This is a genomic window from Proteus sp. G2673 (assembly GCF_009915125.1).
Classification (GTDB): Bacteria; Pseudomonadota; Gammaproteobacteria; order Enterobacterales; family Enterobacteriaceae; genus Proteus; species Proteus penneri.
The window spans coordinates 57,672-173,014 of the sequence record NZ_JAABLT010000020.1; the positions used below are offsets into that span (position 1 = coordinate 57,672).

The 115,343-nt window shown below is 38.3% G+C and carries 98 protein-coding genes, 9 tRNA genes, 2 pseudogenes and 1 riboswitch (1 of these 110 only partly in view); of the genes and pseudogenes, 65 read left to right on the forward strand and 44 right to left on the reverse strand.

Going from position 1 to position 115,343, the window contains the following annotated elements; genetic code table 11:
• The 5 genes from lnt to miaB all read right to left on the reverse strand — a co-directional run.
• Positions 1-1,500, reverse strand: partial view of an apolipoprotein N-acyltransferase gene (lnt, locus tag GWI59_RS10320; RefSeq protein ID WP_161724600.1) — the 5' portion only. The gene continues 27 nt to the left of window position 1, outside the view; the window shows 1,500 of its 1,527 coding nt (coding positions 1-1,500); it begins with the start codon at positions 1,498-1,500; its stop codon lies off the left edge, out of view.
• 7 nt (positions 1,501-1,507) lie between these two features.
• A complete protein-coding gene (corC, locus tag GWI59_RS10325) occupies positions 1,508-2,389 on the reverse strand; it encodes a CNNM family magnesium/cobalt transport protein CorC (protein ID WP_006537715.1) in 882 nt (293 codons plus the stop codon).
• Positions 2,390-2,460: 71 nt separating this feature from the next.
• Positions 2,461-2,928 carry an rRNA maturation RNase YbeY gene (ybeY, locus tag GWI59_RS10330; RefSeq protein ID WP_006537714.1) on the reverse strand — a complete coding sequence of 156 codons (468 nt, stop codon included), beginning with the start codon at positions 2,926-2,928 and terminating at the stop codon, positions 2,461-2,463.
• Positions 2,921-3,982 carry a PhoH family protein gene (locus GWI59_RS10335; RefSeq protein WP_072062938.1) on the reverse strand — a complete coding sequence of 354 codons (1,062 nt, stop codon included), beginning with the start codon at positions 3,980-3,982 and terminating at the stop codon, positions 2,921-2,923. Before GWI59_RS10335 ends, ybeY begins: the two co-directional genes overlap by 8 nt.
• A 28-nt stretch (positions 3,983-4,010) precedes the next feature.
• Positions 4,011-5,441 carry a tRNA (N6-isopentenyl adenosine(37)-C2)-methylthiotransferase MiaB gene (gene miaB / locus GWI59_RS10340; RefSeq protein WP_006537711.1) on the reverse strand — a complete coding sequence of 477 codons (1,431 nt, stop codon included), beginning with the start codon at positions 5,439-5,441 and terminating at the stop codon, positions 4,011-4,013.
• Positions 5,442-5,646: 205 nt separating this feature from the next.
• On the opposite strand from miaB, the gene ubiF reads away from it, so the two are divergent.
• Positions 5,647-6,834 carry a 3-demethoxyubiquinol 3-hydroxylase gene (gene ubiF / locus GWI59_RS10345; RefSeq protein ID WP_082147313.1) on the forward strand — a complete coding sequence of 396 codons (1,188 nt, stop codon included), beginning with the start codon at positions 5,647-5,649 and terminating at the stop codon, positions 6,832-6,834.
• 54 nt (positions 6,835-6,888) lie between these two features.
• Here the strand turns inward: ubiF and fghA are convergent, their stop codons facing one another.
• From fghA to nagB, 13 genes are all read right to left on the reverse strand, one after another.
• Positions 6,889-7,719, reverse strand: coding sequence for an S-formylglutathione hydrolase (fghA, locus tag GWI59_RS10350; RefSeq protein ID WP_109847451.1), 831 nt, complete (start codon positions 7,717-7,719; stop codon positions 6,889-6,891).
• A gap of 53 nt (positions 7,720-7,772) precedes the next feature.
• Positions 7,773-8,885 carry an S-(hydroxymethyl)glutathione dehydrogenase/class III alcohol dehydrogenase gene (locus GWI59_RS10355; RefSeq protein WP_072062936.1) on the reverse strand — a complete coding sequence of 371 codons (1,113 nt, stop codon included), beginning with the start codon at positions 8,883-8,885 and terminating at the stop codon, positions 7,773-7,775.
• Positions 8,886-8,903: 18 nt separating this feature from the next.
• Entirely contained in the window at positions 8,904-9,179 is a 276-nt protein-coding gene (locus tag GWI59_RS10360) for a metal/formaldehyde-sensitive transcriptional repressor (protein WP_006537705.1), read from the reverse strand.
• Between the two features lie 262 nt (positions 9,180-9,441).
• Positions 9,442-9,526 (reverse strand) — tRNA-Leu (locus tag GWI59_RS10365).
• Between the two features lie 50 nt (positions 9,527-9,576).
• Positions 9,577-9,651: transfer RNA gene (locus tag GWI59_RS10370), tRNA-Gln, on the reverse strand.
• Between the two features lie 5 nt (positions 9,652-9,656).
• A tRNA-Met gene (locus GWI59_RS10375) sits at positions 9,657-9,733 on the reverse strand.
• A 21-nt stretch (positions 9,734-9,754) separates the two neighbouring features.
• Positions 9,755-9,829, reverse strand: a tRNA-Gln gene (locus GWI59_RS10380).
• A 41-nt stretch (positions 9,830-9,870) separates the two neighbouring features.
• Positions 9,871-9,945, reverse strand: a tRNA-Gln gene (locus GWI59_RS10385).
• Between the two features lie 27 nt (positions 9,946-9,972).
• Positions 9,973-10,057: transfer RNA gene (locus GWI59_RS10390), tRNA-Leu, on the reverse strand.
• 7 nt (positions 10,058-10,064) lie between these two features.
• A tRNA-Met gene (locus tag GWI59_RS10395) sits at positions 10,065-10,141 on the reverse strand.
• Positions 10,142-10,551: 410 nt separating this feature from the next.
• Entirely contained in the window at positions 10,552-11,784 is a 1,233-nt protein-coding gene (gene nagC, locus GWI59_RS10400; protein WP_082147312.1) for a DNA-binding transcriptional regulator NagC, read from the reverse strand.
• A 9-nt stretch (positions 11,785-11,793) separates the two neighbouring features.
• Positions 11,794-12,957 carry an N-acetylglucosamine-6-phosphate deacetylase gene (gene nagA / locus GWI59_RS10405; RefSeq protein ID WP_006537702.1) on the reverse strand — a complete coding sequence of 388 codons (1,164 nt, stop codon included), beginning with the start codon at positions 12,955-12,957 and terminating at the stop codon, positions 11,794-11,796.
• Between the two features lie 125 nt (positions 12,958-13,082).
• Complete coding sequence (nagB, locus tag GWI59_RS10410) at positions 13,083-13,889, reverse strand: glucosamine-6-phosphate deaminase (protein ID WP_069370072.1); 807 nt, start codon at positions 13,887-13,889, stop codon at positions 13,083-13,085.
• 478 nt (positions 13,890-14,367) lie between these two features.
• Between nagB and nagE the strand changes: the two genes are divergently transcribed.
• From nagE to GWI59_RS10430, 4 genes are all read left to right on the forward strand, one after another.
• On the forward strand, positions 14,368-16,410 hold the full coding sequence (nagE, locus tag GWI59_RS10415) for an N-acetylglucosamine-specific PTS transporter subunit IIBC (protein ID WP_109847452.1): 2,043 nt from the start codon (positions 14,368-14,370) through the stop codon (positions 16,408-16,410).
• Between the two features lie 197 nt (positions 16,411-16,607).
• Positions 16,608-18,275, forward strand: a complete 1,668-nt coding sequence (gene glnS, locus GWI59_RS10420) for a glutamine--tRNA ligase (RefSeq protein WP_072062933.1) — start codon at positions 16,608-16,610, stop codon at positions 18,273-18,275.
• 647 nt (positions 18,276-18,922) lie between these two features.
• Positions 18,923-20,317 carry a chitoporin ChiP gene (gene chiP / locus GWI59_RS10425; RefSeq protein ID WP_109400672.1) on the forward strand — a complete coding sequence of 465 codons (1,395 nt, stop codon included), beginning with the start codon at positions 18,923-18,925 and terminating at the stop codon, positions 20,315-20,317.
• 473 nt (positions 20,318-20,790) lie between these two features.
• Complete coding sequence (locus GWI59_RS10430; protein ID WP_161671361.1) at positions 20,791-21,630, forward strand: DUF817 domain-containing protein; 840 nt, start codon at positions 20,791-20,793, stop codon at positions 21,628-21,630.
• A 79-nt stretch (positions 21,631-21,709) separates the two neighbouring features.
• On the opposite strand, the gene fur is transcribed toward GWI59_RS10430, so the two are convergent.
• From fur to ybfF, 4 genes are all read right to left on the reverse strand, one after another.
• Entirely contained in the window at positions 21,710-22,156 is a 447-nt protein-coding gene (gene fur / locus GWI59_RS10435; RefSeq protein ID WP_006537692.1) for a ferric iron uptake transcriptional regulator, read from the reverse strand.
• Positions 22,157-22,345: 189 nt separating this feature from the next.
• On the reverse strand, positions 22,346-22,873 hold the full coding sequence (gene fldA, locus GWI59_RS10440) for a flavodoxin FldA (RefSeq protein ID WP_004244384.1): 528 nt from the start codon (positions 22,871-22,873) through the stop codon (positions 22,346-22,348).
• A 273-nt stretch (positions 22,874-23,146) separates the two neighbouring features.
• Positions 23,147-23,455 carry a LexA regulated protein gene (gene ybfE / locus GWI59_RS10445; RefSeq protein ID WP_036912278.1) on the reverse strand — a complete coding sequence of 103 codons (309 nt, stop codon included), beginning with the start codon at positions 23,453-23,455 and terminating at the stop codon, positions 23,147-23,149.
• A gap of 211 nt (positions 23,456-23,666) precedes the next feature.
• The gene (ybfF, locus tag GWI59_RS10450; protein ID WP_109400673.1) at positions 23,667-24,455 is read right to left on the reverse strand and encodes an esterase; all 789 of its coding nucleotides are present in this window, start codon (positions 24,453-24,455) and stop codon (positions 23,667-23,669) included.
• Between the two features lie 455 nt (positions 24,456-24,910).
• On the opposite strand from ybfF, the gene seqA reads away from it, so the two are divergent.
• The 5 genes from seqA to GWI59_RS10475 all read left to right on the forward strand — a co-directional run bounded on the left by seqA (position 24,911) and on the right by GWI59_RS10475 (position 29,520).
• Positions 24,911-25,462, forward strand: coding sequence for a replication initiation negative regulator SeqA (gene seqA, locus GWI59_RS10455; protein WP_109400674.1), 552 nt, complete (start codon positions 24,911-24,913; stop codon positions 25,460-25,462).
• Positions 25,463-25,536: 74 nt separating this feature from the next.
• Positions 25,537-27,177 (forward strand): phosphoglucomutase (alpha-D-glucose-1,6-bisphosphate-dependent), encoded by a 1,641-nt coding sequence (gene pgm, locus GWI59_RS10460; protein ID WP_115065173.1) that lies wholly within the window; start codon positions 25,537-25,539, stop codon positions 27,175-27,177.
• Between the two features lie 145 nt (positions 27,178-27,322).
• Positions 27,323-27,805 carry a DUF1456 family protein gene (locus GWI59_RS10465; RefSeq protein ID WP_109847456.1) on the forward strand — a complete coding sequence of 161 codons (483 nt, stop codon included), beginning with the start codon at positions 27,323-27,325 and terminating at the stop codon, positions 27,803-27,805.
• Positions 27,806-28,348: 543 nt separating this feature from the next.
• The gene (locus GWI59_RS10470) at positions 28,349-28,555 is read left to right on the forward strand and encodes a YbfA family protein (protein ID WP_006537681.1); all 207 of its coding nucleotides are present in this window, start codon (positions 28,349-28,351) and stop codon (positions 28,553-28,555) included.
• Positions 28,556-28,776: 221 nt separating this feature from the next.
• Entirely contained in the window at positions 28,777-29,520 is a 744-nt protein-coding gene (locus GWI59_RS10475) for a type 2 GTP cyclohydrolase I (protein ID WP_072062926.1), read from the forward strand.
• Positions 29,521-29,589: 69 nt separating this feature from the next.
• Here GWI59_RS10475 and GWI59_RS10480 read toward each other — a convergent pair whose 3' ends face one another.
• From GWI59_RS10480 to GWI59_RS10505, 6 genes are all read right to left on the reverse strand, one after another.
• On the reverse strand, positions 29,590-31,662 hold the full coding sequence (locus tag GWI59_RS10480; RefSeq protein ID WP_161724603.1) for an SWIM zinc finger family protein: 2,073 nt from the start codon (positions 31,660-31,662) through the stop codon (positions 29,590-29,592).
• Positions 31,659-32,813 carry a VWA domain-containing protein gene (locus GWI59_RS10485; RefSeq protein WP_115065174.1) on the reverse strand — a complete coding sequence of 385 codons (1,155 nt, stop codon included), beginning with the start codon at positions 32,811-32,813 and terminating at the stop codon, positions 31,659-31,661. The genes GWI59_RS10480 and GWI59_RS10485 overlap by 4 nt, the downstream gene beginning before the upstream one ends.
• Positions 32,800-35,382 (reverse strand): DUF5682 family protein, encoded by a 2,583-nt coding sequence (locus GWI59_RS10490; protein WP_161724712.1) that lies wholly within the window; start codon positions 35,380-35,382, stop codon positions 32,800-32,802. The genes GWI59_RS10485 and GWI59_RS10490 overlap by 14 nt, the downstream gene beginning before the upstream one ends.
• 98 nt (positions 35,383-35,480) lie before the next feature.
• The gene (locus GWI59_RS10495; RefSeq protein ID WP_006537674.1) at positions 35,481-36,590 is read right to left on the reverse strand and encodes an ATP-binding protein; all 1,110 of its coding nucleotides are present in this window, start codon (positions 36,588-36,590) and stop codon (positions 35,481-35,483) included.
• A 25-nt stretch (positions 36,591-36,615) separates the two neighbouring features.
• Positions 36,616-40,344 carry a DUF4132 domain-containing protein gene (locus GWI59_RS10500; RefSeq protein ID WP_161724605.1) on the reverse strand — a complete coding sequence of 1,243 codons (3,729 nt, stop codon included), beginning with the start codon at positions 40,342-40,344 and terminating at the stop codon, positions 36,616-36,618.
• Positions 40,345-40,720: 376 nt separating this feature from the next.
• The gene (locus tag GWI59_RS10505; RefSeq protein ID WP_161724608.1) at positions 40,721-41,851 is read right to left on the reverse strand and encodes a multidrug effflux MFS transporter; all 1,131 of its coding nucleotides are present in this window, start codon (positions 41,849-41,851) and stop codon (positions 40,721-40,723) included.
• Positions 41,852-41,952: 101 nt separating this feature from the next.
• Between GWI59_RS10505 and GWI59_RS10510 the strand changes: the two genes are divergently transcribed.
• The gene (locus tag GWI59_RS10510) at positions 41,953-42,714 is read left to right on the forward strand and encodes an AraC family transcriptional regulator (protein WP_006537667.1); all 762 of its coding nucleotides are present in this window, start codon (positions 41,953-41,955) and stop codon (positions 42,712-42,714) included.
• Between the two features lie 78 nt (positions 42,715-42,792).
• On the opposite strand, the gene GWI59_RS10515 is transcribed toward GWI59_RS10510, so the two are convergent.
• A complete protein-coding gene (locus tag GWI59_RS10515; protein WP_072062920.1) occupies positions 42,793-44,076 on the reverse strand; it encodes a citrate synthase in 1,284 nt (427 codons plus the stop codon).
• A gap of 623 nt (positions 44,077-44,699) precedes the next feature.
• Here GWI59_RS10515 and sdhC point away from each other — a divergent pair.
• The 12 genes from sdhC to ybgE all read left to right on the forward strand — a co-directional run bounded on the left by sdhC (position 44,700) and on the right by ybgE (position 59,035).
• Entirely contained in the window at positions 44,700-45,080 is a 381-nt protein-coding gene (sdhC, locus tag GWI59_RS10520) for a succinate dehydrogenase cytochrome b556 subunit (RefSeq protein ID WP_129586864.1), read from the forward strand.
• On the forward strand, positions 45,074-45,418 hold the full coding sequence (gene sdhD, locus GWI59_RS10525) for a succinate dehydrogenase membrane anchor subunit (protein WP_006537664.1): 345 nt from the start codon (positions 45,074-45,076) through the stop codon (positions 45,416-45,418). The genes sdhC and sdhD overlap by 7 nt, the downstream gene beginning before the upstream one ends.
• Positions 45,418-47,184, forward strand: a complete 1,767-nt coding sequence (gene sdhA, locus GWI59_RS10530; RefSeq protein ID WP_006537663.1) for a succinate dehydrogenase flavoprotein subunit — start codon at positions 45,418-45,420, stop codon at positions 47,182-47,184. The genes sdhD and sdhA overlap by 1 nt, the downstream gene beginning before the upstream one ends.
• 36 nt (positions 47,185-47,220) lie before the next feature.
• Positions 47,221-47,937 (forward strand): succinate dehydrogenase iron-sulfur subunit, encoded by a 717-nt coding sequence (locus GWI59_RS10535; RefSeq protein WP_006537662.1) that lies wholly within the window; start codon positions 47,221-47,223, stop codon positions 47,935-47,937.
• A gap of 243 nt (positions 47,938-48,180) precedes the next feature.
• On the forward strand, positions 48,181-50,985 hold the full coding sequence (gene sucA / locus GWI59_RS10540) for a 2-oxoglutarate dehydrogenase E1 component (protein WP_072062918.1): 2,805 nt from the start codon (positions 48,181-48,183) through the stop codon (positions 50,983-50,985).
• 13 nt (positions 50,986-50,998) lie between these two features.
• The gene (odhB, locus tag GWI59_RS10545) at positions 50,999-52,204 is read left to right on the forward strand and encodes a 2-oxoglutarate dehydrogenase complex dihydrolipoyllysine-residue succinyltransferase (protein WP_072062917.1); all 1,206 of its coding nucleotides are present in this window, start codon (positions 50,999-51,001) and stop codon (positions 52,202-52,204) included.
• Between the two features lie 161 nt (positions 52,205-52,365).
• The gene (gene sucC, locus GWI59_RS10550; RefSeq protein ID WP_006537658.1) at positions 52,366-53,532 is read left to right on the forward strand and encodes an ADP-forming succinate--CoA ligase subunit beta; all 1,167 of its coding nucleotides are present in this window, start codon (positions 52,366-52,368) and stop codon (positions 53,530-53,532) included.
• Positions 53,532-54,401: a succinate--CoA ligase subunit alpha gene (sucD, locus tag GWI59_RS10555; RefSeq protein ID WP_006537657.1), complete on the forward strand. Its 870-nt coding sequence runs from the start codon at positions 53,532-53,534 to the stop codon at positions 54,399-54,401. Before sucC ends, sucD begins: the two co-directional genes overlap by 1 nt.
• 1,486 nt (positions 54,402-55,887) lie before the next feature.
• Positions 55,888-57,453 (forward strand): cytochrome ubiquinol oxidase subunit I, encoded by a 1,566-nt coding sequence (gene cydA / locus GWI59_RS10560; protein WP_006537655.1) that lies wholly within the window; start codon positions 55,888-55,890, stop codon positions 57,451-57,453.
• Between the two features lie 14 nt (positions 57,454-57,467).
• Complete coding sequence (cydB, locus tag GWI59_RS10565; protein ID WP_006537654.1) at positions 57,468-58,625, forward strand: cytochrome d ubiquinol oxidase subunit II; 1,158 nt, start codon at positions 57,468-57,470, stop codon at positions 58,623-58,625.
• A 12-nt stretch (positions 58,626-58,637) separates the two neighbouring features.
• Positions 58,638-58,751: a cytochrome bd-I oxidase subunit CydX gene (gene cydX, locus GWI59_RS10570; protein ID WP_072062915.1), complete on the forward strand. Its 114-nt coding sequence runs from the start codon at positions 58,638-58,640 to the stop codon at positions 58,749-58,751.
• Positions 58,751-59,035, forward strand: coding sequence for a cyd operon protein YbgE (gene ybgE, locus GWI59_RS10575; protein WP_069370100.1), 285 nt, complete (start codon positions 58,751-58,753; stop codon positions 59,033-59,035). The genes cydX and ybgE overlap by 1 nt, the downstream gene beginning before the upstream one ends.
• Before the next feature lie 91 nt (positions 59,036-59,126).
• Here the strand turns inward: ybgE and GWI59_RS10580 are convergent, their stop codons facing one another.
• Positions 59,127-60,014, reverse strand: coding sequence for a LysR family transcriptional regulator (locus GWI59_RS10580; protein WP_109847465.1), 888 nt, complete (start codon positions 60,012-60,014; stop codon positions 59,127-59,129).
• A gap of 89 nt (positions 60,015-60,103) precedes the next feature.
• Between GWI59_RS10580 and GWI59_RS10585 the strand changes: the two genes are divergently transcribed.
• The 11 genes from GWI59_RS10585 (at position 60,104) to GWI59_RS10635 (ending at position 67,898) form a co-directional block, all read left to right on the forward strand.
• On the forward strand, positions 60,104-61,474 hold the full coding sequence (locus GWI59_RS10585) for an MFS transporter (protein WP_161671365.1): 1,371 nt from the start codon (positions 60,104-60,106) through the stop codon (positions 61,472-61,474).
• Positions 61,464-61,871, forward strand: coding sequence for a DUF4440 domain-containing protein (locus GWI59_RS10590; protein ID WP_109847467.1), 408 nt, complete (start codon positions 61,464-61,466; stop codon positions 61,869-61,871). The genes GWI59_RS10585 and GWI59_RS10590 overlap by 11 nt, the downstream gene beginning before the upstream one ends.
• 309 nt (positions 61,872-62,180) lie before the next feature.
• Entirely contained in the window at positions 62,181-62,576 is a 396-nt protein-coding gene (gene ybgC, locus GWI59_RS10595; protein ID WP_006537646.1) for a tol-pal system-associated acyl-CoA thioesterase, read from the forward strand.
• Positions 62,576-63,262 (forward strand): Tol-Pal system protein TolQ, encoded by a 687-nt coding sequence (gene tolQ / locus GWI59_RS10600; RefSeq protein WP_036912094.1) that lies wholly within the window; start codon positions 62,576-62,578, stop codon positions 63,260-63,262. The genes ybgC and tolQ overlap by 1 nt, the downstream gene beginning before the upstream one ends.
• A gap of 22 nt (positions 63,263-63,284) precedes the next feature.
• Complete coding sequence (gene tolR / locus GWI59_RS10605; RefSeq protein ID WP_023581195.1) at positions 63,285-63,710, forward strand: colicin uptake protein TolR; 426 nt, start codon at positions 63,285-63,287, stop codon at positions 63,708-63,710.
• 28 nt (positions 63,711-63,738) lie between these two features.
• Positions 63,739-64,806, forward strand: coding sequence for a cell envelope integrity protein TolA (gene tolA, locus GWI59_RS10610; RefSeq protein ID WP_115065178.1), 1,068 nt, complete (start codon positions 63,739-63,741; stop codon positions 64,804-64,806).
• A 142-nt stretch (positions 64,807-64,948) separates the two neighbouring features.
• Positions 64,949-66,244, forward strand: coding sequence for a Tol-Pal system beta propeller repeat protein TolB (gene tolB / locus GWI59_RS10615; protein ID WP_023581196.1), 1,296 nt, complete (start codon positions 64,949-64,951; stop codon positions 66,242-66,244).
• A 45-nt stretch (positions 66,245-66,289) separates the two neighbouring features.
• A complete protein-coding gene (pal, locus tag GWI59_RS10620; RefSeq protein WP_036912100.1) occupies positions 66,290-66,784 on the forward strand; it encodes a peptidoglycan-associated lipoprotein Pal in 495 nt (164 codons plus the stop codon).
• Between the two features lie 9 nt (positions 66,785-66,793).
• Complete coding sequence (ybgF, locus tag GWI59_RS10625; RefSeq protein WP_072062909.1) at positions 66,794-67,561, forward strand: tol-pal system protein YbgF; 768 nt, start codon at positions 66,794-66,796, stop codon at positions 67,559-67,561.
• Between the two features lie 154 nt (positions 67,562-67,715).
• Positions 67,716-67,791 (forward strand) — tRNA-Lys (locus GWI59_RS10630).
• 31 nt (positions 67,792-67,822) lie between these two features.
• Positions 67,823-67,898, forward strand: a tRNA-Lys gene (locus GWI59_RS10635).
• A 161-nt stretch (positions 67,899-68,059) separates the two neighbouring features.
• On the opposite strand, the gene GWI59_RS10640 is transcribed toward GWI59_RS10635, so the two are convergent.
• The gene (locus GWI59_RS10640; RefSeq protein WP_161671366.1) at positions 68,060-68,944 is read right to left on the reverse strand and encodes an aminoglycoside 6-adenylyltransferase; all 885 of its coding nucleotides are present in this window, start codon (positions 68,942-68,944) and stop codon (positions 68,060-68,062) included.
• 252 nt (positions 68,945-69,196) lie between these two features.
• On the opposite strand from GWI59_RS10640, the gene pnuC reads away from it, so the two are divergent.
• Positions 69,197-69,925: a nicotinamide riboside transporter PnuC gene (gene pnuC / locus GWI59_RS10645; protein WP_082147311.1), complete on the forward strand. Its 729-nt coding sequence runs from the start codon at positions 69,197-69,199 to the stop codon at positions 69,923-69,925.
• Positions 69,926-70,172: 247 nt separating this feature from the next.
• Positions 70,173-71,231 (forward strand): 3-deoxy-7-phosphoheptulonate synthase AroG, encoded by a 1,059-nt coding sequence (gene aroG / locus GWI59_RS10650; RefSeq protein ID WP_161724610.1) that lies wholly within the window; start codon positions 70,173-70,175, stop codon positions 71,229-71,231.
• A 72-nt stretch (positions 71,232-71,303) separates the two neighbouring features.
• On the opposite strand, the gene gpmA is transcribed toward aroG, so the two are convergent.
• Both gpmA and modF read right to left on the reverse strand, forming a co-directional pair.
• Complete coding sequence (gene gpmA / locus GWI59_RS10655; protein WP_072062906.1) at positions 71,304-72,056, reverse strand: 2,3-diphosphoglycerate-dependent phosphoglycerate mutase; 753 nt, start codon at positions 72,054-72,056, stop codon at positions 71,304-71,306.
• Positions 72,057-72,445: 389 nt separating this feature from the next.
• Positions 72,446-73,912: a molybdate ABC transporter ATP-binding protein ModF gene (gene modF, locus GWI59_RS10660; protein WP_161671367.1), complete on the reverse strand. Its 1,467-nt coding sequence runs from the start codon at positions 73,910-73,912 to the stop codon at positions 72,446-72,448.
• 192 nt (positions 73,913-74,104) lie between these two features.
• Between modF and GWI59_RS10665 the strand changes: the two genes are divergently transcribed.
• The 10 genes and pseudogenes from GWI59_RS10665 to GWI59_RS17715 all read left to right on the forward strand — a co-directional run.
• Positions 74,105-75,649 carry a ShlB/FhaC/HecB family hemolysin secretion/activation protein gene (locus GWI59_RS10665; RefSeq protein ID WP_161724613.1) on the forward strand — a complete coding sequence of 515 codons (1,545 nt, stop codon included), beginning with the start codon at positions 74,105-74,107 and terminating at the stop codon, positions 75,647-75,649.
• A gap of 15 nt (positions 75,650-75,664) precedes the next feature.
• Complete coding sequence (locus GWI59_RS10670; RefSeq protein ID WP_161724616.1) at positions 75,665-81,031, forward strand: DUF637 domain-containing protein; 5,367 nt, start codon at positions 75,665-75,667, stop codon at positions 81,029-81,031.
• 3 nt (positions 81,032-81,034) lie between these two features.
• On the forward strand, positions 81,035-81,541 hold the full coding sequence (locus GWI59_RS10675; RefSeq protein WP_109847471.1) for a contact-dependent growth inhibition system immunity protein: 507 nt from the start codon (positions 81,035-81,037) through the stop codon (positions 81,539-81,541).
• 69 nt (positions 81,542-81,610) lie between these two features.
• A complete protein-coding gene (locus GWI59_RS10680; protein ID WP_161669920.1) occupies positions 81,611-82,138 on the forward strand; it encodes an SMI1/KNR4 family protein in 528 nt (175 codons plus the stop codon).
• 196 nt (positions 82,139-82,334) lie between these two features.
• Entirely contained in the window at positions 82,335-82,607 is a 273-nt protein-coding gene (locus GWI59_RS10685; protein ID WP_322975547.1) for a hypothetical protein, read from the forward strand.
• Positions 82,608-82,648: 41 nt separating this feature from the next.
• Positions 82,649-83,112 (forward strand): annotated as a pseudogene (locus tag GWI59_RS17710) (contact-dependent growth inhibition system immunity protein).
• Positions 83,113-83,290: 178 nt separating this feature from the next.
• Positions 83,291-83,461: a hypothetical protein gene (locus tag GWI59_RS10700; protein WP_157955970.1), complete on the forward strand. Its 171-nt coding sequence runs from the start codon at positions 83,291-83,293 to the stop codon at positions 83,459-83,461.
• A 184-nt stretch (positions 83,462-83,645) separates the two neighbouring features.
• Positions 83,646-85,139 (forward strand): DUF637 domain-containing protein, encoded by a 1,494-nt coding sequence (locus GWI59_RS10705; protein WP_237612106.1) that lies wholly within the window; start codon positions 83,646-83,648, stop codon positions 85,137-85,139.
• On the forward strand, positions 85,136-85,450 hold the full coding sequence (locus GWI59_RS10710; RefSeq protein ID WP_237612107.1) for a hypothetical protein: 315 nt from the start codon (positions 85,136-85,138) through the stop codon (positions 85,448-85,450). The genes GWI59_RS10705 and GWI59_RS10710 overlap by 4 nt, the downstream gene beginning before the upstream one ends.
• A 39-nt stretch (positions 85,451-85,489) precedes the next feature.
• Positions 85,490-85,588 (forward strand): annotated as a pseudogene (locus tag GWI59_RS17715) (contact-dependent growth inhibition system immunity protein); the annotation flags it as partial.
• 153 nt (positions 85,589-85,741) lie between these two features.
• On the opposite strand, the gene modE reads toward GWI59_RS17715, so the two are convergent.
• Positions 85,742-86,533, reverse strand: coding sequence for a molybdenum-dependent transcriptional regulator (modE, locus tag GWI59_RS10715; protein WP_161724619.1), 792 nt, complete (start codon positions 86,531-86,533; stop codon positions 85,742-85,744).
• A gap of 158 nt (positions 86,534-86,691) precedes the next feature.
• Between modE and GWI59_RS10720 the strand changes: the two genes are divergently transcribed.
• The 4 genes from GWI59_RS10720 (at position 86,692) to modC (ending at position 89,734) form a co-directional block, all read left to right on the forward strand.
• Complete coding sequence (locus GWI59_RS10720; RefSeq protein WP_071788544.1) at positions 86,692-86,835, forward strand: AcrZ family multidrug efflux pump-associated protein; 144 nt, start codon at positions 86,692-86,694, stop codon at positions 86,833-86,835.
• A gap of 360 nt (positions 86,836-87,195) precedes the next feature.
• The gene (gene modA / locus GWI59_RS10725; protein ID WP_072062901.1) at positions 87,196-87,966 is read left to right on the forward strand and encodes a molybdate ABC transporter substrate-binding protein; all 771 of its coding nucleotides are present in this window, start codon (positions 87,196-87,198) and stop codon (positions 87,964-87,966) included.
• Between the two features lie 17 nt (positions 87,967-87,983).
• Positions 87,984-88,676, forward strand: a complete 693-nt coding sequence (modB, locus tag GWI59_RS10730) for a molybdate ABC transporter permease subunit (protein ID WP_006537607.1) — start codon at positions 87,984-87,986, stop codon at positions 88,674-88,676.
• The gene (gene modC, locus GWI59_RS10735) at positions 88,670-89,734 is read left to right on the forward strand and encodes a molybdenum ABC transporter ATP-binding protein ModC (protein ID WP_006537606.1); all 1,065 of its coding nucleotides are present in this window, start codon (positions 88,670-88,672) and stop codon (positions 89,732-89,734) included. Before modB ends, modC begins: the two co-directional genes overlap by 7 nt.
• Before the next feature lie 77 nt (positions 89,735-89,811).
• Here modC and GWI59_RS10740 read toward each other — a convergent pair whose 3' ends face one another.
• A complete protein-coding gene (locus GWI59_RS10740) occupies positions 89,812-90,633 on the reverse strand; it encodes a pyridoxal phosphatase (protein WP_006537605.1) in 822 nt (273 codons plus the stop codon).
• Between the two features lie 149 nt (positions 90,634-90,782).
• On the opposite strand from GWI59_RS10740, the gene pgl reads away from it, so the two are divergent.
• Positions 90,783-91,772 (forward strand): 6-phosphogluconolactonase, encoded by a 990-nt coding sequence (pgl, locus tag GWI59_RS10745; protein WP_006537604.1) that lies wholly within the window; start codon positions 90,783-90,785, stop codon positions 91,770-91,772.
• 74 nt (positions 91,773-91,846) lie between these two features.
• On the opposite strand, the gene bioA is transcribed toward pgl, so the two are convergent.
• Complete coding sequence (gene bioA / locus GWI59_RS10750; protein ID WP_161724622.1) at positions 91,847-93,121, reverse strand: adenosylmethionine--8-amino-7-oxononanoate transaminase; 1,275 nt, start codon at positions 93,119-93,121, stop codon at positions 91,847-91,849.
• Positions 93,122-93,224: 103 nt separating this feature from the next.
• On the opposite strand from bioA, the gene bioB reads away from it, so the two are divergent.
• The 6 genes from bioB (at position 93,225) to GWI59_RS10780 (ending at position 100,458) form a co-directional block, all read left to right on the forward strand.
• The gene (bioB, locus tag GWI59_RS10755) at positions 93,225-94,262 is read left to right on the forward strand and encodes a biotin synthase BioB (protein WP_072062897.1); all 1,038 of its coding nucleotides are present in this window, start codon (positions 93,225-93,227) and stop codon (positions 94,260-94,262) included.
• Entirely contained in the window at positions 94,262-95,425 is a 1,164-nt protein-coding gene (gene bioF / locus GWI59_RS10760) for an 8-amino-7-oxononanoate synthase (protein WP_006537599.1), read from the forward strand. The genes bioB and bioF overlap by 1 nt, the downstream gene beginning before the upstream one ends.
• Positions 95,400-96,164 carry a malonyl-ACP O-methyltransferase BioC gene (bioC, locus tag GWI59_RS10765; protein ID WP_006537598.1) on the forward strand — a complete coding sequence of 255 codons (765 nt, stop codon included), beginning with the start codon at positions 95,400-95,402 and terminating at the stop codon, positions 96,162-96,164. The genes bioF and bioC overlap by 26 nt, the downstream gene beginning before the upstream one ends.
• A complete protein-coding gene (gene bioD / locus GWI59_RS10770; RefSeq protein WP_006537597.1) occupies positions 96,157-96,840 on the forward strand; it encodes a dethiobiotin synthase in 684 nt (227 codons plus the stop codon). Before bioC ends, bioD begins: the two co-directional genes overlap by 8 nt.
• A 470-nt stretch (positions 96,841-97,310) precedes the next feature.
• Positions 97,311-99,320 carry an excinuclease ABC subunit UvrB gene (gene uvrB, locus GWI59_RS10775; RefSeq protein WP_109847482.1) on the forward strand — a complete coding sequence of 670 codons (2,010 nt, stop codon included), beginning with the start codon at positions 97,311-97,313 and terminating at the stop codon, positions 99,318-99,320.
• Between the two features lie 187 nt (positions 99,321-99,507).
• Positions 99,508-100,458 carry a DUF1266 domain-containing protein gene (locus GWI59_RS10780; RefSeq protein ID WP_072062892.1) on the forward strand — a complete coding sequence of 317 codons (951 nt, stop codon included), beginning with the start codon at positions 99,508-99,510 and terminating at the stop codon, positions 100,456-100,458.
• 104 nt (positions 100,459-100,562) lie between these two features.
• On the opposite strand, the gene yvcK is transcribed toward GWI59_RS10780, so the two are convergent.
• A complete protein-coding gene (gene yvcK / locus GWI59_RS10785) occupies positions 100,563-101,501 on the reverse strand; it encodes a uridine diphosphate-N-acetylglucosamine-binding protein YvcK (protein ID WP_072062891.1) in 939 nt (312 codons plus the stop codon).
• A 279-nt stretch (positions 101,502-101,780) separates the two neighbouring features.
• A riboswitch (molybdenum cofactor riboswitch) is annotated at positions 101,781-101,923 on the forward strand.
• On the opposite strand from yvcK, the gene moaA reads away from it, so the two are divergent.
• From moaA to GWI59_RS10810, 5 genes are all read left to right on the forward strand, one after another.
• Positions 101,913-102,893, forward strand: a complete 981-nt coding sequence (gene moaA, locus GWI59_RS10790; protein WP_072062890.1) for a GTP 3',8-cyclase MoaA — start codon at positions 101,913-101,915, stop codon at positions 102,891-102,893. It overlaps the preceding riboswitch by 11 nt.
• 39 nt (positions 102,894-102,932) lie before the next feature.
• Positions 102,933-103,412: a cyclic pyranopterin monophosphate synthase MoaC gene (gene moaC / locus GWI59_RS10795; RefSeq protein ID WP_072062889.1), complete on the forward strand. Its 480-nt coding sequence runs from the start codon at positions 102,933-102,935 to the stop codon at positions 103,410-103,412.
• Positions 103,409-103,654 (forward strand): molybdopterin synthase sulfur carrier subunit, encoded by a 246-nt coding sequence (gene moaD, locus GWI59_RS10800; RefSeq protein ID WP_109400705.1) that lies wholly within the window; start codon positions 103,409-103,411, stop codon positions 103,652-103,654. The genes moaC and moaD overlap by 4 nt, the downstream gene beginning before the upstream one ends.
• A gap of 1 nt (position 103,655) precedes the next feature.
• A complete protein-coding gene (gene moaE / locus GWI59_RS10805) occupies positions 103,656-104,117 on the forward strand; it encodes a molybdopterin synthase catalytic subunit MoaE (RefSeq protein ID WP_006537587.1) in 462 nt (153 codons plus the stop codon).
• 194 nt (positions 104,118-104,311) lie between these two features.
• Positions 104,312-105,022 (forward strand): Bax inhibitor-1/YccA family protein, encoded by a 711-nt coding sequence (locus tag GWI59_RS10810; protein ID WP_006537586.1) that lies wholly within the window; start codon positions 104,312-104,314, stop codon positions 105,020-105,022.
• Between the two features lie 112 nt (positions 105,023-105,134).
• On the opposite strand, the gene GWI59_RS10815 is transcribed toward GWI59_RS10810, so the two are convergent.
• The 5 genes from GWI59_RS10815 to cecR are packed head-to-tail and all read right to left on the reverse strand — an operon-like array spanning position 105,135 to position 110,880.
• A complete protein-coding gene (locus GWI59_RS10815; RefSeq protein ID WP_072062886.1) occupies positions 105,135-106,244 on the reverse strand; it encodes an ABC transporter permease in 1,110 nt (369 codons plus the stop codon).
• Between the two features lie 12 nt (positions 106,245-106,256).
• Complete coding sequence (locus tag GWI59_RS10820) at positions 106,257-107,408, reverse strand: ABC transporter permease (protein ID WP_072062885.1); 1,152 nt, start codon at positions 107,406-107,408, stop codon at positions 106,257-106,259.
• Positions 107,401-109,170, reverse strand: a complete 1,770-nt coding sequence (locus GWI59_RS10825; RefSeq protein ID WP_115065184.1) for an ATP-binding cassette domain-containing protein — start codon at positions 109,168-109,170, stop codon at positions 107,401-107,403. The genes GWI59_RS10820 and GWI59_RS10825 overlap by 8 nt, the downstream gene beginning before the upstream one ends.
• A gap of 13 nt (positions 109,171-109,183) precedes the next feature.
• A complete protein-coding gene (gene hlyD, locus GWI59_RS10830; RefSeq protein ID WP_109400707.1) occupies positions 109,184-110,170 on the reverse strand; it encodes a secretion protein HlyD in 987 nt (328 codons plus the stop codon).
• Positions 110,171-110,181: 11 nt separating this feature from the next.
• Entirely contained in the window at positions 110,182-110,880 is a 699-nt protein-coding gene (gene cecR, locus GWI59_RS10835) for a transcriptional regulator CecR (RefSeq protein WP_006537579.1), read from the reverse strand.
• Positions 110,881-111,251: 371 nt separating this feature from the next.
• Here cecR and rhlE point away from each other — a divergent pair, with 371 nt between their 5' ends.
• The 3 genes from rhlE to GWI59_RS10850 all read left to right on the forward strand — a co-directional run bounded on the left by rhlE (position 111,252) and on the right by GWI59_RS10850 (position 114,071).
• Entirely contained in the window at positions 111,252-112,679 is a 1,428-nt protein-coding gene (gene rhlE / locus GWI59_RS10840) for an ATP-dependent RNA helicase RhlE (RefSeq protein ID WP_115065185.1), read from the forward strand.
• Positions 112,680-112,688: 9 nt separating this feature from the next.
• A complete protein-coding gene (gene dusC, locus GWI59_RS10845; protein ID WP_109847486.1) occupies positions 112,689-113,621 on the forward strand; it encodes a tRNA dihydrouridine(16) synthase DusC in 933 nt (310 codons plus the stop codon).
• 201 nt (positions 113,622-113,822) lie between these two features.
• Positions 113,823-114,071, forward strand: coding sequence for a GlsB/YeaQ/YmgE family stress response membrane protein (locus tag GWI59_RS10850; RefSeq protein ID WP_072062879.1), 249 nt, complete (start codon positions 113,823-113,825; stop codon positions 114,069-114,071).
• Between the two features lie 75 nt (positions 114,072-114,146).
• On the opposite strand, the gene sseA is transcribed toward GWI59_RS10850, so the two are convergent.
• Both sseA and GWI59_RS10860 read right to left on the reverse strand, forming a co-directional pair.
• Complete coding sequence (gene sseA / locus GWI59_RS10855) at positions 114,147-114,989, reverse strand: 3-mercaptopyruvate sulfurtransferase (RefSeq protein WP_006537573.1); 843 nt, start codon at positions 114,987-114,989, stop codon at positions 114,147-114,149.
• Between the two features lie 13 nt (positions 114,990-115,002).
• Complete coding sequence (locus tag GWI59_RS10860; RefSeq protein ID WP_036912140.1) at positions 115,003-115,188, reverse strand: hypothetical protein; 186 nt, start codon at positions 115,186-115,188, stop codon at positions 115,003-115,005.
• Positions 115,189-115,343: the final 155 nt, after the last annotated feature.

Below are 115,343 nucleotides of genomic sequence, written 5' to 3' on the forward strand. Positions count from 1 at the left end.
GATAATAAAAAATAATCCAACCAGTATCCACAATGGTGTATTCCCCCATTTATAATAAGGGGTTAACCCCGTTGTTGGTGTGATTTTTTCCGCTAAAGCACCTTCTTCAAACTGAGGAAGTTGAGAAATTACCTCACCGTTGGCTGCAATAAAGGCTGTAATACCGTTATTTGTCGAACGTAATAATGGTCTTCCTAACTCAAGAGAGCGCATTCTCGCCATTTGGAAATGCTGCCAAGGGCCGATTGAATTACCAAACCACGCATCATTAGAAATCGTTAATAAGAACCGTGTATCGGGTTTAAAATTAGCACGGACTTGTTCACCTAAAATAATTTCGTAGCAAATAGCTGCGGTAATTTTGGCATCATTGACAGTCAGTTGAGGCTGTACATATTCGCCTTGGCTTAATGATGACATCGGTAAATTAAAGAAAGGTGCCAGTGGGCGTAATAGTGATTCTAATGGCACATATTCGCCGAAAGGAACAAGATGATGTTTGTTATAGCGATCAGTGGCTGGGTATTGATAAGCATAGTGTTCACCTAATGTGATGACACTATTATAGAAACGATAACCTTCTAATGTCGGTCGAGCATCAATAATTCCCGTCATTAAATGAGTATCTTGCTCTCTTAATTGTTTATCTAATTCTGCTAAAAAGCTTTGTTGTTGAATTTCAACGTCAGGGATCGCCGATTCAGGCCAAATAATAAGATTGGCATTACCAATAAAAGGGCGACTTAAGGTGAGATAGGTTTTTAATGTACTCTCTAATGTACCCGGTTCCCATTTTAATGATTGTGCAATATTACCTTGGATTAATGCAATTTCTTGCGTTTCATCCGGCAAAGGTTGATACCACTGATAGGATTTAAAGCTGATAGGTAATATTAATAAAAGTAGTGCAACCACGAGGCTGTAAATTGATTTACGATAGATTGTAAATGCAATTAATCCACTAATAACGGTTAAGAGCAACGTTATCATAGTGACACCAAAAATAGGTGCAATGCCTTTTAAAGGGCCATCAATTTGGCTATAACCAAACTGTAACCACGGAAAGCCTGATAATACCCAACCCCTTAAAAATTCAGTGATTTGCCATAGTGCGGGTGCAGCAAAAACAAATCGGCATAGAGTCGGATTTGGGAAAAACTTATTTAATAAGCCGGCAAAAAGTAGGGGATAAAGTGATAAATAAAGTGCTAATAAAATCACTAAAAAGATATTTATCGCAAATGGCATACCGCCAAAATCAGCAATGCTGACATAAACCCAATTTACACCCGCGCCAAATAATCCAAAGCCCCAAGCAAAGCCAAGAAATGCACCTTGTCGGGTTGTACGTTGCGAGATTATCAGTAATAGGCCCAGCAGTGAAATTAAAGCAGCAGGCCAAAAGTCAAAAGGCGAAAACGCGAAAGTGCCGATAGCACCGAAAAAAAACGCCAGAAGGGCGCGAACCCACTGGCGGTTTAAGAAAGAGGTCTTATTCATTGAGATCCTATACATCATTACCTAGTTCAGGAATGGGCGCATCATCTGGAATATGCACATACACCTGAATGATCTTACGGCTATCTGCCATAACAACTTTAAATTGGTAATTATCAATGGTAATAGTTTCACCACGAGCAGGAAGGTGACCAAAGGCTTGCATAACTAAACCGCCAATTGTATCAACTTCTTCATCGCTGAAATGTGTACCGAACGCTTCATTGAAATCTTCTATCTGGGTTAAAGCTCGAACTGAGTAAGCGTGGCGACTCAGTGGACGAATATCAATATCATCCTCATCGTCATACTCATCTTCAATTTCGCCTACGATAAGTTCTAGAATATCTTCAATTGTGACAAGTCCTGATACACCTCCGAATTCATCAATCACAATTGCCATATGATAGCGTTGTGAGCGGAATTCTTTTAATAGGCGATCGACCCGTTTACTTTCAGGTACAACAACCGCTGAACGTAAGACTTTATCCATGCTAAATGGCTCTGCGTCTGTACGCATAAATGGCAGTAAATCTTTTGCCATCAATAAGCCTTCAATATGATCTTTGTCTTCGCTGATAACTGGGAAGCGGGAATGTGCTGAATCAATAATTACATCTAAACATTCATCAAGAGTTTGATTACGTTTTAGTGTAACGATTTGGGAGCGTGGGATCATAATATCCCGAACACGCTGTTCAGCAATATCCATTACCCCTTCAAGCATGTCGCGGGTATCAGGATCAATTAATTCTTTCTGTTCAGAATCGCGGATAAGCTCCATCAGATCATCACGGTTTTTAGGTTCACCGTGGAACCACTGATTAAGCAGTGTGAGAAACCCTTTCTTAGGACCAGGGTTATCGTTACTCGAAGATTGGTCGTCGCTCATGGCGTTTTAACTATTTTTCCTCATTGAATGGTTAATTAGATATAGTATTTATCATAAAAATAAGAGAACTGTTACTCTTTTTCAATTAAATAGGGATCTGCATAACCTAAATTTTGTAAGATTTCCGTCTCTAAACCTTCCATTTCTTCGGCTTCATCATCTTCAATATGATCATAACCTAAAAGATGCAGACATCCATGAATAACCATGTGTGCCCAATGCTCTTCAACAGTCTTACTCTGTTCAGTCGCTTCTTTTTCTACCACTTGACGGCAAATAATCAAATCCCCCAAGAGAGGCAATTCAACTTCAGGTGGGGCCTCAAAGGGAAAAGAAAGCACATTAGTCGGTTTGTCTTTTCCACGATACGTGAGATTTAGTTCGTGACTTTCTGCTTCATCAACAATACGAATAGTCACTTCACTTACAGGCTGAAATTGCGGTAATACCGCTTCTAACCATGTCATAAATTGGGCTTCAGTAGGAAGCCCTTGTGTATTTTCACTTGCTACTTGTAAATCAAGGATAACTTCACTCATGATTTTCTCTCTGAAGCTTCTCTTTTTCTGCTTTGATAGCTTGGCGACGTTTTTGGTCTTCAGTTTCCCAAGTTTCATAAGCGATAACAATTTTGGCAACCACAGGGTGGCGAACAACGTCTTCACTGTGGAAAAAGTTAAAACTTAAGTCGTTCACATCGGATAAAACTTCGATAGCATGACGTAAGCCTGATTTATTGCCTCTTGGCAGGTCAATCTGAGTAATATCCCCAGTGACAACGGCTTTAGAGTTAAAACCAATACGCGTTAAGAACATTTTCATTTGTTCAATGGTGGTGTTTTGGCTTTCATCAAGAATAATAAAGGCATCATTGAGTGTACGCCCACGCATATAAGCGAGTGGAGCGACTTCAATAACATTACGCTCTATTAGTTTCTCAACTTTTTCAAAACCCAACATCTCAAATAACGCATCATAAAGCGGTCGTAAATAAGGATCGACTTTTTGACTAAGGTCGCCAGGTAAAAAACCCAGTTTCTCACCAGCTTCAACCGCAGGGCGCGTTAACAAAATACGACGCACTTCTTGACGTTCAAGGGCATCAACAGCGGCAGCAACAGCCAGATATGTTTTCCCTGTACCAGCAGGCCCAATGCCAAATGTAATATCATGGGTTTGAATATTGGCAATATATTGTGCCTGATTTGGTGTACGAGGTTTTATTACACCTCGTTTAGTCCGAATATTGGTTGATTTTCCAAATTCAGGAACATGCTCATCACTTTGCTCAAGCACACGGCTTTCTTTGATAGCAAGATGAATTTGTTCAGGGTCGATATCGGGGATCACGCCTTTAATTGGCGAGGTTTCCACATACAGGCGACGTAAAATTCCTGCTGCTGCATTGACACATAATGATTTACCCGTGAGTTTAAAACGGTTATCACGATGATTAATCTCGATACCTAAACGGCGCTCAAGTTGCTTAATATTATCGTCAAATGGGCCACATAGGCTCATTAAACGGGCATTGTCAGCTGGCTCTAAGAAAATTTCTTGGGTCGCTACTTGTGCATGTGCTATTACTGTCACTGATTATCCTTTTGTTAAATCTGATTAATTAAGGTTGGTAAACACCTACCCCTAATTCATCTTCTTTACGAGTACGTGCAATGACGGATTCTGGTGATTCATGGATCCGTAAATCCATTTGATCTTCCGTTCTAACCACTTTACCACGTAGGGAGTTGGCATAAACGTCTACAATCTCAACATCAACGAACTTACCAATCATATCCGGTGTACCTTCAAAGTTAACCACTCGGTTATTTTCAGTACGACCAGAAAGCTCCATCACATTTTTACGTGAAGGGCCTTCAACAAGAATACGTTGCACACTGTTTAGCATAGCTCGGCTAAAGTTCATGGCTTGTTGATTGATACGTTGTTGTAGCAGATATAAACGTTGTTTCTTTTCATCTTCGCTAACGTCATCAGGTAAGTCAGCGGCTGGAGTACCAGGACGTGCTGAATAGATGAAACTAAAGCTCATATCGAAATTAACATCCGCAATTAATTGCATCGTTTTTTCAAAGTCGTCTTGAGTTTCACCCGGGAATCCGATGATAAAGTCTGAACTGATCAGAATATCAGGACGCGCTTTACGTAATTTGCGAATGATGCTCTTGTATTCAAGTGCAGTATGGTTACGCTTCATTAATGTTAGAATGCGGTCAGAACCACTTTGCACAGGTAAGTGTAAATAGCTGACTAATTCTGGTGTATCTTCATAAACCGCAACGATATCGTCAGTAAATTCGATAGGGTGGCTGGTAGTAAAGCGAATGCGGTCAATACCGTCAATTGCTGCCACTAAACGAATTAATTCAGCAAAACTACAAATTTGACCATCAAAAGTCGCGCCACGATAGGCGTTAACGTTTTGACCTAACAAGTTTACTTCGCGTACACCTTGGGCAGCTAATTGAGCAATTTCAAATAGGACATCATCGCAAGGACGGCTAACTTCTTCACCACGAGTGTAAGGAACTACGCAGAAAGAGCAGTATTTGTTACAGCCTTCCATGATGGAAACGAAGGCAGAAGGGCCTTCAGCACGCGGTTCTGGTAAACGGTCAAATTTTTCGATTTCAGGGAAGCTGATATCGACAACTGGGCTTTTAGTCCCTTTAACCTGATTAATCATTTCAGGTAAACGGTGTAAAGTTTGTGGCCCGAAGATAATATCGACACACTGCGCACGTTGACGGATGTATTCGCCTTCTTGAGAGGCAACACAACCACCGACGCCAATGATAATATCAGGTTTATTATCTTTGAAATATTTCCAACGTCCTAACTGATGAAAGACTTTTTCTTGTGCTTTCTCACGGATAGAACAGGTATTTAGCAGTAGAATGTCCGCATCTTCGGCGACATCGGTTAACTGATAACCGTGGGTGCTTTCGAGTAGGTCTGCCATTTTGGATGAATCGTACTCATTCATCTGACAGCCCCAAGTTTTAATGTACAGTTTTTTTATCGTCGACATTGTGTAAATCCGGTATTTTCAGTGAGACAATAGCTAATCATTGGAAAACGTTGCGTGTAATAAGCCAATAAGGTGGTTATTGTAGTCATTTGTGTGGTCAGTGACTAGAGCAAGTCGGCGCTAATTATCTATGGCGTTTAGTTTAATAGAAATAAACTGAAACAGCGCTTACCTATTATTTAAAGTAATGAGTTATGGCATAACAATGATGAGTAATGTAAAAAACGATTTTGATGCAATCATCGCGGGTGGCGGTATGATTGGCGCAGCTGTTGCAATTGGGCTGGCGCAAGAAGGATTGTGTGTTGCAATGATTGAACGACAGTCTCCAGCACCTTTTGATGCGTCATCTCATCCTGATATCCGTATTTCTGCGATTAGTTGCGCGTCCGTTAGTCTATTAAAACAATTAGGTGCATGGCAACATGTTTTGGCTATGCGTTCTGCGCCTTATCTTACCTTAGAAACATGGGAAGAAGAAAATGCTCATGTTGTTTTTGATGCAAAAAGCTTAGGGTTGCCTGAATTAGGCTATATGGTTGAAAACCGTATTTTGCAATTAGCCCTTTGGCAAGAAGCTGAACGTTATAGCAATATCACTTTATTATGCCCAAACAGTCTAAGTAAAATGGTCTATTTAGATGATAAATGGAAAGTAACACTTTCTGATGGCAGTGAAGTGACCACAAATTTAGTGGTAGGTGCAGATGGTGCGAATTCTCAAGTGCGCCAATTTGCGGGTATTGGTAGCAATGGTTGGCAATATCGTCAATCTTGTATGCTGATCACTGTGAAAACAGAGTTACCTCCTGAAAAGGGAACATGGCAACGTTTTTACCCCTCAGGGCCTCGCGCTTATTTACCGCTTTTTGATAATTGGGCCTGTTTGGTTTGGTATGATTCGCCTGACAGAATTAGAAAACTGCAAAATATGTCGATGACGCAGTTAGAAAAAGAAATTCAACATGCTTTTCCTGATCGATTAGGTAAAGTGACACCTATTGCAGCTGGTTCATTCCCATTAACGCGTCAACATGCAAGCCGTTACGTTGATAAAGGGATTATTTTGTTGGGCGATGCGGCTCATACTATCAATCCTTTAGCGGGGCAGGGTGTCAATTTAGGTTACCGTGATGTGGATTGTTTCTTAGACTTAGTGGCTGATGCCAAAAAACATTTTGAACCTTGGGATTCAATGGCGTTATTGAAGAAATATCAGCGTCGTCGTATGCCTGACAATTTAGTCATGCAAGCGGGAATGGATGTTTTTTATCACGCTTTTAGTCACCAATTACCGGGGTTAAAAGTCGTTAGAAATATCGGCCTTTTAGCTGCGCAACATGCTGGTAAGGCTAAAGAAGCGGCGCTACGTTATGCATTAGGTATTAAGTAATTAGAAATGCGATGATCGGAGTTGGATATCAGCAATAAGATCATCGCATTGTTGTTACGCTTTTAAATGTTTGGCATGAAAAGCAATATGCTCACCAATAAAACTCGCCACAAAATAGTAACTGTGATCGTACCCTTGATGTAAATTCAATTGATAAGTGAACTGTTTTTCATTACAGGCTTTAGCAAATAGCTCGGGTTTTAATTGTTCCTGATAGAAGGGATCATCAAGACCGACATCAACACGCATAGGTAACACACTTTCTGCTTGGTTAATCAATGCCACTGCATCATATTGTTGCCACTGCGTCATATCATCGCCTAAATAAGCGCTAAACGCTTTTTTACCCCAAGGAACAACTGACGGTGCCACGATCGGAGAAAACGCTGACACACTGCAGTAGCGTGCTGAATTTCGCAGTGCAATTGTTAAGGCACCATGTCCTCCCATTGAATGCCCACTAATGGCACGTTGATGAGTCACAGGAAAATGCGTTTCTATCAGTGTAGGAAGTTCATCAACAATATAGTCATACATCTTGTAATGCTCATTCCAAGGCGATTGGGTGGCATTAAGATAAAAACTTGCGCCTTGCCCTAAATCATAAGCACTATCATCAGCGACATTTTCACCGCGAGGACTGGTATCGGGTATAACTAAAATAATGTCATGTTGCGCTGCAAATTGTTGAGCACCAGCTTTAGTAATAAAATTTTGCTCGTTGCAGGTTAAGCCTGATAACCAATATAAAACAGGGTATTTTTGCTCTTCTTCCATAGGAGGAAGGTAGATAGCAAATTTCATCTCACAATTTAACGTCGTTGATGTATGTTGATAGACTTCTTGCCAACCACCAAAACAGGCATGACGTTCAATCCTTTCCATTTTGACTCCTTTAAAAGCAAAGACAAACCTATGAAACATAAGTTTGATGATGGTTAATCGAAATGAATAACGGTTCGGATTGATTTACCTTCGTGCATTAAATCAAAAGCTTCATTAATTTTTTCTAACGGGAGTTTATGAGTTACAAAAGGCTTAAGTTCGATATTGCCTTTCATTGCATCCTCAACCATTGCGGGTAATTGACTACGGCCTTTAACACCACCAAAAGCTGTACCTTTCCACGAACGACCCGTCACTAATTGGAATGGACGAGTTGAGATCTCTTGTCCTGCACCTGCGACACCAATAATAATGGATTGACCCCAGCCGCGATGTGCACTTTCTAATGCTGCTCTCATGACATTAACATTACCAATACATTCAAAAGTATGGTCAACACCCCACTGTGTCATTTCGACAAGAACTTGCTGGATAGGTTTATCGTAATCATTAGGATTTAGGCAATCTGTTGCACCAAATTGGCGAGCCAATGCAAATTTTTCAGGATTTGTATCAATAGCAAAAATACGACTTGCTTTGGCTTGTCTTGCGCCTTGAAGAACGGCAAGACCAATGCCACCTAAACCAAACACAGCAACAGAGTCACCTTCTTGCACTTTTGCAGTATTGTGAACCGCGCCAATACCTGTTGTTACACCACAACCTAATAAGCAAACTTCTTCGTGATTAGCTTCTGGATTGATTTTTGCCAGAGAAACTTCAGCCACCACAGTGTATTCGCTAAAAGTAGAGCATCCCATGTAGTGATAAATAGGCTGTCCATTATAGGAAAAGCGTGTTGTCCCATCGGGCATTAAGCCTTTACCTTGCGTTGCTCTGACGGCAACACATAAGTTTGTTTTGCCTGATTTACAAAATAGACATTCGCCACATTCAGCTGTGTACAGAGGAATAACGTGATCACCTGGTTTAACACTCGTGACACCTTCACCAACCTCTACAACCACGCCGGCACCCTCATGGCCAAGAATAGCAGGGAATACACCTTCAGGATCATCACCCGACAGCGTAAATGCATCGGTATGGCAAACACCTGTGTGACTAATTTTAATGAGCACTTCACCGGCTTTTGGTGGCATCACATCAACTTCAACAATTTTTAAAGGTTCTCCGGGGCCAAATGCGACTGCTGCACGAGATTTCATAGTGTATCCTTTTTGTTATTAACGCAGGTAAGTGCGGATTAATGAAATGGCATCATCAACGGAATTTTTTTGATCTTCAGGAGAAGCGACGGCATCCATAAGACCTTCTCGTAAATGACTTTCGAGTACACCTGCCATCAGGCCATTAATAGCACCTCGAATGGCGGCAATTTGTTGTAATACCTGACTGCATTCGTTTTCATTTTCAAGTGCAGTTTCTAATGCAAGAAGTTGCCCTTTAATTTTTCTTACGCGAGTTAACGCGGCTTTTTTTTCTGCTGGTGAGTGTGGCATACATAATCCTTAAATATACTATGGGGGAGTATAGTATGTTGGGTGAGATATGTACAGAAAGAGCAATAAAGTGTGGAGTGATGAGAAAAAATAAAAATGATGATGTGGAGTTTGTTGTACTTTGAGAGTAGAGGAATAAGAAAAAAAGAGGGAGAAATGATGTTTAGAGAACAGATAGGAAAAAATTAAGCGATAAAAACAAAAAAGACCCGCTATTACGAGTCTTATTTGTTGATTTCGTGATAAACACGTTAGTAATCAATGGTGCGGGAGGCGAGACTTGAACTCGCACACCTTGCGGCGCCAGAACCTAAATCTGGTGCGTCTACCAATTTCGCCACTCCCGCAACAACTTGGAGAAAAAAAGACTCGCTCTGCGAGTCTCTCTTTCAAAATATGGCTGGGATACCAGGATTCGAACCTGGGAATGCCAGGATCAAAACCTGGTGCCTTACCGCTTGGCGATATCCCAAAAAATGGTGGCTATGACGGGATTCGAACCTGTGACCCCAACATTATGAGTGTTGTGCTCTAACCAGCTGAGCTACATAGCCAGATTGAATCTAACGGAAAGATGGCTGGGGTACCAGGATTCGAACCTGGGAATGCCAGGATCAAAACCTGGTGCCTTACCGCTTGGCGATACCCCATCCGCTAATTCAATTGTCAACACGCTAATTTATCAGAAATATGGCTGGGATACCAGGATTCGAACCTGGGAATGCCAGGATCAAAACCTGGTGCCTTACCGCTTGGCGATATCCCAACTGATAAATTCTTGACGAGGTTAAAATGGTGCGGGAGGCGAGACTTGAACTCGCACACCTTGCGGCGCCAGAACCTAAATCTGGTGCGTCTACCAATTTCGCCACTCCCGCAAAAAGATGGTGGCTATGACGGGATTCGAACCTGTGACCCCAACATTATGAGTGTTGTGCTCTAACCAGCTGAGCTACATAGCCATCTTTTTTTGCATAACCTTCGTCGGCGTTGCGGGGCGCATTATGCGTATTACAGACAAATCCGTCAACTGCTTTTTGCATTAATTTTCGAGAAACGTGTCCGTTTGCTCGATGGTTAATCATTTTGTCGAAAAAAGATCCAAAAAACAACCTTGTTGATGAAAAATATCTCAAAGTATAAGGTGCAATAGTGTGTGAATAAAAAGAAAAAACAAAGCAGTAAGAGAAATGATATTAAACTAAAGAGGAAAAAGATGAAGAACAATGGGCATAAAAAAAGAAATGTGACGAGAAACTCACGTAACATTTCTTTTTCTTTGAATATTACTGATTGAATTTTATGCTTATTTCACAATGAAGATCAGAAAAGTATAAATTCAACTCAAAAAGCATAATTTATCGACAATAAACTACTTTTCTAATAACTGTTGAAGTAATTCTCCGTTAAGCATTGCGCGTTTAGCCAAGGCAAAAGCCCCTATGGCAGAACGATGATCAAGCTCAGATATAACAATAGGAAGATCTTCTCTGAATTCTTTTAATACTTGCGTATTAATACAACTTTGAATTGAGGGAAGTAAAACTTCAGCCGCTTCAGTTAATTCACCTGCCAAAACTACTTTTTGTGGGTTAAACAGGTTAATAGCGATCGCAATAGCTTTACCTAAATGTAAACCCACTTGTTTGATGGTTTCGACTGCTAGAGGGTCATTTTTAATAGCCGCTCGACAAATGTCTTGGATTTGGCACTGTGTTAGCGATAAATACTGGCTTGGATACCCTTGCTCTAACTGATAGCGCACTTTTGCTTCGATAGCAGTATTGGACGCTATCGTTTCTAAACAACCAAAATTACCACAATGGCAACGTTCACCTAGAGGATCGATTTGAATATGACCAATCTCCCCTAAGTTACCACGCTGATTGAGTAGAATTTTATTATTAATAATAACACCAGCACCTGCACCACGATGGATCCGGACTAATAACGAGTCTTCACAATCTCGTGTCGCACCAAAATAATTCTCGGCTAGTGCAAGGCTTCGAATATCATGTCCAGCATAACAAGGCAAATTAAAGTGTTTCTCTAAGCTATTGACTAGAGCCCAATTATCTACTTTCATATGAGGCATATAACGAACAATGCCTTTATTTGGATCAACAAGGCCGGGTAAGATCACGGAAATTGAAATAAGCTCACGAATGCGGCGTTGGTTTTGCTTAATAAAATCATCAATTGCATTGATGAGCAGGGCTTCAACTTCATTTTGAGTACTCTGCTCTAAAGGATAGTGCTGCTCAATGATGACTTTACCGCTTAGATCATAAAGAGCGACGGTGGCATCATTACGACCCAATCGTACACTGACTGTATTAAAATTACGGTGTTCAACAATGATGGAAATCGCACGGCGTCCACCTGTTGATGCTTGTTGGTCAACTTCTTTAATCAGCCCGCGTTCAAGCAACTGACGAGTAATTTTAGTCACACTGGCCGGTGCTAGTTGGCTTTGTTCGGCTATTTGGATACGGGAAATCGGCCCGTGTTGATCAATCAGTCGATACACAATCGCACTGTTAAGTTGTTTAACAAGATCGATATTGCCAATTTGCGTTTCAGTGTTGTTATGACTCATCAGCATATACATCCATTAGTTATCAGTTATTTCAATACCATTGACAAATGTTGTGCAAAGGTTGAAGTCCTTGTCAAAAGAAGCGAGATTAGCAATTTTTCCTGCTTCAATTGTCCCGAGTTCTTTTTCTATCCCAATCGCACGAGCAGGATAAAGTGTAGCCATCCGCAAGGTTTCATCTAATGGAATACCTACATGGATCACGCTATTTTTAATCGCACCAATCATGGTCAGTGATGATCCACTTAATGTGCCATCTGCATCGACACAAAGACCATTACGATAATATATGGTTTTACCGGCAAAATCGAAGCTATCCATCTCATTTTTATTAGGATCAAGCCCCGCTGGCGCAGTTGCGTCTGTGACTAAAAGTAATTTTTCACCCTTTAAACGCTTACTGTTACGAATATTTGCCCATGAAACATGTAAACCATCGGCGATGATACCAGCATAAACCTCTGGTGTATCATAAATGGCGCCTACAAGCCCCGGGCCTCTGCCTGTAATATAAGGCATAGCATTGTAAAGGTGAGTCGATAATGAGATACCATTACGGAATCCTTTACGTGCTTCTTCATAAGTTGAATTGGAATGCCCCGCAGAAACAATGATACCTGCTTTGATTAATTGACGAACATACTTTTCATCAACCATTTCTGGCGCAAGGGTGATTTTTGCGATGACATCAGCATTATCGCACAAATAGTTAATCATCTGAGCACTTGGTTGACGAATGTATTGTGGATTATGCGTCCCTTTTTTAATCACATTGATATAAGGACCTTCTAAATGTAATCCCAATACTTTATTTTCATGTTTCTTCATATAAGCACGAGTTGCTTCGATGCCTATTTTCATCAATTCATCAGAACAGGTAATTAGCGTTGGCAAATAGCTAGTGCAACCTAAACGTTCATTCGCCTTTTGCATAATTTCTAATGTTTCAACAGTGACATTTTCTGGTGTGTCATTAAATTGTACACCACCACAACCATTAACCTGTAAATCAATAAAGCCGGGAGAGACAATTGCACCTTTCATATCACGAACAGTGATATCTTTTGGCAGCTGATCCTGTGGGCAAACCTGCTCAATACGGGAGCCGTTAATAATAATGGCGTGGTTTTCTAAACGGTCGTAACCTGTATAAATAACAGCATTTGTTAAGGCAAACATACCTTTGTCTCCTGATAAGGGAAGTCAATCTAAAAAAGCCGATATCAGCCAGCAAATTCTGGCTGATAAGTAAGAGAGCTTAGCCTTTTCCGCTACTTAATCAGTAGGTACTTATTTTACTAAACTTAGTCTTGGTATTTCTGACACTCTTGCGCTTCAATCTGTTGGAAATAACGCAATGTTTTTACTCGTAATTCCATTGTTGCAGGATCATCACACACTAAAATAGCTTTAGGGTGAAGTTGAACACAAGAAATCGTCCATAAATGGTTAACAGCGCCTTCCGTTGCTGCATGTACTGCTTGCGCTTTATTAAAACCTGTCGCCAAAATCATTAGTTCTTCAGCATCTAATAATGTGCCTACACCAACAGTCAGTGCATATTTAGGAACATGATTAACATTATTGTCGAAGAAACGTGAATTTGCTAAGCGTGTATCTTCAGTTAGCGTTTTCATACGAGTGCGTGAAGAGAGTGATGACGCAGGTTCATTAAATGCAATGTGACCGTCGTTACCTACACCGCCCATAAATAAATTGATTTTGCCATAAGACTTAATTTTAGCCTCATAACGCTCGCATTCTGCTTGTGGATCTTCTGCATTGCCGTTTAATAAATTGATATTTTCATCTTTAATATCAATATGATTAAAGAAGTTTTCATACATAAAAGTACGATAACTTTGTGAATGATCTGATGGAATACCAACATATTCATCCATATTGAACGTCACAACGTGTTGGAAGCTAACTTTTCCTGCACGATGTAATTCAATTAACTCTTTATATGTCGCCAATGGCGTGCCACCAGTCGGTAAACCAAGTACGAAAGGGTGTTCTGCCGTTGGATTAAATGCGTTGATTTTCTCAACGATATAATTTGCAGACCACTTACCAACTTGCTTTGCCGTGGATAGGGGGATTAACCTCATAGTAACCTCATAGAAAAAAGACAAATCTGATAACTCAGTAACGTGTTATTTATCGTGTGATTATCAGTGGCTCATCTATACTCGTCATCCTTCACGTTGCAGGGGTGTTGGCTACGCTCAGCTACCTGAATCACATACATGAGTATACTCATCGGGATATCTTTGCTTGCCGCCTACCTGCAACTCGAATGATTTAGAGTGTATAACACGAATTTCTTTTCATTTTTAGCTGATGATCGAAATGTCCCGCCAAAAGATATTTTTAATCATAAAATAAGCTTTCTGACTTAGCCAGCATTTCAGCTAAAAATTATACGGTATTGGTGACTTCAATCACAAATTATGACTAATTAATTTGCGATACAAAATAATTTTTTTAGACTAAAAATGGAATTAAATAATTAGCTCATCAATTTTATTATAAAATATGAATGAGTATGAATAAGATCCCGCATAGGGGCTATCCAAGGGGGAGTTTGTGAATATTTTAAGTTATCTGCAGAAGATAGGGCGGGCGCTGATGGTGCCTGTTGCTACATTACCTGCAGCAGCAATTCTGATGGGGATTGGCTACTGGATTGATCCAGTAGGCTGGGGTAGCGATAACGCGCTTGCTGCCTTACTTATCAAATCTGGTGCTGCTATCATCGACAATATGTCAGTTTTGTTTGCCATTGGTGTTGCTTATGGTATGTCGAAAGACAAAGACGGCGCTGCCGCTTTAACAGGATTTGTTGGGTTCTTAGTTGTGACAACACTCTGCTCTCCAGCCGCGGTGTCAATGATCAAAGGCCTACCTTTAGAAGAGGTTCCCGTTGCTTTTGGTAAAATAAATAACCAGTTTGTTGGGATCTTGGTTGGTGTACTTTCTGCCGAGCTTTATAACCGCTTTAGTAGCGTTGAACTGCCTCGCGCACTGTCGTTCTTTAGTGGTCGCCGTTTAGTTCCTATCCTAACCTCATTTTTAATGATCATCGTCGCTTTTATTCTGATGTATATCTGGCCTGTGATTTATGGTGGATTAGTCAGCTTCGGTGAAAGTATTAAAGATATGGGGGCATTGGGTGCGGGTATCTATGCATTCTTTAACCGTTTATTAATTCCAGTTGGCTTACACCATGCGTTGAACTCTGTATTCTGGTTTGATGTCGCTGGTATTAACGATATTCCTAATTTTCTAGCAGGTCAGCAAGCTATTGATTCTGGCTTAGCAACTGTGGGGGTAACAGGTCGTTATCAAGCAGGTTTCTTCCCAGTAATGATGTTTGGCTTACCGGGTGCAGCACTAGCGATTTATCACTGTGCACGTAAAGAGAACAAAGCAAAAGTTGCAGGTATCATGCTTGCTGGTGCATTTGCTGCTTTCTTCACCGGTATTACTGAACCGCTTGAATTCTCCTTTATGTTCGTGGCACCAGTGCTTTATGTTATTCACGCATTCTTAATGGCGATTTCTGTTTATATCGCGGCAAGCATGGAGTGGATTTCAGGATTCGGCTTTAGTGCAGGTTTAGTGGATATGTTCTTATCTTCACGCAACCCACTAGCTGTTCATTGGTACATGCTGATTGTTCAAGGTATTGTTTTCTTCTTTATTTATTACGGTATTTTCCGTTTCACTATTACTAAATTCAACCTGAAAACGCCGGGTCGTGAAGATGAAGTGATTGGTGATGAAACAGCGGATGGTTATGATGAAGATATCAAAACAGCGCCAGCAAATAGTAAAGAAGGTATCCAGCAAGAAGCGCGTCAATATATCGCGGCTATCGGTGGTTCTGATAATTTAACCGGTATTGATGCTTGTATTACCCGTTTACGCTTAAATGTAAAAGATGCCACAGTTGTTAATGATGCCTATGCAAAACGTTTAGGTGCATCAGGTGTTATTCGTTTAAACAAACAAAGTGTTCAAGTGATTGTGGGTACGCGTGCTGAATTAGTCGCTAACGCGATGCGTGATGTATTAACACAAGGCCCAGTTGCCGCTTATGAAGCGCCTGCTACCTCGACAGTATCTACGGAAAAAACAGCTGTAAAACAAGCCAACACAAATTCAAAAGTATTACTTGAAATGATTGCGCCTTTTGATGGTGAAATCGTGGCATTGAAAGATGTGCCTGATGAAGCGTTCTCTAGTGGTATTGTTGGTGATGGTGTAGCAATTAAACCAACTTCTAATATCGTAATGGCGCCTGCGCCAGGTACTGTTGTTAAGATTTTTGATACAAACCACGCATTTTGTATTGAGACTGACAATGGGGTTGAAATCATCGTGCATATGGGAATTGATACTGTTGCGTTAGGTGGCAAAGGCTTCAAGCGTTTAGTTGAAGAAGGTGCAGAGGTTAAAGTTGGTCAACCTATCTTAGAATTAGATCTTGAATATCTGAATGCTAATGCTAAATCGATGATAAGCCCTGTGATTGTTAGCAATATCGATGATTTTGATAAAATTGCTGAACAAGTTACAGGTGAAGTGGTTGGAAATAAAACCGTTATCTACAAAGTATTAAAATAAATTCTATACAGATATTTAATCCTCTATAAAGAGATGGTTAAATAAGACGATAAAACGGGGAGTCTTTCGAACTTCCCGTTTTTTTATCTCTATTTTGATAAATATCTCAGGGGTGTATTTAGCTAAGGTATTTATGAAACCTGCTTATTGGATTATAGTGGGTTAATTATGCGTTTTGCTTTGAGGAAAAAATGACCATGAATGAGGCAGATGCCCGCCCAACGAACTTTATTCGTCAAATTATTGACGAAGATCTGGCTACTGGGAAACATGATAGCGTTCATACGCGTTTCCCACCTGAACCTAATGGCTATCTTCATATCGGCCATGCGAAATCAATTTGCCTGAATTTTGGTATTGCTAAAGATTATCAGGGAAAATGTAATCTACGTTTTGATGATACCAATCCAGTAAAAGAAGATATTGAGTATATCAACTCAATTCAAAAAGATGTTCAGTGGTTAGGTTTCCAATGGGAAGGTAGCATTCATTACTCCTCAGATTATTTTGATCAGCTTTATCAATATGCGATTGAGTTGATTAATAAAGGCTTAGCTTATGTCGATGAGTTGAGCGCTGAAGAAATTCGTGAATACCGCGGTACATTAAAAGAGCCTGGTAAAAACAGCCCTTATCGCTCACGTAGCGTAGAAGAGAACTTAGCACTATTTGAAAAAATGCGTGCTGGTGGCTTTGAAGAAGGTAAAGCGTGTTTACGTGCGAAAATTGATATGGCATCACCGTTTATTGTTATGCGTGATCCGGTGCTTTATCGTATTAAATTTGCTGAACACCACCAAACTGGAAATAAATGGTGCATTTATCCAATGTATGATTTTACCCACTGTATTTCTGATGCACTGGAAAATATCACACATTCTTTATGTACTTTAGAATTCCAAGATAACCGTCGTTTATATGATTGGGTGCTGGATAATATCACTATCCCTTGTCATCCTCGTCAATATGAATTCTCACGTCTTAACCTTGAATACACAGTGATGTCAAAACGTAAGCTGAATCAGCTTGTGACAGAAAACATTGTGAATGGTTGGGATGACCCTCGTATGCCAACGATCTCAGGCTTACGTCGTCGTGGTTATACAGCAGAATCTATTCGTGAGTTCTGCCAACGTATTGGTGTGACGAAACAAGAAAACAATGTTGAAATGGCTGCATTAGAATCTTGTATTCGTGATGATTTAAACGAAAATGCACCACGTGCAATGGCGGTTATCGATCCGGTTCGTTTAGTGATTGAAAATATGCCAGAAGGCGAAGAGATTTTAACTGCGCCGAATCATCCAAATAAGCCGGAAATGGGGACGCGTGAAGTGCCATTTAGCCGTGAAATTTATATTGATCGCGCAGACTTCAAAGAAGAAGCAAACCGTCAATATAAACGTCTGGTGCTAGGTAAAGAAGTACGTTTACGTAATGCTTATGTTATTAAAGCTGAGCGTGTTGAAAAAGACGAGCAAGGTGAAATCACAACCATTTACTGTACTTATGATGCTGAGACTTTAAATAAAGATCCTGCTGATGGACGTAAAGTAAAAGGCGTTATTCACTGGGTGAGCATTCCACACGCTATTCCTGCTGAAATCCGTCTTTATGACCGTCTATTTAGTGTGCCAAATCCAGCGGCAGAAGATGATTTCTTATCAACAATTAACCCTGAATCTTTAGTTATTCGTGAAGGTTTTGTTGAACGTAGCTTAAAAGATGCAGCTATCGAAAAAGCGTATCAATTTGAGCGTGAAGGCTACTTCTGTGTTGATAAGCTTTCAACGGCGGATAAACTTGTGTTTAACCGTACCGTGGGCTTACGCGACACTTGGGCGAAGATTTCTCAACAAGGTTAATTTAAACCTTATTTTGAGTTGTATTAAGTATCGTTAGTACCAAAATTAATAGGATGCTCGGTAATTAAGTTATCGAGCATTTTTTCATCTGTTTTCTTTTTAAGATTGTACGATTTTTCATCTGTTTATGTTTAATATTTATTCTTCTGGGATCAATTAATCTCAATTTTTTCATTTCAAACGATAACTTTTTATTTGTTTCATTTGAAATAATTAACTTGTTATCACTTTATTCTTCCGTTTTTTCATACCATTTCATTAAATAAGACTGTAGTAAGAAAAGTGTGATTGAATGCACATATTTTACATCGTTAAAAAAGCTTATTTATAAGCACTACTTATTATTCCTTTTAATAAAAACGAAATCTAATATCGTTTAAAGATTGGTGTAAAAATTAAATAAAATCAATTTGTTATATTTATTTTTAATGAGGGGTTATAAAAGCAAGAAAATGAAACGATCATTTAGTTATGTGCCCTTGGTCATATTTTGATAAAAATTCTCTTTTTTTGGTTGATAATTCGCGTCGCGAAAAATATGCTGTTTCTAACCTAATTTAGGTTTTTTCCCCACTTGGGGTTTTATATTTGGAAATAGGCATTGTGCTTATTTCTTTTTTAGTCAAAGTCAAAGAGGAAACAATGCTATGGTTATGCAACATGCTAAACCAGGCAGGGTGGCACTTGTCGTTATGGGCGCATTGCTTGTAACTGCACTACCTGCAAAAATGTCTCATGCTGAAGGATTTATTGATGACTCAACCCTAACAGGCGGCCTTTTTTATTGGCAACGTGACCGTGATAGAAAAGAGTTAACACCAAATAGTCCTGATTACGGCAAATACAAAGCTAACCTACACCATTCTACTTTCAACGCTAATCTAGACTTCTCATCAGGTTACCTTGGTGATTTTATTGGTATTGATTTAGCTGCCTTTGGTGCGGCTGAATTGAATAATAGTGGCCCCGCAGCACCTAACGAAATCGGTTTTAGTGACGCAAAAAGTCGCTGGGATGAAAAATGGACTGGCGATCGCAGTGGCTTAAGCGTTTATAAAGCAGCTGCAAAATTCAAATTAGGCAATTTCTGGGCTCAAGGGGGATATATTCAACCTAAAGGTCAAACGTTATTGCGTCCACATTGGAGCTTCTTACCGGGAACTTACCGCGGTGCTGAAGCGGGTGCTGTTTTCGACTTCGATAAAAGCGGTGAATTATCTTTCTCCTATATGTGGACAGATGAATATAAAGCACCATGGTATCGGAATATGTATAACTTCCGTAAAGCTGATCTAGAAACCAATATCAGCTATCTTCACTCTTTTGGCGCCAAATATGATTTTAAAAACAGCCTAGTGTTAGAAGCTGCATTTGGTCAGGCCGATGGTTATATCGATCAGTATTTTGGTAAAGTTTCTTATGATTTCCCAATTGCTGATAATGCATTAAGAACATCTTACCAATTCTACGGTGCTAAAGATAAAGTGACCGGTGGTGGTGTTAATGACGTTTATGATGGGCTGGCATGGTTACAAGCACTGACTTTTGGTTATACCTACAATGTATTTGACTTCAAAGTAGAAGGAACATGGGTTAAAGCCGAAGGTAATCAAGGTTATTTCTTACAACGTATGACGCCGGGTTGGGCGACATCAAATGGTCGTCTTGATATTTGGTGGGATGGTCGTTCTGACTTTAACGCCAATGGTGAAAAAGCACTTTATGCGGGTGTAATGTACGATCTGAAAAATTGGGATCTATCTGGCTGGGCGGTAGGCACTTCTTATGTTTATGCATGGGATGCTAAGCCAAGTGGTAAAGCCATTTATGATCAAGGTCAGCGCATCAGAGAAAGTGCATGGAATGCGGATATTATGTATACGGTTCAAGAAGGTCGCGCTAAAGGGACACTCTTTAAGCTTCATTATACCCGTTATGATAACCATTCCGATATCCCAAGTTATGAAGGTGGTTTTGGTAATATCTTCCAAGATGAAAAAGACGTTAAGTTTAACGTAATTATGCCATTTACTATTTTCTAATATCAGAGTGAGGATAAAGTGCATTAATTGCACTTTATCCTGAATAAAATAAAAAGTTAAATACGATTACGATGAGTAAAAATAAGTAATAGAAAGAGTAGGGATAAATTAAAAAGAATAAATATTATTCTCAAAAATTAGCCTCGTTAATAAAGTGAAGTTGTCAGCAGTAGTAAGAAGTAAAGTCGTCATGTCATGCCGTCTGAGATAAATGTGAGTGGGTTATGTTTATCTCTTGTGCTTCAGTTATTTCGCAAAATTTGCGTAAGGTATTTACCCTAATAGGCAGTCAGAGTGGGTATCGTAGTGGGGGGTAAATACCTTTATTTTTAAATCCTTTCTTTTTCTTCGTTCTTTTCATCCTTGTACGTTTTTTCATTCTATGGCAAATTTCTTCTCATTCATTTTATCTCTCCTTAATTTATTATTTTGCATTGAATGCTATTTAATAATGCACGTTTTCAGGAAGAAGCATGTTAAAGCGATTGGATGATTTTTTATTAGAACCACCATTGAAGCCCTTTAGAGGTATAAAACGATTTATTGTTGAATTTCTTTTTTTTGGTGTGAAAGAAGCGCGTTCTTGTTTATTTGCGGGGTTTTTCTTTTTTATTTTATTTGCAACACCAAGTAAAGGAATATTAGGAATACCTCGTTATGACGTTTTACTTATTCTCGCTATTGCTTTCCAATTATGGATGGTATGGGGAAAACTTGAAACATGGGATGAATTAAAAGCGATCTGTTTTTTCCACATTGTTGGTTTTGTGATGGAATTATTTAAAACATCAGCGGCAATTGGATCGTGGAAATACCCTGATTTTGCTTACACTAAATTATGGGAAGTCCCTTTGTTTACAGGATTTATGTACTCCGCAGTAGGAAGTTATTTAATTCAAGCATGGCGTTTTTTAAAAGTACGAATTGAACATTATCCACCTTATTGGATGGCAACTTTGGTTGCGCTCGCTATCTATATTAATTTCTTTTCTCATCACTTTATCGGCGATTATCGCTGGTATTTAACTGCCTTTATTTTAGGTCTTTATGCTCGTAGTGTGGTTTACTTTACGCCTTATGATACAGAGCGAAAAATGCCACTATTATTGGCTTTTGTTTTAATAGGTTTCTTTATTTGGCTTGCTGAGAATTTCGGTACATTTTTGGGTGTATGGCAATATCCTAATCAAATGGGTGCTTGGTCTGCAGTACATGCAGGAAAATGGGGCTCTTGGTCATTGTTAGTCATTGTTACATTTACTATCGTGGTTCATTTAAAGCATATTAAACACAGCATCAGTGTAGCTAAGTAGAGTTATCCTCGGATTTTAGGCAATAAAAAAGGAACTGTTGGCAGTTCCTTTTTTTTACTGAGAGATTATCCAGAATGAATTATTTCTCATCATGTGCGTGGCTATCTTCTTTACAATTACCTTCAGCGCAGTGGCCATATAGATAAAGGCTATGATTGGAAAGTTTGATACCATGACGTTCAGCGATGTTTCTTTGGCGCACTTCAATCGCATCATCTGTAAACTCGATAACTTTACCACAATCAAGACAAATTAAATGATCGTGATGGTGTTGTTGAGTTAATTCAAATACTGATTTACCACCTTCAAAATTATGACGGGTAACAATACCAGCATCGTCAAATTGGTTTAAGACGCGATACACGGTTGCCAGACCAATCTCTTCACCGATATCGATGAGTTTTTTATAGAGATCTTCAGCACTGACATGATGGCACTCAGGATCCTGGAGCACTTCCAAGATCTTTAAGCGAGGAAGTGTAACTTTTAACCCAGCATTTTTTAACGCTTTATTATTGTCGGTCATGCGGATTTAATCCTGTTGCTAATGGTGAATTTAATTTTTGTGCTCACAAATAGGTTTTATTCATTAATACTCGGGTGAATAAATAACCTTATTGATTATAGGCATGATATTTAAAAATAAACACCCCACCTATCACACTATCTTAGCACACCATTGAATAATTATCATTCTCAATATTGAGAATTTATTTTATCCCAGAATTTCGTCTAAGCTCATTTCTTCTTTGATTTGAGCAACCCAAGCGTCAACACGCTCTTCGGTTAATTCTGGTTGACGATCTTCATCAATTGCAAGACCGATAAAATGATTATCATCAGCAAGTCCTTTAGAGGCTTCGAAATGATAGCCTTCAGTTGGCCAATGTCCGACGATAACTGCGCCACGAGGCTCAATAATATCGCGAATGGTACCCATTGCATCACAGAAATATTCTGCGTAGTCCTCTTGGTCACCACAACCAAATAGTGCAACAAGCTTACCATTAAAATCAATATCTTCTAGTGTTGGGAAAAAATCATCCCAATCACATTGTGCTTCACCATAATACCAAGTAGGAATACCTAGTAACAGAATATCGAACGCTTCGATGTCTTCTTGACTAGATTTTGCAATATCATGAACTTCGGCATTATCAGCGCCCAGTCTTTCTTGAAGCATTTTGGCAATATTTTCTGTGTTGCCAGTATCACTGCCGAAGAATATTCCTATGATTGCCATAAAGTGAGATAACCTCTTTTATTCTAAATTCGTTATATTTCAAATTGTAGCGTTATTGACTACGTCTATTCTCACAAGTTACATACTTTTTGTATGTTCCTAGTGACTCATTCACTTGTCACCTAGCTACACTTTAAAATATTTAGAGTATATTTGTCTGTGTTTGAACAATTACTAGTGAAAGATAAGCATTGTGTTTTCATAATAGAAAACTAAAAATGTATTTTGACGAAAATAGCAGGCTAATTCTGTCGAATTTGTGTGGTTTATCTGCTAGCTATTTTTGTTTTGATGCATTTTTAAGGCGTGATTTTGCGCCAATTGCTCTAGTAATATTTCTTCAATAAGTTCACTACGACTGACGTTTCTTTCTGTCGCTAACTCATTGAGAGCATTCACAGCATCTTCATTTAATTTTAACTCAACTCGACGTAACCCATTGACTCTATCACGTCTTAATTGATTGCGTTTATTAATTCTAAGCTGTTCATCCCGAGAAAGCGGGTTTGTTTTAGGTCGCCCAGGTCTGCGTTCATCTGCGAACAAATCCAGAGTAGTGCGATCAGTTTGTTCTTTTGCCATAAATTTTGCTGTGAAAGGGCGTATACCAATGACTAAATTGCGAAACGCCCAATAATACCCCACATAGTGATGTCTCGCCACTGCTTCCTGAATTTAACCTATTGTGATTTGGTCTTTTTATCAACAGACACTATTTTTAAGCACAATAATTATACACTCTATGACATTCTCATTTTTCAGTGGCGTTATTTTAAGCTATAACGTTTATTAATTAAGCTTTTTCTAAAAAACGACGAATGGCCTTAATAACGGTATCGGGTTTTTCTGAATGCACCCAATGCCCTGTGTTTGCGACAACAAAGGCGGTTGCGAGAGGAAATTGGCGAGCTATATTTTCACGATACTCATCTAAAATATAAGGTGATAAACCGCCACGAATAAATAATACAGGATGATGCCAAGCAGGCACCTCTTGCCAGCCAATAATGTCTGAATAAGCATTTTTTATTGCAGGTAAATTAAATAGCCACTGACCATTTTTGAATGATTTGAGTAAAAACTGGATCACACCTTCCTCTTCAATAAAAGGGCGCATGATTTCCATAGCATCTTGACGACGTGTGACTTGAGCTTCTGTTACGGCTTCAAGCGCAGCAAAAATTTTGTCATGACGGCGAACGTTGTAAGCAACAGGAGACATATCAATCACAACAATATTTGCGATACGTTCGGGGGCTAATGCTGTCATCGCCATCGCAATTTTGCCTCCCATTGAGTGCCCAATAATAATGGCTTTTGGGATAGCTAAATTATCAAGCAATGCAAGTACATCTTGCGCCATATCTTGATAATTCATACTTTCGCTATGAGGAGAGTGTCCATGGTTACGCACATCAATTTGTATCACGGTATTATCTTGACGAAGTGCGCGACTTAAAACGCCTAAATTATTGAGGTCACCAAAGAGGCCGTGGATCAAGACGATAGGTAAATTAGATGCAGGCGCAGGTGTAGTTTCAGGTTGGTGTAATTGATAATTTAATAATGTATTGAGTTTCATATTAATGACCAAAATGATTGCGATTTTTTCTATGATGACATGCACAAGATGCTAAGCCAACTTATCGCAATAATATAAAAGAGTAATGAAGCTCAGAAATAATTAATAAGGTAAATTTATAAAAATCCATAAAATAATATTTTATAGATATATGCTCTAAAGTTATTTAAGAAATTGAAATGTTAACATTGCTAAAAAATAAATAGTCAGGATTTTATATTATTTGGTGGTCGGTGGTGTGATATGTTTGAATTTAAAACTGATTTTGTGTGAATAAGTTCAAAGAATAGAAGATGATACCAAGATAAACAATAGGATAAATACCGAGCTTAGCCTTTCAAACGGTAGGATCTTGAATAGATCTTCTTTAAGTTATTGAAATTTTACCTATTTTGTTTTTAAAGATTATATCTTATAATCCTAATTACTTTTTTTGAAAACAGTACTGGGTAGCAATGAAAAAGATAGAAATTGATGACGAACTTTACCGCTATATTGCTAGCGAAACTAGGCATATCGGTGAAAGCGCTTCAGATATTTTAAGGCGTCTACTGAAGCTCGATGCCAAACAGCCCGTACAACCAGTCGTCGTCACTGAGTCAGTACAAGCACCTGTTATGAAACAGGAAGCTGAACCTAAATCGATTACACCAGCAAAAAATCCGGTTCGTGAAATGCGAGAACTGTTGTTATCTGACAGCTATGCAGAAAAAACAAAATCAGTTGATCGTTTTTTACAGATCCTTTCTACGTTATATAGCCTAGATAGTGCTACTTTTACTCAATCTGCTGAAACAGTACATGGACGAACACGCATCTATTTTGCTGGTGATGAACAAACATTACTCGATAGTGGGCGTCATACAAAACCGCGCCATATTTCAGGTACGCCGTTTTGGGTTATTACTAACTCGAACACAGAGCGTAAAAGAACAATGGTACAAAGCATCATGCAGGATATGCAATTTCCTGCAAATGAGATTGATAAGGTGTGTGGAACTATCTAACCACTATTGTTAATTGATGCATTGCAAAGGCTTTTGTTTAAAGCGTGATTGTGATGTCTAATAGGAGAAGGTTCGTGGCAATTCATCCAAGAGCAGGGCAGCATACTCGTCAAAGTGATCTGATTAATGTGGCGCAATTAACGTCTCAATACTATTCACTTAAACCTCAAGTTAGCAATAATGCTCATCGTGTGAAATTTGGTACATCTGGTCATCGTGGAAGTGCAAATCGCCATAGCTTCAATGAAGCCCATATTTTGGCAATTGCACAAGCTATTGCTGAAGTACGTGCAAAAAATGGAGTAACAGGGCCATGTTACGTGGGTAAAGATACTCATGGACTGTCAGAGCCTGCGTTTATTTCTGTTTTAGAAGTACTCGCTGCCAATAAAGTGAAAGTGGTTATTCAAGAAAATAATGGCTATACACCCACACCGGCAGTTTCTTTTTCTATTTTGACTTACAACGATGCACATCAAGATATTGCTGATGGCATTGTTATCACGCCATCACATAACCCACCTGAAGATGGCGGTATTAAATATAACCCATCAAATGGTGGGCCTGCTGATACTGACTTAACTTCGGTTATTGAAAAACGTGCTAATGAACTGCTTGAAAATAATTTAGCAGGGATCAAGCGTCTTTCGTATGATGAAGCATTGGCGAGTGGTTATATTGAAGCTCAAGACTTAATTATGCCTTATGTCAAAGCGTTAGGTGACGTTGTTGATATGGAAGCCATTAAGAAAGCCGGCTTAAAATTAGGTGTTGATCCATTAGGTGGTTCCGGTATTGAGTATTGGAAACGCATTGGTGAATATTATGGTCTTGATCTTGAATTGGTTAACGATCAAGTCGATCAGACATTCCGTTTTATGACGCTCGATCATGATGGCGTTATTCGTATGGATTGTTCATCACCATGGGCAATGGAAGGTTTATTACAATTGCGTGATAAATTTGACTTAGCCTTTGCTAACGATCCAGATTACGATCGTCATGGTATTGTGACGCCATCTGGTTTAATGAATCCTAACCACTATTTAGCGGCTGCGGTTAACTATCTTTTCCGTCATCGTCCACAATGGGCTAAAGATGTAAAAGTGGGTAAAACACTGGTTTCAAGTGCAATGATTGACCGTGTTGTGGCAGATTTAGGTCGTGAGCTAGTTGAAGTGCCTGTTGGTTTTAAATGGTTTGTTCAAGGCTTATTTAGTGGTGAGTTTGGCTTTGGTGGTGAAGAGAGTGCTGGTGCATCTTTCTTACGCTTTAATGGTAAACCATGGTCAACTGATAAAGACGGTATTATTTTATGCCTGCTGGCTGCCGAAATGAAAGCAGTAACAGGTAAAGATCCGCAAGAACATTACAATGAATTAGCACAACGTTTTGGTTCACCAAGCTATAACCGTATTCAAGCATCAGCAACCCATGAACAAAAAGCACTGTTGTCACGTTTATCCCCTGAAATGGTGACTGCTAGCACATTAGCTGGCGACCCAATTACAGCTCGTTTAACACATGCTTCAGGTAATGGCGCGTCAATTGGTGGCTTAAAAGTGATGACCGATTACGGTTGGTTTGCGGCTCGTCCTTCTGGTACTGAAGAAGCCTATAAGATTTACTGTGAAAGCTTCCGTGGCCCCGAGCACCGTGAATTAATTGAAAAAGAAGCCATTGAAATAGTAAATAATGTTTTTGCTAACAAATAAATTAGTGCAATAAACGAGTTATATAGAATACACTCTACCTAAAAGTAGAGTGTATTTTTTAATTATTGAATATTTTTAGATCACAGCATTGATATCCATCATTGAGGTTGATTTAGAATTAAAAATAGAGTGGATAATCAATATAATGCAAAATAATTTTGTTTTACGCAGTGTACGTTACATGCTGGATCTAAGTGATGCACATGTTGTAGAAATCATGAAACTAGCCGATTACACCGTCACAAAAGAGTTAGTCAATAGTTGGCTGAAAAAAGACGATGAACCTGAATTTGTCGAGTGTGACGATAATGCGATGGGACATTTTTTAAATGGCCTAATTTTTTATCGTCGTGGAAAAGATGAAAACTTCCCTGCACCTGAAGTTGAAAAGCGTATCACAAATAATATTATCCTAAAAAAACTGCGTGTCGCTTTTGAATTAAAAGATGTGGATATTCTGAAGATTTATGAGCTTGCAGACTTCCGTGTTTCTAAGCCAGAACTTAGCGCGATATTTCGTAAACCAGGACATAAAAACTACCGTAATTGCGGTGATCAGCTGGTAAGGTATTTTCTGAAAGGCTTAACCGAAACTCTACGTGGCAAAGGTAAAACGGTTAAGAAATAAAGCAAAATATTTTAATCAAAATTACCTCCCTCTTTAAATAGAGGGATTTTTTTAATAAAACGCTCCGTAGCACAAGAATTCATATTTAATCTTAAACGCTATGTGTGTACATTTTATAATGATAAATTAGAGCAAAAGTGCTTATTGCTATTAATAAAAATCCTAATTTATTTAAAGAGTTAGCTAGTATATAATATCTTTAACCTTTCCTTTTTCTGCTAAATTTGTCTTGTTTCGCAGTAAACTTGTATTTTTTAATATTCCATATCTCCTCCCATTTCCTCGCTGATTTAAAATTTTACCTTTTCGGTAACGTATGACTAGTGTTACTTATCACGCTTTAAGATAAGTAAAAATATCGTTATTCAATTGTTAATAAAATTTATTAAATATTTCTTTTTTGTTTCCATTCTGAAATTTAATTACATATCAAGCAAAATAAAGGTGATTTTTCGCACGAATTAAGTGGTCTGATCAGTAGTAAAATTTCATCAAATGAGGTAAAATTTCACCATCAAATCAATCTCTATACAGGAGGGCACTATGCCAGCTTATAACGAATATACAAAAAAACATGTTTTAGCCCGTCGTTCTGGTGCTGTTGCGCTAGGTGTTGTGGCATTTCCTGTTATGATTTTTCATCCTAAACGTGCACAATTTTATAGCTATATACATCGTGTATGGTCTAAAACAAGTGATAAACCCGTTTGGTTGGCAAAATCAGAAATGGCGCTAAACAGCCACAAATAACAGAATATAAAAATAACGCCTGCAAATGTGGGCGTTATTTTCATCCCGCTTTAAGTACTTTCCAGTGTGACCTTCTTGTTTTTCCTTATCTTCAAATAATCTTTAATTTTTACGTTACAATAAGCAGTAATAAGTCATTTAAACGAAGGCTATTAACCTAATGCTATTTATCTTATTGTTATATAAATAATGGCATTCGTGATAACAGGGAAATAAATAAAATGAAGAATACTGATCTGGAATTGGTGATTAATGAAAAGTTAAGCATTGAGAACTTTCAAGATTATGCACCTAATGGACTTCAAGTTGAAGGACGTCCTCATATTCAAAAAATAGTAACGGGTGTAACGGCAAGCCAAGCATTACTTGATGAGGCTGTGCGATTAAACGCTGATGCCATTTTAGTACACCATGGTTACTTTTGGAAAAACGAACCTGTTGTTATTCGTTCAATGAAGCGTAATCGCTTAAAGACATTACTTTGCAATGACATTAATCTTTTTGGTTATCACTTGCCGTTAGATGCGCACCCAATCTTAGGGAACAATGCTCAATTAGCGTTAAAAATGGGCGTTAAAGTTGAAGGTGAAATATTACCGTTAGTGCCTAAAGGCGTGTTTGATTTACCTTTAACACCGCTTGAATTAAAAGCACGTTTAGAAAAAGCGTTACAACGCAATGTATTGCATTGTGGTGATAATGCACCTGACGCTATTCGCAGTATTGCGTGGTGTACGGGGGGCGGACAAGGCTTTATTCAAGATGCCGCAGAGCAAGGTGTGGATGCCTTTGTAACAGGTGAAGTTTCAGAACAGACTATTCATATTGCAAGAGAAATGGGCGTTCATTTCTTTGCCGCTGGGCACCATGCGACAGAGCGTTATGGTATTAAAGCATTAGGTGAATGGCTTGCTCAAACACATCACTTCGACGTGACATTTGTTGATATTGATAATCCAGCATAAACCCATTTATTCTTATCTTAAAAGCTATCTCCCAAATTAAAGAGAGATAGCTTTTTTCGCTAATATCAATTACTCGTTAAGTTGAATAGGTAACGGGATCTGCAATTGTTGCAGATTATCGCATAGCCAAATTAACTGTAATAACGCCCGTGAGTCACGGGAAGTTAATGCCAAATAATAAGCTAATTGATCAGCTATTAATGTCATCCCTAAATCGTCTGCGGTGTGTTTACTTATTTCTAATTGCTCTTTTTGCATTTCTGAGAGTAATTCCCGTCCGGTACATGCTTGGGCTTCTAATACAGACAAAATAGGGCGACAGAACTTTTGTGCTAAGGTCGGTTCACTGTGATGCATTGCTGTTTGTTGCTTACGTTTAGCCATATATTCTTGAATACGGCTAATAAAGCCTGATTGTTTTTTCTTACGTGGAAATTGGTCAAAATCGAGATAAAACAGTTCAATGCCTTTTTCTGTTTTGATCCAAATAGTCGTTGGTAACAAGTCTATATTGAGATCACGCCGAACGGGTTGCACCGTGATGGCGACAATTTCTAACTCTTTTTTGGTAAGAAAGCGCAACTCTTCTAGATTATTTTGCGTTGTTCCTTCCCAATAGAGGCGCAAGAATGCTGAATTTTTATGATTATCTGATACTTCCCAAATGACGCATTGCTCAACCTCATACCAAATTAAAGGTTTATAGTTTTTGATATGCAAAACAAGAGGGGAAAGAAACCCTTCTGTTTGATGGGCAAAGTAATCAGGTAAATCTTGCCAATTATTGATGCCTAGCTCAGTTTGTAAATTGTTATAGTCCGTTATATCAAGAAAATCTGCTTGATTTTGAGCAAAGCTATCACCAATAGTGGCGAGTTTTCCTTCATCAGAAATACGAGGATCTTGTAATAAAAAAGGACGACGCATTAATTTATCCGCAGTTTGTTTCCATAATGACAAACTGTTCCAAACACCATAACGATTAAACAAGGTATCGAGCTGATTAGGGCGCGCTTGTGTCACTTGTAATAGCTGTTTTTCTTCGCTATCCCAAAAGGTAAACGTTGCTCCTAATGCGCCACTTTGTGCTGTCCACCAATTTGCCCCAACTGGAATAAGAGAAAGGCTATTTTTTTTATCATCATATTGACGACGAAGTTGCCCTCGTAACACTTTTAACTGTTCTGGTGTCGCATTAGATAATTGGAATAAATAGGCTGAAATATGGGCTAATAAACGTAAGACATTGCTTTCATCCATGGTGAAGTGTCTTTCTGCCAACAGTTTGACTTGAGTGCTTAATGTTCTTAAATAAGACGCTAAACGAGGTAAACCTTCCGCTCGAGCGGACATATTTAATAAATGCAACTGTGTGGCACTGCTTAAGCTAATATGTGATAGCCCTTGACGTAATAAATCATAAATAAATTGTTCAATGGTATTAATTAGAGCTATTTCTTCATCATTCAGAGGACGTTTAGAAGATTGCACCGTCATTAAATCTTCAGGCCATGTCCATGGTTGAGCATGTTGTTCAAATAATTTAGCCACGATAGCGAGATGAAAGGCTTTTTTCTGTGAGTCAGAAAATGGCGATAATATGCCATCGTAACCACTCGCTTGTAAGAAAATAACAGGTTCATTCACATCAGGAAGTTGAATTTTTAACTGAGTTCCTGTGTCTTCTAGATTGAATGTTATATTTTCCCATTGCTCAATTAATTTAATTGCTGCTCGACAGGCTGGTTTACCCGCTTTTTTGATTAATGCTTCTGGATCAAGAGCAAATAATGTGGGTAGCAGAGGGGCGATTTCAACAGGCTCAGTAATGACTTCTAATGATATTTCACCACTATTATCGTTATTTGAATTATCAGCACTATTATTAGCTTGGAGCCATAAAATGGCGGCTAAAATATGTTTACAGCAACCAGATGCAGAACAATCGCAACTGGCTTGTTGAATACCCGCTTCGTGTAAAACAACATTTTGTCCATCACTACTGAATTGCCCTGTATTGGCATCAGTGAGAGATACTTTTTCGTTATCAACATCTTTTCTTGCGCGTCTTAATAATCCTGCATTAGCAAATACAGTGAGCGCATCTTCATCGTAATGAAAGTAAACGGTTTGCCAACTCATTGCATTACCTCTGCTAGCCATTGCGCGAAATGTTCTGGTGTTAAAGCGGCAACTTGCATACCTCTGTCCGCGAGTTTTTGTGCAATCGCAGAGTCATAAACAGGTTGAGCTTCATCATCAAGTGCAGCAAGCCCTAATAATTTAACTTGTTGGCTATTAAGACGTTGTGTGCAATCTAATAAGCGGTTTAATGAGCCACCTTCTTCAAAGTCACTGATTAGTGAAATAACGGTACGTTTAGGGTTTTTGACTAAACTTTCACAGTATTGCATTGCACCAGCAATATCAGTACCGCCTCCTAATTGTACGGTCATTAAAACCTCAACAGGATCGTCTGCTAGATGAGATAAATCGACAACTTGAGTATCAAAAACCACTAAAGAGACATTAACGGCAGGCAATGAAGCTAAAATACTGGCACAAACAGCCGCATACATAATGGAACTAGACATTGACGCACTTTGGTCAACACAAAGAATCACATCCCACGGAAAATGCTGTTGCATCCGTGAGTTAAAATAAGGTGTTTCAATCACTAAACGGCGATTTTGAGTATCGTAATGTTTTAAATTCGCCGCGATAGTTGCACGCCAATCAAAGTTACGACTATTGGGGACTAAAGAGCGTCTAAAACGGTTACGACGACCTGTTAACGATTGGCGAAAATTATTACGAATTTGACGTAAAATATCTTCAACCACTTTGCGAATAATAGTTTTAACCGCATCTCGTGTTTCGTCGCTCATTCGTCCACGTAAGCTTAATAGTGTTTTGGCTAACGCTTTTGTGGGCTCCATTGCTTTTAACGTATTGGGATCTTTAAGAAAGCTACTGATTTGATAACGTTCAATAGCTTGTGATTGCATACGTTCAAAGGTGCTATTAGGGAATAGCTTACGTGCTTGATTTAACCAGTTTACCGCAGTAAGTTGCGATGCATCGAGTGAGCCATGACGTCCTCGTTCTTGGCGAAGCCCTCGGCGCTGATATTCTCGGCGATAGAGAAAGTCGAGTGTGCGTTCAACTTTTAAATCATCAGCATTAAACGTTGCTTGCCCAAGAGCATCATCAGCATATTGACCTAAAATCAGGCGCCAGCGTTTTGCTTGTTGTATTTTATCTTCAGGCATATCGTCATTATGCTGACTCATGGGCATTGTCTCCTTTCTCTGTTTTCTTAGTATCAAACCAAGAAATCATGCCTTGCTCCGTTATACGCTGTTGCAGTTTTTGATTGAGTTTAGTGGCTTCAAGCATCTGTTTAGCACTAAATTCTGACTGCCATAATGATAACGCTTGTGTATCTAAACCAATATCGTTGGCAATATATTGTGCAAGCTCTGCATTTTGCTTGGGATTAAGTTGGCTAAATGCAAAACGCAGATCAGGCAAGATCTGAATAAAACGTTCTTCATCCCATTGTTGTAACAAGGTATTTAAGTGATCAACCAATAAAGGTAAGCGGATCACAAGCTCTGGTGCTGTTCGCATTATCCCGACAAAATAACCAATAGCTTGTTCAGGAGAACTTCCTGTACTAAACGTGGCATTTAATGCGTTTGTTAGCGTGGTTTCATCAATATATGAGCCTAAATAGCGCAATGCATCAACAGCACCTTTTAATAAAGGAACTGCATCTAGTTGACCATCAAGGCGATTGAGTTGCTGATAGAAATCACTTTTGTAATCATGTGGATTATTGAGTGATGGCATAAATTCAATCAGTTCACGTAAAGAGAGCAAAGCTTGTAAATTGCTTTCTTGTTGTTGTTCATCACCTTGAGCGAGTTGTTCTAAGCAAAAAAAGGCTTGAGGAATAACTTGATGTAGACGATTTTCCAGTGCTAGCTCATCGGTAATATCAAGGTATTGGCGACCTCGCCATAAATGGATCAATTTATGTCCACATTGAGTTAATGACTCAAGACGAAAATCTTGCTGAATATAGCTATCTAACAGTTTAAAGAGTGATGGAATGCGCTGGTGGAGGCCAATTAATGCCGCTTGTGTTAATAACGTGACGGCACTTTGACTTGAACGGCTTTGCCCTTGCTCCTCAAGCTGTTTTTCCATCGATAACAACTTAGTTAAGGCGATAGCTTCAAGTTGTGAGCCTTTCTCTGATAATGAAATCAGCTCGCCTTCCACATTAGGTGTCCAAGCGTACTGCCACTCTTCAAATAATAAATCCAATTGATGACCAGAAAGAAAGTCAGGGCCATTGATTCGATGTGCAAAGTGAATTTCTAAGAAAGCCAGTAAATGTAAAAAACGACTTCTTAAGCGATGTTGCGGGTTGCGGTAAACATCACACTTAGTGGTTTTTGCTAATGTATCATCCAGTTTGAAGCGAAACGCTCTAGCACGCTCATAGGTTTCATTGACTAAAGGAGGCGTTGCCGTACCTAATGGAATTTTGCCTAAAAGATAGCCTGAAAAACAGGTTTTAATTTCTGTCCATAACTCGCTTTGGCTATCATCTAAACTGCCCTTAATAAAGGCACTTTGTAAACCATCAAGCAAATCATAACGGCCCATACCAGCGTGATCTCTCAGTAAAGCAAGGCGTAAACTTTGCTCGGCAGCCAGTTTTACGGCTAAATAGCTAGGTGGATTATCAAATTGTTTTTCTCTAATAGATTGAGCCACTGAGCTTAAAAATGCGATCCCCATTTTATTGCGATAAATTTGGGTAGGTTGTTTAGCAAGAGCATTATTTTCTAATTTATCATGATGTTGTTGCATTAAACTTTGCCAAACTTGTTGATAAAAAGCCGGAGATGGCATACCAGAAGCATAGCCATTAAGTGCATCTAATCGGTCAAAACTGTAGCGAATAAGCCAAGCTTGTTCTTTTTCGGCCATTCTTTGCATTTTAGTGAATTGCTTTTGCTCTGTGCTAGAAATGGCGAAAGAGTGAGATTGTGAATTGGCTAGACCTTCAATTAATGCAAGGGTATGAAATCCTCCTGTCACAATTAAAATCTTGGCATTAGGATCTTGTTGTTTGATGGTTTGAATATGAGTGAGCATATGAGCTTCACGTTGCGAAGAACCTTCTGATTCAAGTACTTCTGGCTCATAATCAAGGCGCGCAAGTGCACACCAAATAAAGGTATCATTAAAGAGGGTTTGCCAATCAGCTAAAGCTTCAATGTTGCGTAGCTCAAAAAGATGCTCCCAAACATCATCATGATCACGGCAATGACATTTTTTGGCTAATTGTGCAATAAACTGGCTATGGGCTAAATAACGTTCTTTTTGTAAGCTACGACTTTGTGAATCACTATACTCTTCGTTATTAACCTGAGCTGCCCATGGCAAATCGATAAAGCGTGTTTTTGCATTGATGCGTAAACCACCTCGCAATGCTTGCCATTCAGGAGAATATTCACAAAATGGAAAATAGGCAGAGTGCAGTGATTTCTCACGCCCTTCTTGGTTACCATCATTATGCAAATATTCTGCTTGCCCCATAATAGCCACGGGAGGCAGGGTGTCTTTATCAGTCAGGCTTGGAATAAGAGAATTAAAGGTATCAGGGCCTTCAATTAATATATAGTCAGGCTTTACCGAATCAATTAGTGATAAAACCGCATAAGCACAAGCGGGGCTGTGATGGCGTACTGGGGCAAAATAGAGATGTTGTTGCTGTAACGACGTCCATTTCAGTCGTGCTTGGTCAATTCTTTCTGGCAAAGGTATTGAAGGTAGCATCACCGTGTCGATCCCTTTTCTGGGTGAAAAGGCAGAGTGAGTTAACTCTGCCTTTAATTGATAAATAATGTATTTATTGTGTAGCAATTAATCTCAGCGTGTTATTGCCAAAACTCTTTTGATGCATCAAAGAACGCTTTCCACTCTTTACTGTTTCTGGCTCTTTCTCTGGCTACATTGTCCATGTAATAACGAATACGCTTGATATCATCAGCATTGTCTTTTAATACAACACCGATTAATTGGCGTGCAATTGCACCAGCATTCATCACTCCATCACCTAAATAATGCGCTTCTAAGGCGCAAGCATAAGCAATGTTTACAGCTTCTGCGGTTGACATAACTGCATCAGGCGTTTTGATATTGCCGCCATCTTGTGTATTACCTGAACGTAATTCTTGGAATGTGGTTACCAGCAATTCAACTACGTCAGCAGGCACCGTCACTTCATTAGCTAAAGAGCCTAATTCATTTTCAAGCTGTGATTGGATCAAGCTAATTTCAAATGCCGGATCACGAATAGGTTTTACGGTTTCAAAGTTAAAACGGCGCTTTAATGCGGCTGACATTTCATGAACACCACGATCTCGTAAGTTTGCGGTACCGATAAGGTTAAACCCAGGTTTTGCACTAATACGCGCACCATCACCCATTTCGGGGATCATTAACTGTTTTTCTGACATCAAAGAAACCAGTACGTCCTGAATTTCAGGAGGACAACGGGTTATCTCTTCAAAGCGAACAATTTTACCTTGCAACATACCTTGATAAAGCGGTGATCCCACTAAAGCGCGCTCTGTTGGGCCTTCTGCTAATAACAACGCATAGTTCCATGAGTACTTGATGTGATCTTCTGTAGTGCCCGCAGTGCCTTGAATAGTTAATCCTGAATCACCGCTGATGGCGGCAGCAAAAAGCTCTGAGAGCATTGATTTTGCTGTACCTGGTTCACCCACTAGCATTAAACCTTGCTTGCCTAATAATGTGACAATCGCGCGATCAACCAAGGCATCGTCACCGAAAAATTTAGGTGTGATGCCTAATGCATCATCACCTAAAATAAATTGGCGTACAGCACGAGGAGAGCGAAGCCATCCTTGTGGTTTAGGATTATTAACATCTGCTTTTGTTAAACACTCTAACTCTTGAGCAAATCGAACCTCAGCACTTTCCCTGATTACTTGTTGATCTGCGGGTGCTTTTTTAGCCATATTCTTTCCTAGTTATCCCTAATTATTACCAAGGTGTTTTCTTTTCCCATTCAGGATCAAATCCTGCACAAGCTTCAGCGATTTTTAGATAATCAGCATAGCTTTCAGCTAATAAAATTGGCGGAACTTCTTTTAGCTCAACATTATTGCGATCCCAGTAATCTTGCTGATTTTTCTCAAAGCTCAAATCAAATAAGACAGCAGGAATGTTTTCCTCTGGCACATAGCTACCACTGAAACCGATGTTGACGTAGTAGTTTAAACTAGAGAAGAATTTGTAATAGTGGGAGAACGAACCTCCATCTTCTGCTGGGCCACGCTGATAACCCATTTTGGTTAAAATACCGCGTAAAGTGAAAGTGTCTGTGATCCAGCCTTTTCGGTCTTCAACTTCTGTTTGCGTTAGATCTAACTCTGGGATCTTATGTTCCATTTGTGAGAATAAGAACTTCACTTTGTAATCTTTAAAATGAGCAATCCATGCTTTGCGTTCATCTTCATTAACTAATGCCGCGTGGGCTAATTGAATAAATGAGTCGTTTTGTAAAGTGACTTCGTCATCTTCAAGGTTAAGCAATGCGCCGTCATCAGAAGGGCGGAACGTATTGATCACTTCGCCATTTTTAACTTCCTGCCAAACTAATTGTTCAATTAATTTATGCATAATTGGGTGAGCTAAAATATATTCTTGCCAATCTGCACTTAACCATTGACGTTGAGCACACATGGCTTCATATAAACGCACACTTTGTAATTCAATAACTTGTTTAAGTTCTTTTTTACTTGAAGTGAAAAGTTTTTTCGCTTCCTTAATCAGCTCCGCATCATCATTTTTGCGCGCAGCAGGTAACGCTTTAACTTCTTTTCCTTCTGGATTAAATAGAACAAGTTTTTGTTTTGCATCCATTTTTGCAGTGAAAATACGTTCACCATATTCCAGCACTAATGTTCCGGTATCATCAAAACCTGCGGTTGGAATAGTTCTATCGGCTAATTCATCTGCACTCCAGCCATTACGTTCTGCGATTTGCGTAACTAAATGACGGGCTTTTTCCTGAACAGATGCAGTGCGATAGCGACGAGATAACGAAAGAAGAAGTTGGATGATAATAGGATCATTGCTTGAAGCAACCGCATCAATCATCGCTTCAATTTGTGCACGACGCTGATAATGATCGCGCATATAGTTGCGTAGTACAGATACCGCAACATGACCTTCAATCCCACAGATAAGCGCTAACATACCTTTATCACTGATTGCAGAGCCTAAATAACGACGTAATACCTCGTTTTTAATCTCTTCAATTACTTGCTCTAAAGTGTAGTTTTCATATTTAGCGTAATATTCAGGATAACGCTTCGCCCAGTTTTGATAATTGCTTAAACGTCCCGGTGCTTCACGTTGCGCTTCTACCATTGCTTCTTCCAGTGATGGCCCTTTAATATCCTGAGCAACGAAGGTATGCAGAATAAAGCTAGAAAGTTTATGTTGGCTATCTGTAGAAAGCAGGCCGATATAACGTTGTAATAGCGCGTTGCCTCCTGGCATTTTTAATTTTACTGCCAGAATAATCCACCAACGAATAATCGCGGGATCAACCGCTTTTTTATTTTCCCATGTGAGTGCAGGAATTGCCTCAAAATTAAACCAAGCAAGGCTTGCTGGTACTTTGGCTTTAAGGCCTTTTTCAGCTTCTGCTAATAATGTTTTTGGTGATAAATAGCTCGAAATGTCTTCACCTAATTGCTCTAATGCAGTGAGTAAAGAAGCTCGCACTACTTCGCGTTTCTCTTTTTTCAATAAGGCATTAAGCGCAGGTAAGGAATCCGGATTATTTAAGCGAGCTAGCCATTCAATGGCTGTAACACGGATCTCTTGTTTACTTGAGGTTAATCCTTCTTGTGCACTTAAATGAATATTAGGCAGAGTTTCTAATAATTTTTGTGCAGAAACGCGGTGTGTTTTATTTTCGCCTAATGCCAATTCCATGATGCGCGGAACAAATTGTGCAGGAATGGTTGGGAAACGACCTAATACTTCTATACCTTGTGATGTTTCAAATTGACGATAACGATGTTCACTTTGGTTTGGCATTAAGTTTAGGGCTTCTGCAATATAATCAGTATGTTGAGAGAAGAAAGGCCAAATTTGTTCTGGTTTACGAAAACGGCGTAAACCATCTTGATAGGATTCTAAGCATAGTGCCGCTGTGACACGGGCTGCACGTTTGAAGCCACATCTTTCTAATACATTTTCAACTTGTAGTAATTCAATATCACTAAATAAACGCTCAGGAATATCACCATTAAAGTAGTGAGAGGAGAAGTGATCGGCATGTTGGCGGTTGTTGGTTATCACACGCACAGCATGAAAGAATGTGTATTCTGGCAAATTAGGAATACGATTTTTGTGTTTAATAATTTGGATCTCATTCGACTGAATAGTGCCTTGCCCACTGTTGAGTTTATCAACTAATGCACGACATTGTTTTTCATCAATCTTAGATAAATCTTTATAATGACGTTGTGCCCAATTATAAGAGTGCTTCGATGTTTTATTTTCTTCAATTTCGCGTTCAGCATTTTCTTTCGCTTTAGCTAACATTTCATTGAAGTTATTGACCATCATATCACGGGCACTATCGGGTAATGGTGTATCTTCTAATGGCGTAAAATCAGGTGCTTCGATGGCATCAACAGTGTTTGCATTATCAGCAACGCTAAAGCGTTGTAGGGCACTTTCAATACTTTTGATGACTGCTTTTGAGGTTTCATGTTTTAACGCTTCTTCAAGTACATCACGGTTTTCACCTTGGCGAGCAAATAAATCAGCCGCTTGTGTACGTTGTTTTGGTGTACCATTCATTAAAACATGGGTTAAATTTTCTTTTACAATTTCAGCCGGTAAGGTATTTAAAATTGGCTCTGCGGTTTTCTTAACGGTTTTTAAGTTACTGGTGGCAAGTAAAACAATAATATCTGCAAAAGTATCGCGTAATATCGTATTTTTATTTAGATAGTTAATGAGCTCAACTAAACCATTTGCTGATAGTTTTTCAATTAATTCTGTTCTAATAAATTCTTGATGTGAAAGTAGATAATCTTTTAAATCATGAAGTTCATAAATACGCTTAAGATTAGAAGCATAATATTCAGAGATATCTTTTCTATCAAATAGTGCGAATAATGCATTTTCGCCTGCAATATTGGCCTCTGCTTCGACCATATTAGCGATAAATTCCATACTCCAATGTTTACGATGCTCTAAATTAAGATTACGTGCATTATCATAAGTAGTGTAAAACGCATCAACTAACAGGTAAATAACCCAAGTTGGCACTTCAGTTGTTGTCACTTTGATATTGATATCTTGACATGCGGCTGCAATGACTTTTGCATAACGAGCGACTTGTTCTAAGGAAAAGCTTTCGCCAACTTTAGAGTAAAGCTTATGGCGGGCATTAAGGCCTTGGGTGATAACTTTACTATATTTTCCTGTATCAATATTACTGGCATACCACCATTCTAATGTTCCTGCACGATGAAAATAAACGGCTGCTTTTGCTGCATCCAGTTTATTTAACTCAAAAAGAATTTCAGGGTTTTTGCCTGTAAGTACATAATCTAATGCACGTTTAGGTAATCCTTCATCAAATATAGCAAGTAGTACAAGAGATTCTTGGAGATATTTCTCAGTAATATCGACGTCTTTTTTCCCAAAAATAGGGAAAATGTCTAAGATTTTTTTTATCACGCCAGTTCCTTAAGCTATGTATGGATAAACAGTTTTTTTTACCATGAAATAGCGAAACGAACAATTTGATTATCACTGTTGGAAACGAAAGCAAGGTATATCATTTGTTAAATTTATAGATGTAAACGCTAAAAAAGCTAACCTAGCTTTATTAATATTCAATTCTGCAATATATAAAACGTTATATCAGGAAAAAGTGCTGAAAATGAAGAAGTGATAATAAAGGCATTTTTTGTGGTATTTGAAAAATTTAAGAATTGTCTGTTTAACAAAATAAGCGTTAACACTTAGCTAAATTGATTAAAAAAATAACAGCGGAAAATAAGATCAATTGTAAGAGAAAATCCCGTACCTTTTAGGAATACGGGATAAATTATTATTTAGTTGTTTGGCGAGAGAAAGACAACAACAAGGAGCCGAGGCTACAAATCAGTAAGGTGATGGCTAAATCTTGTCCCCATCCTGCAAGTGCGAGCCCGCCACCAATTAACAAATAGTAGAACAAGCCTAATAATGCCCCCGCAGTGCCTAAACGATCTTTATATTGTGCTAATGCTGTGGCTAAGATATTTGGAATAGCAATGCCATAAGCAATAACACTCGTCATCATTGGGATAATAAAGCTAATGTGATTACGTAAAAAATAAACACCCGCAGCACTCACTAATGCAATAAAGCTGGCAAGTAAAACTAATTTTCCACATGACCAATGATGATTTAATAATGCTTTATTAATATAAGAGCCAATACCGACACCTATTGCTAACACAATGCCACTATATCCAAAGGTGCTTGCACTATAACCTTGTTTATCAAACATAAAAGGTGCTAACTGATAATAAGCAAAAAGGCTGATATTAAAAAAGGCAATTAATAATACAGTTTTAGCAATTTGCTTATCCTTAAGCATTTTTATTGCCGTTTCTCCTAATGGGGCTGTTTTTATTGCTTCAGGGCGACTTTCAGGTAAAGCAAAAGCACTCCATAACAGTAAAATCAAGGCAAGAAGGGCTAGGCCACTAAATACGCCTTGGTAGCCGGCATAACTCACTAATAATGAACCACTTAACATACCTATTGCCGGGCTTAATGCGATAGCGGCTCCCATAACTGAGAATACTTTTGCTAACTCATCGCCACTATAGACATCACGCATAATGGTTTGTGTGCCTACTGAGCCTACCGCAGCACCAAAAGCGGAAAGCATGCGCAATCCAAGTAAGACTGAAAAATCTTGTGTCATGAAAACACCAAGACAAGCAATAGCATAAATAAACAACCCAGCTAACATTGTCGGACGACGACCAATGACATCACATAACCGACCCCATATAATGACCCCCAATGCAAATGCAAAGAAATAGAGCGAAAGTGTTTGTCCAGCCTCGTTTGCATTGACATGAAAGCCGTTTGCAATATCAGTAAGTGCTGGGCTATAAATGGTTTCTGCAATTTGTGGAAACATCATTAACGCAATTGCTAACCATAAAGAGAGTTTTTTGTTCATCTTTTTATCCTACATCCTTAAATCTTGATGAGCAGAATACAGAGATAATGAATGTCTTGTTATAAACATAAAGACATATTATTTTTCAAATAGGACAAGTGATGGCTTGGCTTAATCAATACGACCACTTTGTGCCAGAAGAGCATCTTGCATCAGTTGTGGGTATTGCAGCAGAAATGGGAAAGCACGATTCAGGATTTCATTCTCATGATAGAGGACAATTATTATTTACGCAGTCAGGATGTATGCGAATTACTTTGGCCTCTCGGGTTTCTGTTTTACCCCCTATGAGAATTGCGTGGATCCCCGCAAAATTGGAACATCGAGTCGAAATGTATGCCTCTGTGGGATATCGCTCTGTTTATATTTCCGATAAATATCATGATAAATTTCCAAGTGAGAGTGAGATATTTACGCTTTCTCCTCTTTTACGAGAAATTCTTGAGCGTATTTCTGTAGCTGATTTTGATACACAATGGGAAGAAGGACGCTACGCCAATTTATTGGCGGTTTTCTTTGATGAAATCACGCAGGCTCAACGACAACCTAATCATTTATTTATGCCGAAAGATAGGCGATTAAAACGTTTATCATTTGATGATTTGCCGCCACCGTTACAAGAAATGGCAAAGTATGTGGGAGCGAGTGAGAAAACGATTACACGCTTATTTTACAAAGAAACAGGCTTAAGTTATCAGCAATGGCGTCAACAGTGGCGATTAATGAAAGCCATTGAATTATTAGCTACTCATCATCGTTATATAGATATTAGTCAGATATTAGGATTTGCCAGTGACAGCGCCTTTATTACCTTTTTTAAGAAAATGACAGGTCAGACACCACAAGAATATTTGAAAAGCTGATCGATTTTATCGATAACTTTAAAACATAAAGCCCCGATTTAATCGGGGCTTAACAAGGATAATTAATAAAAAAATCAATTATTTCTTTTTAATTTCACTTTTAAAATCGCGCTCATCATAACCAGTATAAAGCTGACGAGGACGCGCAATTTTCAGACCATCTTCGTGCATTTCATTCCAGTGAGCAATCCAACCAATTGTACGTGCAATCGCAAAAATAACCGTAAACATATTGGATGGAATACCTAACGCTTTCAGGATAATACCAGAGTAGAAATCAACGTTAGGATACAGTTTTTTCTCAATAAAATACGGATCGTTTAGCGCAATACGTTCTAATTCCATCGCCACTTCAAGCAAGCTGTCATTGAGGTTTAATTCTTTTAACACTTCATGGCAGGTCTCACGCATTACTGTTGCACGAGGATCGTAGTTTTTGTAAACACGGTGACCAAAGCCCATTAAACGGAAGGAGTCATTTTTATCTTTTGCTCGTTTAATAAATTCAGGAATGTGTTCAACCGTTTTGATCTCTTCCAGCATACGTAGACAAGCTTCGTTAGCACCACCGTGAGCGGGTCCCCAAAGTGACGCGATACCTGCTGCGATACATGCAAATGGGTTTGCACCTGAAGAGCCTGCAGTACGTACTGTAGATGTTGATGCATTTTGCTCGTGATCTGCGTGAAGGATGAAAATTCTATCCATTGCGCGTTCAAGTACTGGGTTAACAATATACTCTTCGCATGGTGTTGCAAACATCATATGCAAGAAGTTACCTGCATAGGAGAGGTCATTTCTTGGATAAACGAAAGGTTGACCAATCGAATATTTGTAACACATCGCTGCCACTGTTGGCATTTTAGAGAGCAGGCGGTAAGCCGTAATATCACGGTGAACCGGATTACTGACATCCAATGCATCGTGATAGAACGCAGCTAAAGCACCTGTAACACCACACAGCACGGCCATTGGGTGTGAATCACGACGGAACCCATTGAACAGTCGGGTAATTTGTTCATGGATCATGGTGTGACGCGTCACTGTGGTTTTAAATTTATCGTATTGCTCCTGTGTCGGTGCTTCACCGTACAGCAGGATATAACAGACTTCCAAGTATGTTGATTCAGTCGCTAATTGCCCGATAGGGAAACCACGGTGAAGTAAGATACCGTTATCACCATCAATAAAAGTGATTTTTGACTCACAAGAGGCGGTTGAGGTAAAGCCAGGATCATAGGTGTAATAACCTTTGGAGCCGAGAGTACGAATATCAATAACTTTGGAACCGAGTGTAGGGGATAGAACGTCCAAGTCTACAGATGTTTCAGCAATCGTTAGCTTAGCTTTGTTATCAGCCATTTATAATCTCCTTAGCGCTTATATGTCTCCTAACAAAGTCGAGGGTATCTTCATAAAGATGCACTTCGATAGTGAAACTATAGTTGATGTAAGGTACCCAGCCGAGTTTTACTTAATGCCCGTCATATCTAGGTCTATAGTGTGTCACTTATGTTAAGGAGCTTTTGATGTTATGTTTTTTTAGGTGCTTTTTTATGCAATGCACTTAGAATTAGTACTGACAACACTTTTACATAAGTTTGAGGTTTCTGGAAGCGTGTTTGCGCACAAAAAAAACATAAACATTAAAATTATGCAGTAAATGTAATGAAAATGTTGTGCGTGTGTCAAAAATGATAATCATTTTTGCATCGGATGTATTAAATAGTGATCCTTCTCACTGTTCGAGGCAAATGTCGGGCACACAAGTTGTGTGGTAATTGTAATAAGTTTGTGAAGCACTTATACTGCGCGCAGGTCTCCGGAACCGTTGTTGCATGGAGAACCAGCGTAACGAATCCACAATTTTTGTAAAATAGACGGATTTAACATTTTACTTAAAATGTGCCTTTGTACCCCATTCGCTGTTTGATTTCCATCCAGGTCCGGAGGAAGGAAAAATTATAAAAGCTGTGTGGGCATAAATTGTGAAAAAACAAAGACCTGTCAATCTGGATTTACAGACGATACAGTTTCCACTCCCTGCTATCGCATCGATCTTGCATCGTGTCTCTGGTGTTATTATGTTAGTCGCAGTTGGCATCTTACTGTGGTTACTTGGCACCTCTCTCTCTTCTCCTGAAGGTTTTCAGCAAGCGGCTGAAATAATGACTGGTTTCTTCGCAAAATTTATTTTGTGGGGCATCCTAACGGCATTGGCATACCATATTTGTGGTGGTATTCGTCATATGTTGATGGACTTCGGCTTTATTGATGAAACCTTGATTGTCGGTCGCAACTCAGCGGCTGCATCAATGGTTATTACAGTAATTTTATCAATATTGGCGGGGGTATTAGTATGGTAAGTAATTCTTCTACTTTAGGCCGTACTGGCATACAGGATTGGTTATTTCTGCGTGCTTCAGCCATTATTATCGTTTTATATGTTCTTTATCTTGTGGGATTTATTGCTACAACAGAAATAACCTATGAGGTATGGCGTGGGTTCTTTAGCTCATCCTTAACCAAAGTGTTCACCATCTTGACGTTGCTTTCTATTCTTATTCACGCGTGGATAGGAATGTGGCAAGTGTTAACGGACTATATTAAACCGCTGGCATTACGCCTGACTTTACAACTGATTATTGTTGTTGCGCTGTTGGTTTATCTTATTTATGGAACAATTGTGGTGTGGGGTGTGTAATGAATCTGCCAGTAAGAGAGTTTGATGCTGTTGTTATTGGTGCGGGTGGTGCCGGTATGCGTGCCGCTTTACAGATTTCTCAAATGGGTCTGTCTTGTGCACTGATTTCTAAAGTTTTTCCCACTCGTTCTCATACTGTTTCCGCTCAAGGTGGTATTACTGTTGCGCTAGGTAATACTCATGAGGATAACTGGGAATGGCACATGTACGATACGGTAAAAGGTTCCGATTATATTGGTGACCAAGATGCTATCGAATATATGTGTAAAACCGGCCCTGAAGCAATTTTAGAGTTGGAACATATGGGGCTCCCATTTTCTCGACTAGATGATGGTCGTATTTATCAGCGTCCATTTGGTGGTCAGTCAAAAAACTTTGGTGGTGAACAAGCTGCGCGTACAGCGGCTGCTGCTGACCGTACTGGACATGCATTATTGCATACCCTTTATCAGCAAAATTTAAAAAATCACACAACCATCTTTTCAGAGTGGTATTCACTGGATCTAGTGAAAAACCAAGATGGCGATATTGTTGGATGTACTGCAATTTGTATCGAAACGGGTGAAGTTGTTTATTTCAAAGCAAATGCCACGATTTTAGCGACTGGCGGTGCGGGTCGTATTTACCAGTCAACTACAAATGCGCATATCAACACGGGTGATGGTGTCGGCATGGCGGTTCGCGCAGGTGTTCCTCTGCAAGATATGGAAATGTGGCAATTCCACCCAACCGGTATTGCGGGTGCGGGCGTATTGGTGACCGAAGGTTGTCGTGGTGAAGGCGGATATCTGTTAAATAAAGACGGTGAACGCTTTATGGAACGTTATGCACCAAACGCCAAAGATCTTGCCGGCCGCGATGTGGTTGCTCGTTCTATTATGATCGAAATTCGTGAAGGTCGTGGTTGTGATGGTCCTTGGGGGCCTCATGCGAAATTGAAACTTGATCACCTCGGTAAAGAAGTTCTTGAGTCTCGTTTACCGGGTATTCTTGATCTTTCTCGTACTTTCGCACACGTTGACCCAGTTAAAGAGCCAATCCCTGTTATACCTACTTGTCACTATATGATGGGGGGTATTCCAACAAAAGTAACGGGTCAAGCTATTCGTGTGAACGAGAAAGGCGAGGACGTGGTTATTCCTGGACTGTTCGCAGTCGGTGAAATTGCTTGTGTATCTGTTCATGGTGCAAACCGCTTAGGTGGTAACTCGTTGTTAGACCTCGTTGTATTTGGCCGTTCAGCAGGGGTGCACTTAAAAGAGTCACTGATGGAACAAGGCACAATGCGTGATGCGAGCGATTCTGATATTGAAGCCGCATTAACTCGCTTAAATCGCTGGGAAAATAACCGTTCTGGTGAAGATCCAGTTGAAATCCGTAAAGCACTGCAATCTTGTATGCAGCATAACTTCTCGGTATTCCGTGAAGGTGATGCAATGGCAAAAGGCTTAGAAGAACTGAAAGTGATTCGTGAGCGCTTACAAAATGCACGACTGGATGATAATTCAAGTGAATTCAATACACAGCGTATTGAATGCTTAGAATTAGATAACTTGATGGAAACAGCTTATGCCACCGCGGTATCTGCAAACTTCCGTACAGAAAGCCGTGGAGCTCATAGCCGTTTCGATTTTCCAGAACGTGATGATGCTAATTGGTTATGCCATACATTATATCAACCGCAAACCGAAACAATGACACGACGTGAAGTCAATATGCAGCCGAAACTGCGTGAAGCTTTCCCACCAAAAGTGCGTACATATTAATTAGCGGTGTTATTGAAGTTGCGGAGACTTTTAAATATGAAACTTGAATTTTCGATTTATCGTTACAATCCCGACGTTGATAATGCGCCGCATATGCAAGATTACACCCTAGAAGTTCCTGAAGGGCGTGACATGATGCTGTTGGATGCATTAATTCAATTAAAGGAAAAAGATCCTACCTTATCGTTCCGTCGTTCTTGTCGTGAAGGTGTTTGCGGCTCTGATGGTGTGAACATGAATGGTAAAAATGGTTTGGCTTGTATCACACCTATTTCATCTTTACAGAAAGGAAGTAAGAAAATTGTGATCAGACCGTTACCTGGTTTACCAGTAATTCGTGATTTAATAGTGGATATGACTCAGTTCTATACACAGTACGAGAAAATTCGTCCGTATTTAATTAATAATGGCAAGAATCCTCCTGCTCGTGAGAACTTACAGTCACCAGAACAGCGTGAAAAGCTTGATGGGCTTTACGATTGTATCCTTTGTGCTTGTTGTTCAACCTCTTGTCCGTCATTCTGGTGGAATCCAGATAAGTTTATCGGACCTGCTGGATTGTTAGCTGCATATCGTTTCTTGATTGATAGTCGCGATACAGAAACAGAATCTCGCCTTGATGATCTTAACGATGCGTTCAGTGTGTTTCGTTGTCATGGCATCATGAACTGTGTCAGCGTATGTCCTAAAGGACTCAATCCAACAAAAGCGATTGGCCATATTAAGTCGATGTTGTTAAAACGTAGTGCATAAAATAATAACCGCCCTAAAATAGTTAGGGCGGTTAATGGAAAAACTAAGTTAGACGTTTGCGGTAAATAGTAAGGCACCTTTAAACACTGTTAGACAGTGCTTAAAGGTTCCTTGAGAGCTAAAGCTCCATATTTAAAGAACCTGCGAGATAGCGGGTCATAAGAGAACCTTGCAATCGACACCGTTTAATCACGGTATTAGTTATCCACGGCGAACTAAAGCTGTATAGCTTAAGGGATCATAATGCAGAACGGCGCAATGAAGGACTGGCTAGAATCAACCTTTCTAGCAGGAGAGAATCAGTCTTACATAGAAGATATCTATGAAGACTACCTAACTGACCCAAACTCTGTTGACGAAAGTTGGAGAGAGATTTTTCAACAACTGCCCGCAAGTCAAGGCATAGAACAGTCGCATTCTCAAACCCGCGACTATTTCAGACGCCTCGCAAAAGAATCCACTCGATATCATACCTCGGTAAGCGATCCGGCAATGGACTCAAAACAAGTGAAAGTTTTGCAGCTCATTAATGCCTTCCGTTTTCGTGGTCACCAAAACGCTAATCTCGATCCGCTTGGTTTATGGAAACAAGAATCTGTGCCAGATTTAGATCCAGCTTTCCATAATCTAACTAAAGAAGACTTTGAAGAAACCTTCAATGTCGGTTCTTTTGCTATCGGCAAAGAAACGATGAAGTTAGGTGATTTATATGAAGCACTGAAACGCATTTACTGTGGTTCAATCGGTGCTGAATATATGCATATCACTAATACTGAAGAAAAACGCTGGATACAACAACGTTTAGAATCAGTGAATGTAGCAGACCAATTCACGAAAGAAGAAAAGTTACGCTTCCTGACAGAGCTAACCGCAGCTGAAGGTTTAGAGCGCTATTTAGGCGCGAAATTCCCAGGTGCAAAACGCTTCTCTTTAGAAGGTGGTGATGCATTAGTTCCGATGTTAAAAGATTTAATCCGCCATGCTGGTAAACAAGACACTCGTGAAGTGGTTCTTGGTATGGCGCACCGCGGACGTTTAAACGTGCTGGTTAATATCTTAGGTAAAAAACCGGCTGATTTATTTGATGAATTTGCGGGTATTCATAAAGAACATTTGGGAACAGGTGACGTTAAATATCACCAAGGTTTCTCATCTGATTTTGCGACTGAAGGCGCTCAAGTTCATCTCGCATTAGCTTTTAACCCATCTCACCTAGAGATTGTTAGCCCAGTTGTCATTGGTTCTGTTCGTGCTCGTCGAGATCGCTTAGATGAAGCGCGTAGCAATATGGTTCTTCCTATCACTATTCATGGTGATGCGGCTGTGACAGGTCAAGGTGTTGTGCAAGAAACCCTGAATATGTCTCAAGCGCGTGGCTATGAAGTCGGCGGTACAGTTCGTATTGTTATCAATAACCAAGTTGGTTTTACGACTTCAAATCCAAAAGATGCCCGTTCAACACAATACTGTACTGATATTGTGAAAATGGTTCAGGCACCAATTTTCCACGTTAATGCAGATGATCCTGAAGCGGTTGCTTTTGTCACTCGCCTAGCATTAGATTTCCGTAATACCTTTAAACGTGATGTTATGATTGATCTCGTTTGTTACCGTCGTCATGGTCACAACGAAGCGGATGAGCCAAATGCGACTCAGCCTCTGATGTATCAAAAAATCAAAAAACACCCAACACCACGTAAAATTTATGCGGATAAACTGGTTGCTCAATCATTGCTTGATGCCAATGATGTGACAGAGATGGTTAATCTCTATCGCGATGCGTTGGATCGGGGTGATTGTGTTGTTGAAGAATATCGCCCAATGGGGCTGCATTCTTACACATGGGAACCGTATTTAAATCACGAATGGAATGAAGAGTATCCACATAAAGTAGAGAAAACGCGTTTACAAGATTTAGCGCGTCGTGTGAGTACCGTTCCTTCAGAAATCGTGATGCAGTCTCGGGTTGAGAAAATTTATGCTGACCGTGCTGCTATGGCTGAAGGAGAGAAACTACTCGACTGGGGGGCAGCAGAAACATTAGCGTATGCAACTTTAGTTGATCAAGGTATCACCATTCGACTTTCTGGTGAAGATGCGGGACGCGGCACATTCTTCCATCGCCATGCCGTTATTCATAACCAAACAAATGGCTCTGTTTATGTACCATTAGCTAATGTTCATAATGCTCAAGGACAATTTAATGTCTGGGACTCTGTATTAACAGAAGAAGCAGTACTTGCATTTGAATATGGTTATGCCACAACAGAACCTCGTGGTTTAACGATTTGGGAAGCACAATTTGGTGACTTCGCAAACGTTGCTCAAGTGGTTATCGACCAATTCATTAGCTCAGGTGAGCAAAAATGGGGTCGTATGTGTGGTTTAGTCATGTTGTTGCCACACGGTTATGAAGGCCAAGGCCCAGAGCACTCTTCTGCACGTTTAGAACGTTATCTGCAACTGTGTGCAGAACAAAATATGCAGGTTTGTGTGCCGTCAACTCCGGCCCAGGTTTATCATATGTTACGCCGTCAAGCGTTACGTGGCATGCGTCGCCCACTTATCGTAATGTCACCAAAATCACTGTTACGTCATCCATTAGCGGTTTCTGCGTTAGATGAATTAGCCAATGGTAAATTCTTACCGGTCATTGGTGAAATTGATGATTTAAAACCAGCTGATGTGAAACGTGTTGTGATGTGCTCAGGTAAGGTTTACTACGATTTATTAGAGCAGCGTCGTGCTAATGAACAAAACAACGTTGCCATTATTCGTATTGAACAACTGTATCCATTCCCACACGAAGATATTGCGCAAATTCTGGCACCTTACTCCCATGTGAAAGATTTCGTTTGGTGTCAAGAAGAGCCTTTAAATCAGGGGGCTTGGTATTGCAGCCAGCATAATTTCCGTGATGCGATCCCTACGGGTGCAACATTACGTTATGCAGGACGTCCTGCATCAGCCTCTCCAGCTGTTGGTTATACCTCTGTTCATCAGGAGCAACAAAAAGCTCTGGTTGAAGACGCACTGAAAGTTGAATAAATAAGGATAGAAAATGAGTAGTGTAGACATTCTAGTACCGGATCTCCCTGAATCAGTTGCTGACGCATCGGTCGCAACTTGGCATAAAAAACCTGGTGATAGCATTCAACGCGATGAAGTGCTGGTTGAAATCGAAACAGATAAAGTTGTTTTAGAAGTTCCTGCAAGTGAAGCTGGTGTTTTAGAAAGCATTCTTGAAGAAGAGGGCGCTACTGTTGGTTCACGCCAATTGCTAGGTCGTATTCGTTTAGGTGATAGCACTGGCATTCCTGCTGATGTGAAACCTGCTCAAGATAGTACGCCAGCACAGCGTCAAAGCGCGGATATTGCTGCAAAAGACAATAATGATGCCTTAAGTCCAACAGCACGTCGCTTAGTGGCTGAACACGATATTAACCCTGCGGATGTGAAAGGTAGCGGTGTAGGTGGACGTTTAACTCGCCAAGATATCGAAGGCCATGTTGCGAATAAGTCAACGGCACAACCTGTAGCAGAAGTTCCTCAAGCACCGTTATCTCACCGTAGCGAAAAACGTGTACCAATGACACGTTTACGTAAACGTGTAGCAGAACGTTTATTAGAAGCGAAAAACACCACTGCAATGTTGACAACATTTAACGAAATCAACATGCAACCAATCAAAGAGTTACGTGCTCAGTATGGTGAAGCATTCGAAAAACGTCACGGTGTACGTTTAGGTTTTATGTCTTTCTATATTAAAGCCGTTGTTGAAGCCTTGAAACGTTATCCAGAAGTGAACGCTTCTATTGATGGCACTGATGTGGTTTATCACAACTACTTCGATATCAGTATTGCAGTATCGACACCACGTGGTCTGGTAACACCAGTATTACGTGATGCGGATGCAATGAGCATGGCCGATATTGAGAAAAATATCAAAGCATTAGCTGTAAAAGGTCGTGACGGTAAGTTAACTGTTGAAGACTTAACTGGCGGTAACTTCACTATCACAAATGGTGGTGTTTTCGGTTCATTAATGTCAACTCCAATTATCAACCCACCACAAAGTGCCATTTTAGGGATGCATGCTATTAAAGATCGCCCAATGGCAGTAGATGGCCAGGTTGTTATTCTACCAATGATGTATCTGGCTCTGTCTTATGACCACCGTTTAATTGATGGTCGTGAGTCTGTCGGTTTCTTAGTAACCGTTAAAGAGATGCTAGAAGATCCAGCTCGTTTATTACTTGATGTATAGGTAATAGATATCGCTTTTAGGCAGGAGATGCTCCTCCTGCCTACTTAGCAACAGACACAAGCATCAAAGAAGTACAGTGTGTTCGTGAAGCCAGATTTTACTGGCTTATAGTCAAAAAAATAAGAAAGCCCGACTTTCAACAAGATTATGGATAGAACATCATGAATTTACACGAGTATCAGGCAAAACAGCTTTTCACACGGTATGGATTACCAGCACCTGCTGGTTTCGCCTGCACTACACCGCGTGAGGCAGAAGAAGCTGCATCAAAAATTGGTCAAGGCCCTTGGGTCGTGAAATGTCAGGTTCACGCGGGTGGACGTGGTAAAGCGGGCGGCGTAAAAGTCGTTAAATCTAAAGAAGAGATCCGCGCATTTGCTGAACAATGGTTAGGCAAGCGTTTAGTCACTTATCAAACAGATGCTAATGGTCAGCCTGTTACACAGATTTTGGTTGAAGCAGCAACTGATATTGCTAAAGAACTTTATCTTGGTGCGGTTGTTGACCGTGGTACCCGTCGCGTTGTCTTTATGGCCTCAACAGAAGGCGGCGTTGAAATCGAAAAAGTGGCGGAAGAAACGCCAGAACTTATTCATCGCGCAATTATTGATCCACTGACAGGCCCTATGCCTTATCAGGGACGAGAATTAGCATTTAAACTGGGTCTAAAAGGTAAGCAAGTCAGTCAATTTGCTAAAATATTCATGGGATTAGCCTCTATTTTCTTAGAGCGTGATCTTGCGCTAATTGAAATTAACCCTTTGGTTATCACTAAAGAAGACGATCTGATTTGTCTTGATGGTAAATTAGGCGTAGATAGCAACGCGTTGTATCGTCAACCAGAAATGCGTGAAATGCACGATCCTTCACAAGAAGATCCTCGTGAAGCACAAGCGGCACAGTGGGAACTGAACTACGTTGCATTAGATGGCAACATTGGTTGCATGGTCAATGGTGCAGGTTTAGCAATGGGTACTATGGATATTGTTAAACTTCACGGTGGCGAACCCGCTAACTTCCTCGATGTAGGTGGTGGTGCAACAAAAGAGCGTGTAACTGAAGCATTTAAAATTATTTTGTCAGATGAAAATGTCAGTGCTGTATTAGTCAACATTTTCGGCGGTATTGTTCGTTGTGACTTAATCGCAGACGGTATTATTGGCGCAGTTGAAGAAGTTGGCGTTAATGTTCCTGTGGTTGTTCGTCTCGAAGGAAACAATGCAGAGTTAGGCACCAAAAAATTAGCGGATAGTGGATTAAATATTATCGCAGCTAAAAGCTTAACTGATGCCGCGAAACAAGTTGTTGCAGCAGCGGAGGCAAAATAATGTCTATTTTAATCGATAAAAACACCAAAGTAATTTGCCAAGGTTTTACTGGTAGCCAAGGAACATTCCACTCTGAGCAAGCAATTGCTTATGGTACACAAATGGTCGGTGGTGTTACACCAGGTAAAGGCGGCACTACGCACTTAGGCTTACCGGTATTCAATACAGTGCGTGAAGCCGTTGAAGCAACAGGTGCAACTGCGACAGTTATCTATGTACCGGCGCCATTTTGTAAAGATTCAATCTTAGAAGCGATTGATGCAGGCATCAAACTAATTATTACTATTACTGAAGGTATTCCTACGCTGGATATGCTGACTGTTAAAGTGAAATTAGATGAAGCTGGCGTGCGTATGATTGGCCCTAACTGCCCAGGTGTTATCACTCCAGGTGAATGTAAGATTGGTATTATGCCTGGCCACATTCACTTACCAGGTAAAGTAGGTATTGTATCTCGTTCAGGTACATTAACTTATGAAGCTGTTAAGCAAACAACAGACGTTGGCTTAGGTCAATCAACTTGTGTTGGTATCGGTGGTGACCCAATTCCGGGTTCTAACTTTATTGATATTCTGAAGCTTTTCCAAGAAGATCCACAAACAGAAGCGATTGTAATGATCGGTGAGATTGGTGGTACAGCGGAAGAAGAAGCGGCCGCTTATATCAAAGATCACGTTACTAAGCCGGTTGTCGGCTATATTGCTGGTGTAACAGCGCCTAAAGGCAAACGTATGGGACATGCGGGTGCAATTATTGCTGGTGGTAAGGGCACCGCAGACGAGAAATTTGCTGCTCTTGAAGCTGCTGGTGTGAAAACTGTCCGTAGCTTAGCTGATATCGGTGAAGCAATTAAATCACTGATCAAGTAAGTAACAATTCTGTTAATAATTTCAGATTAATACTATCTAAAATGCCAGTTTCCAAAAAAGAAGCTGGCATTTTTATTTCTAGTTTCATTTAACAGCTTATATAAATAGCTAGTATTGTAATTAACATATCAATACCTTGCCTAAATTTACGCTAATAAGTTGTTTTATATTATCTTTTTTAAAAATTGATCTGTATGCGAAAACGCATTTTTCTATTTATTTACTTTATTGTCGATCCTAAAAATAATGATAAAAACCATAAACAAGTCTCTTGGATTGTTAAAAATAATATTTTAAATACGTGTTTTGAATGAAAAGAGTGTCATCTAGGAAAAATGAACATTTGTTTTATGGTGTTTTCAATACTAGGTTCTTCTATAAATATCGTAATAATTAGCGTTAAATTTATACAAGGATCACCCTGTAACGCTGATTTTTACTAAGAATATAAGACGGTTAAGCATGCTAATGAATGCATAAAGAAGAGAAGGAGGCAAGCTCTTTGGTAGGAAAAAATACCTTTCTATTATACAAAACATCAAAATGACGATTAAAGTCAGATTATGTTCTATTTATCGTTATAAGAATTGATAATAAGAAGTTGGTATTATCTCGAAGAACATTTTGTTTAAATAAGAAAAAATAATAAAAAAGTTTTCGTATTATTTCTCATGTCGTTCAATGATTGACTTATTTAAATTATCTATCTTATTGATTTATTTGTGGTTATTTGTTTTTGTGTAAATGGCTGTTTTGTATTTTGTCAGCTAAATATGGATTTATTGTACTTTTTCTATTTAGAATAAAAAAGAGGTTATAAAAAATAATATTAGGAATAAATAAGCAAGATTAGACTTTTTCATATATCTTTGTTAGATCAAAAATTGAGAGTATTTTTTTTATATATACATTTTTGTAAATTTCAACTTATTAATTAATAGCTTATTTTTTTAAAATATTTATTATTTACCTGCAAAAAAATAAAATTGATATTAAAATTAATAAAACACAATTAAATGTGTTTATTTTTAAGTCTTTTATGAAAATAAAAAGTTAATTTTATTATGGAAGTTATAAGGAGGTAAATAACACTCAAAAATAAAAACAACATTGCATTAACACAATGGTAACTATTGGGCAATTTATTCGCAACTAGTTAACATTAAAGTGTTTTTTTGATGTGGGTCAAGTTATTAATTGTGGAAAAAAATTCTGAATATGCTTAAATTGGCACACGATCAAATATGCTGTTACAAACCTAAAAGTCGTATTGTTGACCTAAGCTCAAAATTCAAATCTGGGTCACGCAAAATATATTTATTATATGTAAATATAAGCGTACTATTTGTAAGGTATTGTGTTTTTGGTCTTTAATATTCGTTGTTGTTTTTAGAGGCATTTATTGCTGGTAGTTATGAGGCTTTATAATTTAATAAAGTCGGGTTGCCGCAAGTCGGTGTCTTCCTGCTAGGAGCAAGGAGTCAAGATGTTTGATATTGTCGAACTGTCACGGTTACAGTTTGCCTTAACAGCAATGTATCACTTCCTGTTTGTCCCATTAACGCTGGGTATGGCGTTTATGCTGGCAATCATGGAAACGATATATGTTCTGTCGGGTAAACAAGTTTACAAAGATATGACAAAGTTCTGGGGTAAGTTATTTGGTATTAACTTTGCTCTGGGTGTCGCAACTGGATTGACCATGGAGTTCCAATTTGGTACTAACTGGTCATATTTCTCTCATTACGTCGGTGATATCTTCGGTGCACCTTTAGCAATCGAAGGTTTAATGGCGTTCTTCTTAGAATCAACTTTCGTCGGGTTGTTCTTCTTTGGTTGGGATCGCTTAGGTAAGAAGCAACACTTGATGGTAACTTGGTTAGTTGCTTTCGGTTCTAACTTCTCTGCTCTGTGGATCCTTGTTGCGAATGGTTGGATGCAAAACCCTGTCGCTGCAGACTTCAACTTTGAAACCATGCGAATGGAAATGTTGAGTTTTGCTGATCTGGTTTTAAACCCTGTCGCTCAAGTTAAATTTGTTCACACCGTTGCTGCTGGTTACTGTACTGGTGCATTCTTTGTTCTGGGTATCAGCTCTTACTACCTGCTCAAAGGTCGTGATATCGGTTTTGCAAAACGTTCTTTCGCAGTTGCTGCTACTTTTGGTATCGCAGCTGTATTATCTGTTATCGTGCTGGGTGATGAATCTGGTTACGAAATGGGTGACGTACAGAAAACCAAATTGGCTGCGATTGAAGGTGAATGGCATACAGAACCCGCTCCAGCTGCATTTAATCTGATTGCATTCCCTAATCAAGAAAAAATGGAAAACTCGTTTGCATTACAAATCCCTTATGTCATGGGTATTATTGCAACGCGTTCTTTCGACACACCTGTATTAGGCCTTAATGATCTGATGAGTCAGCACGAAGTTCGTATTCGTAATGGTATGAAAGCTTACGAATTATTAAGCGAATTACGCGCAGGTAATACTGATCCTGCTATTCGTGCAGCATTTAATGATACTAAACAAGATTTAGGCTACGGCTTATTACTGAAGCGTTATACTGATAAAGTTGTTGATGCAACAGAAGAGCAAATCAAATCTGCTGCAAAAGATACTATTCCTAATGTCGCACCATTGTTCTGGTCGTTCCGTATCATGGTCGCTTCAGGCTTCCTGATGTTACTAGTTGTTGCGATTTCCTTCTGGACAGTTCTGTCTAACCGCATTGGTAACTATAAATGGTTACTGCGTGCTGCTCTGTTTAGTATTCCATTACCATGGATCGCAGTTGAAGCAGGTTGGTTTGTTGCAGAATATGGACGTCAACCATGGGCGATTGGTGAAATCCTGCCTACGGCTGTAGCAACTTCTTCATTGACACAGGCTGATATCCTAGTATCTATGGGACTTATCTGTGGTCTGTATACACTGTTCCTAATTGCTGAAATGTTCCTGATGTTCAAATTTGGTCGCCTTGGGCCGAGCAGCCTGAAGACGGGTCGCTATCACTTTGAACAGAAGACAGCTTCTTCTCAAAGTAAGTAACACAGGAGTCCACTATGTTTGATTATGAAGTATTGCGATTTGTTTGGTGGCTACTGATTGGTATCTTACTAATTGGCTTTGCAGTCACTGACGGTTTTGATATGGGTGTTGGTGTGTTACTACGCGTTATCGCGAAAGATGACACTGAACGCCGTATTTTGATTAACTCTGTTGCACCTCACTGGGATGGTAACCAAGTATGGTTAATCACAGCAGGTGGTGCATTATTCGCTGCATGGCCAATGGTTTATGCTGCAGCATTCTCGGGTTTCTATTTTGGTATGATTTTCGTACTGGCGGCTTTATTCTTCCGCCCAGTGGGTTTTGATTATCGTTCTAAACTGGAATCTCCAAAATGGCGTGGTATGTGGGATTGGGGTATCTTTATTGGTAGCTTCGTTCCACCATTAGTTATCGGTGTTGCTTTTGGTAACCTGTTACAAGGTGTACCTTTAGAAGTCGATAGCATGCAACGTGTATCTTATAATGGTACGACTAATGCGCTGATCAACCTGTTAAGTCTGTTAAACCCATACGGTTTATTAGCGGGTGTGGTTAGTTTAATGATGATTGTTGCACATGGTGCAAGTTATCTTCAAATGCGTACAACTGGTGAATTACATGAGCGTACTCGTAAAACAACGTACATTACCTCATTAATTACTTTCATCGCATTCGCATTAGCTGGTGTATGGTTAATCTATGGTATCGATGGCTTTATTATTACAAGCGCTATTGATACAGCTGGTCCATCATCTCCACTACTGAAAACCGTTTCTCATGAAGCAGGTGCTTGGATGACTAACTACAACAATTATCCTGTGTTATGGGTATTACCGGCCTTAGGTCTGTTATCTCCATTACTGGCGATTGTTGCAACTAAAGCAAATAAAGGGGGTTGGGCATTCCTGTTCACTTCACTGACAATTGCGGGTGTTATCCTGACGTGTGGTGTGACCATGTTCCCATTTGTGATGCCTTCAAGCACTTTCCCAGATGTGAGCTTAACTATGTGGGATGCAACTTCTAGCCTGTTTACTCTTCAGGTGATGACAGTTGTTGCGATTATCTTTGTACCTATCGTTCTCCTTTACACCATTTGGTGTTACTGGAAAATGCATGGTCGCCTCGATAAGAAATTTATCGAAGGCAATAATCATACTCTGTACTAAGGAGCATAGAGAATGTGGTATTTTACATGGCTTCTCGGAACGCTCTTCGCTTGTAGTATTGCGGTGATCGCAGGACTGGCTTTCGAGCATGCTGAAGCGAAAAAAGCTTCAGAAAGTGAAGAATAATGTTGGATAAAAGCTACCAACTATTAGACAAGGGCCCTATTAGGGCTCTTGTTTTAATCATGGCGTTGGTAATGGCATTTTGTGTCATGTGGGACCCTAGCCGATTTGCAGCGAACACAAGTTCACTGGCAATTTGGCAAGGTATCCTTCTTATTTGGTCTGTATGTGCTGGAGCAACTTTTGGTCTAGCATTTCGTCCTAAACATGTTGTTGCAAAATGTTTATTACATCCAATCCCTGCAATTATTATTTTGGTTGTTGGGCTAATTTACTTTTTCTTCTAAGAAAATACCTTATTTCTACTCAGTGTATGAAAAAGAAATAAGGTATTTTATTTTCTAAATATCCTTGCTACATTCGTTCACTTTTCTAACGTTATAGCTGGATATTTTCTTTTAAGTAATCAATAAATAAACGTGTTTTTCTTGGGATATATTCACTATAAGGGAAAATAATATTAACAGATTGTGTTAACAAAGAAATATCAGGAAACAGCACAACTAATTTCTCTTCCAATAATTCTTGATGAATGAACCAATGTGGTAAAATAGCCATTCCTGTATGCGAAAGTACCATTTTTTTTAATGCCGAAATAGTATTAGTTTCAAAATAAGCATTTTGAGATAACTGAGAGAGTAAGATATTAAATTCTAAAGATGGTGAAAGTTTACTTTGACGTAAATTACTATTTGCTAAATAAGGAATAACCTTTAAGTCGTCGATAGTTTTTATTGAGAATTTCTGTAATAAACCAGGGGAAATAACCAAACTTATCTTATAATCAGCCAGCTTTGTAGATCGGTAATTGCTATCTTTCAATGTACCAAGTCGAATAGCGAGATCAAGCTTATGGTTTATTAAATCCTCAATAGAAGAATTAAATGCATATTGTATTTTTAGCTTTGGGTGTAACTGTATAAATTGATTGAGTAATGGCAAAATATAGTGTTCACCAAATTCAGTTGTTGAACTTAATCGTAACGATCCTTGCAGCTCTTGTTGTCCTAATCGCGCCTTATCCAAAGTTTGTTCTAACTGACTTAACACGAGACGAAAGTCTTGATAAAGCATTTCTCCCGTTTCTGTCAGTGAAAATCGTCGTGTATTACGATTGAGTAAAGAGACATCCAATTCTGTTTCTAATGCTTTGATATGAATACTCACCATCGATTTACTTAGGCGCAAATATTTTGCTGCTTGAGTAAATGAACCGGTATCAACAACAGCAATAAAAGAGCGAATTCGATCAATTTGATTTTGCATGATTGTTTACTCTGATTAAACAATAAATTCTATTTTGTCAGATAGACGAAATTCGTCAATATTCCGTACTCTATGTGCGGAGGATTTTTATGACTTACCGCTATCGAATTGCATCTATATTTTTGCTGGGCTTTTTTATCGATTGTATTAACATTTTTATGTCAGCCATTGCATTACCTGCAATAGCCAATGATATGCAGATCTCTATCGTTTCTGTTACATGGGTTTCAAATAGTTATATTCTGGGATTAACATTAATTATTCCCTTGAGTCACTGGTTATCTCAACGTTTTGGAATTAAAGCATTGATGGTAACGTCAATGTTGATGTTTAGTTTATCGGTCGCATTAGTCGGATATTCTCACGCTTTCAGCGAACTTATTTTTTGGCGCTTTATTCAAGGTGTGAGTGGTGGACTGCTAATCCCAATCGGACAAGCATTAACTTTTCAATATTTTCAAGGACATGAAAGAAGCAAAATATCAACGATCATTATGGCGATAGCTTTGATTGCACCGGCAATATCACCGACATTAGGTGGATTTATTGTTGATGTTGTTTCGTGGCGTTGGGTTTTTTATAGTAATATTCCATTCTCATTGTTAACTGCGTTTCTGGCCTTTATCTGGGTAAAAGAGCCTTTACCTAAAGAAAATGTTATACCTGATATTAAAGGGATCATTCTTATTAGTTTGATCATTGTATCTGGATTGTTCGCATTATCTGCTTATGGTGAATATCACTCAACATTATTTGCCTTAGTGATTGCCGCACTTTCAACAAATTTTGCTGTACTTTATTATTACCATTATCGGCATCATTCATCGCCGGTTATTAATTTAGCATTATTAAAAAATAGAAATCTATCACTCTCTATTTTTATTTATTACTGTATTCCAGGTGTTTTTACTGGGGTGAATATTCTCGCTATTTTTTATTTACAACAATATTTAAAATTTACTGCTCAAGGAACAGGTTTTTTCATGTTGTTGTATGCACTGGGTGCTTTTATTTCAATGACAATAAGTGGTGCACTTTATAATAAATTAGGTATGAAATATTTATTTATAATTGCATTGCTATTGCACAGTATTGGTATTTCTTTATTAACATTTGTAAATAGTAATACAGATATTCCATTACTGATTATTGCCTATCTAATTATCGGAGTGGGTGGGGGGATTGGTGCTAACACCGCTCAAACCACAGCGTTGTATGACTTTAGTACACAAAAATTAGTTCAAGCAAGTATTATTTGGAATATTAATAGACAAGTTGTTTTTAGTATCGGGGCAACTATGGTTGCTATGTTATTTAATATTCTTTCTCTTTTTTGTTTACCACAAACAGCTTATAGCATGACCTTTTTAATATGTGCATTGATAGGCATATTACCTCTTACTTTATTATTTACAATAAAGAAAAAAGTGATTACACAGGAAACACAAGATGAATTTTAATACTGACTCAATTATAGAAAGCATTAAATCTTTGCATGATGAGATTGAAACAGTTTTTACACAATACCCACTATCAGTTGATGCCATTACAAAAATAGAAAACCTTTTATCTCAAGAGTTTTCAATGGTAGGGATCAGTGGGAAAGCAGTGAGTTATGATGACGTTATCGCGATGTTCAGACAAAATGCAGGAAAAAGACGTGGTCTGAAAATACAAACGAGAGATTATAAAATAATTTATCAGTCAGATTGTTTGGCGCTTGTCAGATATCAAGAAATACACAGTGAAAATAAGAAAATTCTTATGCGCGAATCTGTAGTGTTATTGAGACGTAATTCTCATGATGAGTGTTGGCAATGGCACTATCTTCATGAAACTCCAATCGTAAGTAATTAATTGATTTATATATAAAACCAGTTTTTAACTGGTTTTTTTCTGTCATTAAAAATAATACTATTAAATTAAACAATCTATGAATTTCTAATTAGCAAGCATTTTTATGCTGTCTTAATAAAAATATTTTTTCTATTCAGAGCACAAAGCATATTGCGTGTTGCAAAGAAGAGTTTATGATTGGCGCCTGAAAACTGCGTTTTCTATTCTTTACGTTACTACGATTCCCTTAGAGCGACCTCTTAAGTATAGTTAGATAACCTATAGCTACATTATTTATGGACTTAACTCGGGAAAGGTAATGGAGGTAATATGCAGTTTCTTTGGCCTGTTCGTGTTTATTATGAAGATACTGATGCCGGTGGTGTTGTTTATCATGCCAGTTATCTGAAATATTTTGAACGCGCTAGAACTGAACTACTCAGAGAAAAAGGTTTTCATCAGCATGATTTACGGGAGTATGATCATGTTGTATTTGTTGTACGTAAATTATCAATAGAATATATTGCGCCAGCTCGACTTGATAATCTTTTGCAAGTAGAAAGTGAAATTACCACATTGCGTGGTGCTTCAATGACATTTTCTCAAAAGATTATTAATGAAGATGGTTGTGTATTATGTAGCGCAGAAGTGCTTGTTGTCTGCGTAGATTCATCAAAAATGAAGCCAGTAGCGCTTCCCAAGTCCATTATCGCGGAGTTTAAGTAGTGGCTGACATGAATGTTATCGATCTCTTTCTAAAAGCAGGGCTTTTAGTTAAGTTGATCATGTTGCTTTTAATCGGATTTTCTATTGCATCTTGGGCGATTATTATTCAGCGAACTAAAGTTCTGAATGCCGCCGATCGTGAAGCTGCAGATTTTGAAGATAAATTCTGGTCAGGTACTGATTTGGCTCGTTTATATAAAGATAGCCAAGCTCGCCGTGATGAATTATCTGGCTCAGAGCAAATTTTTCATTCTGGCTTTAAAGAATTTGCCCGTTTGCATCAAGCAAGCGTTCATGCTCCTGATGCAGTTGTTAATGGGGCATCAAGAGCAATGCGTGTTTCTTTCAATCGTGAATTAGAATCTTTAGAAACTCATATTCCTTTCCTCGGCACTGTTGGTTCTATCAGCCCATATATTGGTCTGTTTGGTACAGTATGGGGAATTATGCATGCATTTATTGCATTAGGTAGTGTTAAACAAGCAACATTACAAATGGTTGCTCCCGGCATTGCTGAAGCGTTGATTGCAACAGCTATCGGTTTATTTGCGGCAATCCCCGCAGTTATGGCTTATAACCGGTTTACGCAGCGTGTAAATAAACTGGAACAAAGTTACGATAACTTTATGGAAGAGTTCCTGACGATTTTACATCGCCAAGCTTTTGCCTCCGCAGAAAAGAAATAGTTAACGCAGAAGGAGAGAGCTGATGGCACGGGGTCGCAGTAGCCGCCGAGGCGTAAAATCAGAGATTAACATTGTTCCTTTGCTCGACGTATTATTAGTGCTGTTACTTATTTTCATGGCAACGGCACCTATTATCTCGCAAAGTGTTGAAGTTGATCTTCCTGAAGCAACAGAGACACAAACTGTTTCAAGTAGTGATAACCCTCCTGTGATTGTCGAAGTGGCAGGGGTTGGGCAATACAATATTCGTGTTGATCAGGAAGTATTAGAATTATTACCACAAGAACAGATTATGGCTGAAGCTAAACGACAACTGGAAAAAAATCCGAAAGTTGTATTTCTTATTGGCGGTGCTAAAGATGTTCCTTATGATGAGATAATTAAAGCGCTCAACATGTTACGTCAAGCAGGTGTTAAATCTGTAGGTTTAATGACTCAACCTATGTAATTAGGTTGAAATAAGTTTGGATAATAGCGTGGGAAAGAAAACGAAGCCAATTCGAAGTAAATTGAGCGGTTCAGTTATCTTGTCTACCGCCTTGCATTTACTCGTTATAGCCTTACTTATCTGGGGTTCGTTAACTCAGAAATGGGATTTAGGTGGTGGCGGTGGATCTGATGGACAAGTTATTGATGCTATTATGGTCGATCCTAATGCTGTGGTGCAACAGTATAATCAGCAAAAAGCGCAACAAGCTAACGTCCAAAAAGCCGAGCAAGAGCGTAAAGAGCGAGCTGAGCAACAAGAAGAAGAGTTGCGTCAGCAGCAAATGAAAGAACAAGAACGTTTGAAAACGTTAGAAGTTGAACGTTTACAAGCAAAAGAGGCGGCAGAGGCTCAAAAGCGTGAAGCAGCATTAGCTGCCGCTAAAGCAAAAGAAGAACAAAAGGTTGCAGAAGAAGCGGCTGCGCAAGCAAAAGCTGAACGTGATCGCATTTTAAAAGAGCAAGCAGATGCTAAAAAACAAGCAGAAGCTGAAGCGAAAAAACAAGCTGAATTAGCCGCAAAGCAAAAAGCGGAAGAGGCGAAAGCTAAAGCTGAGGCAGATGCTAAAGCGAAAGCAGAAGCTGAAGCCAAAGCGAAAGCTGAAGCGGACGCTAAAGCCAAAGCAGCCGCAGAAGCAAAAGCCAAAGCAGCAGCAGAGGCTAAAGCAAAAGCCGCAGCTCAACAGCAAAGTAAAGCAGTAGATAGTTTACTTGATGGTTTAATGGCTGATGGTAATAAACAAAGTGGTGCAGCCGCCGCTGGTCAAGGCGGTGGAAATCGTACTGGTGCCAATAATGCAGGTGTTGCTACTTATATTGGACAAGTAAAAACGGCTATTGAGCAAAAGTTTATTGACCCTGAGTTGTATAAAGGGCGAACTTGTGAGCTAAAAGTCAGTATTGCACCTGATGGCTTGTTAATCAGTGCGAAGGTTGTAGGGGGGGACCCTTCTTTATGTCAAGTGGCATTAAGAGCAGCAAATACCGCTAAATTACCGAAGCCACCGAAAGATGTTTATGAACAAGTAAAATCATCAGTAATTGAGTTTAAACCATAAAACTGTCTGATTGTAGGAAAACACACACTAATTTATATCTATTTTAGAATGTTATTGATGCGTTGTATGGTGTTGTTGAAAAGCGTTTGTTACTATTCTGTGCGTTATTGCGTAATAACCGCAATAATAAAAGGGAGACATGATGAAGCAGGCATTAAATGTTATCTTCGGGCTTTTAATTTTATGCGTAACCACTCTGGCTAACGCTGAAGTTCGAATTGAAATTACACAAGGGGTGAATACTGCACGCCCTATCGGTGTTGTTCCTTTTAAATGGGAAGGCACTGGTCAAATGCCAGAAGATATCGCTGGTGTGATTGCAGCAGATTTACGTAATAGCGGAAAGTTTAATCCTATTGATGTATCACGTATACCTCAACAGCCTGTCACGGCTTCTGAAGTCCAACCTGCATTATGGACTGCATTAGGGATTGATTCTGTTGTTGTTGGACGCGTACAACCGTCAGCGGATGGTCAATATTTAGTAAGCTATCAGCTAGTTGACGTTGCGGGCTCTCCAGGCGCGGTTTTATCTCAAAGCGAGTTTAAGGTCCCATCTAAATGGCTACGTTATTCTGCTCACACAGCCAGTGATGAAGTGTTTGAAAAACTGACAGGTATTCGTGGGGCATTCCGTACACGTATTGCTTATGTTGTTGTGACTAATGGTGGCGCATATCCTTATGAATTACGCGTTTCTGACTATGATGGTTTTAACCAAGATCGTGTTTATCGTTCATCACAGCCATTAATGTCACCAGCATGGTCACCAGATGGTGCTAAACTTGCATATGTGACCTTTGAAAGTGGTCAATCTGCTTTAGTGGTACAAACATTAGCAACAGGTGAAATTCGTCAAATAGCATCATTCCCAAGACATAATGGTGCACCATCGTTTTCACCAGATGGCTCTAAACTTGCATTTGCTCTTTCTAAGAGTGGTAGCTTAAATCTGTATGTTATGGATTTAGCCAGTGGAAATATGACACAGGTAACCAATGGCAGAAGTAATAATACTGAGCCAAATTGGATGCCAGATGGACAAACCTTAGTCTATACTTCAGATCAAGGTGGACGTCCACAAATTTACAAGGTTAATATTAACGGAGGAACGCCTGAGCGTATTACGTGGGAAGGTAAACAAAACCAAAATCCTGCAGTAAGCCCAGATGGCAGTTTCTTAGTTATGGTGAGTTCTGAAAGCGGTAGGCAACATATCGCTAAGCAGGATCTGGAAACGAATTCCGTACAATATCTAACAGATACGTTTCTGGATGAAACGCCAAGCATCGCGCCTAACGGCACAATGGTTATTTATAGCTCTACACAAGGCTTAGGCACCATTTTGCAGCTAGTATCGACTGATGGACGTTTCAAAGCGCGTCTTCCGGCGACTGATGGTCAGGTTAAATCGCCTGCCTGGTCGCCGTTTATGTGATGCATAAAAATTATGTATGGCAAACAAATAAAGGAACAAATAGAGATGCAATTAAACAAAGTGTTTAAAGGGTTGATGTTAGCATTACCACTCGTTGCTGTTGCAGCATGTAGCTCAAACAAAAACGACGATCAAACTGATACAAACAATGTACCAGTTGTTGAACAAGGTCCTACTGCTGAAGAATTAGCACGTCAGCAATTAGAACAACTGAAACAACAAAACATCGTTTACTTCGGTTTTGACAAATATGACATTAGCTCAGACTACGCTAACCTGTTAGATGCACACGCTGCATTCCTGCGTGCTAATCCTTCAGTACGTATCACTGTAGAAGGTCATGCGGATGAACGCGGTACTCCAGAATACAACATCGCGCTGGGCGAACGTCGTGCTAACGCTGTGAAAATGTACCTGCAAGGTAAAGGCGTATCAGCTGATCAACTGTCAATCGTTTCTTACGGTAAAGAAAAACCAGCTGTACTGGGTCATGACGAAGCCGCTTATGCGAAAAACCGTCGTGCAGTACTGGATTACTAAGAGAACGGCATGAACAACAGTAACTTCAGACCTTTCTTGATGAGTCTGTTGTTACTGGTTGGCGTAGCGGCTCCTGTAGCCGCTATTGCCCAAGCGCCAATCAGTAATATCGGTTCAGGTTCGACCGATGAACGACTCGCCCAACTTGAGCGTTTTTCAAATGCTCACAGCCAGCTTTTGACTCAATTACAGCAACAACTCGCTGATTCTCAGCGTGATATTGATATGTTACGTGGTCAAATTCAGGAAAATCAATATCAGTTAAATCAAGTTGTTGAACGCCAACGCAATATCTATCAACAATTAGATAGCCTTGGTGGTGGAGCTTCAACATCAACAGAAGCCACCCAATCTGATAATACTGCTTCTTCAACATCTCCTGCGGCAACTAATTCAGGGCAAGGTGATGAGAAGGCTGATTATAATGCAGCAATTGATATCGTATTGAATTCAAAAGATTACGATAAGGCAATTGTTGAATTAAACAACTTTATCAATAACTATCCAAAATCTAGCTATCAATCAAATGCACAATTTTGGTTGGGTCAGATGTATTACTTAAAAGGTAATAAGGATCAGGCAGCAAGCACCTTTGCTATTGTTGTTAAAAACTATCCAAAATCTCAAAAAGCAAGTGAAGCCTTTTATAAAATTGGTTTAATTATGCAAGAGAAAGGGCAAAAGGATAATGCTAAAGCTGTTTACCAACAAGTGATTAAGCAATATCCAAATAGCGCTGGCGCTAAATTAGCGCAAAAGCAGCTAGGAACACTCTAATTATTGACCCCGTAATGTAAAATGTTGCATTTTCGGGGTTAAATGATTGTTTTTTCAACGGTTGAATGTTTTTTTGAAAAAAAACGTTGCACAAATACATTAAATCAGTATTATTACCCGCCGTTGCCACAGAGAATGTGGCGAGTTCGAAAAAGGGTCGTTAGCTCAGTCGGTAGAGCAGTTGACTTTTAATCAATTGGTCGGGCGTTCGAATCGCCCACGACCCACCATTTTCGAATACCAATCCGTTTTTATTGAAATGGGTCGTTAGCTCAGTCGGTAGAGCAGTTGACTTTTAATCAATTGGTCGGGCGTTCGAATCGCCCACGACCCACCATTTCAAACCCTTCCTTGTATATCTATCATTTCTTAAACAGTAAATAACGTTTATTATCTTTCTATTTTTTGATAGTGCAGTTCACCACTTTATTAAGCAATGAAGATAGTTTTATCCCAATTGAAAAAACTATCAGGTCTTAATTTGTAATAATGTTCAAATCAGTAATGACAAATAATTGATGACGTGATTTGTGTGTATTCATTTTCAGTCAAAAATTCATTATCGATTAACCAATTACTGACAAGCTCTTGGGTTTTAATGGCTGTATCGATAGGATGGTTTAACTGTTTCGAAGCATCAAGGAAAAAAGCCATCATAACAGAAAGGGCGGCTGCTGACTCATAAGGTGTACTCATTGCCAAGGTGCTTTCTAGTGAACGCAATGAATAAAACTTAGGTAGCCATTCTTTCAGATTTTTTCCTTGATACCACACATCTTGTGTTGATGTACTTAGCGCAACTTGTTCAAGTAACTCGATTAGCCATTCACGCATATCGTTTATACGATAATTAGCAAACCAAAACTCATGGCGTAAAATGGCTATAGCGACTTGTGACGCTTCAAACCAGAATTCTTGAGCATTATTGTAAGCTTGCTCTTTAGTGAGCGTAGGTGGCGTTATAGTGCTAATTTCAGGAAGTCCGTCACATAAACCTGTTTTATCAAGTAAGATCTGGTATCCACGCTGGTAAACTGGGCTAAGTCCCTCTGTTTTCATGCTAAAAATACGCTCAGGCTCTGCCATCATAATGTCCATTTTGCGACCTTGAGCTAAAACATGTAAATAAATAGGCCAAAGTTTACCTTTAGGATCTTCACACTCTAATTGTAAGTTAACTAAGCTATCACCAAATTGTGATAACCAATGTTGGTTTTTTGCGAGTTCAGTCGCACCATAACCGATAAGCTCTATATCAATATCAGAATAACTGTCTATCTTTTTATTACGACCTAATGATCCTGTCAGTATTACAGCTTCAATTCTAGGATCGAGGAGAGCAAAAGATAGTGTGCGATCGATTAAGCGTGTTGTTGGCTCCATATTTCTCTCTAATAATTAAAAGGTATAAAGTTATTTATCGTTTTTATTGTTTAAAGCGTAGATCAGAATAATTTGTTTAGTGTATAAAACATTTTTTTTGTTGTTTTTATAGTTAAACAATATAATGTTTAGTATTTAAAACTAAGTGCCATTATAAATATGAATTTATAATATATCTTTACTACTTTGCAAAGATGTCGCAATAACCCATATTTTCTTTGTTTTTTTCTATGATTAAGTCGGGGTTGTAAAATGGATGTCATGAGTTGGTTTAGTATCAATAATATTTTAGTCAACATTCCACTTGGACAAGGTGGGTACCCACTTTCGTGGATTGAAGCTGTGGGCACTATAGCAGGTCTCTTGTGTATATGGCTTGCAAGTCAGGAAAAAATTATTAATTACTTATTTGGACTGATTAACGTCACCTTATTTGCCATTATCTTTTTCCAAATTCAGTTATATGCGAGTTTATTGCTTCAAATTTTCTTCTTTGCGGCCAATATTTATGGATGGTATGCATGGAGCCGAGTAAATGATTTTGAGCAAGCGGAACTAAGAATTCGTTGGTTAAAACCAAGCCATCGTCTCTTTTTAATTATTGTTTCAATTGCTGCTATTGTCGCTTTGACTTTTAATATTGATACTGTATTTGGTTATTTAGCCGTTGTTGCTGTTGATATACTAAATGTCTTTGGTGCAAACTTAGCTACACCAGTGATTGAACCTGATGCTTACCCATTCTGGGACTCTACAATGACCGTCCTGTCGATTGTAGCGATGATCTTAATGACACGGAAATTAGTTGAAAACTGGCTAATTTGGTCTGTTATTAATGTGATTAGTATTGTTATATTCTACAAACAAGGTGTTTATGCAATGTCTGTTGAATATATTATTTTACTGGCTATCGCTATTAATGGTTCTCGTTTGTGGATCAAAGCAGCAAAACACTCTAGTAGAAATAATTATCTCTCCTAATAAAAAAAAGGCTGGCAGAGTTATCTTTCTCGCCAGCTTTACTATTCATTGTTTTTATTCTTATCCTTAACGCAATTTTGAATCATTATTTCGCTTAAGTGCGCTATTTCCATTTTTGACGATTTTTTAGAAAAATAACTATAGATGCTTTAAGGTGAAAGGGTGTTTACAGATAGAAAATGAATGGTTAGATTGGGAAAGCAATAATAACATTGACTAGATAACATAAAAGAGTGGATACACGGGAATGAATTATCAAAATGATGACCTTAAAATAACACAAATTAATGAACTCTTACCGCCAGTAGCTTTATTGGAAAAGTTTCCAGCAACTGATAATGCGGCTTTTACAGTTCGTCATGCCCGTGAAGCTATTCATCAAATCCTAGCAGGAAAAGATGATCGTCTATTAGTGGTAATTGGACCTTGTTCTATTCATGATCCGAAAGCTGCACTGGAGTATGCACAACGTTTAAGTCTTATTAGAGAAGAGCTGAAAGATAAACTTGAAATTGTAATGCGTGTTTATTTTGAAAAACCACGTACAACAGTCGGTTGGAAAGGCTTAATTAACGATCCTCATATGGATCATACTTTTGATATTAATGAAGGTTTACGCATTGCTCGTAATCTTTTATTAACGATTAATGATAGTGGCTTACCAACTGCTGGCGAGTTCTTAGATATGATAACACCTCAATACGTTGCTGATTTAATGAGTTGGGGGGCTATTGGCGCTCGAACCACAGAATCACAAGTTCACCGTGAGCTTTCATCTGGTTTATCTTGTCCTGTTGGTTTTAAAAATGGTACAGATGGCACCATTAAAGTTGCTATTGATGCAATCAATGCGGCGGGATCACCACACTGTTTTCTTTCAGTGACTAAGTGGGGTCATTCAGCTATTGTGCGTACAGCAGGTAATAGTGATTGCCACATTATTTTACGTGGTGGTAAAGAGCCAAATTACAGCGCTGAACATGTTGCAGCGGTGAAAGAAGGGCTTAAAAAAGCCGGTTTACCACAAAATGTGATGGTTGATTTCAGTCACGCCAATAGTTGCAAGAAATTTGAGAAACAAATGGAAGTTGGTGCTGACATTTGCCAACAAATTAGTGCGGGTGAAAAAGCATTAATTGGCGTTATGATTGAAAGCCATTTAGTGGAAGGTAGCCAGTCATTAGAAAGCGGCGAGCCTTTGGTTTATGGCAAGAGCATTACCGATGCCTGCATTGGTTGGGATGATACCGAAATACTGTTACGCCAACTAGCATATGCAGTTGCGGCGCGTCGAAATAAAGCGTAATAATTAAATTTAGAGTATAAAAATGCCACTTTGAAGTGGCATTTTTTTATCTAACTCAAAATAAAAGTAAAATTATTTTGCTTTACCTTGGTTAGCAACAGCGGCTGCTTTTGCTGCGATTTCGTCAGCATTACCTAAGTAGTAACGTTTGATTGGTTTCATATTTTCATCAAATTCGTAAACTAAAGGTACAGCGGTTGGGATATTCAGCTCAAGAATTTCATCTTCGCTCATGTTGTCTAGGTATTTAACCAGAGCACGCAGTGAGTTACCGTGAGCGGCGATGATAACTTTCTCACCAGAAGCAACACGTGGTTTGATAACTTCTTCCCAGTATGGTGTTACACGGTCGATAGTTAATGCTAGGCTTTCTGTTAATGGCAGTTCTGCTTCAGTTAAAGATGCATAACGAGGATCTTTACCTGGGAAACGTTCATCGTCTTTAGTTAATTCTGGTGGAGTGATAGCAAAACCACGACGCCATTGTTTAACTTGCTCATCACCGTATTTTTCAGCGGTTTCAGCTTTGTTTAAACCTTGCAGAGCGCCATAATGACGTTCGTTTAATTTCCAGCTTTTTTCAACTGGCAGCCATTGTTGATCAACTTGATCAAGAATGTTCCACAAGGTGTGAATTGCGCGTTTCAAAACAGAAGTATATGCATAGTCAAAAGCAAAACCTTCAGCTTTTAGCAGTTTACCTGCTTCTTGCGCTTCATTACGGCCTTTTTCGGACAGCTCAACGTCAGTCCAGCCTGTAAAACGGTTTTCTTTGTTCCATACACTTTCACCGTGTCGAACTAGCACAAGCTTAGTTACTGCCATAGTTTAGACTCCTATAATTACTTTCTTAATATAAGTTTAAAATCAGCACTTCAATCATTATATGGATCATCGACAAGAACGCCAAACATAAGTGACAAAACAAGAGGGATTAAGTCAAAAATGTCGTTTGTTCGATGAATTATTGCACAGTTGTCACACCTTTTGCTTAATCGTTCAAGCTGTTAATCTAGCGGGATCGGCGTAAAAAAACAAAATATCCGTTTTGTATAAAAAATAGACGAAAATAACGTCCGCAAAAATGACAGATTTTTTATTTATTATTGTTCGAATAATAAGCAAAAAAGCGTCAATTTAAATAAAAAAGTAAAGCTAAGTTTACCGTTAATTTCTAAAATCATTGCCCTGATTATGACAGTAAAAATCAACATTTAACAAATTTCTTGCTGGTAACGATAAATTTCGCCTTCTTTAATAAATGTCAATCGATGAGTAATGCACGATGGCGCGTCTTCTTGATGGTGGCTCACAAATAAAAGTTGCGTATTGCTGTGGCTTATCATGATATCTATAAAACGTTGGATTAAGAGCCGATTCGTTGTATCTAATCCTTGCAGTGGTTCATCAAGAATGAGCAAAGTAGGGTGCTTAACTAATGCTCTAACAATTAACACTAAACGTTGCTGCCCCCATGATAAAGCATGAAATGGACTATTGGCATAGTTTGTTAAACCCATTAACGCTAACCATTCATCAGCGAGTTTAAGCTGCTTATCTGTAATCGCTTGATAAATGCCAATAGAGTCATGAAAACCTGAAATAATGACATTCTTTACTGTTGAAGAAACTCGATAACTCTGATGCAAGGCATTACTGACATAACCAATATGGCGTTTAATCTCCCATATTGTTTCACCACTGCCTCTTTTGCGGCCAAATAGTGTTAAGTCATTGCTGTAACCTTGAGGGTGATCACCTGTAATCAAACTTAATAACGTCGATTTCCCTGCACCATTAGGGCCTATAATCTGCCAATGTTGCTGAGGTTTTACCTCCCAGCTTAAATGGTGAAGAACAGGTTTGTCGTTATAGCTCACTACGCCATTTTTTAGCACGATAGGGGAAAGTGTCGGTGATAATTGAGGAATAGCATCTGGTAGATCTTGCTCAGGTAATGTGAGATTTTCCAGCGTTTCACTGTGAGATAATTGCCCTATTACAGAGTCAGATAACACCTGTTCTTTCTCACCGTTGGCGACTAATTCGCAATTAATTAGTAGACCTGCATACTGAATAAAGTCAGGAATATCATTAAAACGATTTAAAATCAGTATGATAGTAAGATTTTGTTGATGTAATAGAGTTAGTAACTCATTTAAAGCGCGGCGAGAATCAACATCTAAGCCATCAAAAGGCTCATCTAAAATAATCAAATCTGGTTTGTTCATTAAAAGCTGAATAAGTAATACTTTCCGAGACTCACCAGTAGAAAGATATTTAAATCGTCTTGATAGCAAGTATTCAATACCAAATTGTTTTGCTAATAAAAAGCATCTGTCATCATCTTTTACCTGCATTTGAATAACTTGAGCTACGGTTAAGCCAGTGTCTTCTTCACCTTCACTTAATAAATCTGTGTTATTACGACGCCACTCTTCTTCAATCATTTTTTGTAGTTTTTCAAAAGAGAGGCTAATTGGACGAGAAAATGTATTGATAAACTCACCAGAGAGCAAAATACCTTCTTGGCATAATGCATTTGCTAAGGCAGTTTTGCCACTTCCATTACTGCCTACAAACGCCCAACTGTCACCTTCGTTTATGACTAAATTGTCAATTTGTAAACAGAGTTTATCGCTTAAGCGAAATTGTGTTTTGTTGAGTTGCAAGTGTTTCATTATTATTAGCCTTGTTTTTTTAATGTAAGCTAAGTGCAAGTTAAGTATCTAGCAATATAGGGTTAATAGAAACTTGTCAATATTTGCTGAAAGAACGTTTTCCACAAGTATTATACACCTACTATTTAATGATAACCTTTAAAATGCGTTTCCTATGTAAATATATAAACATCTTTTAAGGATGATTTATATATGCATAAATTTAAAAAAATTCACCTATTCTGCTTTGTACTTTTGCTCTTTAGTAAAAATAGTTTTTCTTTGAATAATGAAAGTGTAAATAACAATTGCTTTCTTATTAATAAAATTGATCTTATAGGAAGCAATTTATTAGATCATAGAAGTAAATCTAAAATAATTTCACCATATCTACAACAATGTTTAACATCAAATAAGATAAAAAAGATAGCTGAATTAATTACTCATAATTATATTAAAAAAGGTTATGTCACATCACAAGCAATAATTGAAGAGCAAGAGATTTCCAATCATAAATTAGTAATAAAGATTATTGAAGGCAGAATAAAAGATATTTCTATCAATGGTGTTTCTTCTAGATTGGTCGATATTATTTTTCCTTCATTTAAAGGGGCGATTTTAAATCTACGAGAGTTAGAACATGGGTTAGAACAACTTAATCGATTAACAACATCACAATATACATTAGATATAAAACCAAGCGATAGAGTGGGATATTCTTCTATTTTTATTGTTCAAAACAATAAAAAAACGCCTTTTAAAAATCAATTAATCATTGATAATTCAGGTGATAAAACAACAGGTGAAATTCTATTAGCGAATACTACAACCATAGATTCATTATTTGGATTGGGCGAACAATGGGGTTTTTCACTAAGTTCAAATATAGATTTTTCTCGTGCTCACTATTCTCGCTCTTATTCTGCAAGTGTGAATATTCCTTATGGTTATTGGTTTTATCAATATCAATTATCCCATAGTCAATCCTCTTATCCTTTTCAAAGTCAGAATGCTCAGTATAGTTATAAAAACAAAAATAGAAATCAACAATTTGATATTAGCCGTTTAGTCTATCGTGATAATAAACAACGAATAACCCTAAAGGGGACATTAAAACATAGAAAAGCAAAAACACAATTAGCTCAACAAAAATTATTAATAAGTAGCCCCACATTAACTTCTTTATTATTCAGCCCAGAATATAGTTTAAATTTCGATAGAGGATATTTAACGATTAATCCAATGATAGAAGTAGGACTTTCTTTTTGGGGGGCATCACCTGATTATATTGCTGATAATTCACCTCGTAGTCATTATCGAAAGCTAAGCATAAATTTAAGCTATCAACATTTATTATTTAATAAACTTTCCTATATTACGTCATTTTATGGACAATATACGCAAGATAATCTTTATAGTATAGAAAAACTAGCAATTGATGGAATAAAAGCAGTTCGTGGATATAAAGAATCAAAATTGAATGCGAATAGCGGGTTTTATTGGCGTAATGAAATCAATATATCACCAATAAATTTTTTTTTAGGAAAGTGGAATTTTATTTTTGCGCTTGATTATGGTGTTGCTCATTCAGATAAATATGAAACAAAGAAGAGTGAAATAATTGGAAGTGCAATAGGTGCTTCTTTTTATCACTCTATTTTTTTCTCTCAGATATTAATTAATAAACCTATGTTTTATCCCACATCATTAAAGCCCGATCACTGGTCTTTATTTTGGTCTGTTTCTTTTGCTATTTAAAGTTTGGAGGTTTATATGCACGAAAAGGATATCTCTCGAAAACAGCGCTTAATTGGCTATAGCATTATTTATTTAACTGCTATTTATCCATTACACCCTGCTTGGAGTTCTGCGATGACTCCATCAGATAAAACAATAAAAATAAGTCAGCAAAATACCGTTCCTATTATTAATATTACAACACCTAATAATGTTGGTATTTCTCATAATCAATTTCACTCCTTTAACGTCGGCAAACAAGGTGTTGTACTAAATAATGCAACAACCGCTGTTAATACACAATTAGCCAACCAAGTGAATGCCAATACCAATTTAAAAGGTAATGCAGCTAATTTAATTATTAATGAAGTGGTGGGAAATGGGCGTTCAAAATTATTAGGTAAATTAGAAATTGCAGGACAACAAGCAGATGTTTTAATTGCTAATCCAAATGGCATTACTTGTGATGAATGTTCATTTATTAATACTCCAGCAATTACGCTCACAACAGGAAAACCTCTTTTTAATCCTCAAGGTGCTTATTCGGCAATAGAAGTGAAAAAAGGTGATGTTGTTATTGGCACGCAAGGTATAGATCTTCAAGCTCAGAATTATGCTGACATTATTAGCCGTAGTATTGAGTTAAACGGGAAAATAAATGCTAAAAACCTTTCTTTAATGCAAGGAAATAACCGTATTGATTTTGAAAAAGGAACAGTAAATAACCTTATTGGAGAAGGCATAAAGCCAACAATCTCTATTGATACGAAAGCACTGGGTGGAATGTATGCCAACCAAATCAGGCTAGTCAGTACAGAAAAAGGGGTTGGCGTTAATTTAAGTGGTATTCAAACAAATAAAAATAGTGTGAATTTAACGGTTGATGGAAAAATTACCTTTAATGGCAATATTCAATCTGAACAAGATATTAATGTTAGCAGTAAAGAACTACAAATTAATAGTAATGCAAAGTTAAAAGCAAAAAGGGATATTACTTTAGCATCTAACACATTAACTAATCATAGTGAAATTATCTCAGAAAAAGATATGCGTTTATTTGCAGATAAACTCACTAATAAAGGTGAAAAGGCACTTATTCAGGCAAAAGATAATTTATGGATACAAAAAAATGCGCAGGGTGATCCTAGTAGTTTAATTGAAAATCAATCAGCCACAATAAAAACAGAAAATGGTGATTTGATTATTAGAACAAAGAAGTTGGTCAATGAATCTATTACTCCTTTATTTAAAGAGATACAACAAGAGCCTGATTCTAATCTCTCTATAAATATCGGTAATCATCTCCTCTTGCCTTCCAGAAGTCCTACGGATGATTTTCTTTTAGTTATTTTATTCCCTGAATTAAAAGATTTTTCTGATAAAAAATGGTTTGATATTTTAGATTTAAAAAGTAATGGAGGAGTTAATGTAGAACGCACATTTTTTGAAAAAAGTGATCAATATGTTCCAAGTGTTATTTCTTCAGGGAATAATTTATATATACAATCTAATGAGTTTATTAATAACCAATCTAGAATTGTTGCAAATAATAATTTAATTGCAACAGGCAGTAATGCGAAATCATATTATTATCGTTCTGGATATTTTAATAAATGGGACATGTACTCTCATGATAATGTTAAATTTTATTATCGTGATGATATAATTAAATATAAGCTTGATGAAGCTAAGTTTAATAAGGTAAGTCATTTCGTACCTTTTGTGAAAACGGGTAGTCATTATGAATTTTCTGTAAATGATGTTTCCGACTATGTAATAAAAGCAGGTAACAATTTAGTTTTAGATTTTAAAAATAGTATAGATTTAGAACGTAAACTTCCATTTTTAGAAAAAGAAATAAAAAAATTCAGAGGATTATCAGATTTTGAAAATACTATATTAGCTAAAAATATATTATTAAATGCTAATAATGTGAATATTTCTTTAAATTTAACAGCGAAAGATTCCTTATCTATTATTGCTGATGAAAATATAAATATAACTAATTCAGAGTTGTTAGCTGATGAAAATATAAGTTTGACAGCGACTGATGCTATAAATTTTGAGAATATAGATGTAGCTGCAAAATATTTTTCTACTACAACTAAAAAGGGAGATATTAGTCATTTATTTAATCCCACTACCTTTTATACTCTAAAAGGTATTAAATCACCATATATTGATATTTCTAAAAAAATAGATTTTCATTCTGGAAAAAATATTTATATTTCAAATGTAATAGTTAATAAACCTAATGAAATAAATTTATCTGCACTAGAAGATATTAAAATAAATCGTGATGAATCTTTTCTTTTTAATTTAGTACCTTTTATTAGAGATAGTGGATATATTCCGGGCTTTTTAATTAACATGGGGGTTTGGGAAAGTAATAACAATATCGTTTTTACTTCAGGTAAAGATATTATCAGTCAAGGAATAAAATATCATAGTGATAAAGCCATAACTTTCAATGCCGGACAGGATATTTTCCTTGCCTCCAAATCAATAAAAGAAGCCGATCCTTTCTTTAGTGATGTTTATTATCCTCAATTACAATCTAAGTTATTTTCAGACAATAACCTTATTTTAAATGCCGCTCGTGATATTGACTTAAGTTCAACCGTATTAAATTCAAAAGATAAAGTCATTGTATTAGCAGGTAGAAATATAAAACTGGGTGCAAATGCTTATTCTGCTATTACAGATCCTCACGAAGATGCTCAAGATATTCAGTATGCCACATCTGCTATTACGGGAAATAAAGGTATTTCTATTGCGTCATCAGGCACTTTAATCACAGAAGGAAGTTCACTTAAATCAGAGGGTGATGTCACTATTTCAAGTAGTGGCAATATTCAATTGGGATCACTGCAAACACATTTTCGTAAAGAGTCGGGTTCTGAGTTAGAAGATCTTCGCAAACAAATAAGTACGGAAATTAATAGTGGTAATAATCTAACTCTATTATCTGAAGGCAGTATTTTATTTCAAGCATCAAGATTAACTGCTAATAAAGAGATGGATATCGCCGCTAAAGGTGGTTTTCTTTACGCGCAAGCAATGGAAGAGTCGAGTTATTACGAAGAGGAAAAGAAAAAATGTAATAGGTGGACTTTGTGTATTACTAAAAAGAAATATACAAAAACATTTTATAATACCAATAATAAAGTTACCGAATTTATTGCTAATGGCGATATTAATTTATTTGCTAAAGATGATATTACCTTAGAAGCAAGTAAACTAGAAACTGCTAAGAATGCAAAATTAACCAGTAAAACAGGAAAAGTTAATTTTAGAGCAGTAAAAAATACGGCATTTAAACAAGTTATTACTCATTCAAAAGATATTTATATTACTCAGCGTGATCAGGGATACACCAAAGGAATATGGGTGTTACCTGAACTCTATATTGGCGGAAAGCTCACAATTGATGCCCCAAAAGGCATATCTGCGGATATTAAGGCTAAGAAAAAAGAATCACTAGAACAAGCATTAACTGTTTTAAGTAATACACCAGAATATGCTTGGCTTAACGCTCTCCAACAGCAAGAAAATATTAATTGGAATTTAGTTAAAGACACTTATTCCAGTTGGAATGATAAAACTCAGCAATTAAATCCGGTTGTTGGTGCCGTTATTGCCATCGCGGTAGGGGTCGCAACTTACGGTACTGCCACGGCGGCAACCATTGGTGGAATGGCAAGTGAAGCTACTATTGCGGCAGGGGCTTCAGCAAGCGTGGCTTCAACGGCATCGGTTGCAGCACAAGCAGGTTTTGCTTCTTTAGTTTCGCAAGCGACTGTCTCTTTAGCTGAAAACCGAGGTAATATCTCAAAAACACTTGAATCACTCGGCCGTAGTGATACCGCTAAATATATTGTTACAAGTATGGTGGTTGCAGGGGCATTGCAAGGTCTTGACCAATTTATGGGTTGGGATCAGGCAATCCAAGGAGGAACTTTACCCTCAACAGGCAAGTTATTGCTTACTGATAATGCCACATGGAATCAAGTTGCACAGCGTGTCGCCTCGCATTCAGTTGTTAGCTCAACACTGGGTACGGCAATTCAAGGCGGTAGTTTTATTGATAATTTTAAAACCGCGTTATTAAGCAATATTGGCAGTCAATTCCATGCAGAAGGTGCCAATCTAATTGGTGATAACGGTGCCGTATTAGGGCATGCGGGAAAGGTGTTAAGTCATGGTGTCGTTGCAGGTATTAGTGCAGAAATTGCAGGAGGCAGTGTTACTGGTGCAGTAGCAGGCGCCTTGGCGGCAGAGATAGCGGCGATATCACTCAACGATAATCTAATTAAGACAGAGCAGTGGCGAGAACAGCAAGCTCAGAGAAGCCGTCTAGTTGGTGCTTTGGCTGGTTTACTAGCAACAGGTAAAGCGGAAGGCGTTATTAGTGCAGCTAATTCAGCAGAGTTAGTAGAACGTTATAATCGACAACTTCATTTAGAAGAAACAAAAGCAATTAATAAATTAGCCAATGGAGATAAAAATAAATTAGAGCGCTTATTAGCTGCGTCTTGTCGAAAAGTTTATTGCGTTGCTCAAGAATCATTAGATTCATCTGAAAGAAATTATTATGAATCTTTAATGAAAAAATATCCATATACACATGTGGAAGATTCATTACTTTCAGATTATTGGATCACAAAAGAGAAAACTAGGATAGGTGGAAATTATCCCTTATTTAGTGGTTATGAAAAAATCAAATTATTTACTTACACTGAAGCCGATAAATTAACAGATAGTGAAACATTTTCAAAAAATCAATGGATTGAAAATGCGAGTAAATTTACTGGATGGGATAAAAAAACACTTGAAAACTTAACTTCAGTAATTGCAATAGGTGCATCAATAACTAGGCGTAATGGTAATAGAATTTATGGTCCAATAAGTTTTAATGCCAATAAAACGCAGTTTATACCAATAAATGATATTTATTTTATTGACAAATCAGGAAATAAAATCACAATGCAATGGATGTACCAAGGTACAATAGTAGAGCAAGGAATGACATTTGAGAATTACATTGGTCTATCAAATAAACGACTGACACGATTACATCTTAACGCCAAAACATTTGACTATTATGATGGTAATACAGGTGAATATATTAGTGTAAAGACATTGAATACCCAAACAGCCTCAAGAATTAAAAATCCAAAATCAATAGAAAATACATTAAATACATATATTTCAAAAATAGATAGTTATAATGGTGATGGACGTGGAACTACAGAAATTTATAAAAAAGATGTAAAGTTAAAAACATTAGAATTAGGAGTTCCAGAAAAAACCACTAAAGAACAATGGGATGCTATTAATGATTCTATCAAAAATGCATCATCAAAAAATATAAAAGTTAATATTACAATTATTGAGGAATAGTATATGTTTAAATTAAAAAATAATAAATTAAGAGCGAGTGTTTATTATAATGATGCTCATTATATTTTATTAACTTTTTCTGGCCACTCTATCTATATAATGGATCTAAAAAAAGGCTATAAAGTTTTACCTAATGATATTCTTGATGAAGAATTAGGTTATTATGCAAAAGTCGCACTGATTAAGAGCGAACAGATTAAAGGAAATTCAGATAAGTTTCATCAAATGTATAATGATAAAAAAACTTATCAAGATTGGATAAAAAAAATAATCAAAGAGTATGATTATAAAAATAAAACAGCACTTTTTAATAATATGAATAGATGTAGCTTAGAGCTTACAGATGATGAAATTACTATTAGTCCTCTAAACCATTTACGTATGGATCATTGGGTAGGTGAGGGAATACCCGATAGTGCAATTATTACATTAAAAACCAATTGTAGTGACGAGGATTTAGGTGCCTCAATAAAAGAAGCTTTTACGCGTTGTATTAGTCGTAGAGTTTAAATGGATACTAAATAAAACCACCTTATGCTAATTATGTGTAAGGTGGTTTTTTATTATATGAATTTATCTATGAGTAATAATCAATTAATAAATCATTTACATTCTATCTATCCAGAACTTCTTATCAATATCCATAAAATAAAGGGGTATTCTGATGATGAGATAAGAAAAATTGAACGTTTATATCGTATTAATGTAACAGAGCAATTATATGATTTTCTAAGTTGTATGGGGCGTTGCAGTGGTGGTTTCTTTGGTGATTCCTCGTTGTTATTTTACCGTAATAGTTTCTCTGTTAGAGATCATGTGCAGTTTCAAATAGGTAGTTGTTCTGAGCTTTGTGGCATACAAAAACACGATTTATTAGATCAAAAACCTTTCTTTTTTTCGATAGAGTCAGAAACGCAATATCTATTTTTATTAACTTATTCAGATAATCCAAATAAAGTTTATCAGTATGATGAAAATGAAGAAGTGATAAAAAATACTCATTGGGATTTTAATGATTATCTAATGTATTTAATAGATAAATCAACAAGAAAGAATATAAATAATATTTTAAAATATGATTTTATTGGTGAGTTGATTGAAATCTAATGATGTAAAATTATATAGTTTAAATGGGTTATAAATAAAATCACCTTATTCTAATGATGTGTAAGGTGATTTTTTATCATATGAGTTTATTTATGAAAAATAATCAATTAATAAATGATTTACATTCTATCTATCCAGAAATTCTTATCAATATCCATAAAATAAAGGGGTATTCTGATGATGAGATAAAGTAGCAATAAGTGCAAAAAGCCTAGATACTCAAACGATGAGTAAACTTAATCGACCAAAACAAATTTATAATACAATTAAAGGTAATATAGATGATGTTGCAAAATTTGAAGGTCATAGATTGTCAGGAGTCAATTTACATTCAGAAATGATAGCAAAACGAGAAATTTGGCTTGCCGTACCACAATCGACAACAAAGGCTCAATGGATTGAAATTAACCGTGCGGTAGCTTATGGAAAAAGTATGAATATTGAAATAAAAATAACGCAGGTAAAATGATGACGTTTATTAACGATAATGAGTATTGTGCTTTGATAGTAATGACAGATAAATTTTTTTGCTTAAATACTGAATCTGGCTATGGGCTAATGACAATCGATCCGAATTTTTCATCAATTATACTTTCTTTAACGTGTTCAAATAAGAAGCTTGGTGAAAGTTTAATTAAAGTTTTAGAAAATAGTCGAACTCAGCTCAAAGATGAGGAATATGATAAACTCTTTAAAAAGGAAAATATAAAAAAAACTGGAATTCATGGTTAGAATTATTACGGTATAAATATGATTATCGCTCAAAACGCCAACTTTTAGCTAATATGCTAAACTGTTCTATTTATCTTTCTAATAACAAAATATTAATTTCACCTTCTTACCATTCAAGTCTTGAAGGGTGGGAAGGAATTGGGGCATCCCATAAGCTTATTTTATCGTTAGATAGCTCATTTGATGAGATAGGTTCGGGTATTCGTCTTGCATTTAGTCGGTGTACTACTAAGAAATTTTAATTTAACGAAAGTGAGAATCCTGTAAAATTGAAATGTAATATATATGTAAATTTTAGGTAATGGATACTAAAATAATTAAATAATTTGATTTTGAATTAAAAAGATTGGAATGTTTCTTTTTGAAGCCCTTAATGAATTATATGAAGACCATCCAGTAGGATATGAAGGAAAAACCAAAATGGGTGACTATTTTCGTTTTATTGTTCCAACTATTTATGCAACGATAGAGGACATTCCTGAAGAGCTAAGAAAATATATTGTAGTCTCTGATAGTCTTGATTTTACCAAAGATAGATTGCTCGATAACAATAAAATTAGCGATTATTTTACTCGCATGTATTCAGAGTAAATAATTTTAATTTTTTATTCTTTAATAAAAATATTCTTCTAAATTAAAAAACATCACTTAATATTATTTATTAAAATAATTAGCAAGTGATGGTTTTATTTTTTAATAAAACTAATCATATTAATAATTAATAAAGAATAGCAGTAATAACCTGAGCTTTATATTGCTGTAAAGCTCACAATTGATGCCCCTAAAGGCATATCTGCGGATATTAAAGCCCAAAAAGAATAATCAATGGAATCAAGTTGCACAGCGTGTCGCCTCGCATTCAGTTGTTAGCTCAACACTGGGTACGGCAATTCAAGGCGGTAGTTTTATTGATAATTTTAAAACCGCGTTATTAAGCAATATTGGCAGTCAATTCCATGCAGAAGGTGCCAATCTAATTGGTGATAACGGTGCCGTATTAGGGCATGCGGGAAAGGTGTTAAGTCATGGTGTCGTTGCAGGTATTAGTGCAGAAATTGCAGGAGGCAGTGTTACAGGAGCTGTAGCAGGCGCCTTGGCGGCAGAGATAGCGGCGATATCGCTACAAAGTAAATTATTTGAGCCTAGTTATTTAAATGAAACTGACAGACAAGTTGCATTAATTCAAGAGGCAATGCATGGCAATGAAGGAAAAACACAGCTCACTAAATTAATAGGTGCACTGACAGGCGCTATTGTAACTCGTAAGCCTGAGGGCGTATTTTCTGCGGCTAATTCTGCGGAATTAGTTTATCGGCATAATTACAGTGAGCATATGCTTTCTAACTTAGCTTTAGAAAATAATAAGGATATGATCGCTGCTTCGAAAGGAGATGTTGCTGCAACAGAAAGAGTTGTCAATCGACAAAATGCAGGAATGATTGCAATCGCGCTTGGTTTAGGAGGAAGTGCAAGTTTTATTGCTGGTCATACGGTTATTGCAGCAACACCAGAACTTATTGCTATTGCTCAAGTTGCATTTAATACATGTAAAGCTAACTGGGTTTATTGTGCTAATCAGCTAGGTATTAATATTGCTGGGATATCGGCTCCAGAAGCAGCAATAGCAGGCGTCACTTTTGGCAGCGGTTATAAGGTATTAGCAAGTTCAGAAGAAAGTACTAAAGCTTTCTCTAGCATGTTAGCTAATAGCTCAAAGTCTTTAATGACGTCGGGTAAATTAAATATTACTGCTATAAAACCGATAGTAGAACAAGAAAAATTATTAATAGCAGCAAATAAAAAAGCTATTGAAATAATCAACAACAGGGAAATTATAATATATACAGGAGTAACTACGAATGGATATAAAGTATCTAATGGAGCCAAAACAGTAGTTTCTAAAAATGAATTAGACCATCCTATTGTTCAATCTAGGATTAATATTAAAGTGGGAGATTTTGAATCAGGTTGGTTGCATGTACAAAAACGTCATTTTTCAGGAGCGCAAAATGCTAGCCAATTTACGCTTCCTGAACAGGAAATTAAAGATATATTATTAAGTCCTGCTGTCATTAAGATTCCTATTAATAAAACGAGAGAATCATATAATAAAAACACCAATGGTATTGATATTTTGTATGAAAGAGTGATTCGGCTTGATAAAAATATAGGAATTGATAAATTTAGTAAACAGCCAACTAACATAATTACTATGCTCACAGATAAAAATGGAAATTTAATAACTACTACCACTGGGGAAATAAAATGATGACAAATGAAGCTTTTTTAAAATTTAAGGATTCAGAAAATAAAATTATTATTCCGTACCTTAAAAAAGTATTTCCATCATTGAAATCAGCATATTGTTTATATCATATGATAGAACAATTAGAGGATGTTTATACTTACTTAGTTAATAGCAAGGATGTTATTTTTATTGAAGTGTCGAGGTTAAATGATTCTATTAACCATACGGATATTTTATCAATTAAAGATTATGCTATTATGAAAAAGGGGAAACAATATCATCGTTATATGAAAGAGATTATTGCTTTATCAAATAATGAGATAATTAAATGATAGTTTATAGATGGAATATTAGATTAATAAATTATATATAACAGTGCAATTATTACATTAAAAACCAATTGTAGTGACGAGGCCTTAGGTGCTTCAATAAAAGAAGCATTTACACGTTGTATTAGTCGTAGAGTTTAAATGGGTTCTAAATAAAATCACCTTATGCTAATTATGGGTAAGGTGATTTTTTATTATGTTGAATGATCTATAAAAACCATCACTTAATATTTTTACTAAAACACTAACTAAGTGATGGTTTTATTTTTTAATAAAAAGCAACCATGCTAATAATTAACACAGTGTGGCAATAATGACCTGATCGGCATTAAACAAAGCCGTTACGCTGTCATTAATATGTAAATTTTGCTCTTTAACATGCTGATTAGAACAGGTGGCACACACTTCTTGTCCACCTTCTAATGTCACTACTAATTCACTGTTTTCATTGCCCGTCTCAATTTGAGTTAGTGTACCTGACAAGGCATTGTCATATTGCTGTGTTAAAGATGAGCCTTTTTCAATATTGACCCATGGCGCTTTAATTAAGATCAGTACTTCTTTACCTTTTTTAAGCCCTAGGCGATCTGCACTTTTTTCCGTTAAGGCTGCATGAATGATGGTTTTTTTATCAGACAGTTGAACATTAACATGTTGCTGAACTTGTAAGTTATCACGCTCAATAATGGTACCGAAAAATTGGTTTCTTGCGCTGGTTTGTAATGAGAAACGAGAAATAGCTGCTAACAGGCTATCAAGAGGAAGTGAGTCGTCTTTCAATACATCAAAGGCTTTTTGCTGAATTTGACCTAGCAGATCGTAAAGTTGAAGTAAACGCTCACAATAATGTGTCAGTGTTGCACCGCCACCACCTTTCCCCCCTGTTGCTCTATCAACAAGAAGTTCGTCTGCGAGTTGATTCATTTCATTGATGGCATCCCAAGCACTTTTATAACTAATGCCTGCCATTTTTGCCCCTTGGCTAATAGAACCTGTCGCTTTGATCTGTTTTAATAATGCAATACGACGAGGATCGGCAAAGAGCTTATCTTGAAGTTTAAGTGTTAATAATATTTCTGCTTGCATAATGATAGGCTTCTTCTTTTTTGTGTGTTTATCGCATTTTTTGTGCCGACACAAAGCGATAATTCTCTAGAATATATACAACTATAGCGTTATTATTCGTTATTCGTGAAGAAATGCCAACTCTGGCTTTCCGAATATACCATGATAAAGAGGTTATCATGCTTGAATTATTGAAAAGTTTAGGGTTCGCTCTCTTGATGGTACCTGTTGTAATGGTACTTATTATGGGCATCATTTATGGTTTAGGTGAAGTGTTTAACTTGATTTCACCAAGTCAGCCAAAAGCAGACAAAAAATCATAATTTTCCCTTCCTGATTTAGAATAGCCCTTTATCTTAAAGGGCTATTTTTTTACTCGCCATATTCGTCATACTTCAAGCCACAGCGTTGTTTACTGTGTTCATTCGCACTGTCACATACTTATGTATGCTCCCAGTGACTCATTCACTTGTCGCCTAGCTGTGACTTGAATTATTTAGAGTATCTATTCACTCATTTCATATTGTTGTGTTGTTTATTGCGCTTCTATCTCTATTTTTTGCCTCTATTTTTATGGTTATATTTATTGATATATAACCAGTTTCTAACATCTAATCCTTTCATTTCACGCTATATCTTGATATATACAGCGTGGTTATCCTTAATTTAAGTGGAATTAGAACATGAAAAAATTATCAGGTAAGTTACTTGCTGGTGCGGTTATCTCTTTTGCTTTAGTGAGTCAAAGTTTCGCATCGGAAAAAGTAACGGTATTTGCTGCCGCTTCTCTTACCAATGCTCTTAATGAAATTTCGGCACAATATAAGCAAGAAAAGAAAACTGAAGTGGTTGCATCTTATGCATCTTCTTCAACATTGGCTCGTCAAATTGAGCAAGGTGCACCTGCAAATCTGTTTATTTCAGCAGATCAGCAGTGGATGGATTACGTAATCGATAAAGATTTAATGGTTGCGGATTCACGCCATACACTATTAGGTAATGATTTAGTACTCATTGCCCCTAAAGATAGCAAATTAAATGACGTTGTTATTAATAAGGAAACCAAATGGAAATCCTTACTTAATGGTGGAAAACTTGCTGTTGGCGATCCGGACCATGTGCCTGTTGGTATCTATGCAAAAGAATCATTAGAATATTTAGGTGCATGGGATACAGTAAGCCCAGATATGGCTCGTACTAATAACGTGCGTAGCGGTATGGCGCTGGTTGAACGTGATGAAGCACCATTAGGTATCGTATACGGTTCTGATGCGGTTGCGAGTGATAAAGTGAAAGTGGTCGGCGTATTCCCAGCTGATAGCCACAAACCTGTTGAGTATCCAATGGCAGTTGTAAAAGGTCAGGACAATAAAGCAGTTCGTGATTTTTATGACTATCTGAAAACACCTCAAGCCGCAGAAATCTTTAAGAAATACGGCTTTAGTCCACTGTAGGAATTATACTTTTGGAGATGTTAAGTGAATACGAATGGCAAGCCATCATACTAAGCCTTAAGGTATCGACTGTTGCAGTTATTATTAGTCTACCTTTTGGTATTTTTATGGCTTGGCTTTTAGTTAGGGTACGTTTTCCCGGTAAATCATTGCTTGATAGCATTATCCATTTACCTTTAGTTCTACCTCCTGTTGTAGTCGGTTATCTTTTACTGATCAGTATGGGTAGGCGTGGATTTATTGGTGAATGGTTATATGACTGGTTTGGTTTTAGCTTTACCTTTAGTTGGCGAGGCGCAGCACTTGCATCTGCAGTGGTTGCATTTCCATTGATGGTAAGAGCGATCAGATTAGCATTAGAAGCCGTCGATCAACGAATGGAACAAGCAGCGAGAACTTTAGGTGCTTCACCATTGCGTGTCTTTTTTACCATAACGTTACCTTTGTCTATGCCAGGGATCATCGCAGGCATTGTGTTGGCATTTGCGCGCTCATTGGGAGAATTTGGCGCAACAATCACTTTCGTCTCCAATATTCCAGGGGAAACAAGAACTATCCCTCTGGCAATGTATACTTTGATTGAAACACCCGGTGCGGAAATGGATGCTGCCCGTTTATGTGTCATTGCAATTATTTTGGCGCTCGTCTCTTTAATGGCTTCAGAGTGGCTAACTCGTTGGGGTCGTAAAAGATTGGGGGGCGTATGCTAGAGATGAATTTTAAACAGACGTTAGGATCACTGCGTCTGGAAGTCAATACTGAACTGCCAACAGAAAGTATTACTGCAGTTTTTGGTTTATCTGGCGCGGGTAAAACCTCACTGATTAATGTAATTGGTGGCTTAACCAAACCCGATTCAGGGCGCATCGTATTAAATAATCACACACTGGTTGATACTGAAAAGAAGATTTATCTGCCACCTGAAAAACGTAAAGTGGGTTATGTATTCCAAGATGCTAGACTGTTTCCTCATTATACAGTAAGAGGAAATTTGCTTTATGGTATGTCTCCAACAATGAAAGTGCAGTTTGATCGCATTATTCATTTGTTAGGTATCGAACATTTACTCTCACGTTTCCCGATAACACTATCAGGTGGTGAAAAACAGCGTGTTGCCATAGGGCGAGCATTGTTAACAGCGCCAGATATTATGCTAATGGACGAGCCGTTAGCCTCGCTTGATTTACCGCGTAAACGCGAGTTACTGCCGTATTTAGAAAAGCTCTCACAAGATGTACAAATTCCTATTTTGTATGTGAGCCATAGTCTTGATGAAATTATTCGACTTGCAGATAACGTTATTGTGATGGATGCAGGAAAAATTAAGGCGACAGGTAAGCTGGAAGATGTATGGGCAAGCAGTGCATTACGTCCATGGTTACAAAAAGAGACATTAAGCAGTATCGCCAATGTGATGGTGGTAGAACACCATAGTCATTACGATATGACAGCAACGGCTTTTGGTAACCAAGTGCTGTGGTTACCTCAAATCGAGGCTAAAATTGGTCGTGATGTGCGTGTCCGTATTGATGCTTCTGATGTGTCATTAACCACGAGTCGTCCATCAAATAGCAGTATTCGTAATATTTTGCATATGAAAGTGGTTGAAACCATTAAAAATGATGGTCAAGTCGATGTAAAGCTTGTCAATGATGGTAATTATTTATGGGCAAGGATCACGCCTTGGGCAAAAGATGAATTGAATATTCAAGAAGGGCAATGGCTTTATGCGCAAATTAAGAGTATTTCCCTAAGCCGCCATCTTTGATTCATTCGTTATATGTGCTGATAAAAAAGACCTCATTTTAAATGAGGTCTTTTCCTTTTGGGGAGGTAAAAATAAAACTAAGACAAAATATATTTGTGAATAGTTTCTGCAATACCCGGCTGCGAATTCACTTTGGTGACCATTTTCGCACGTGCTTTCACTTCATCTGAAGCATTACCCATTGCAACACCTAAACCAACATGTTCTAACATGCTAAGATCATTAAAATTATCACCAAAGGCAATAACATCACTCATATTCATCCCATTCGCTTCAACCCAGCGTTGCAAACGACGACCTTTACTGTTGCCTTTTTTAGCGATATCAACTTGATCAACCCAAGACCATTCACACTCTAAGCCGACTTGTTGTTCAATTTTTTCAACTAATGCGTGTAGTTCATCGTGAGCAGGCGTTGTTGTGGCAATTTTCCAAATGGCATTAACATCATGCATTGCTTTATAAAAATCATCGACTTTAACGAGATTGGGGCGCTGTGCAATGGGAAGGGTATCTGCCCAATTAAGAGTGCGTTGTACTGCTGCAGTAAGTTGGTCGTACATCATTGCATCGTCAGCATAAACTAAATGGTGTACATTTGTTTGCTTAACGAGATCTAATACTGCTCTGGTTTCTTGAGTGGTTAATGGATCGGATTCCAGTACTTTTTTACCAATATAGTCATAAAGGTAAGTCCCATTACAGCAAATTGCAGGGGTGTCAAGATCGAGTGCCTGATAGAATGGATGGATAGCAACATGATGACGACCTGTTACAATTAAGACTTTAACGCCTGCTTTTCTTGCAAGATTGAGTGCTTCTAAAGATTCTGGCAGGATACGTTTTTGGTCATCAAGCAGTGTGCCATCAAGATCCAATGCAATAACGCGATATGACATAAATAAGCCCCTTGATAGTATTAAGATGCAATGTTACTGATGGTACACGTTAACTAATAAAAGATAAACTAGCTTAATCGTGACAGGTTATCGTTAGTTACTCTATTATTCTTTATAAATCAATGGGTAATCGATTTTAAGGAGAAGGGATGAAACAGGTAGTCTACGTAGCAAGTCCAGAGAGTCAACAAATCCATGTTTATGCATTAAACGCTGAAGGTGAAATGGATTTATTGCAGGTTGTAGAGATTGCAGGGCAAGTACAACCGATGATTGCAAGTGCAGATGGAAAATACCTTTATGTCGGTATTCGACCTCATTTTAGTGTGGTGACATTTGCGATTGCTGCCGATGGTCAGTTAGAACAAAAGGCTATCACTTCCATTCCAAGTACTCCTGTTCATTTATGCTTAGATAAAACGGGGCGTTTCTTATTTGTACCTTCTTATCATCAAGGTAATTTAGCTGTTTTACCTATTAATGATAAGGGGATCCCTCAATCACCTATCCAAATTATTGAAGGATTAAATAAACCTCACTCATCTAATATTGATTGGAATAATAAACAACTGATTGTGCCTTGTTTAGGTGAAGATCATATTCGTTTATTTAATTTATCAGAAGAAGGGCGTTTAACAGAAGCAGGTACTGAAGAGCTGACAACAGCACAAAATGCAGGGCCTCGTCATATGGCATTCCATCCTAATGGTAATGTGTTTTATTGCCTTAATGAATTAGATGCGACAATCAATGTTTATCGTCGCATGGGGGATTTATACCGTTTAATGCAAACGGTTGATATTGTTCCTGAAACATTTAACAGTACTCGTTGGGCATCAGATATTCATATCACGCCTGATGGGCGTTTTCTTTATGCTAGCGAACGCTCTGAAAGCTTTATTTGTGCGATGGCAATCTCTGAGGCTGGCGATTATCTACAACCTGTAGGTTATTATCCAACACAAACACAGCCTCGTGGTTTTAATCTTGATAATACAGGTAATTACTTGATTTCTTGTGGTCAAAAATCAGATTTTGCATCTGTTTCTCGTATTGATAAACATACGGGTGCCTTAACAGAATTAGCGTGTTATCCAGTAGGTAAAGGCGCAATGTGGGTTACTGTTGTGACGAAATAACTATCACAGTATAAAAGTTACTGAAAACCTCTAGCAAAACATTACCTTACTAGAGGTTTATTTGAATGAAAGATTTATGAGAGATTAACCACTTTCTCAATAGCTTGAGTGAGTTTAGTCAGGCTTGCTGGTGGCATAATAAATGGTGGCATAATATAAATCAGCTTACCAAAAGGTCTGATCCAAACCCCTTCTTCTACAAAGATTTTTTGTAATTTTGCCATATTAACGGGCTCGTTCATTTCGACCACACCAATCGCACCTAACACTCGCACATCTTTGACACTTTTTACCTGTTTTAATGGCAGGAGCTCTTTTTTAAGTTGGGCTTCAAGTCGTGCAACTTGATTTACCCAATCGCCTTTTTCTATTAGAGACAAACTGGCATCAGCAACAGCACAAGCTAAAGGATTTCCCATATAAGTAGGGCCATGCATAAAGCATCCTGCATCACCTTGGCTGATGGTTTCGGCAATATGACGTGTAGTTAAGGTAGCAGATAAGGTCATATAACCGCCCGTTAAGGCTTTACCTACACACATAATATCAGGAGAAATTCCAGCGTGCTCACAAGCAAAAAGCTTACCTGTTCGGCCAAAACCCGTGGCAATTTCATCTGCAATTAATAACACATCAAATTCAGTACACAATGCTCTTGCGTGTTTCAAATATTCAGGATGATAAATTCGCATTCCACCCGCGCCTTGAACAATGGGTTCAAGCATAACGGCGGCAATTTCTTGATGATGTTGCTCTAGTGTTGAGTGTAATGAGTGGATATCAGTGGGATCCCATTCTTCATAAAAGCCTGTTTTGGGTGCATCCACAAAGAGATGATTAGGCAAGTAACCTTTGTACAGACTGTGCATGGAGTTATCTGGATCACACACTGACATCGCGCCAAAAGTATCACCATGATAGCCCTGCTTTAGCGCCACAATACGTTGACGTTTTTCACCTTTAGCCTGCCAAAATTGCAAGGCCATTTTCAGTGCGACTTCAACAGCAACTGAACCTGAGTCTGCTAAGAATATACATTCAAGAGGCTCTGGTGTTATCGCCAATAATTTACGACAAAGTGATACTGCTGGGGGATGAGTAATGCCACCAAACATCACATGAGACATATTGCTTAGCTGTGTTGTAACGGCATTATTAAGTTCTGGGTGATTATATCCATGAATTGCAGCCCACCATGAAGACATTCCATCAATTAGTTTTCTACCATCAGCCAAGACTAATTCAACGCCTTTTGCACTGACGATAGGGTAAGCAGGTAACGGATTACTCATCGAGGTGTATGGATGCCAAATGTGGCGTAAATCGAAAGCGATATCTTCAGGTGTCATTCTATTTTTCACTTAATCATGTAAACCAATGGTGATCAATTTTAGTTGACATGATAACCCTATTATTTAAACTGGCAATCACTTTTAAACAGGAGATTGTATTGTGAGCACATTAAAACGCTGGACATTAAAAGAAGCCAGAGCACTGTTTGATATGCCATTTTTAGATTTGGTTTTTCAAGCACAACAAGTGCATCGTCAACATTTTGACCCTTCACAGATCCAAGTCAGTACATTGCTTTCTATCAAAACAGGAGCTTGTCCTGAAGATTGTAAATATTGTGCTCAAAGTGCGCGCTATAAAACCGGATTAGAAAAAGAGCGTTTAATGGAAGTGCAGCAAGTGATTGAATCAGCAAAAAAAGCGAAAGCAGCGGGTTCAACGCGTTTTTGTATGGGAGCAGCTTGGAAAAACCCGCATGAACGTGACATGCCTTATCTTGAACAGATGGTGAAAGAAGTCAAAGCATTAGGCATGGAAACCTGTATGACTTTGGGGAAGTTAGATGATTCACAAGCTAACCGATTAGCAGATGCAGGGCTGGATTTTTATAACCACAACCTTGATACCTCACCTGAATTTTACGGCAGTATTGTGACAACACGGACCTATCAAGATCGCTTAGATACGCTTGATAAAGTGCGCAATGCGGGTATTAAAGTGTGTTCTGGCGGAATTTTAGGGTTAGGCGAGGAAGTTAAAGATCGCGCTGCAATGTTGGTGCAATTAGCCAATTTGCCACAACCGCCAGAAAGTGTGCCGATTAATATGTTAGCCAAAATTAAAGGTACGCCATTAGCTGATAATGAAGATGTCGATCCCTTTGATTTTATTCGTACTATCGCCGTTGCTCGTATCATGATGCCTCGCTCTTATGTACGCCTTTCTGCCGGTCGTGAGCAAATGAGTGAACAAACACAAGCATTCTGCTTTATGGCTGGAGCGAACTCTATTTTTTATGGTTGCAAATTGTTAACAACAACCAATCCAACTGAAGATAAAGATCACCAATTATTCCGTAAATTAGGCTTAAATCCTGAACGATTAGCAGTATCTATGGGTGACAATCAGCAAGAAGAAGCTTTGATGCAAGCGGTTGCCAATAAAGACACTGAACAATTTTATAATGCGGCACTGTAATGAGTTGGCAAACCTATTTAGATGAACAACTTAATGGGCGTAGAAATACGCCATTATGGCGAAAACGCAACGTGATCAAACAGGTGAAGGGGCGTTTTTTGATCACAATATCAGGTGAAAAGTACCTTAATTTTTCAGGTAATGATTATTTAGGTATCAGCCAACATGCGGACGTCATTAAAGCATGGCAACAAGGTGCTGATGAGTATGGTGTAGGTAGCGGTGGATCAGGGCATATCACTGGATTTACACAAGCTCATGCACAGTTAGAACAGCATCTTGCAGATTGGCTAGGTTACGATAATGCATTGTTATTTTCATCCGGTTATAGTGCTAACCAAGGTGTTATTTCGGCATTACTTGAAAAAGACGATGCTATTATTGCGGATAAACTTTGCCATGCCTCGTTAATGGAAGCCGCTGTATTATCACCCGCTATACTATGGCGTTTTTTACACAATTCTTCTGATTCTTTATTTCAACGACTTAATAAAACGTCGGCTAGTAAAACCTTGGTGGTTACAGAAGGGGTATTTAGCATGGATGGAGATCAAGCCCCATTAACAGAAATAGCAACAATAAGCCGACAACATGATGCATGGTTAATGGTCGATGACGCACACGGTATTGGTGTTTTAGGTAAAGAAGGTCGAGGTAGTTGTGATGAAGCGGGTATCAAACCTGAGCTATTAGTGGTGACTTTTGGTAAGGCTTTTGGTGTCAGTGGGGCGGCAGTGCTTTGTAACAAGTCAACAGCGGAATTTTTTGAACAATACGCACGCCATCTTATTTACAGTACATCAATGCCACCTGCACAGGCAGTTGCGTTACATTCAGCACTCAATATGATTAAACAAGCTGATGGTGAGCGAGCATACCTTCAACAATTAATTGATACCTTTCGCCAAGGTGTTGTTTCGCTTCCTATTAAATTATTGCCTTCACAAACGGCTATTCAGCCATTAATTATCGGTGATGAGCAATTATGCCAAACACTTTCAGATTATCTGCAATCTAAAGGTCTATGGGTAAAGGCAATTTTTCCTCCTACTGTACCGCCTCAAAGTGCACGCTTACGAATAACGTTAACCACTCGCCATCATCTTTCAGATATTAAGCTGTTAATCGAGACGCTTCATGCATTCTTTAGTCAAAACAGATAAACAACGTATAGCCCAAACATTTGGTAAAGCTGCGGTTCATTACGATAATCACGCCAATATTCAGCGCTATAGCGGTAATAAATTAATGGATTTAGCGCGTTATGATAGTGGCAAAATTGTCTTAGATGCAGGATGCGGAACAGGATATTTCAGCCAAAAATGGAAACAACAAGGCAAGTTTGTTATTGCACTTGATCTGTCACACACCATGCTACAAGTGGCAAAACAACAACAGCGGGCTGATGGTTACTTACAAAGTGATATCGAGCATTGTGCAATTACGCCACAAAGTGTGGATATCGTGTTTAGTAATTTAGCGATGCAATGGTGTGATGATTTATCTGTTGCGATTAACTCACTCATGAAAGCAGTAAATAAAAAAGGTGCACTTTATTTCTCAACACTCACTACGTTGACACTGCAAGAAGTCAGAGAGGCTTGGCTATCTCTTGATCAACATCCGCATGTTAATCCTTTTTTATCGCTTCACGATATTAAGAAAGCGTGTTGTGGCTTTCATTGCCAATTTTCTACTGAAACGGTTACAGAACATTATGATTCATTACATGCGTTGTTTGCTTCTTTAAAGGGCGTTGGCGCCAATTTTGTGCAAGGAGATCGACAAAAAGGGTTGATGACACGACAAAAATTTCGTGCGCTAGAAAATGTATGGAAAACAGAATCAGGTAAATATTTACTCACTTATCAAATTGTTATAGGAAAAATATCATATGGCTAAGACATGGTTTTTAACAGGTACAGATACAGAAGTGGGTAAAACTGTAGTTAGTAGTGCACTATTGCAATGTGCGGGGCATCAAGGGTATCAAACCGTAGGCTATAAGCCTGTTGCTTCGGGAAGTGAGTGGCTAAATGAAGGTTTACGTAATTCAGATGCACTGACACTGCAAAAATTCAGTACAGTAAAGTTAGATTATCACCGTATTAATCCTTACTGTTTTGAAACGCCAACATCGCCACATATTGTTAGCCAAGAAATAAAACAGCCTATTGATTTTAATGTGATGTCAGAAGGGTTGTCTTATTTAAAGCAACAAGCTGATTGGGTTTTAGTCGAAGGCGCTGGTGGTTGGTTTACCCCACTGTCAGAAAACTATTTTTTCTCTGATTGGGTTATCAATGAAAAGCTACCTGTTATTTTGACTGTGGGTGTTAAATTGGGTTGCATTAATCATGCGTTATTAACGCAACAAGCAATTATTCAGTCTGGTTTAACATTGGCTGGCTGGGTTGCAAATGAAGTTGAACCTGCGGGGCGATATCAAAAAGAATATCTGGCAACATTAAAACAGCATATTAACGCACCATTTTTAGGCAAAATACCCTACTTAAACGAAGTAAAAGAGCATAATTTTACTTCTTATCTCGATCTTTCCTGTTTAAAACTAAGTTGATAGGCGGTTATTAAGTAAATTATAAAAGTCTATTTTTTATACTAATAAAAAAATAAAAAAAATAAATTCAGTCAATTTTTAGGGATATTTTAAGGTAGAAAAAAAGACGTAACCTACCGAGAGATAACAACTTTGTACAGTTATCCACTATTCCTGTGGATAACCTTGTGTATTACCATTATAAAAATACGCTGAATAGAGAGAATACAAGGCATTGCTAAAGATTGGTGTTATTCTCAACTTTTATTTTTAATTCTTATATATCAATTAATTAAATAAAATCAATAGAGGAAGTGGTGTTGGTGTGTCTCTTGGAATAATTCACAAAAAAGGGGTTGCCTTTTTGAAAAAAATTCAGTTCCAAAACTGGGGATAACTTATGCTAATTATTCAGACAAATTTTGTGAGATAGAGATTGAAGCTGGATTTTTATCCAGTATCATAAGGAGTGTCAGCGAGGAGATAAAAATATGAGCAAAGATTTCAAACTGCATTCTGAATTTAAACCGGGTGGTGATCAACCTGCCGCTATTGCCTCACTCTGTGAAGGGTTAGATGATGGTCTTGCTCATCAAACCCTTTTAGGGGTAACAGGTTCAGGTAAAACCTTTACGATTGCCAATGTAATTGCCAATCTCAATCGTCCGACTATGGTGTTGGCGCCGAATAAAACATTGGCAGCACAGCTTTATAGTGAAATGAAAGAATTCTTTCCTGAAAATGCAGTGGAATACTTTGTTTCTTATTACGATTATTATCAGCCAGAAGCGTATGTGCCAAGCTCAGACACTTTTATTGAAAAAGATGCTTCTGTTAACGAACATATTGAACAAATGCGTCTATCTGCGACTAAAGCTTTGCTAGAACGTAAAGATGTTATTGTCGTATCATCGGTTTCTGCTATCTACGGTTTAGGTGATCCTGATAGTTATTTAAAAATGATGCTTCATCTGACTAACGGCATGATAATCGACCAACGTGCCATTTTACGCCGCCTTGCTGATTTACAATATACTCGCAATGATCAAGCCTTCCAGCGAGGTACATTTCGCGTACGTGGTGAAGTGATTGATATCTTTCCAGCTGAATCTGATGATTATGCATTACGTGTTGAGCTATTTGATGAAGAGGTCGAACGCCTTTCACTGTTTGACCCTTTAACAGGGCAAATTCACTATAATGTGCCTCGTTTTACTGTTTACCCTAAAACGCACTATGTCACTCCCCGCGAGCGTATTCTTGAAGCGATGGAAGAAATCAAAAAAGAACTTGCAGACAGACGCAAAGTGCTTTTAGCGAATGATAAACTCGTTGAAGAACAACGCGTGACACAGCGTACTCAATTTGATCTCGAAATGATGAATGAATTGGGATATTGCTCAGGTATCGAAAACTATTCACGCTATTTATCAGGTAGAGGGCCTGGTGAGCCACCTCCAACCCTGTTTGATTACCTTCCTGCTGACGGTCTATTAGTGATTGATGAATCACACGTTACCATTCCACAAATTGGCGGAATGTACAAAGGCGATCGCTCGCGTAAAGAAACCTTAGTTGAATATGGCTTCCGTTTACCTTCCGCGCTTGATAACCGTCCGTTACGTTTTGAAGAGTTTGAGGCGTTAGCACCACAAACGATTTATGTTTCAGCAACACCGGGTAAATATGAACTTGAAAAATCGGGTAATGAAATTATCGAACAAGTTGTAAGACCAACAGGCTTACTTGATCCGATTGTTGAAGTGCGACCGGTTGCCACACAAGTTGATGATTTACTTTCTGAAATTCGTATTCGTGCAGCAAAAAATGAACGTGTATTGGTTACAACACTAACAAAACGAATGGCTGAAGACTTAACAGAATATCTTGAAGAGCATGGCGAACGAGTTCGCTATTTACACTCTGACATTGATACTGTTGAACGTGTCGAAATTATTCGTGATTTGCGTCTAGGTGAGTTTGATGTATTAGTGGGTATCAACTTACTTCGAGAAGGTTTAGATATGCCTGAGGTCTCTTTAGTAGCGATTTTAGATGCTGATAAAGAGGGTTTCTTACGTTCAGAACGTTCATTGATTCAGACAATTGGTCGTGCGGCTCGTAACCTTGAAGGTAAAGCAATTTTATATGGCGATAAAATTACCGATTCAATGGCAAAAGCGATAAGCGAAACTGAGCGTCGTCGCGAGAAACAGCAACAATTTAATCTTGAGCATGGTATTGTCCCTAAAGGATTAAATAAAAAAGTGGGTGATATTCTTAAGATTGGTCAACCTACGCAAGGGCGCAATAAGAAAGGGCATAAAGCAACAGATATTCATGAAAATTATCCGTTGTTATCAACGGCTGAATTGGAAAAAGAGATCCAACGTTTAGAAGCTGAAATGTACCAATATGCAAAAGATCTTGAATTTGAGAAAGCAGCGAGTACGCGTGATAAGTTGCAAGCATTACGTGCTCAATTTATTGCTAACTCTTAATTAACGAAATTAAATTCACAAACCGATAAAGGGATATCCTTATTTTACAGGGATTATCCCTTTTTATCTTCTATCTTCCATTTTTTGCCTAGTTTGATATTCCCTTAATGGCGTTCAACTGTTTAAATACCACAACAAACAAAGCGTCAATTATTTACAAAGATAAAAAAGATATTAAGGACAGTGAATGAGTGGTTATGTTTATGCAGGGTTTCCTAGCTCTGCTGGGGTAATTCTTGGAGTTATTCTTCTTATTATACTTTTTAAATGGCTACGCAAATTTACTGTACAAGATAGTGAGTTGCAAAAATCATCAACATCAGGGCAAGAGCCCATTTTATCTGAAGCAGAAAATACATCAGCTCAGTTATTACCTCATGAATGGGGTTTATATGTTGCAGCACCTTATGCCGCAATGAATGAGTGGGCATATAACGAATATGCTCGAGGTAAAGATGATGGTGGATTATCAGCAGGTTGGGGAATTAACGACCGTTGGGATTTAGTGTATCAACTATTTTGGTTGCTCACTCAAGGCCACACCAATGATTTTTATCAGCTACGTGATCAAATTTTGAATGGCAAAGAAGACGATGTTCAGTCATTAAAAAATGACATTTTACTTTCTGAGTTAACTGAACATGATAAAAATGAGCGTTTATGGCAAATCGATATGATGAGCACTAATCGCATGAACATCCAAAATGTGAAATACCTTATTTGGGATCTCTGCCGTTTTAACAAACTTTGTCTAGAAGGTTGCCAACAAGGTTATATTACTCAACAAGAAGCTCAAACCTGGTCATTAATGAGCGCATCAATGTTGCGTCGGATCTATGATGGTTGGGAAGATATGTGGAGAAACTTTATTGCTGCTCGTTGGTTTTGGGCAAGTGGCGATCAAGATTGGGTTTCTTCACATCAAGCTTTTACGGATGTGATACAAAATATTCTGAATGCAGAAGATACGTTGGCAACAGAAGAAAACTGGATAATGGATTTACCGCCATTGGATTTAACATCTTTCTCTCGTACTGTGGCTGGTCTCGGTCTGATGAAAAATGATGTACCAATGACACTTGACGAAATTGAAGAAGTGATTAGCCAGCGTATTACATTAAAGCAGCTTAATAGCTAATAATACGTTGAAAACCAATAGTGATATTGTGTTTTTACCAACCAAAAACCGCACTTGCTGTTTATTGCAGATGCGGTTTTTTTATGGAAGCAAGGTAATAAATACTATTTAATCGCTTGAGGTGATGAATTACGTTGCCCTAATTGCTGTAATGTTAACTCAATAGCTTTGCTTAATAGATGGCGGTCGTGACGATAAGGAATATCTTTAGCTTCCAATTGGGTCTGTACAATTAATCGACCTTTCATCGATTCATATTGTGTTTCAGGGCTAATGATCACGGCATCTATTGTTTGTAAACCAATATAATTTTCCATCATAGCGATTTTATCAGACATCGTCATACTGGCAGCCGCGGGGCTTAGCTCTTTGCCTAAATTACCAATATAAATCGTTGTTGCACTACTACGGCGTAATGCTTGTGCAAGCTCTGGCAATAATAACAAAGGCATTAAACTGGTAAAAAAACTACCGGGGCCGATTAAGATAAGATCTGCTTGATCAATGGCTTCAATGGCTTCTCTCGTCGTGGGTACTTTAGGATAAAGATCAAGTTTTTGTGGGATCTTAGGCAAAATATCAACGTTAACTTCACCATAAATCTCATTACCTTGATCATCTATTGCCATTAGATCAACGGCTTGTTCAGACATAGGAATAAGATGTGCATTGACTCTTAATAAGCCACGAATAAGATTAATTGCTTCTAAAGGCCGAACACTTAAGTTATCTAACGCTTTTAGCATTAAATTTCCTAAATTGTGCCCAGCCAGTTCACCTGTACCAGAAAAACGGTATTCAAACATGGCAGAAGCCACCGAAGGCTCAGTAATTAACTGATTAATGCAATTGCGCATATCACCCCACGCAATGCCACCTTCTTCTTGACGAATACGGCCAGTAGAACCGCCATTGTCTGTTGTTGTAACAATACCAGTAAGGCGAGAGCCTAAGTAGGAGAGTGCTGAAAGCACACGTCCAAGGCCATGACCACCACCAAGGGCAACAACACGATCTAAATCACTTAGCGTGCGATTTCGCATATTTGTTCTACTCATCTTTAAAAATTTGCCGCTAATTTATCACAATTAAATTTTAAGCCTATGATCACGACGTGATTTCATCACATTCCTAGTTTTATTTCACTTTTGATAGCCTAATATTTAACCAATGAAAGTGTTTTTATTTATGTTATTAGCGTGACTAAAGTGTTGTAAGTCGTTGTATTATAAATTATATAGCGAAAACATTATTCGCTTTTTGCATAATTAGCAGGTAGAATCCACAATAAATATATAGGTATTAGAAACCTGTGAAAAACAGGTAAAGATAAACTCCTAGCCTTTACGTCTAAGTCGTGTATTGACAAGATATGATGTTCTGGCCGTGACGAAGCAAGTCACCAGGGTGCAAGGTAGAAATGTCTGCATCTCCCGATTTGGAAAGGTGTTATTATGCAACAACTCGTTGATGCGTTTTCCCGCAAGTTTTTCTATCTACGTCTTTCAATTACAGACGTGTGCAATTTCCGTTGTACTTATTGCCTGCCTAATGGTTATAAGCCTAATGGACACAAATCATTTCTTTCATTAGATGAAATCAGTAGACTCACGCAATCTTTTGCTGCATTAGGAACAGAAAAAATCCGCTTAACCGGTGGTGAACCGACAATGCGCCGCGATTTTACTGATATTATCGCGACAATCAAAGATAATGCTGCAATTAAAAAAATTGCAGTAACAACAAATGGTTATCGTTTGTCACGAGATGTTGCACAATGGCGTGACGCGGGTTTAAGTGCAATTAATGTGAGTGTTGATAGCCTCGATCCTCGTCAATTCCATGCTATTACTGGGCAAGATAAATTTAATCAAGTAATGGAAGGTATTGATGCAGCATTTACTGCGGGGTTCGAAAAAGTCAAAGTTAACGTTGTGTTGATGCGCAATGTGAATGATAAAAACCTCCCTGATTTTCTTAATTGGATCAAAGACAGACCTATTCAGCTGCGCTTTATTGAATTAATGGAAACCGGTGACGGGAGTGATATTTTCAACCGCTTTCATTTGTCTGGTGAAGTTATTCGTCAGCGCTTACTCAATGAAGGTTGGTTACAAATTCCTCGCGCCCGTAGTGACGGGCCTGCTCAAGTATTTACCCATCCTGATTATCAAGGTGAAATTGGTCTGATCATGCCTTATGAGAAAGACTTTTGCCTAACCTGTAACCGTTTACGTGTTTCGGCTATTGGTAATCTCCATCTTTGTCTATTTGGTGAAAATGGCATTCCTTTACGCGACTTACTTGCTGATGATAGTCAACAACAAGCATTACAACAGCGTATTCAGGGCGGGCTTCTTCATAAACGAGAAACTCATTTTCTTCATCAAGGCGATAGCGGTATGACACCGAATTTATCTGTTATTGGTGGATAGTTTTTCGCTCTGTTATTTCGTTAATTTCAGGAGTTGTGCATGTCTCAACTAACTCATATTAATGCTGCCGGTGAAGCTCACATGGTGGATGTTAGCGCTAAAGCTGAAACAGTGCGAGAAGCGCGTGCTGAAGCTTTTGTTGAAATGTCAGCAGAAACATTAAGCATGATCACCGAAGGTAAACACCATAAAGGTGATGTATTTGCGACCGCAAGAATTGCAGGTATTCAAGCAGCAAAAAGAACATGGGAATTAATCCCATTATGTCACCCGCTGTTATTAACTAAAGTCGAAGTGCGTTTAGAAGCACTCACTGAATCTAATCGTGTACGCATTGAATCTGTTTGTCGTTTAACCGGTAAAACAGGGGTTGAGATGGAAGCATTGACTGCGGCATCGGTAGCGGCGTTAACGATTTATGATATGTGTAAAGCCGTTCAAAAAGATATGGTGATAGGGCCTGTACGTTTATTAGAAAAAACAGGTGGTAAATCAGGCCACTTTAAGGTGGAAGCATGATTAAAGTTCTCTTTTTTGCGCAAGTCCGTGAGTTAGTGGGTGTTGATTCTCTCGAATTAGATTGTGAATACCACACAGTAGACGATTTACGTAAAGTATTAATCAACAAAGGTGAACGATGGTCACTTGCGTTAGAAGATGGCAAGTTACTCTCAGCGGTAAATCAATCTTTTGTTCAAGGTTCTCACGTTATTAATGATGGTGATGAAATCGCCTTTTTCCCACCTGTTACAGGAGGATAAGATGAGCGCATCAACTCGTATTTCAGTACAAACCGAAAACTTTAGTGTTGGTGATGAATACCAATGGCTTTCTGAGTGCGACAGTGATGGCGCTGTTGTGACCTTTACAGGGAAAGTGCGTAATCACAATTTAGGGGATGAAGTCAGTACGCTCACGCTTGAACATTACCCAGGTATGACTGAAAAGGCGCTTAATGACATTGTTAATGAAGCGCGAGGTCGTTGGCCTTTACAACGAGTTAGTGTTATTCACCGAGTGGGTACATTGAATATCGGTGAAGAAATAGTGTTTGTGGGTGTCACTAGTTCCCATCGTAATAGCGCGTTTGAATCTGCTGAATTTATTATGGATTTTTTAAAAACACGTGCGCCTTTTTGGAAAAAAGAAGGGCTCTCTGAAAATAATGATAGATGGGTTGAAGCACGCCAAAGTGATTATGATTCAGCCGAGCGTTGGGAATAAACCACTACGCTGAATTAAACGCTACATAACTTTACTTCAATTTATTTTATGATGACATTTCATACAGTTTATTTTATGGAAATGTAAAGTCAGTGTGATAAAATTAAATCCTAATGAGTCCATAATGGACTCTTTACTGAAATAAACGTTATCGTTAAACCTAACGTTATCACTATGATTAAAGGGTAATCATCATGGATCGATTTTCACGTTCAAATGATTCAATCGTACAGCGCACAGGTTCTGGCCTACAAACCTTTATGGCTCAGGTTTATGGTTGGATGACTGTCGGCCTGTTATTAACTGCGTTTGTTGCATTATACGTTGCATCAAGCGAAGCATTATTATCAATGATTTTCTCAAGCAAGATCGTCTTTTTTGGTTTGATCATTGCTCAATTAGGATTAGTTTTCGTGTTATCAGGTATGGTTCATAAAATGAGTGGTGCAATGGCAACCTCATTATTTATGCTCTATTCCGTGCTAACCGGTGTCACTATCTCAAGCGTATTACTGGTTTATACCGCATCTTCGATTGCGAGCACCTTCTTTATTTGTGCGGCAATGTTTGGTGCATTAAGTATTTACGGTTACACCACTAAACGTAGCTTAACGGGTATGGGTAGCTTCCTGTTTATGGGGCTTATCGGTATCATTATTGCTTCTATCGTGAATATCTTTATGCAAAGCTCAATGATGAGCATGGTTATCTCTTACGCTGGTGTGTTAATTTTCGCAGGTTTAACTGCTTATGACACACAAAAACTAAAAGATATGGGTAATGAGATTAACCAAGAAGATAAAGAAAATATGCGCCGTTACTCAATCATGGGTGCATTAACGCTTTATTTAGATTTCATCAACTTGTTCTTAATGTTACTGCGTATTTTAGGCGACCGTCGTTAATTTTAACGATATGACGTTGATAGACGCTGTTTAACAACAGTATAAAAAATAAATCCCATAACTTTATAAGTTGTGGGATTTTTTTGTATTGAATAATTTAATTGTTATTGTTTTAAGCAATCTTTCTTCGGAAAAGATAATAAGCAATGCTACCCGTTCCTACTGCAATCACTAATAAAGGCCATAAGCTGTGCCATATTACGGTGATATCTGCATTTTTAAGGTAAATCTGTTTTGTGATATCGGTGAAATGACGAATAGGGTTTATCCATGTGGCATGTTGTAGCCAAACGGGCATGTTTTCTACGGGAGAAATATAACCGGATAATAAAACTGCAGGCATCATAAACACAAATACACCAATAAAAGCCTGTTGTTGTGTCGAACTTAAGGCCGATATTAACAAACCAAACCCTACCAGCGATAAGCCATAAATCAGCATGGTAAAGTAAAATAGAACCAGTGAGCCAGAAAACGGAATTTGATAACCAAATATCCCAATAATTAATACGATGGTACCTTGAACGGCAGCGACAACCATTGCAGGAATCGCCTTACCGATAAAAATTTGCCATGTTGATAGAGGTGAAACTAATAGTTGATCTAAAGTGCCTTGTTCACGTTCTCTAGCAACGGAAAGTGAAGTGACTATCATCACGCCAATGGTAATAATCAACGCTACTAACGAAGGTACAATAAACCATTTGTAGTTTAAATTAGGGTTATACCAATTGCGAACAACAAGTTCTGTTTTATTCAGCAAAGAAGGTGTATTACCTGCTAATTCAGCTTGATAGTTTTGAACGATTTGCTGTACATAATTAGCAGCGATTTGCGCACTATTTGAATTTCGACCATCTAGGATTAATTGCAATTTGGTAGGAGCACGGCTTTCTAAATCAGCACTAAAATTCTGTGGAAAACGAACTAATAAAAGCGCTTTGCGATTATCAATCGTTTCTTTTATTTCATGTTCGTTTTTAAGCAAAAGAGTTTGAGAAAATGCACTTGCTTTGGCGATACGTTGGGTTAACTCAATAGATTGTTTTCCATTATCCTCATCAAAAATTGCAATAGAGGCATTGGTAACATCTAACGTCGCTGCAAAAGGGAATAAGATCATCTGAAAGATCACGGGTACTATTAAAATAATACGCGTTTGAGGCTCTTGTAATAATGACTGTAGCTCTTTCATTATCAAGGTGAGAAGTCGATAAAACATAAAGTTCTCCCTTTAATCTAATCGACGACGTGTTGCTAACGCCGTTAATCCAATAAAAAATATCGCCGATACAATTAATAGCCACATATCTAGCATCAATATCAATGGAATATCGCCAGCTAAAAATAGCGTTTGTAAACTACTCACAAAATAACGCGCAGGAATAAAATAGGTCACCACTTGAATAAAGATGGGCATACTATCAATTTCAAACACAAAGCCTGATAACATAATTGCGGGCAAAAATGCAGCGTTTAACGAAATCATTGCCGCATTAAATTGATTACGCGTTAGCGTGGAAATAAGCAATCCCATGCCTAAAGCGGTAGCTAAAAAGAGCGAGGTGATCCCACCTAAAATCCACAACGATCCTCGATAAGGTACGCCAAGCACAAATACGGTGACTACCATACACAAGATCATGACAAAACTGCCTAACACTTGGTAAGGAATAAGTTTTGAAAGTAAGAGTTCTGTGCGAGTGATTTGGGTGGAAAGTAGCGCTTCCATAGTACCACGTTCCCATTCACGAGCTATTACTAACGAAGTGAGAATTGCGCCGACAACGGTAATAATAATAGTAACCGCTCCTGGAATAATATAGTGCTGACTTATCGCCGCAGGATTAAACCAATAGCGAGGCTCTATTTCAATTAATGGTGTAGTATCAATACCCTTACTAATGGCTTGTTGCTGCAACCAAATTTGCCAAACGCCTTTGGTATAAGCCTGAACAAAGTTTGCAGTATTGGGCTCACTGCCATCGGTGATCACTTGAATAGGGGCTGTAGTATCTTGACGGGCAAGTAATTCAGCAAAATTAACAGGAATAACCACAATGCCACGAATTTGCCCCGCTTGCATTTTATCGATTAATAATTGTCGATTATCACTAATAGTTGCATTGATATACGGTGAGTTTGTGAAGGTGTAAACAAGCTCTTGTGCGGGTTGGCTTTGTTGATTAGTTAAAATACCAATATTTAATTTGCTTGAGTCTAAATTAATGCCATATCCAAAAATAAATAGCAAAGTGAGCGGGATAACAATAGCAATTAGGGCACTACTGGGATCACGGGTGATCTGCTTTGTTTCTTTTAAACACAGTGCGTATAAACGTCGCCAAGAAAAGCGAGCATGAGATGATTGAGCTGAATTATGCATGTTTTTCGCTCCCTTTATCATTTTCACTTTCAAGTTTTTTATCGTAATCCAGCACTAAACCAATAAAGGCATCCTCCATTGAAGGAGTTGGATTATCATCACTGGCAACCATTTTTTTGAGAGAATCTGGCTCACCAGCCGCAATGATTTTTCCGCGATAAACCAAACCAATACGATCACAATACTCGGCTTCGTCCATAAAGTGAGTGGTAACCATCACGGTCACTCCTTTATCAACCATGCCATTAATATGTAGCCAAAATTCTCTTCGTGTTAATGGATCAACGCCTGATGTTGGTTCATCTAAAAAGAGAATATCAGGCTCATGCATTAATGAGCACGCAAGGGCAAGGCGCTGTTTATAACCTAAAGGTAAGGTTTCAGTGATTTGATTTACCATTGGCTGTAAACCAAAAGCAGTTATCATATCGTTGATTTTATCGCGTTGCTGTTTGCCATGTAAGCCATAAACACCAGAGAAGAATTTCAAGTTTTGTCCCACTTTAAGGTTGCCATAAAGTGAGAATTTTTGTGCCATATAACCTAAATGTTGACGCGCTTTACCTGAGCTTTCTTTTAAGTCCATACCTAGCACAAGGGCTTTACCGCTGGTAGGGACTAATAAACCACACATCATTTTAAAGGTTGTCGATTTACCTGCACCGTTAGGGCCCAATAAACCGAAAATTTCACCACGTTTAACTTGAAAATCGACATGATCGGTTGCTGCAAATTGCCCAAACATTTTGGTTAACTGTTGCGCTTCAATCACAGTCTCATTAGGTGAAGGAGGGATCTGAGGCATAATTTCAGCTAATTCAGATTTATGAGAAGGTCCACCTCCTAATAAATCGATAAAAGCATCTTCAAAGCGAGGAGTAGCAGGAATAAGCTTCGCATCAGGTTTACCCAAAGCGTTCAGTAATTCAGATTGATTACTCTGTTTTTTCAGGATCAAACGAACAGATTGTCCTTGAATAACACCATCAGTTACTTGAGGTTGAATAATAGCTTGTTGTAATACTTTTCTTCGCTGATGGCCTTCAACATCAAGCAGAAAAGAACGACCTGCCATTTTTGCTGTTAAGTCTTGTGGAATACCACTATAAAGTAACTCTCCTTTGTTAAGCAAAAGAATGTTTTTACATTGCTCTGCTTCATCAAGATAAGAGGTGCTCCATAGTATCAACATGCCATCGCTGGCCAAAGCATGCACCATTTGCCAAAGTTCACGGCGTGCAATGGGATCGACCCCAACACCGGGCTCATCAAGCAGTAAAACTTTAGGACTACCTAATAAAGTACAAGCAAGCCCCAATTTCTGTTTCATTCCGCCTGAAAGATTGCCTGCAAGGCGAGAGGTAAAGCGAGTGAGATCGGTAAAAGAGAGCAACTGTTGGTAAACTTTTTTACGCTCTTCACCGATGACATTTTTTAAATCAGCATAAAGATTAAGGTTTTCTAATACTGTTAAATCTTCATAGAGCCCAAATTTTTGTGGCATATAGCCAAGAATAGCTCTGACATCGACACTCTGTTTTTGCGGATCCATGCCTAAAATACGAATATCACCGGCATCTGGTTTTAATAGCCCAGCAAGCATCCGAATTAAGGTTGTTTTACCTGCACCATCGGGGCCAACTAATCCCGTCACAGAGCCACCTGTGATGGTGGCTGTTAATGACGAAACTGCAGGGTTTTCCATCCCTATAAAGCGTTTCTCAACACCTTGAAGTTCGATAGTGTAATCAGTGTGTTCCATTTTTCCCTCACATTTAATGAGAGGAGGCAAATTTTAAGGTGACAGGCATACCTTGGCGCAATTCGTCATCGGCATCTGTTACAACCACTCTGAGGCGATAAACTAAATCCGTTCTTAATTCAGGTGTTTCCACACTTTTTGGCGTAAATTCGGCTGTTGGGGAAACAAATCCAATCGTACCATGGTATGGCTTATCCTTACGTCCATCGGTGTAGAGATAAACTTCTCGATTGGGAATAGCTTCGTTTAAATGTGTTTCACTGATATAAGCTCTGACCCAAACAGGGTTAGTTAATGACACCGTAAATACAGGGCTTCCAGCAGATAATATTGTGCCTGGCTCCACAGCTCGAGTTAACACAGTACCTTGTGATGGAGAGATTAATTGCGTGTCTTGGAGATTTAATTCTGCTTGTGCGACGGCGGCTTTAGCTTGCATAACTTGTCCTTTCGCCGCATCAATATCTTCTTTTCGATAACCATTTTGATATTGATTTAATTTATCTTGGGCTGCTTTTAAGGCTGCGGCTGCTTGATTGCGATTATTTCTTGCGCTATCTAACTCATTGGCTGAAATGACTTTTCGGTTAGCCAAATCTTGCTGGCGTTTATAAAAGTTGTTGGCATATTGCCAAGCTGCTTGTTTTAATGACACATCAGATTGGGCTTGTGCAATTTCTTCACTGCGATAACCGGCTTCCATTAACGCTAATGCAGCAATAGCACTATCACGCTCACCATAAGCTTTATTTAGTGCATTACGATAGGGGGCATCATCAAGTTTTCCTAACAATTGCCCTTGTTTGACTGGGGCACCTTCATCAACGAGTAATGTGTCTAATCTTCCAGCAACACGAAAACTAAGATTGACTGTACGTATATCGACATTGCCATAGAGTACTAATTCAGACTCTTTGTTTTCTTCATAATAATAGATACCTGCAATAATACCGATAATAATCATTAAGATAATAAACAAACTGACTTTTTTAGTTTTCATAATAACTCTATTTATGCGTGATGTGGGTTAGTGTAAATCTCTCTTAATCCGTTGAGTAATAAAGTAATATGAGTTTTTAAGGTATTCGAGATAATTTGATATTCATTTTTACCTATTCTATCCCATCCTGTTTGTCTAAGAATGGTTTCTCTTACTAAACGAAATGATAGCACTTCGCCTAAAATAGCGTGAGTATGTAACATCGTTGTGGGTAGTGTAGCATCTAAACCAATATAGAGAGCTAATAGTTTGTTTACACGCGTTAAAAGCGGCGATAATGCTTGTTGGTGGATCAAAGAGTATGCTTCTGTGGGAACAAGCTGTTCTCTTGCCATGATACGACTAAGATGAATATTTTCTTTATCAAGCACAAGACGAGCATATTGTAGAAAACTATCTGTGATAAGCGTTTGCAGTAATGGCAAATGTTCTGTTGGGTTAGGTCGTTCAAGAAATTCGTCAAGAATGACCACTGTCGGTTCAAAATCAAGGCGAATAAGATCAGCAATATGTTGTGCAACGGCGAGATATAACCCTTCTTTAGAACCAAAATAATAAGCGATAGCGGCAATATTTTGTTGAGCAGCTTGTGCAATTTGGCGTGTGGTGGCTGCATCGGGGCCATTTTTACCAAAGATCTCACATGCCGCTTCCAATAATTGTCGTTTTGCTAGTTCACCACGTGTCGTCTTCTGATGGGTTTCTGACATAATCGAAGATACCTTACTTAAGTAAAATGTAACAAAACCAATGATATTAAAAACAGCGATAACAAGGCGTATTATATTAGATGATATTGAACAATAGGGAAAATTTGTAATAAATAATCGAATAAAAGTGATTTGTAATAAAAAATACTATCTATTATTGAAAATTATTTTTGTATTCTGAATATAGCAAAAACTGTTAAAATAGGGGTTATTAGGTTAACCTAGCAAGGTTCATTCTCTTTTATCACTGTCTATACCTAGAAATGATAGTACCTATAGAGTAATAATATTTATAGATTGACAGTATGAAAGCCCGTCATTTTTAATTTCAATCACCGTGTTATACGTTTTGGTTGTAGGAGACTACTGTTTTGACCGATTTTACATCGCTTGGTTTAAGTGAGGCGCTTCTCCGCGCTATTGATGAACAAGGGTATAAAACCCCAACCCCTATTCAACAACAGGCGATTGAGCCGATTTTGGCAGGTAAAGACGTATTAGCCAGTGCACAAACAGGCACAGGTAAAACAGCAGCTTTTACATTACCAATATTGGAAAAGTTATCTCAATCAGCTACAAAAACTAAAGGTCGCCAACCCGTTAAAGCGCTGATCTTGACACCAACACGTGAGCTTGCCGCTCAAATTGCTGAAAACGTAAAAGCGTATAGCCGTTATATTCCTATTCGTTCACTTGTGGTTTTCGGTGGTGTGAGTATTAACCCACAAATGATGAAATTGCGTGGTGGCGTTGATGTATTGATCGCAACGCCTGGGCGTTTACTCGACCTTGAACATCAAAATGCAGTTGATCTTTCTCGTGTTGAAGTCTTAGTGCTTGATGAAGCTGATCGTATGTTAGATATGGGCTTTATTCATGATATTCGCCGTGTGATCAATAAATTACCGAAAAAACGTCAAAATTTATTGTTCTCTGCGACATTTTCTAAAGAGATCACAGGACTTGCCAACTCGTTGTTAAATAATCCTGTGAGTATTTCCGTTGCACCAAAAAATTCAGCAGCTGAATCTGTTGATCAATATGTCCATTTAGTGGATAAAAAACGTAAAACAGAGTTGTTATCACATTTAATTGGCTTAGAAAACTGGCCACAAGTGCTTATTTTTACACGTACAAAGCACGGTGCTAATAAGCTTGCTGAACATTTAAATGCTGATGGTATCAAATCAGCGGCTATTCATGGCAATAAAAGCCAAGGTGCGAGAACTCGTGCTTTAGCTGACTTTAAAGACGGTAAATTAAAAGCGCTGGTGGCAACTGATATTGCCGCTCGTGGCCTTGATATTGACCAACTGCCTTATGTCGTCAATTTTGAATTACCGCAAGTTGCAGAAGATTATGTTCACCGTATTGGTAGAACAGGTCGTGCTGCTGCAACAGGTAAAGCTATTTCATTGGTTTGTGTTGATGAACATGGATTATTAGCTGATATCGAGCGTCTATTAAAACGTGAAATTCCTCGTTTAGCCTTAGAAGGTTACGATCCTGATCCTTCAATTAAAGCGGCTCCATTGCATAAGAAGCCAAAAAATAATGCACCACGTAGAAGTGGCGGTGGTCATGGGCGTGCAGATATTCGTGGCAAAGATAATCGTAATAATGCTCGTAAAGAGAATGATAGCGAAGGCAGTAAAGACGGTGGTCGTTATAAAAGCAAAGAAAACTACCGTAATAAAGATGGCTCTCGTACTGGTAAATTAGGGTCTCGTCGTTCACGTAAAAGTGATGAAGGTAGTAATAATCAAAGCCCTTGGTCAAAAGCTAGAAAAGAGTTTTGAGGTTAAAAAGTGCGAGTTCTATTAGCGCCAATGGAGGGGGTTTTAGACCCCCTTGTGAGAGAGTTACTCACTTCGATTAACGATTACGATCTCTGTATTACAGAGTTTGTGCGTGTTGTTGATTCATTATTACCAACAAAAGCTTTTTATCGCTTATGTCCTGAACTACATACAGAAAGTCGCACTAAAAGTGGAACACTGGTGCGGGTGCAATTATTAGGGCAACATCCACAATGGTTGGCTGAAAATGCCTTTAGGGCGGTATCATTAGGCTCTTGGGGGGTTGATTTAAACTGTGGTTGCCCTTCAAAAACAGTCAATGGTAGTGGTGGTGGTGCTTCTCTTCTAAAACAGCCAGAAACGATTTATCAAGCAACAAAAGCAATGCGTGACGCAGTGCCTTCAGCGTTACCTGTCTCTGTTAAAGTAAGACTTGGTTGGGATTCTTCTGCGTATAGTCATGAAATTGCTGATGCCGTAGCACAAGGTGGTGCTACGGAAATCACGATACATGGCAGGACAAAAGAAGATGGCTATAATGCTGAAAAAATTAATTGGCAAGCCATTGGTGATATTCGTCAAAGACTCTCAATACCTGTGATTGCCAATGGTGAAATTTGGAACCGTGAAGACGCACTCGCCTGTTTAGCGACAACGGGTTGTGATGCGATAATGATTGGTCGTGGCGCCATGAACACGCCTAATTTAAGCCGTGTTGTAAAGGGGATTGAAGCAAGAATGCCTTGGCAAGAGGTGATTGAATTATTAAAGCGCTATGTTCGTTTAGAAAAGCGTGGCGATACAACAATTTATCATGCATCACGGATTAAACAGTGGTTTAGCTATTTACGCAAAGAGTATCCCGAGGCCGATGAGTTATTTCGGCAAATTAGAACATTAAAAACGTCGCCAGAAATTGCGCTCGCCATAGAGGCGCTGTAGTTTAAAAATAATCTTATTCGATAATAATAGCGCTCATTAATCAGCGCTATTTTTTTGTTCGTTAAGCAATAATCTCTCTATTTATCTTAAATATGATGTTACTTATCTCTAACAATTGGAAAAAATAACTATTTCGACTTACACTCAATAGGTGACATTTTTAGGTATGTTGTCTATATCATGACTATTTTAGGGGGAAATATGGGAATTCTTTCTTGGATTATTTTTGGTTTGATTGCGGGTATTCTGGCGAAATTCTTAATGCCTGGCTCTTATGATATTGGTCTGATATGGACTTGTATTTTAGGTATTGTGGGGGCGGTTGTTGGTGGCGCAATTAGTAGCTTCTTTGGCAAAGGCAAAGTGGATGGCTTTAACTTTGGTAGTTTTGTCGTTGCTGTGATTGGTGCCATTGTGGTGCTCTATCTTGCAAAGATATTTGCAAGTTAATATCTTCATACCAAATAGAGATTGACAACAAACCCGCGTAATGCGGGTTTACTTTTTCAGGCAAAATAGATCAAGTTAGCATTCACAAGGAAGGGCACTTTCAGCACCCCATTGTGCCCAAGAACCGTCATAAAGTGCGATAGATTGGCAACCTAATACGGTTAACGCTAAAAATAAAATTGCCGCGGTCATACCTGAACCACAAGTCACAATAATAGGTTGTGATAAATCAATACCAGATTGTTCAAAAATTTGCTTTAGCTCAGCATTGCTTTTCAATTGCCCATTAACAACGAGTTCATTCCAAGGCACATTTTTACTACCCGGGATATGTCCACTACGCAAACCAGGACGGGGTTCAGGTGCTCTACCATAAAAACGATCAGCAGAACGTGCATCAACTACCTGTTTTTGTTTGGTCTCTAAATTATCAAGAAGTTGCTGTTTATTGGCATAACGTTGTGCATGACGTTCAACAATAAAAGGAGACAGTGCCGGCACTTTAATTGCTTCACCTTGTTCTGTTGCAAATCCAGCTTCAACCCATGCCTGTAAGCCACCAGCAAGAATACGCACATTACAACAACCTAGCGTTGTTAATGTCCACCAACCTCTAGGTGCGGAAAATAAGTTGCCTTGATCGTAAAGAATAACCGTTGTGGTATTAGAGATACCTAATTGCGTCAGCGTTTCTGAAAAGAGTGCATCAGATGGCAACATATGTGGCAATGTTGTCGTTTTATCTGCGATTTCATCGAGATCAAAAAAATGAGCATGTGGAATATGACGTTCAAGGTAAAGTGCTTGATAGTCAATCTGTTGAGTGGGCATTGGTGCGCTGACATCAAGGATCACAACATCAGCATTATGTTGATGTTCAAATAGCCATTGGGGTGTAACAAAGTAATCGTATTCCACGGTGCGACCTCATTTATTTAGCAGAAGGTGAGCTGTCTGGGATAGCTGGAAATTGCTGTGTAGGTGATGTTTCAGGTTGAGTTTGCTCTGTTTCTATTGGTGTTGTGGAGCGTGTATAGATATTTAAGCCCGCAAGGAAAACACCACCGATAGAACCAAAGGCAAGTAGCGCGATAATAACAATAATTATTTTTTTCATAATGTTCATTTGCAGATGAATGTTGCGCAAAAGTATATCGAGATATGAAGTTGAAACAAGTGCTAAGTCAGTTTAATCGACAAATGATAGTGGCTAAAAAAGAGATAAATAGTTAAATAAACAGGCTATTTATTTTTTATAAATAGCCTGAGTAA

Coding starts and splice junctions, on each gene's coding strand:
- hlyD (WP_109400707.1), bottom strand. CDS start 110,170: ATGAAAACTAAAAAAGTCAGTTTGTTTATTATCTTAATGATTATTATC.
- pgl (WP_006537604.1), top strand. CDS start 90,783: ATGAAACAGGTAGTCTACGTAGCAAGTCCAGAGAGTCAACAAATCCAT.
- seqA (WP_109400674.1), top strand. CDS start 24,911: ATGAAAAAGATAGAAATTGATGACGAACTTTACCGCTATATTGCTAGC.
- ybfE (WP_036912278.1), bottom strand. CDS start 23,455: ATGGCAAAAGAACAAACTGATCGCACTACTCTGGATTTGTTCGCAGAT.
- fur (WP_006537692.1), bottom strand. CDS start 22,156: ATGACCGACAATAATAAAGCGTTAAAAAATGCTGGGTTAAAAGTTACA.
- ubiF (WP_082147313.1), top strand. CDS start 5,647: ATGATGAGTAATGTAAAAAACGATTTTGATGCAATCATCGCGGGTGGC.
- GWI59_RS10360 (WP_006537705.1), bottom strand. CDS start 9,179: ATGCCACACTCACCAGCAGAAAAAAAAGCCGCGTTAACTCGCGTAAGA.
- GWI59_RS10675 (WP_109847471.1), top strand. CDS start 81,035: ATGTTTAAATTAAAAAATAATAAATTAAGAGCGAGTGTTTATTATAAT.
- cydA (WP_006537655.1), top strand. CDS start 55,888: ATGTTTGATATTGTCGAACTGTCACGGTTACAGTTTGCCTTAACAGCA.
- GWI59_RS10580 (WP_109847465.1), bottom strand. CDS start 60,014: ATGCAAAATCAAATTGATCGAATTCGCTCTTTTATTGCTGTTGTTGAT.
- ybeY (WP_006537714.1), bottom strand. CDS start 2,928: ATGAGTGAAGTTATCCTTGATTTACAAGTAGCAAGTGAAAATACACAA.
- ybgE (WP_069370100.1), top strand. CDS start 58,751: ATGTTGGATAAAAGCTACCAACTATTAGACAAGGGCCCTATTAGGGCT.
- GWI59_RS10825 (WP_115065184.1), bottom strand. CDS start 109,170: ATGGAACACACTGATTACACTATCGAACTTCAAGGTGTTGAGAAACGC.
- corC (WP_006537715.1), bottom strand. CDS start 2,389: ATGAGCGACGACCAATCTTCGAGTAACGATAACCCTGGTCCTAAGAAA.
- cydX (WP_072062915.1), top strand. CDS start 58,638: ATGTGGTATTTTACATGGCTTCTCGGAACGCTCTTCGCTTGTAGTATT.
- sucD (WP_006537657.1), top strand. CDS start 53,532: ATGTCTATTTTAATCGATAAAAACACCAAAGTAATTTGCCAAGGTTTT.
- miaB (WP_006537711.1), bottom strand. CDS start 5,441: ATGTCGACGATAAAAAAACTGTACATTAAAACTTGGGGCTGTCAGATG.
- GWI59_RS10700 (WP_157955970.1), top strand. CDS start 83,291: ATGGGTGACTATTTTCGTTTTATTGTTCCAACTATTTATGCAACGATA.
- GWI59_RS10640 (WP_161671366.1), bottom strand. CDS start 68,944: ATGGAGCCAACAACACGCTTAATCGATCGCACACTATCTTTTGCTCTC.
- modC (WP_006537606.1), top strand. CDS start 88,670: ATGCTAGAGATGAATTTTAAACAGACGTTAGGATCACTGCGTCTGGAA.
- GWI59_RS10670 (WP_161724616.1), top strand. CDS start 75,665: ATGCACGAAAAGGATATCTCTCGAAAACAGCGCTTAATTGGCTATAGC.
- cydB (WP_006537654.1), top strand. CDS start 57,468: ATGTTTGATTATGAAGTATTGCGATTTGTTTGGTGGCTACTGATTGGT.
- gpmA (WP_072062906.1), bottom strand. CDS start 72,056: ATGGCAGTAACTAAGCTTGTGCTAGTTCGACACGGTGAAAGTGTATGG.
- GWI59_RS10590 (WP_109847467.1), top strand. CDS start 61,464: ATGAATTTTAATACTGACTCAATTATAGAAAGCATTAAATCTTTGCAT.
- nagC (WP_082147312.1), bottom strand. CDS start 11,784: ATGCTGATGAGTCATAACAACACTGAAACGCAAATTGGCAATATCGAT.
- uvrB (WP_109847482.1), top strand. CDS start 97,311: ATGAGCAAAGATTTCAAACTGCATTCTGAATTTAAACCGGGTGGTGAT.
- GWI59_RS10510 (WP_006537667.1), top strand. CDS start 41,953: ATGGCTTGGCTTAATCAATACGACCACTTTGTGCCAGAAGAGCATCTT.
- yvcK (WP_072062891.1), bottom strand. CDS start 101,501: ATGCGAAATCGCACGCTAAGTGATTTAGATCGTGTTGTTGCCCTTGGT.
- modE (WP_161724619.1), bottom strand. CDS start 86,533: ATGCAAGCAGAAATATTATTAACACTTAAACTTCAAGATAAGCTCTTT.
- bioD (WP_006537597.1), top strand. CDS start 96,157: ATGGCTAAGACATGGTTTTTAACAGGTACAGATACAGAAGTGGGTAAA.
- moaC (WP_072062889.1), top strand. CDS start 102,933: ATGTCTCAACTAACTCATATTAATGCTGCCGGTGAAGCTCACATGGTG.
- nagB (WP_069370072.1), bottom strand. CDS start 13,889: ATGAGGTTAATCCCCCTATCCACGGCAAAGCAAGTTGGTAAGTGGTCT.
- moaD (WP_109400705.1), top strand. CDS start 103,409: ATGATTAAAGTTCTCTTTTTTGCGCAAGTCCGTGAGTTAGTGGGTGTT.
- chiP (WP_109400672.1), top strand. CDS start 18,923: ATGGTTATGCAACATGCTAAACCAGGCAGGGTGGCACTTGTCGTTATG.
- bioC (WP_006537598.1), top strand. CDS start 95,400: ATGCATTCTTTAGTCAAAACAGATAAACAACGTATAGCCCAAACATTT.
- GWI59_RS10705 (WP_237612106.1), top strand. CDS start 83,646: ATGCCCCTAAAGGCATATCTGCGGATATTAAAGCCCAAAAAGAATAAT.
- GWI59_RS10430 (WP_161671361.1), top strand. CDS start 20,791: ATGTTAAAGCGATTGGATGATTTTTTATTAGAACCACCATTGAAGCCC.
- ybgF (WP_072062909.1), top strand. CDS start 66,794: ATGAACAACAGTAACTTCAGACCTTTCTTGATGAGTCTGTTGTTACTG.
- GWI59_RS10515 (WP_072062920.1), bottom strand. CDS start 44,076: ATGGCTGATAACAAAGCTAAGCTAACGATTGCTGAAACATCTGTAGAC.
- GWI59_RS10720 (WP_071788544.1), top strand. CDS start 86,692: ATGCTTGAATTATTGAAAAGTTTAGGGTTCGCTCTCTTGATGGTACCT.
- ybgC (WP_006537646.1), top strand. CDS start 62,181: ATGCAGTTTCTTTGGCCTGTTCGTGTTTATTATGAAGATACTGATGCC.
- GWI59_RS10505 (WP_161724608.1), bottom strand. CDS start 41,851: ATGAACAAAAAACTCTCTTTATGGTTAGCAATTGCGTTAATGATGTTT.
- sucA (WP_072062918.1), top strand. CDS start 48,181: ATGCAGAACGGCGCAATGAAGGACTGGCTAGAATCAACCTTTCTAGCA.
- bioF (WP_006537599.1), top strand. CDS start 94,262: ATGAGTTGGCAAACCTATTTAGATGAACAACTTAATGGGCGTAGAAAT.
- aroG (WP_161724610.1), top strand. CDS start 70,173: ATGAATTATCAAAATGATGACCTTAAAATAACACAAATTAATGAACTC.
- GWI59_RS10485 (WP_115065174.1), bottom strand. CDS start 32,813: ATGAGTCAGCATAATGACGATATGCCTGAAGATAAAATACAACAAGCA.
- GWI59_RS10480 (WP_161724603.1), bottom strand. CDS start 31,662: ATGAGTTGGCAAACCGTTTACTTTCATTACGATGAAGATGCGCTCACT.
- GWI59_RS10355 (WP_072062936.1), bottom strand. CDS start 8,885: ATGAAATCTCGTGCAGCAGTCGCATTTGGCCCCGGAGAACCTTTAAAA.
- tolR (WP_023581195.1), top strand. CDS start 63,285: ATGGCACGGGGTCGCAGTAGCCGCCGAGGCGTAAAATCAGAGATTAAC.
- cecR (WP_006537579.1), bottom strand. CDS start 110,880: ATGTCAGAAACCCATCAGAAGACGACACGTGGTGAACTAGCAAAACGA.
- GWI59_RS10710 (WP_237612107.1), top strand. CDS start 85,136: ATGATGACAAATGAAGCTTTTTTAAAATTTAAGGATTCAGAAAATAAA.
- sdhD (WP_006537664.1), top strand. CDS start 45,074: ATGGTAAGTAATTCTTCTACTTTAGGCCGTACTGGCATACAGGATTGG.
- moaA (WP_072062890.1), top strand. CDS start 101,913: ATGCAACAACTCGTTGATGCGTTTTCCCGCAAGTTTTTCTATCTACGT.
- moaE (WP_006537587.1), top strand. CDS start 103,656: ATGAGCGCATCAACTCGTATTTCAGTACAAACCGAAAACTTTAGTGTT.
- fghA (WP_109847451.1), bottom strand. CDS start 7,719: ATGGAAAGGATTGAACGTCATGCCTGTTTTGGTGGTTGGCAAGAAGTC.
- GWI59_RS10475 (WP_072062926.1), top strand. CDS start 28,777: ATGAAGAATACTGATCTGGAATTGGTGATTAATGAAAAGTTAAGCATT.
- sdhA (WP_006537663.1), top strand. CDS start 45,418: ATGAATCTGCCAGTAAGAGAGTTTGATGCTGTTGTTATTGGTGCGGGT.
- GWI59_RS10665 (WP_161724613.1), top strand. CDS start 74,105: ATGCATAAATTTAAAAAAATTCACCTATTCTGCTTTGTACTTTTGCTC.
- glnS (WP_072062933.1), top strand. CDS start 16,608: ATGAATGAGGCAGATGCCCGCCCAACGAACTTTATTCGTCAAATTATT.
- GWI59_RS10740 (WP_006537605.1), bottom strand. CDS start 90,633: ATGTCATATCGCGTTATTGCATTGGATCTTGATGGCACACTGCTTGAT.
- modB (WP_006537607.1), top strand. CDS start 87,984: ATGTTAAGTGAATACGAATGGCAAGCCATCATACTAAGCCTTAAGGTA.
- GWI59_RS10585 (WP_161671365.1), top strand. CDS start 60,104: ATGACTTACCGCTATCGAATTGCATCTATATTTTTGCTGGGCTTTTTT.
- GWI59_RS10780 (WP_072062892.1), top strand. CDS start 99,508: ATGAGTGGTTATGTTTATGCAGGGTTTCCTAGCTCTGCTGGGGTAATT.
- GWI59_RS10815 (WP_072062886.1), bottom strand. CDS start 106,244: ATGTTTTATCGACTTCTCACCTTGATAATGAAAGAGCTACAGTCATTA.
- GWI59_RS10465 (WP_109847456.1), top strand. CDS start 27,323: ATGCAAAATAATTTTGTTTTACGCAGTGTACGTTACATGCTGGATCTA.
- nagA (WP_006537702.1), bottom strand. CDS start 12,957: ATGTTTGCCTTAACAAATGCTGTTATTTATACAGGTTACGACCGTTTA.
- ybfF (WP_109400673.1), bottom strand. CDS start 24,455: ATGAAACTCAATACATTATTAAATTATCAATTACACCAACCTGAAACT.
- sucC (WP_006537658.1), top strand. CDS start 52,366: ATGAATTTACACGAGTATCAGGCAAAACAGCTTTTCACACGGTATGGA.
- pal (WP_036912100.1), top strand. CDS start 66,290: ATGCAATTAAACAAAGTGTTTAAAGGGTTGATGTTAGCATTACCACTC.
- GWI59_RS10470 (WP_006537681.1), top strand. CDS start 28,349: ATGCCAGCTTATAACGAATATACAAAAAAACATGTTTTAGCCCGTCGT.
- pnuC (WP_082147311.1), top strand. CDS start 69,197: ATGGATGTCATGAGTTGGTTTAGTATCAATAATATTTTAGTCAACATT.
- GWI59_RS10810 (WP_006537586.1), top strand. CDS start 104,312: ATGGATCGATTTTCACGTTCAAATGATTCAATCGTACAGCGCACAGGT.
- modF (WP_161671367.1), bottom strand. CDS start 73,912: ATGAAACACTTGCAACTCAACAAAACACAATTTCGCTTAAGCGATAAA.
- tolB (WP_023581196.1), top strand. CDS start 64,949: ATGAAGCAGGCATTAAATGTTATCTTCGGGCTTTTAATTTTATGCGTA.
- GWI59_RS10860 (WP_036912140.1), bottom strand. CDS start 115,188: ATGAAAAAAATAATTATTGTTATTATCGCGCTACTTGCCTTTGGTTCT.
- GWI59_RS10535 (WP_006537662.1), top strand. CDS start 47,221: ATGAAACTTGAATTTTCGATTTATCGTTACAATCCCGACGTTGATAAT.
- fldA (WP_004244384.1), bottom strand. CDS start 22,873: ATGGCAATCATAGGAATATTCTTCGGCAGTGATACTGGCAACACAGAA.
- GWI59_RS10680 (WP_161669920.1), top strand. CDS start 81,611: ATGAGTAATAATCAATTAATAAATCATTTACATTCTATCTATCCAGAA.
- GWI59_RS10850 (WP_072062879.1), top strand. CDS start 113,823: ATGGGAATTCTTTCTTGGATTATTTTTGGTTTGATTGCGGGTATTCTG.
- GWI59_RS10495 (WP_006537674.1), bottom strand. CDS start 36,590: ATGGCTAAAAAAGCACCCGCAGATCAACAAGTAATCAGGGAAAGTGCT.
- odhB (WP_072062917.1), top strand. CDS start 50,999: ATGAGTAGTGTAGACATTCTAGTACCGGATCTCCCTGAATCAGTTGCT.
- GWI59_RS10820 (WP_072062885.1), bottom strand. CDS start 107,408: ATGCATAATTCAGCTCAATCATCTCATGCTCGCTTTTCTTGGCGACGT.
- modA (WP_072062901.1), top strand. CDS start 87,196: ATGAAAAAATTATCAGGTAAGTTACTTGCTGGTGCGGTTATCTCTTTT.
- bioA (WP_161724622.1), bottom strand. CDS start 93,121: ATGACACCTGAAGATATCGCTTTCGATTTACGCCACATTTGGCATCCA.